At 72.8% G+C, this 112,874-nt stretch carries 101 protein-coding genes and 1 pseudogene (1 of these 102 running past the window's edge); 50 read left to right on the forward strand and 52 right to left on the reverse strand.

The genetic code is table 11. The features are described from left to right. Positions 1-191: 191 nt before the first annotated feature. Positions 192-755 carry a hemerythrin domain-containing protein gene (locus tag ACIHAR_RS11980; RefSeq protein ID WP_365456859.1) on the reverse strand — a complete coding sequence of 188 codons (564 nt, stop codon included), beginning with the start codon at positions 753-755 and terminating at the stop codon, positions 192-194. A gap of 355 nt (positions 756-1,110) precedes the next feature. On the opposite strand from ACIHAR_RS11980, the gene ACIHAR_RS11985 reads away from it, so the two are divergent. The 12 genes from ACIHAR_RS11985 (at position 1,111) to ACIHAR_RS12040 (ending at position 13,955) form a co-directional block, all read left to right on the forward strand. Continuing rightward, positions 1,111-2,106: an NAD-dependent epimerase/dehydratase family protein gene (locus ACIHAR_RS11985; RefSeq protein ID WP_365456862.1), complete on the forward strand. Its 996-nt coding sequence runs from the start codon at positions 1,111-1,113 to the stop codon at positions 2,104-2,106. 34 nt (positions 2,107-2,140) lie between these two features. Next, positions 2,141-3,775: a carbamoyltransferase gene (locus ACIHAR_RS11990; RefSeq protein WP_400018878.1), complete on the forward strand. Its 1,635-nt coding sequence runs from the start codon at positions 2,141-2,143 to the stop codon at positions 3,773-3,775. Further along, the gene (locus ACIHAR_RS11995; protein WP_400018880.1) at positions 3,772-4,791 is read left to right on the forward strand and encodes a glycosyltransferase family 2 protein; all 1,020 of its coding nucleotides are present in this window, start codon (positions 3,772-3,774) and stop codon (positions 4,789-4,791) included. The genes ACIHAR_RS11990 and ACIHAR_RS11995 overlap by 4 nt, the downstream gene beginning before the upstream one ends. Positions 4,792-5,300: 509 nt before the next feature. Next, on the forward strand, positions 5,301-5,888 hold the full coding sequence (locus ACIHAR_RS12000) for a D-glycero-alpha-D-manno-heptose-1,7-bisphosphate 7-phosphatase (protein WP_400018882.1): 588 nt from the start codon (positions 5,301-5,303) through the stop codon (positions 5,886-5,888). Beyond that, the gene (locus tag ACIHAR_RS12005; RefSeq protein ID WP_365456871.1) at positions 5,885-6,892 is read left to right on the forward strand and encodes a glycosyltransferase family 9 protein; all 1,008 of its coding nucleotides are present in this window, start codon (positions 5,885-5,887) and stop codon (positions 6,890-6,892) included. Before ACIHAR_RS12000 ends, ACIHAR_RS12005 begins: the two co-directional genes overlap by 4 nt. Next, complete coding sequence (locus tag ACIHAR_RS12010; protein ID WP_400018884.1) at positions 6,889-7,851, forward strand: glycosyltransferase; 963 nt, start codon at positions 6,889-6,891, stop codon at positions 7,849-7,851. The genes ACIHAR_RS12005 and ACIHAR_RS12010 overlap by 4 nt, the downstream gene beginning before the upstream one ends. Beyond that, positions 7,848-9,095, forward strand: a complete 1,248-nt coding sequence (locus ACIHAR_RS12015) for a glycosyltransferase (RefSeq protein ID WP_365456877.1) — start codon at positions 7,848-7,850, stop codon at positions 9,093-9,095. The genes ACIHAR_RS12010 and ACIHAR_RS12015 overlap by 4 nt, the downstream gene beginning before the upstream one ends. Next, positions 9,092-9,730: an SIS domain-containing protein gene (locus ACIHAR_RS12020; protein ID WP_365456880.1), complete on the forward strand. Its 639-nt coding sequence runs from the start codon at positions 9,092-9,094 to the stop codon at positions 9,728-9,730. Before ACIHAR_RS12015 ends, ACIHAR_RS12020 begins: the two co-directional genes overlap by 4 nt. Beyond that, positions 9,727-11,154 (forward strand): PfkB family carbohydrate kinase, encoded by a 1,428-nt coding sequence (locus ACIHAR_RS12025; RefSeq protein ID WP_400018887.1) that lies wholly within the window; start codon positions 9,727-9,729, stop codon positions 11,152-11,154. Before ACIHAR_RS12020 ends, ACIHAR_RS12025 begins: the two co-directional genes overlap by 4 nt. Continuing rightward, positions 11,151-12,146 (forward strand): glycosyltransferase family 9 protein, encoded by a 996-nt coding sequence (locus tag ACIHAR_RS12030; RefSeq protein ID WP_400018889.1) that lies wholly within the window; start codon positions 11,151-11,153, stop codon positions 12,144-12,146. The genes ACIHAR_RS12025 and ACIHAR_RS12030 overlap by 4 nt, the downstream gene beginning before the upstream one ends. Further along, positions 12,136-13,050 (forward strand): glycosyltransferase family 2 protein, encoded by a 915-nt coding sequence (locus ACIHAR_RS12035; protein ID WP_400018891.1) that lies wholly within the window; start codon positions 12,136-12,138, stop codon positions 13,048-13,050. Before ACIHAR_RS12030 ends, ACIHAR_RS12035 begins: the two co-directional genes overlap by 11 nt. Continuing rightward, positions 13,047-13,955: a glycosyltransferase gene (locus tag ACIHAR_RS12040; protein WP_365456889.1), complete on the forward strand. Its 909-nt coding sequence runs from the start codon at positions 13,047-13,049 to the stop codon at positions 13,953-13,955. Before ACIHAR_RS12035 ends, ACIHAR_RS12040 begins: the two co-directional genes overlap by 4 nt. Before the next feature lie 34 nt (positions 13,956-13,989). On the opposite strand, the gene ACIHAR_RS12045 is transcribed toward ACIHAR_RS12040, so the two are convergent. The 4 genes from ACIHAR_RS12045 to ACIHAR_RS12060 all read right to left on the reverse strand — a co-directional run bounded on the left by ACIHAR_RS12045 (position 13,990) and on the right by ACIHAR_RS12060 (position 17,607). Beyond that, positions 13,990-14,196, reverse strand: coding sequence for a hypothetical protein (locus tag ACIHAR_RS12045; protein ID WP_365457039.1), 207 nt, complete (start codon positions 14,194-14,196; stop codon positions 13,990-13,992). 12 nt (positions 14,197-14,208) lie between these two features. After that, the gene (locus ACIHAR_RS12050) at positions 14,209-14,712 is read right to left on the reverse strand and encodes a DUF1360 domain-containing protein (protein WP_400018893.1); all 504 of its coding nucleotides are present in this window, start codon (positions 14,710-14,712) and stop codon (positions 14,209-14,211) included. 179 nt (positions 14,713-14,891) lie between these two features. Further along, the gene (locus tag ACIHAR_RS12055; protein WP_400018895.1) at positions 14,892-15,497 is read right to left on the reverse strand and encodes a TetR/AcrR family transcriptional regulator; all 606 of its coding nucleotides are present in this window, start codon (positions 15,495-15,497) and stop codon (positions 14,892-14,894) included. 52 nt (positions 15,498-15,549) lie between these two features. Then, a complete protein-coding gene (locus ACIHAR_RS12060; RefSeq protein WP_400018898.1) occupies positions 15,550-17,607 on the reverse strand; it encodes a discoidin domain-containing protein in 2,058 nt (685 codons plus the stop codon). A 453-nt stretch (positions 17,608-18,060) separates the two neighbouring features. Here ACIHAR_RS12060 and ACIHAR_RS12065 point away from each other — a divergent pair, with 453 nt between their 5' ends. From ACIHAR_RS12065 to ACIHAR_RS12090, 6 genes are all read left to right on the forward strand, one after another. Continuing rightward, positions 18,061-19,452: a Tat pathway signal sequence domain protein gene (locus ACIHAR_RS12065; protein WP_400018900.1), complete on the forward strand. Its 1,392-nt coding sequence runs from the start codon at positions 18,061-18,063 to the stop codon at positions 19,450-19,452. A gap of 697 nt (positions 19,453-20,149) precedes the next feature. Further along, positions 20,150-21,037 (forward strand): oxygenase MpaB family protein, encoded by an 888-nt coding sequence (locus ACIHAR_RS12070; protein WP_400018902.1) that lies wholly within the window; start codon positions 20,150-20,152, stop codon positions 21,035-21,037. A gap of 127 nt (positions 21,038-21,164) precedes the next feature. Further along, the gene (locus tag ACIHAR_RS12075; protein ID WP_400018904.1) at positions 21,165-21,980 is read left to right on the forward strand and encodes an SAM-dependent methyltransferase; all 816 of its coding nucleotides are present in this window, start codon (positions 21,165-21,167) and stop codon (positions 21,978-21,980) included. Between the two features lie 158 nt (positions 21,981-22,138). Further along, a complete protein-coding gene (locus tag ACIHAR_RS12080) occupies positions 22,139-23,617 on the forward strand; it encodes a glutamate--cysteine ligase (protein ID WP_400018906.1) in 1,479 nt (492 codons plus the stop codon). Positions 23,618-23,773: 156 nt separating this feature from the next. Further along, complete coding sequence (locus ACIHAR_RS12085; RefSeq protein ID WP_400018908.1) at positions 23,774-25,423, forward strand: protein kinase; 1,650 nt, start codon at positions 23,774-23,776, stop codon at positions 25,421-25,423. Further along, positions 25,420-26,100, forward strand: coding sequence for a hypothetical protein (locus ACIHAR_RS12090; protein ID WP_365456916.1), 681 nt, complete (start codon positions 25,420-25,422; stop codon positions 26,098-26,100). Before ACIHAR_RS12085 ends, ACIHAR_RS12090 begins: the two co-directional genes overlap by 4 nt. Before the next feature lie 69 nt (positions 26,101-26,169). Here the strand turns inward: ACIHAR_RS12090 and ACIHAR_RS12095 are convergent, their stop codons facing one another. From ACIHAR_RS12095 to ACIHAR_RS12105, 3 genes are all read right to left on the reverse strand, one after another. Continuing rightward, positions 26,170-27,027: an MBL fold metallo-hydrolase gene (locus ACIHAR_RS12095; protein WP_400018911.1), complete on the reverse strand. Its 858-nt coding sequence runs from the start codon at positions 27,025-27,027 to the stop codon at positions 26,170-26,172. A 153-nt stretch (positions 27,028-27,180) separates the two neighbouring features. Continuing rightward, positions 27,181-27,342, reverse strand: a complete 162-nt coding sequence (locus tag ACIHAR_RS12100; protein WP_365456922.1) for a hypothetical protein — start codon at positions 27,340-27,342, stop codon at positions 27,181-27,183. A 21-nt stretch (positions 27,343-27,363) separates the two neighbouring features. Further along, positions 27,364-27,621, reverse strand: a complete 258-nt coding sequence (locus ACIHAR_RS12105) for a hypothetical protein (RefSeq protein ID WP_365456925.1) — start codon at positions 27,619-27,621, stop codon at positions 27,364-27,366. Positions 27,622-27,714: 93 nt separating this feature from the next. Here ACIHAR_RS12105 and argG point away from each other — a divergent pair, with 93 nt between their 5' ends. Then, entirely contained in the window at positions 27,715-29,169 is a 1,455-nt protein-coding gene (gene argG, locus ACIHAR_RS12110; RefSeq protein ID WP_365456928.1) for an argininosuccinate synthase, read from the forward strand. 200 nt (positions 29,170-29,369) lie between these two features. Here the strand turns inward: argG and ACIHAR_RS12115 are convergent, their stop codons facing one another. From ACIHAR_RS12115 to ACIHAR_RS12135, 5 genes are all read right to left on the reverse strand, one after another. Next, positions 29,370-29,816, reverse strand: a complete 447-nt coding sequence (locus tag ACIHAR_RS12115) for an SPW repeat protein (RefSeq protein ID WP_400019151.1) — start codon at positions 29,814-29,816, stop codon at positions 29,370-29,372. 110 nt (positions 29,817-29,926) lie between these two features. Further along, positions 29,927-31,159, reverse strand: coding sequence for an SGNH/GDSL hydrolase family protein (locus ACIHAR_RS12120; RefSeq protein ID WP_400018913.1), 1,233 nt, complete (start codon positions 31,157-31,159; stop codon positions 29,927-29,929). Further along, positions 31,156-33,525, reverse strand: a complete 2,370-nt coding sequence (locus ACIHAR_RS12125; protein WP_400018915.1) for a glycosyl hydrolase family 95 catalytic domain-containing protein — start codon at positions 33,523-33,525, stop codon at positions 31,156-31,158. The genes ACIHAR_RS12120 and ACIHAR_RS12125 overlap by 4 nt, the downstream gene beginning before the upstream one ends. A gap of 58 nt (positions 33,526-33,583) precedes the next feature. Continuing rightward, positions 33,584-35,380, reverse strand: a complete 1,797-nt coding sequence (locus tag ACIHAR_RS12130; RefSeq protein ID WP_365456937.1) for a carbohydrate-binding protein — start codon at positions 35,378-35,380, stop codon at positions 33,584-33,586. A gap of 126 nt (positions 35,381-35,506) precedes the next feature. After that, the gene (locus ACIHAR_RS12135; RefSeq protein ID WP_365456940.1) at positions 35,507-36,691 is read right to left on the reverse strand and encodes an ROK family transcriptional regulator; all 1,185 of its coding nucleotides are present in this window, start codon (positions 36,689-36,691) and stop codon (positions 35,507-35,509) included. Positions 36,692-36,977: 286 nt separating this feature from the next. On the opposite strand from ACIHAR_RS12135, the gene ACIHAR_RS12140 reads away from it, so the two are divergent. Then, positions 36,978-37,352, forward strand: a complete 375-nt coding sequence (locus ACIHAR_RS12140) for a metalloregulator ArsR/SmtB family transcription factor (protein WP_365456943.1) — start codon at positions 36,978-36,980, stop codon at positions 37,350-37,352. Beyond that, positions 37,349-37,834, forward strand: a complete 486-nt coding sequence (locus tag ACIHAR_RS12145; protein ID WP_365456946.1) for an SRPBCC domain-containing protein — start codon at positions 37,349-37,351, stop codon at positions 37,832-37,834. Before ACIHAR_RS12140 ends, ACIHAR_RS12145 begins: the two co-directional genes overlap by 4 nt. Before the next feature lie 37 nt (positions 37,835-37,871). Here the strand turns inward: ACIHAR_RS12145 and ACIHAR_RS12150 are convergent, their stop codons facing one another. Then, the gene (locus ACIHAR_RS12150; RefSeq protein WP_400018919.1) at positions 37,872-40,334 is read right to left on the reverse strand and encodes a SpoIIE family protein phosphatase; all 2,463 of its coding nucleotides are present in this window, start codon (positions 40,332-40,334) and stop codon (positions 37,872-37,874) included. A gap of 209 nt (positions 40,335-40,543) precedes the next feature. Here ACIHAR_RS12150 and ACIHAR_RS12155 point away from each other — a divergent pair, with 209 nt between their 5' ends. Together ACIHAR_RS12155 and ACIHAR_RS12160 are read left to right on the forward strand one after the other, a co-directional pair. Further along, positions 40,544-42,610: a SpoIIE family protein phosphatase gene (locus ACIHAR_RS12155; RefSeq protein WP_365456952.1), complete on the forward strand. Its 2,067-nt coding sequence runs from the start codon at positions 40,544-40,546 to the stop codon at positions 42,608-42,610. A gap of 93 nt (positions 42,611-42,703) precedes the next feature. Beyond that, positions 42,704-42,961: an EF-hand domain-containing protein gene (locus ACIHAR_RS12160; RefSeq protein ID WP_365456955.1), complete on the forward strand. Its 258-nt coding sequence runs from the start codon at positions 42,704-42,706 to the stop codon at positions 42,959-42,961. 48 nt (positions 42,962-43,009) lie between these two features. Here ACIHAR_RS12160 and ACIHAR_RS12165 read toward each other — a convergent pair whose 3' ends face one another. Both ACIHAR_RS12165 and ACIHAR_RS12170 read right to left on the reverse strand, forming a co-directional pair. After that, positions 43,010-43,165 (reverse strand): hypothetical protein, encoded by a 156-nt coding sequence (locus ACIHAR_RS12165; RefSeq protein WP_365456958.1) that lies wholly within the window; start codon positions 43,163-43,165, stop codon positions 43,010-43,012. 320 nt (positions 43,166-43,485) lie between these two features. Further along, complete coding sequence (locus ACIHAR_RS12170) at positions 43,486-44,283, reverse strand: VOC family protein (RefSeq protein ID WP_400018921.1); 798 nt, start codon at positions 44,281-44,283, stop codon at positions 43,486-43,488. 227 nt (positions 44,284-44,510) lie between these two features. On the opposite strand from ACIHAR_RS12170, the gene ACIHAR_RS12175 reads away from it, so the two are divergent. Together ACIHAR_RS12175 and ACIHAR_RS12180 are read left to right on the forward strand one after the other, a co-directional pair. Further along, complete coding sequence (locus ACIHAR_RS12175) at positions 44,511-44,969, forward strand: helix-turn-helix transcriptional regulator (RefSeq protein WP_400018923.1); 459 nt, start codon at positions 44,511-44,513, stop codon at positions 44,967-44,969. Positions 44,970-45,206: 237 nt separating this feature from the next. Then, on the forward strand, positions 45,207-47,600 hold the full coding sequence (locus ACIHAR_RS12180; protein ID WP_400018925.1) for an ATP-binding cassette domain-containing protein: 2,394 nt from the start codon (positions 45,207-45,209) through the stop codon (positions 47,598-47,600). Between the two features lie 111 nt (positions 47,601-47,711). Here ACIHAR_RS12180 and ACIHAR_RS12185 read toward each other — a convergent pair whose 3' ends face one another. The 3 genes from ACIHAR_RS12185 to ACIHAR_RS12195 form a co-directional block, all read right to left on the reverse strand. Further along, the gene (locus ACIHAR_RS12185; protein ID WP_365456970.1) at positions 47,712-48,863 is read right to left on the reverse strand and encodes a glutathione-independent formaldehyde dehydrogenase; all 1,152 of its coding nucleotides are present in this window, start codon (positions 48,861-48,863) and stop codon (positions 47,712-47,714) included. Positions 48,864-49,075: 212 nt separating this feature from the next. Further along, on the reverse strand, positions 49,076-51,418 hold the full coding sequence (locus ACIHAR_RS12190; protein ID WP_400018927.1) for an FdhF/YdeP family oxidoreductase: 2,343 nt from the start codon (positions 51,416-51,418) through the stop codon (positions 49,076-49,078). Positions 51,419-51,516: 98 nt separating this feature from the next. Then, on the reverse strand, positions 51,517-52,260 hold the full coding sequence (locus ACIHAR_RS12195) for a flavodoxin family protein (RefSeq protein ID WP_400018930.1): 744 nt from the start codon (positions 52,258-52,260) through the stop codon (positions 51,517-51,519). A 213-nt stretch (positions 52,261-52,473) separates the two neighbouring features. Here ACIHAR_RS12195 and ACIHAR_RS12200 point away from each other — a divergent pair, with 213 nt between their 5' ends. Then, positions 52,474-53,475, forward strand: a complete 1,002-nt coding sequence (locus ACIHAR_RS12200; RefSeq protein WP_400018932.1) for an NAD-dependent epimerase/dehydratase family protein — start codon at positions 52,474-52,476, stop codon at positions 53,473-53,475. Between the two features lie 66 nt (positions 53,476-53,541). Here ACIHAR_RS12200 and ACIHAR_RS12205 read toward each other — a convergent pair whose 3' ends face one another. Both ACIHAR_RS12205 and ACIHAR_RS12210 read right to left on the reverse strand, forming a co-directional pair. Beyond that, entirely contained in the window at positions 53,542-54,651 is a 1,110-nt protein-coding gene (locus ACIHAR_RS12205) for a HAMP domain-containing sensor histidine kinase (RefSeq protein WP_365468244.1), read from the reverse strand. Beyond that, the gene (locus tag ACIHAR_RS12210) at positions 54,633-55,397 is read right to left on the reverse strand and encodes a response regulator transcription factor (RefSeq protein ID WP_400018934.1); all 765 of its coding nucleotides are present in this window, start codon (positions 55,395-55,397) and stop codon (positions 54,633-54,635) included. The genes ACIHAR_RS12205 and ACIHAR_RS12210 overlap by 19 nt, the downstream gene beginning before the upstream one ends. A 124-nt stretch (positions 55,398-55,521) precedes the next feature. On the opposite strand from ACIHAR_RS12210, the gene ACIHAR_RS12215 reads away from it, so the two are divergent. Genes ACIHAR_RS12215 through ACIHAR_RS12225 form a run of 3 tightly spaced genes read left to right on the forward strand, consistent with a single transcriptional unit; the run spans position 55,522 to position 57,619 of the window. Next, complete coding sequence (locus ACIHAR_RS12215) at positions 55,522-56,226, forward strand: glycosyltransferase family 2 protein (RefSeq protein WP_400018936.1); 705 nt, start codon at positions 55,522-55,524, stop codon at positions 56,224-56,226. Further along, positions 56,223-56,864 (forward strand): DUF2064 domain-containing protein, encoded by a 642-nt coding sequence (locus ACIHAR_RS12220; protein WP_365468253.1) that lies wholly within the window; start codon positions 56,223-56,225, stop codon positions 56,862-56,864. The genes ACIHAR_RS12215 and ACIHAR_RS12220 overlap by 4 nt, the downstream gene beginning before the upstream one ends. After that, positions 56,861-57,619, forward strand: a complete 759-nt coding sequence (locus ACIHAR_RS12225; protein WP_400018939.1) for a class I SAM-dependent methyltransferase — start codon at positions 56,861-56,863, stop codon at positions 57,617-57,619. The genes ACIHAR_RS12220 and ACIHAR_RS12225 overlap by 4 nt, the downstream gene beginning before the upstream one ends. Before the next feature lie 349 nt (positions 57,620-57,968). Here ACIHAR_RS12225 and ACIHAR_RS12230 read toward each other — a convergent pair whose 3' ends face one another. Next, positions 57,969-59,249, reverse strand: a complete 1,281-nt coding sequence (locus ACIHAR_RS12230; RefSeq protein WP_400018941.1) for a molybdopterin-dependent oxidoreductase — start codon at positions 59,247-59,249, stop codon at positions 57,969-57,971. A 113-nt stretch (positions 59,250-59,362) separates the two neighbouring features. On the opposite strand from ACIHAR_RS12230, the gene ACIHAR_RS12235 reads away from it, so the two are divergent. Beyond that, positions 59,363-60,772 carry a hypothetical protein gene (locus ACIHAR_RS12235; RefSeq protein ID WP_400018943.1) on the forward strand — a complete coding sequence of 470 codons (1,410 nt, stop codon included), beginning with the start codon at positions 59,363-59,365 and terminating at the stop codon, positions 60,770-60,772. A gap of 59 nt (positions 60,773-60,831) precedes the next feature. Beyond that, complete coding sequence (locus tag ACIHAR_RS12240; RefSeq protein ID WP_400018945.1) at positions 60,832-61,407, forward strand: hypothetical protein; 576 nt, start codon at positions 60,832-60,834, stop codon at positions 61,405-61,407. A gap of 40 nt (positions 61,408-61,447) precedes the next feature. On the opposite strand, the gene ACIHAR_RS12245 is transcribed toward ACIHAR_RS12240, so the two are convergent. Continuing rightward, a complete protein-coding gene (locus ACIHAR_RS12245; protein ID WP_400018947.1) occupies positions 61,448-62,104 on the reverse strand; it encodes a maleylpyruvate isomerase N-terminal domain-containing protein in 657 nt (218 codons plus the stop codon). A 247-nt stretch (positions 62,105-62,351) separates the two neighbouring features. Here ACIHAR_RS12245 and ACIHAR_RS12250 point away from each other — a divergent pair, with 247 nt between their 5' ends. Next, the gene (locus tag ACIHAR_RS12250; protein WP_384658909.1) at positions 62,352-62,924 is read left to right on the forward strand and encodes a MarR family winged helix-turn-helix transcriptional regulator; all 573 of its coding nucleotides are present in this window, start codon (positions 62,352-62,354) and stop codon (positions 62,922-62,924) included. Positions 62,925-63,209: 285 nt separating this feature from the next. Further along, positions 63,210-64,682, forward strand: a complete 1,473-nt coding sequence (locus tag ACIHAR_RS12255) for an FAD-binding protein (RefSeq protein WP_400018950.1) — start codon at positions 63,210-63,212, stop codon at positions 64,680-64,682. Positions 64,683-64,776: 94 nt separating this feature from the next. Here the strand turns inward: ACIHAR_RS12255 and ACIHAR_RS12260 are convergent, their stop codons facing one another. The 4 genes from ACIHAR_RS12260 to ACIHAR_RS12275 form a co-directional block, all read right to left on the reverse strand. Then, the gene (locus ACIHAR_RS12260; RefSeq protein WP_365468275.1) at positions 64,777-64,974 is read right to left on the reverse strand and encodes a hypothetical protein; all 198 of its coding nucleotides are present in this window, start codon (positions 64,972-64,974) and stop codon (positions 64,777-64,779) included. A 518-nt stretch (positions 64,975-65,492) separates the two neighbouring features. Next, entirely contained in the window at positions 65,493-65,849 is a 357-nt protein-coding gene (locus tag ACIHAR_RS12265; protein WP_400018952.1) for a hypothetical protein, read from the reverse strand. 206 nt (positions 65,850-66,055) lie between these two features. Then, positions 66,056-67,108, reverse strand: a complete 1,053-nt coding sequence (locus ACIHAR_RS12270; RefSeq protein ID WP_400018954.1) for a threonine aldolase family protein — start codon at positions 67,106-67,108, stop codon at positions 66,056-66,058. 75 nt (positions 67,109-67,183) lie between these two features. Then, the gene (locus tag ACIHAR_RS12275; RefSeq protein WP_365468284.1) at positions 67,184-67,906 is read right to left on the reverse strand and encodes a TetR/AcrR family transcriptional regulator C-terminal domain-containing protein; all 723 of its coding nucleotides are present in this window, start codon (positions 67,904-67,906) and stop codon (positions 67,184-67,186) included. A gap of 161 nt (positions 67,907-68,067) precedes the next feature. On the opposite strand from ACIHAR_RS12275, the gene ACIHAR_RS12280 reads away from it, so the two are divergent. The 4 genes from ACIHAR_RS12280 (at position 68,068) to ACIHAR_RS12295 (ending at position 71,681) form a co-directional block, all read left to right on the forward strand. Continuing rightward, positions 68,068-68,706 carry a hypothetical protein gene (locus ACIHAR_RS12280; protein ID WP_400018956.1) on the forward strand — a complete coding sequence of 213 codons (639 nt, stop codon included), beginning with the start codon at positions 68,068-68,070 and terminating at the stop codon, positions 68,704-68,706. A gap of 108 nt (positions 68,707-68,814) precedes the next feature. Beyond that, positions 68,815-69,039, forward strand: coding sequence for a ferredoxin (locus tag ACIHAR_RS12285; RefSeq protein WP_365468389.1), 225 nt, complete (start codon positions 68,815-68,817; stop codon positions 69,037-69,039). After that, complete coding sequence (locus tag ACIHAR_RS12290; RefSeq protein ID WP_400018958.1) at positions 69,029-70,420, forward strand: NAD(P)/FAD-dependent oxidoreductase; 1,392 nt, start codon at positions 69,029-69,031, stop codon at positions 70,418-70,420. Before ACIHAR_RS12285 ends, ACIHAR_RS12290 begins: the two co-directional genes overlap by 11 nt. Positions 70,421-70,445: 25 nt before the next feature. Further along, entirely contained in the window at positions 70,446-71,681 is a 1,236-nt protein-coding gene (locus ACIHAR_RS12295) for a cytochrome P450 (protein WP_365468293.1), read from the forward strand. A 16-nt stretch (positions 71,682-71,697) separates the two neighbouring features. Here the strand turns inward: ACIHAR_RS12295 and paaE are convergent, their stop codons facing one another. The 13 genes from paaE to ACIHAR_RS12360 all read right to left on the reverse strand — a co-directional run bounded on the left by paaE (position 71,698) and on the right by ACIHAR_RS12360 (position 89,295). Beyond that, positions 71,698-72,834 (reverse strand): 1,2-phenylacetyl-CoA epoxidase subunit PaaE, encoded by a 1,137-nt coding sequence (paaE, locus tag ACIHAR_RS12300; protein WP_400018960.1) that lies wholly within the window; start codon positions 72,832-72,834, stop codon positions 71,698-71,700. Continuing rightward, positions 72,834-73,349, reverse strand: coding sequence for a 1,2-phenylacetyl-CoA epoxidase subunit PaaD (gene paaD, locus ACIHAR_RS12305; protein WP_400018961.1), 516 nt, complete (start codon positions 73,347-73,349; stop codon positions 72,834-72,836). Before paaD ends, paaE begins: the two co-directional genes overlap by 1 nt. Then, a complete protein-coding gene (paaC, locus tag ACIHAR_RS12310) occupies positions 73,343-74,170 on the reverse strand; it encodes a 1,2-phenylacetyl-CoA epoxidase subunit PaaC (RefSeq protein ID WP_400018963.1) in 828 nt (275 codons plus the stop codon). The genes paaD and paaC overlap by 7 nt, the downstream gene beginning before the upstream one ends. Before the next feature lie 10 nt (positions 74,171-74,180). Further along, on the reverse strand, positions 74,181-74,474 hold the full coding sequence (gene paaB, locus ACIHAR_RS12315; protein ID WP_365468305.1) for a 1,2-phenylacetyl-CoA epoxidase subunit PaaB: 294 nt from the start codon (positions 74,472-74,474) through the stop codon (positions 74,181-74,183). Next, entirely contained in the window at positions 74,471-75,451 is a 981-nt protein-coding gene (gene paaA / locus ACIHAR_RS12320; protein WP_365468308.1) for a 1,2-phenylacetyl-CoA epoxidase subunit PaaA, read from the reverse strand. Before paaA ends, paaB begins: the two co-directional genes overlap by 4 nt. A gap of 236 nt (positions 75,452-75,687) precedes the next feature. After that, a complete protein-coding gene (locus ACIHAR_RS12325) occupies positions 75,688-76,302 on the reverse strand; it encodes a sarcosine oxidase subunit gamma (RefSeq protein ID WP_400018966.1) in 615 nt (204 codons plus the stop codon). Continuing rightward, positions 76,295-79,546 (reverse strand): sarcosine oxidase subunit delta family protein, encoded by a 3,252-nt coding sequence (locus tag ACIHAR_RS12330; RefSeq protein ID WP_400018968.1) that lies wholly within the window; start codon positions 79,544-79,546, stop codon positions 76,295-76,297. Before ACIHAR_RS12330 ends, ACIHAR_RS12325 begins: the two co-directional genes overlap by 8 nt. A gap of 13 nt (positions 79,547-79,559) precedes the next feature. After that, the gene (locus ACIHAR_RS12335) at positions 79,560-80,792 is read right to left on the reverse strand and encodes a sarcosine oxidase subunit beta family protein (RefSeq protein ID WP_388749085.1); all 1,233 of its coding nucleotides are present in this window, start codon (positions 80,790-80,792) and stop codon (positions 79,560-79,562) included. Positions 80,793-81,078: 286 nt separating this feature from the next. Continuing rightward, positions 81,079-83,517 carry an FAD-dependent oxidoreductase gene (locus ACIHAR_RS12340; RefSeq protein WP_365468318.1) on the reverse strand — a complete coding sequence of 813 codons (2,439 nt, stop codon included), beginning with the start codon at positions 83,515-83,517 and terminating at the stop codon, positions 81,079-81,081. 206 nt (positions 83,518-83,723) lie between these two features. Continuing rightward, positions 83,724-84,695, reverse strand: a complete 972-nt coding sequence (locus ACIHAR_RS12345; protein WP_365468320.1) for an ABC transporter substrate-binding protein — start codon at positions 84,693-84,695, stop codon at positions 83,724-83,726. 12 nt (positions 84,696-84,707) lie between these two features. Continuing rightward, positions 84,708-86,717: an ABC transporter permease gene (locus tag ACIHAR_RS12350; RefSeq protein WP_400018970.1), complete on the reverse strand. Its 2,010-nt coding sequence runs from the start codon at positions 86,715-86,717 to the stop codon at positions 84,708-84,710. Further along, entirely contained in the window at positions 86,714-87,805 is a 1,092-nt protein-coding gene (locus ACIHAR_RS12355; RefSeq protein ID WP_365468325.1) for a glycine betaine/L-proline ABC transporter ATP-binding protein, read from the reverse strand. The genes ACIHAR_RS12350 and ACIHAR_RS12355 overlap by 4 nt, the downstream gene beginning before the upstream one ends. Positions 87,806-87,825: 20 nt before the next feature. Further along, a complete protein-coding gene (locus tag ACIHAR_RS12360) occupies positions 87,826-89,295 on the reverse strand; it encodes an aldehyde dehydrogenase family protein (RefSeq protein ID WP_400018972.1) in 1,470 nt (489 codons plus the stop codon). Positions 89,296-89,514: 219 nt separating this feature from the next. On the opposite strand from ACIHAR_RS12360, the gene purU reads away from it, so the two are divergent. Next, positions 89,515-90,387, forward strand: coding sequence for a formyltetrahydrofolate deformylase (gene purU, locus ACIHAR_RS12365; protein WP_365468331.1), 873 nt, complete (start codon positions 89,515-89,517; stop codon positions 90,385-90,387). 121 nt (positions 90,388-90,508) lie between these two features. Here the strand turns inward: purU and ACIHAR_RS12370 are convergent, their stop codons facing one another. Next, on the reverse strand, positions 90,509-91,345 hold the full coding sequence (locus tag ACIHAR_RS12370; protein WP_400018975.1) for a 5,10-methylenetetrahydrofolate reductase: 837 nt from the start codon (positions 91,343-91,345) through the stop codon (positions 90,509-90,511). Between the two features lie 3 nt (positions 91,346-91,348). After that, positions 91,349-93,019, reverse strand: a complete 1,671-nt coding sequence (betA, locus tag ACIHAR_RS12375) for a choline dehydrogenase (RefSeq protein WP_400018977.1) — start codon at positions 93,017-93,019, stop codon at positions 91,349-91,351. 202 nt (positions 93,020-93,221) lie between these two features. Here betA and ACIHAR_RS12380 point away from each other — a divergent pair, with 202 nt between their 5' ends. Further along, entirely contained in the window at positions 93,222-93,968 is a 747-nt protein-coding gene (locus ACIHAR_RS12380) for an IclR family transcriptional regulator (RefSeq protein ID WP_400019154.1), read from the forward strand. A 1-nt stretch (position 93,969) separates the two neighbouring features. Here ACIHAR_RS12380 and ACIHAR_RS12385 read toward each other — a convergent pair whose 3' ends face one another. The 4 genes from ACIHAR_RS12385 to ACIHAR_RS12400 all read right to left on the reverse strand — a co-directional run bounded on the left by ACIHAR_RS12385 (position 93,970) and on the right by ACIHAR_RS12400 (position 98,139). After that, the gene (locus ACIHAR_RS12385) at positions 93,970-95,100 is read right to left on the reverse strand and encodes an aromatic ring-hydroxylating dioxygenase subunit alpha (protein WP_400018980.1); all 1,131 of its coding nucleotides are present in this window, start codon (positions 95,098-95,100) and stop codon (positions 93,970-93,972) included. A gap of 130 nt (positions 95,101-95,230) precedes the next feature. Next, positions 95,231-96,394: an FAD-dependent oxidoreductase gene (locus tag ACIHAR_RS12390; RefSeq protein WP_365468343.1), complete on the reverse strand. Its 1,164-nt coding sequence runs from the start codon at positions 96,392-96,394 to the stop codon at positions 95,231-95,233. Further along, positions 96,391-96,753 (reverse strand): bifunctional 3-phenylpropionate/cinnamic acid dioxygenase ferredoxin subunit, encoded by a 363-nt coding sequence (locus ACIHAR_RS12395; RefSeq protein WP_365468346.1) that lies wholly within the window; start codon positions 96,751-96,753, stop codon positions 96,391-96,393. Before ACIHAR_RS12395 ends, ACIHAR_RS12390 begins: the two co-directional genes overlap by 4 nt. Positions 96,754-97,053: 300 nt before the next feature. Then, positions 97,054-98,139 carry an S-(hydroxymethyl)mycothiol dehydrogenase gene (locus ACIHAR_RS12400; protein WP_365468349.1) on the reverse strand — a complete coding sequence of 362 codons (1,086 nt, stop codon included), beginning with the start codon at positions 98,137-98,139 and terminating at the stop codon, positions 97,054-97,056. Positions 98,140-98,325: 186 nt separating this feature from the next. Here ACIHAR_RS12400 and ACIHAR_RS12405 point away from each other — a divergent pair. The 11 genes and pseudogenes from ACIHAR_RS12405 to hypE form a co-directional block, all read left to right on the forward strand. After that, a pseudogene (locus ACIHAR_RS12405) lies at positions 98,326-98,514 on the forward strand (acyl-CoA dehydrogenase); the annotation flags it as partial. 778 nt (positions 98,515-99,292) lie between these two features. Then, positions 99,293-99,751, forward strand: coding sequence for an Rrf2 family transcriptional regulator (locus tag ACIHAR_RS12410; RefSeq protein ID WP_365468358.1), 459 nt, complete (start codon positions 99,293-99,295; stop codon positions 99,749-99,751). A 139-nt stretch (positions 99,752-99,890) separates the two neighbouring features. Next, positions 99,891-99,992, forward strand: a complete 102-nt coding sequence (locus tag ACIHAR_RS12415) for a putative leader peptide (protein ID WP_365468361.1) — start codon at positions 99,891-99,893, stop codon at positions 99,990-99,992. A gap of 207 nt (positions 99,993-100,199) precedes the next feature. Then, positions 100,200-101,306 (forward strand): ABC transporter substrate-binding protein, encoded by a 1,107-nt coding sequence (locus ACIHAR_RS12420; RefSeq protein ID WP_400018984.1) that lies wholly within the window; start codon positions 100,200-100,202, stop codon positions 101,304-101,306. A gap of 214 nt (positions 101,307-101,520) precedes the next feature. Next, entirely contained in the window at positions 101,521-103,284 is a 1,764-nt protein-coding gene (locus ACIHAR_RS12425) for an enoyl-CoA hydratase-related protein (RefSeq protein WP_400018986.1), read from the forward strand. Next, positions 103,281-103,853 carry a hydrogenase maturation protease gene (locus ACIHAR_RS12430; protein WP_400018988.1) on the forward strand — a complete coding sequence of 191 codons (573 nt, stop codon included), beginning with the start codon at positions 103,281-103,283 and terminating at the stop codon, positions 103,851-103,853. The genes ACIHAR_RS12425 and ACIHAR_RS12430 overlap by 4 nt, the downstream gene beginning before the upstream one ends. A gap of 70 nt (positions 103,854-103,923) precedes the next feature. Then, positions 103,924-104,703 carry a hydrogenase nickel incorporation protein HypB gene (hypB, locus tag ACIHAR_RS12435; RefSeq protein WP_400018990.1) on the forward strand — a complete coding sequence of 260 codons (780 nt, stop codon included), beginning with the start codon at positions 103,924-103,926 and terminating at the stop codon, positions 104,701-104,703. Continuing rightward, positions 104,700-107,039 (forward strand): carbamoyltransferase HypF, encoded by a 2,340-nt coding sequence (gene hypF / locus ACIHAR_RS12440; RefSeq protein WP_400018992.1) that lies wholly within the window; start codon positions 104,700-104,702, stop codon positions 107,037-107,039. The genes hypB and hypF overlap by 4 nt, the downstream gene beginning before the upstream one ends. A 3-nt stretch (positions 107,040-107,042) precedes the next feature. After that, complete coding sequence (locus ACIHAR_RS12445; protein WP_365468379.1) at positions 107,043-107,357, forward strand: HypC/HybG/HupF family hydrogenase formation chaperone; 315 nt, start codon at positions 107,043-107,045, stop codon at positions 107,355-107,357. Further along, positions 107,354-108,496, forward strand: coding sequence for a hydrogenase formation protein HypD (hypD, locus tag ACIHAR_RS12450; protein ID WP_400018994.1), 1,143 nt, complete (start codon positions 107,354-107,356; stop codon positions 108,494-108,496). Before ACIHAR_RS12445 ends, hypD begins: the two co-directional genes overlap by 4 nt. Beyond that, positions 108,489-109,571: a hydrogenase expression/formation protein HypE gene (hypE, locus tag ACIHAR_RS12455; protein ID WP_400018996.1), complete on the forward strand. Its 1,083-nt coding sequence runs from the start codon at positions 108,489-108,491 to the stop codon at positions 109,569-109,571. The genes hypD and hypE overlap by 8 nt, the downstream gene beginning before the upstream one ends. Before the next feature lie 212 nt (positions 109,572-109,783). On the opposite strand, the gene hypA is transcribed toward hypE, so the two are convergent. The 6 genes from hypA to ACIHAR_RS12485 all read right to left on the reverse strand — a co-directional run. Then, positions 109,784-110,134 (reverse strand): hydrogenase maturation nickel metallochaperone HypA, encoded by a 351-nt coding sequence (gene hypA, locus ACIHAR_RS12460; RefSeq protein WP_400018998.1) that lies wholly within the window; start codon positions 110,132-110,134, stop codon positions 109,784-109,786. Between the two features lie 7 nt (positions 110,135-110,141). Then, positions 110,142-110,342, reverse strand: a complete 201-nt coding sequence (locus tag ACIHAR_RS12465) for a hypothetical protein (RefSeq protein ID WP_365466770.1) — start codon at positions 110,340-110,342, stop codon at positions 110,142-110,144. A 22-nt stretch (positions 110,343-110,364) separates the two neighbouring features. Continuing rightward, the gene (locus tag ACIHAR_RS12470) at positions 110,365-110,571 is read right to left on the reverse strand and encodes a hypothetical protein (RefSeq protein ID WP_365466768.1); all 207 of its coding nucleotides are present in this window, start codon (positions 110,569-110,571) and stop codon (positions 110,365-110,367) included. Between the two features lie 63 nt (positions 110,572-110,634). Continuing rightward, positions 110,635-111,231: a DUF5947 family protein gene (locus ACIHAR_RS12475; protein ID WP_365466767.1), complete on the reverse strand. Its 597-nt coding sequence runs from the start codon at positions 111,229-111,231 to the stop codon at positions 110,635-110,637. After that, positions 111,228-111,791: a NifU family protein gene (locus tag ACIHAR_RS12480; protein ID WP_365466766.1), complete on the reverse strand. Its 564-nt coding sequence runs from the start codon at positions 111,789-111,791 to the stop codon at positions 111,228-111,230. Before ACIHAR_RS12480 ends, ACIHAR_RS12475 begins: the two co-directional genes overlap by 4 nt. Next, positions 111,784-112,874, reverse strand: the 3' portion of a protein-coding gene (locus ACIHAR_RS12485; RefSeq protein ID WP_365466764.1) for a nickel-dependent hydrogenase large subunit. It continues 703 nt past the right edge of the window; 1,091 of the gene's 1,794 nt are visible here — the last part of the coding sequence; its start codon lies off the right edge, out of view; it ends in the stop codon at positions 111,784-111,786. The genes ACIHAR_RS12480 and ACIHAR_RS12485 overlap by 8 nt, the downstream gene beginning before the upstream one ends.

The following is a 112,874-nucleotide window of genomic DNA, read 5'->3' on the forward strand; positions in this document are numbered from 1 at the left end:
CCCGGCGCGCCGCCCCGCCCCCCCCCCCCCCCCCCCCCCCCCCCCCCCCCGCGCCGGGGGGGGGCCCCCCCCCCGCCCCCCCCCCCCCCCCCCCCCCCCCCCCCGCCCCCCGCCCCCCCCCCCCCCCGCCCCCCCCCCCCCCCCCCCGCCGTGCCGGTGAGGCCGGTCTCAGCGTGCCGGTGAGACCGGTCTCAGCTCTTCTTGCCCCGGCCGGTCAGCGCGTCACGCATGCGGTCGACCATGCCGACCCCTGGCGCCAGCATCTTGTTGGCCGGCGGCTTGTCCGGGGCGGCCGGGTGGGGACGCGTCGGCGCCGTCTTTTTCGCCTGGCGGACCTTGTCGCCCAGGTCGTCGAGCGCGTCCGCGGGGCATGCGGCGCGCAGCCTGGGGAAGAGATTGCCCTCCTCGTCGGCCACGTGCTCGCGGATCTCGCTCATCAGCATCCCGACCAGCCGGTCGAACTCCGCGTCACCCGCGTCGCAGCCCTCCAAGTCCTTCATGATCTGCTCGGCCTTGGCGTGGTCCTCCAGCTCCTTGTCGGCCAGGGCGTCACCGCCGGTGATGTGCTCGCGCACCGCCGGGTAGAGATAGGCCTCCTCCGCGACCGAGTGCCGGACCAGCTCCATCGTGGCCTGGTCGGCGTACAGCTTGCGGTCCTTGTGTCCGGACGGCAGCGCCTCGATCTTGCCGAAGAGCTCCTCCACCTCCCGGTGATCGGTCACCAGCTCGTCGATGACGTTCCCACCATGACCCATGTCCTTCACCTCCAGCCTGGCACGACGGCTCCGGGTCGGATCCGCCACGGGCCGAGTGCCCAGCGCCACGAGGTCGACACCGGTCGTTTCGGGAGTGCCGGTGTCGCTGGTGCTCCTGTGGCAGGAGTCGCGAATGGGTCGCTACCTACGCACAATAGGCATCAACGTATGAAAGCTACTGGCGGAAAACCCCGAGCCACAGCCGTCGGGAAAGCGGCGGCCCGGCCAGGACGGCGCCGATGATCGGCGCGACAAGAGCGTCCTGTTCCCTCACTGTCCCCATAACCTCCCGTGCCGCACCGGACCCCCCGTGCGCCATGACTCAGCGCTTCCGGGTGCGGCTGAAGGGCGTCCCATGTCTGATGCGACCTCTTGCCTGCCCTGGCGTCGCGCCGTGGTGACCGGCGGCGCCGGGTTCCTCGGCAGCCACCTGTGCGAGCGCCTGCTGAGTTCAGGTGCCGAAGTCGACTGCGTCGACAATCTGGTGTCGGGTTCACGTGAGAACATCGCCCACCTGGAGGGCCGCCCGGGTTTCCGGTTCGTCGAGTGCGACGTCTCCGCGCCGGAGTGTCCCGCCCGGCTGCCGGGGCCGTACGACGTGGTCCTGCACTTCGCCTGCCCCGCCTCCCCGGCCGACTACCTGCGGCTGCCCCTGGAGACGCTCGACGTGGGCAGTCTGGGCACCCGCAACATGCTGGCCGTCGCGGAGCGTGACCGGGCCCGGTTCCTGCTGGCCTCGACCTCCGAGGTGTACGGCGATCCGCTGGTGCATCCGCAGCGCGAGGACTACTGGGGAAATGTCAACCCCGTCGGGCCGCGCAGTGTGTACGACGAGGCGAAGCGGTTCTCGGAGGCGCTGGTGACCGCCCATGTGCGGGCCCGGGACACCCGCGCCGGGATCGTACGTTTGTTCAACACGTACGGGCCGCGGATGCGCGCGCACGACGGCCGCGCCGTCCCGACCTTCGTCTGCCAGGCGCTGGCCGGTGAGCCCCTGACGGTGGCGGGGGACGGCAGTCAGACGCGGTCGCTGTGCTACGTGGACGACACGGTGGACGGGATCCTGCTGGTGGCCGCGAGCGACTCGGTGCGGCCCGTCAACATCGGCGGCAGCGACGAGGTCACGGTCCGTGACCTGGCCCGCCGGGTGGTGGAGCTGACGGGGTCCTCCTCCCGCATCGAGTTCGTCGACCGACCCGTCGACGACCCCCAGCGGCGCCGCCCGGACACCACCCTCGCCCGGGAGCTGCTGGGGTGGGCGCCCAGGGTGCCCTGGGAGGAGGGGATCAAGCACACGATCGCCTACTTCGCCGCGACGCAACCGACGCGGGAGCCGGCGCCGCCGGTCTGAGACGTCTTCCACCACGCCGCCACGGAGGCACTGTATGCGCGTCCTGGGAATCAACGCCCTCTTTCACGACCCCGCCGCCGCCCTCGTCATGGACGGCAAGATCGTGGCAGCCACGGAGGAGGAGCGCTTCAGCCGTCGCAAGCACGGCAAGCGGCCCGTCCCGTTCTCCGCCTGGGAGCTGCCCGAGCTGTCCGCCCGCTGGTGCCTGGACCGGGCCGGGCTCGACCCGTCCGAGCTGGACGCGGTCGCCTACTCCTACGACCCGGAACTCGCCCGCCCGGCGGATCAGTTGGGGCTGCAGGACCCCTGGGACCACCTGCGCCAGGAATACGCGCGCCGCGCCCCCGAGTTCCTCGCCGAGGCGCTGCCCGGACTCGACCCCGCCAAGGTCCGCTTCGTCCCCCACCACGTGGCCCACGCCGCCTCCGCCGGCCAGGCCTCCCCGTACCCCGACTGTGCCGTCCTCGTGCTCGACGGCCGCGGCGAGTGCGGCTCCCACCTCGCCGGCCGCTACGCGAACCGTGAACTGACCGTCCTGGGCTCGCAGTCGCTGCCCGACTCGATGGGCCTGTTCTACGAGGACCTCACCCAGCACCTCGGATTCCTGCGCAGCAGCGACGAGTTCAAGGTGATGGCCCTCGCCTCCTACGGCAAGCCCCGCTTCCTCGACCAGTTGCGCGCGTACGTCGGGCTGGACGGTGAGGGCGGTTTCCGGGCCCGTCCCGTCCCCTGGTCCTCGCTGGTCCCGCCCCGTCCGGCGGGCGCCCCCTGGACGCGGGACCACGCCGACGCGGCCGCCAGTGCGCAGGCCTGTCTGGAGGAGGTGCTGCTCGGGCTGGTGCGGTGGCTGCACGAGCGCACCGGCGAGGACGTCCTGACCCTCGCGGGTGGCGTGGCCCTCAACTGCGTGGCCAACACCCGGCTGTACCGGGAGGGCCCGTTCGAGCGCGTGTGGGTCCAGCCGGCGGCCGGCGACGCGGGCACGGCGCTCGGCGCCGCCCTCCACGTCGCCCACCAGAAGGAGACGGTGGAGGCCATGCCGACCGCCGCCCTGGGCCGGGGCTGGAGCGACGCCGAACTGCGCGCCTGGCTGGAGCGGGCGGCCGTCCCCTACGAGGAGCCCGACGACATCGCCGAGACCGTCGCCGACGAGCTGGCCCGCGACGGTGTCGTGGCCTGGTTCCAGGGGCGCAGCGAGTACGGCCCGAGGGCGCTCGGCCACCGCTCGCTGCTGGCCCACCCCGGGCGGGCCGAGAACCTCGAACGCCTCAACGCCGTGAAGGGGCGGGAGGAGTTCCGCCCGGTCGCCCCGATGGTCCTGGCGGAGCGGGCCGCAGAGCTCTTCGACGGGCCCCTGCCCAGCCCCTACATGCTGTTCGTGCACGACGTCGCCGCCGAGTGGCGGGAGCGGATCCCGGCCGTGGTCCACGTGGACGGCACGGCGCGGATCCAGACCGTGGACCGGGCGGACGAGCCCCTGGTGGCCCGGATGATCGACGGCTTCGAGCGCCGGACGGGACTGCCGGTGGTGGTCAACACCAGCCTCAACACCGCGGGCCGGCCGATGGTCGACGATCCGCGCGACGCCCTGGAGTGCTTCGGGTCCGCTCCCGTGGACCTGCTCGCCCTCGGGCCGTTCGCGATCCGCCGGAAGAAGGTGTTCGCATGAGGGACGCCCGCGCCGTGACGGGCGCCCCCGCCTACTCCGTCGTCCTGCCGACGGTCGGGCGCCCCTGCCTCGCCGACTGCCTGCGCGCGCTCGCCGCGGCGGTCGGGCACCCGCCCGAGGAGGTCGTCGTGGTCGACGACCGCCCCGGTCCGGGCGGGGCGGTGGCGTTGCCGCTGGAGGCGGCCGGGGTGCTGCGCGAGCGGGTCCGCACCCTGTCCACGGGCGGACGCGGCCCGGCGGCGGCCCGCAACGCCGGCTGGCGCACGGTCGCCACGCCGTGGACGGTCTTCCTCGACGACGACGTGCAGGTCCTGCCGGACTGGTCCCGCCGTCTCGCCGAGGACCTCCAGGCCGCCGACGCGACGACCGGTGGCATCCAGGGGCGGCTGACCGTCCCGCTGCCCGAGGACCGCAGGCCCACCGACTGGGAGCGGGGCACCGCCGGGCTGGAACAGGCAGCCTGGGCCACCGCCGACATGGCGTACCGGACCGCCACGCTGGCCGACGTCGGCGGCTTCGACGAGCGGTTCCGACGGGCGTTCCGCGAGGACGCCGACCTCGCGCTGCGCGTCCAGGAGGCCGGCTGGACGTTACGCCGCGGCCGGCGCACGACCCGCCACCCGGTCCGCCCGGCCGACCGCTGGGTGTCGCTACGGGCGCAGCGCGGCAACGCGGACGACGCCCTGATGAACCGGCTGCACGGCCGCGACTGGTGGACCCGCGCCGGGGCGCCCCGCGGGCGGCTCCCCCGGCACGTCCTCGTCACGGCCGCCGCGCTCACCGCGTCCGCCTGCGCACTCACCGGCCGCCGGCGCGCCGCCGGAGTCGCCGGTGCCCTCTGGACGCTGGGCACGGCCGAGTTCGCCCTGGCCCGCATCGGCCCGGGGCCCCGGACGCGCCACGAGATCACCACGATGCTTTCCACGAGCGTGCTCATCCCCCCGGTCGCGGTCGCCCACTGGGTCGACGGCCTGCTGCGGCACCGCGGGTCCGTGCGGATGGGAGGCGCGTCATGACGACCCCGCGCACGGTGCCGCAACGCGCCGCAGGACGCACGGCGGACCACACGCCCCCCACCCCACACCGCACGGCGGACCACACGCCCCCCACCCCACACCGCACGGCGGAACACACGGCGGAACACACGTCCCCCACCCCACACCGCACGGCGGAACACACGGCGGAACACACGTCCCCCACCCCACACCGCACGGCGGACCGCACGCCCCCCACCCCGCACCGCACGGCGGAACATCCGTCTCCCACCCCGCACCGCACGGCGGACCGCCCGTCTCCCACCCCGCACCGCACGGCGGATGGCCCGTCCCGGTCGCTGGTGTGCGCAGACCGACCGGTACACCCGTACATGCGCGCGTGCAGGCACGCGGTGGCTGGGCGCGCAGTTCCCCGCGCCCCAGGAGGCCGGGGGTGCGCGACGGACGGCACGGCCACCGGACGCGCTGTCGACGACCGGTCCACGGCACCGGCTGCCGCCGCACACCCCGCGGCCGGGCGCCGCGCGGCGGTGGGCCCCACCGGCACGGGCCCGGCCACGCTCTCCCCGGCCCCGGCCCCGGACACTCCCGTCGCCGCGGTCCTGTTCGACCGTGACGGCACGCTCGTCGAGGACGTGCCCTACAACGGCGACCCCGACCTGGTGCGGCCGATGCCGGGCGCCCGGGAGGCTCTCGACCTGCTGCGGGCCGCGGGCGTCCCGACCGGTGTGGTCAGCAACCAGTCCGGCATCGGCCGCGGCCTGCTCACGGACGCCGACGTCCGGCGCGTCAACGAGCGGGCGGACGCCCTCCTCGGCGGCCTGGACACCTGGGTGTACTGCCCGCACCTGCCCCGTGACGGCTGCGCCTGCCGCAAGCCGCGACCGGGGCTGGTGCTCGAGGCGGCCCGCCGGCTGGGGGTGGACCCGGGTGACTGCGTGCTGATCGGCGACATCGCGGCCGACGTCCTGGCCGCCCGTGCGGCGGGCGCCCGGGGCGTTCTGGTCCCCACCGCGGCGACCCTGCCCGAGGAGGTCGCCGCGGCGCCCCTCACCGCCCGCGACCTGCTGACGGCGGTCCGCGCGGTTCTCGCCGGGACGCGGGGTGGTGGGTCGTGAGGGCACTGGTCGTACGCCTCGACAGCTTCGGCGACGTGCTGCTCGCCGGGCCCGCCGTCCGCGCGGTCGCCGCGCACTGCTCCGGCGTGACCATGCTCTGCGGCCCGCGCGGCGAGCCCGCGGCCCGGTTGCTGCCCGGCGTGGACGAGGTGATCGTGTGGTCGGCGCCGTGGGAGGGCGTGCAGCCGCCGTCGGTCCGGGAAGCCGACGTCGAGGGCCTGGTGCGGCGGTTGCGGCAGGGCGCGTTCGACGTCGCGCTGGTCCTCACGTCGTTCCACCAGAGCCCCTTGCCGACCGCGCTGGTGCTGCGGATGGCGGGCGTCGGGCGGATCGGCGCCGACAGCGTCGACCATCCGGGCACTCTCCTCGACGTACGGCACCAGCGGCTGCCGGGCCGGCACGAGGTGGAGGCCGCGCTCGACACCGCCGCCGCGATGGGGTTCCTGCCGCACGCCGGGGACGACGGCCGGCTGCGGGTGCTGCCGCCGCCCGACACCATCGCGCTGACCGGCAACGGCCCGTACGTCGTCGTCCACCCCGGGGCCAGCGCGCCCGCCCGCGCCTGGAGTCCCGAGCGCTGTGCCGAGGCCGTGGCCCTGCTCGCCGACGCCGGTCACCGGGTGATCGTCACCGGCGGTCCCGGGGAGACGGCCCTCACCCGGCGGGTGAGCGGGGACACGGCGGTGGATCTCGGCGGCAAGACCGATCCGCGCACCCTGGCGGGTGTGCTGCGCACGGCCGACGCCGTGGTGTGCGGCAACACCGGTCCCGCCCATCTGGCCGCGGCCGTCGGCACCCCGGTCGTGTCCCTGTTCGCACCCGTCGTCCCGGCGGAGCGGTGGGCGCCGTACGGGGTGCCGAGCGTGGTGCTGGGCGATCAGGCGGCGCCCTGCGCGGACAGCCGGGCCCGGCACTGTCCCGTGCCGGGCCATCCGTGTCTGGAGGAGGTCACGGGCCAGGACGTGGTGCAGGCGGTGCGGAAACTCCTGAAGGAGCGCGCATGAACATCCTTGTCTGGCATGTACACGGCTCGTGGCTGACCTCGTTCGTCCAGGGCCCGTACACCTTCCTCGTCCCGGTGACGCCCGATCGCGGGCCGGACGGGCTGGGGCGGGCCAGAACCTGGGAGTGGCCGCGCACGGTGAGGGAGTCGAGCCCGTCCGAGCTGCGCGGGACCCATATCGACCTCATGGTGTTGCAACGGCCGCACGAGCTCGACCTGGCCCGCGAGTGGACGGGCCGCCGGCCCGGTGTCGACGTGCCCGCCGTCTACGTCGAGCACAACTGCCCGCACGAGTCGGCCGTCGGCACCCGCCACCCCCTCGCCGACCGCACCGACGTCACGCTGGTGCACGTCACCCACTTCAACCGGCTGATGTGGGACAACGGCCGTGCGCCGACCGCGGTCATCGAGCACGGCATCATCGACCCCGGCCACCTGTGGACCGGCGAGGAGCCCCGCGCCGCCGTCGTCGTCAACGACCCGGTCCGGCGCGGCCGTACGACGGGGACGGACCTGCTGCCGGGGTTCGCGCGCGCGGTACCGCTGGACGTCTTCGGCATGCGCACCGAAGGGCTCGCCGGCCACCTCGGGTTGCCGCCCGGCCGCTGCCGCAGCCGGGACCTGCCGCAGGGCGAGCTGCATCCGGCGATGGCCCGCTGCCGCCTCTACCTGCATCCCGTCCGGTGGACGTCGCTCGGGCTCTCCCTGCTGGAGGCCATGTTCCTCGGGATGCCTGTGGTGGCACTGGACACCACCGAGGTGCGGGAGGCCGTGCCCGAGGGAGCCGGAGTGGTCTCCAACCGGTTCGACGTGCTGGAGGACGCGGTCCGCCGGTTCGCCGCGGACGAGGCGTACGCCCGCGCGACGGGGGAGGCCGCCAGGGCCGCGGCACAGGCCCGCTACGGAGAACGGCGCTTCCGCGACGACTGGGAACGCCTGATCAAGGAGGTCACCCGATGAGCCCCAGCCACCCGACGGCCGGCCGCGTCGCCATGGTCTCCGAGCACGCCAGTCCGCTGGCCGAGCTCGGCGGCCCGGACGCGGGCGGACAGAACGTGTACGTGGCCCAACTCGCCGGACAGCTGGCCCGCCGGGGCCATGAGGTCGTCGTGTACACGCGCCGCGACGACCCCGCGCTGCCGGAGCGGGTCACCACACCGGACGGGGTGAAGGTGGTTCACGTGCCCGCCGGGCCCCCTGCTCCGATACCCAAGGACGAACTTCTTCCGTACATACCGGAGTTCGGCGCGTGGCTGGCCCGGGAGTGGGCGGCGGAGCGACCCGACGTGGTGCACGCCCACTTCTGGATGTCGGGGATGGCGGCGGTGACCGGGGCGCGCGCGCTGGGCGTGCCCGTCGTGCAGACCTACCACGCGCTCGGCACGGTGAAGAAGCGTCACCAGGGCGCGGCCGACACCAGTCCGCCGCAGCGCGTGGCCATCGAGACCGCGGTGGGGCGGGAGTGCAGCGGCATCATCGCCACCTGCGAGGACGAGGTGAGCGAGCTGGTCGCCATGGGCCTGCCGCGTGACCGCGTCTCCGTCGTCCCCTGCGGGGTGGATCCCACACTGTTCGCCCCGGTCGCGGGCGCCCGGCGCCCCGCGTCCGCACCGCGCCGGCTGCTGTCGGTCGGCCGGCTCGTGCCCCGCAAGGGCTTCGACCGGGCGATCCGTGCCCTGGCCGGCGTCCCCGACGCCGAACTGCTCATCGCCGGCGGCCCGGAACCGGCCCTGCTGGGCGCCGAGCCGGAGGCGGAGCGGCTGTACGCGCTCGCGGAGGAGTACGGGGTCGCCGACCGGGTGACCCTGCTGGGCGGGGTCAGCCCCACGCGGATGCCCCGGCTGATGTCCGGCGCGGACCTCGTGCTGTCCCTGCCCCTTTACGAGCCGTTCGGCATCGTCCCGGTCGAGGCGATGGCCTGCTGCGCGCCCGTCGTGGCCACCGCGGTCGGCGGGCAGCTCGACACCGTCGTGGACGACGTCACGGGCGTCCTCGTGCCCTCCGGTGTTCCGCCCGAGGACGACCACGACCTCGCCGTCACCATCCGCGGCCTCCTCGACGACCCGGCCCGGCTCGCCCGGTACGGGGCGGCCGGCCGGCGGCGGGTCCTCGCCCGCTACACCTGGGACCGCGTCGCCGACGGGGTCGCCCGGGTCTACAGCGCCGTGTCCTCCGTCCCCTCGCTCTCGGGAGTCGTCCGATGAAGATCGCCACCGACGCCACGCACTGCGACGACCTGATGAAGGCGCTCGAGGGCTTCCGGGAGTACGCCTCCCCCGTCCTGCGGCGGTGGGGCTCCGGCCTCGCCGACCGCCTGGCGGCGGGTGCCCGGTTGCTGGTCGCGGGCAACGGCGGAAGCGCCGCCCAGGCCCAGCACCTCTCCGCCGAACTGGTCGGCCGCTACCGCGACGACCGCCCGCCGTTCTCGGCGCTCGCCCTGCACGCCGACACCTCCTCCACGACCGCGATCGCCAACGACTACGGCGTCCAGGAGATCTTCGCCCGTCAGGTCGCCGCACACGGCCGGGCCGGGGACGTGCTGATGCTGCTGTCCACCAGCGGCGCCAGCGCCAACCTGCTCGTCGCCGCCAAGGAGGCGCACCGCCTCGGCATGACCGTGTGGGTGCTGACCGGCCCGGCGCCCAACCCGCTGGAGGGGACGGCGGACGCGGCCCTGTGCGTGGAGGCGGCGTCGGCCGCCACGGTCCAGGAGCTGCACCTGGTGGCCGTCCACATGCTCTGCGAGTCCTTCGACCGGACCGTCGAGCGGCGCGCGGCCGTCGAACGGCGGCGCACGCACGACCGGTGGACGGCCGCCCCGCGGAAGGACGGCGTATGAGTGCCTCGGCTCCGCTGGTCGTCGTGGGGGACGCGCTGCTCGACCACGACCTGTGCGGGCGGGCCCAGCGCCTTGCGCCCGACGCGCCCGTGCCGGTCGTCAGTGAGGCCCGGCGCTCCTCCCGGCCGGGAGGAGCCGCGCTGGCTGCCGTCCTGGCGGCGGCCGACGGCAGGCCCGTCACCCTGGTCACCGCCCTCGGCGAGGACGAGGCGAGCGAGACGCTGGTCCGGCTGCTGGCCGACCGCGTGCGTGTGGTGCGGCTGCCCCTGACCGGGACCCTGTCCAGCAAGACCCGCGTCCTCGCGGAGGGCACGCCCCTGCTGCGCCTGGACGACGGCGAGGGCCGGGCCGCGGAGGCGACCGAGGAGGCGCGCACGGCCCTCACGGAGGCCGGTGCCGTCCTCGTCGCGGACTACGGCCGCGGTGCCGCCGGGGTACTGCGCGAGGCCTTGCGGGCCGCGGCGGCGCGGGTGCCCGTCGTCTGGGACCCGCACCCGCGCGGGGAGCAACCGGTGCCGTGCGTGCGGCTGGTGACGCCGTCGGCCAGCGAGGCGCGTGTCTTCGCCGGGGGTGATCCGCCCGCCGACACGAGCCCGCTGCAGACGGCGGCACGGGACGCCGACACCCTGGTCCGGGCCTGGAGGGCGGCCTCGGTGGCCGTCACCCTGGGCGGGCGGGGCGCGCTGCTGTCGCACGGCGACACGCCGCTGCTGGTGCCGTCCCCGGTCACGGCCGAGGGGGATGCCTGCGGGGCCGGCGACCGGTTCGCCGCCACCGCCGCCGGGCTGCTGGCGGACGGCGAACTCACCGAGACCGCCGTGCGCGGAGCCGTGCACGCGGCGACCCGGTACGTCGCCGAGGGCGGCGTCCGCTCACTCGCCACGGATCCGGCCGCCCTCCCGGCCGCGCCCCCGCCGGCCGACGGCGACCCGACCGTGGACGCCCTGCGCACGGCCGCGCGGGTGCGGGCCGCGGGCGGGACCGTCGTCGCCGCCGGAGGCTGCTTCGACCTGCTGCACGCCGGCCATGTCGCCCTCCTCCAGGCCGCTCGCCGTACCGGGGACTGCCTGGTGGTGTGCGTCAACTCCGACGGGTCCGTGCGTCGTCGCAAGGGCGTCGGCCGACCGCTCGTGCCGGTGGCGGACCGGATCCGGGTGCTGCGCGCCCTGGAGTGCGTGGACGCGGTCGCCGTGTTCGACGAGGACACCCCGGAGCGACTGCTCGCCGAACTGCGCCCGCACATCTGGGCCAAGGGCGGCGACTACGCCCTCGAACGGCTGCCGGAGGCGCCGCTCGTGGAGAGCTGGGGCGGCCAGGTCGTCCTGTTCCCGTATCTGGACGGCCGATCCACCACGGGCATCGCCGAGAAGGCGGCCCTGGCGCCGCGGCCGGCCGGCGTGGCGCACGGACGGGAGCGCGGGTGACCGCCGCACGGCGCCCCCGGCTGCTGGTGCTGCGCGCCCTGGGCCTCGGCGACCTGCTCGCCGGGGTGCCGGCGCTGCGCGGCATCCGCCGGGCCTTCCCCGGTCATGAGATCGTCCTCGCCCTGCCCGCATCGCTGCGGGAGGCGGCTCTGGCCACCGCGACGGTGGACACCGTCCTCCCGGCCGAGGCCCCGAACCGGGGCGTGCCGTCGCTCGGCCACTGGCCGGGGCCGCCCCCGGACCTGGCGATCGACCTGCACGGCAACGGCCCGGCCAGCCGCGACGCGCTGGCCGCGCTCGCCCCCGGCCGGCTGCTGGCCTTCGCCCAGCGGGTCCCCCCGCCCCCCGAGTGGCGGCGGGACGAACACGAACGCACGCGCTGGTGCCGCTTCCTCGCGGCGTACGGCATCGCCGCCGACCCCGACGACGTACGCCTGCCTCCTCCCACGGAGGTGTCCCCGGCGCCCGGAGCCGTGGTGGTCCACCCGGGGGCGGAGTCCGCGTCCCGTCGCTGGCCGGCCGAGCGCTACGCCGCCCTCGTGCGCGAGGTGCGCGCCGCCGGCCACCGTGTCGTGGTCACCGGCGGTCCGAAGGAGGACGCGCTGGTCCTGGACGTCGCCGGCCGCGCGGGCCTGCCGGAGCGGGACGTGCTGCGCGGTGGGCTGCCCTACGGCGTGCTGTCGGCGCTGGTGGCCCGCGCGGCGCTGGTCGTCAGCGGCGACACGGGACCGGCGCATCTCGCCGTCGCCCATGCCACGCCGTCGGTGACGCTCTTCGGGCCGGTCTCCCCGCGCCTGTGGGGCCCGCCCCGCTCCGCGCGCCATGTCGCCCTGTGGAAACCCGGACCGCCCGGCGACCCGCACGGCGACGCCCCCGATCCCCAGCTCGTGCGCATCACGGCCGAGGAGGCCACCGCCGCCGCCCTGGCCCTGCTCCGCCCCGCACCGGCGGGCGCCCGGCCCCGGAAGGAAGAGACATCCCGTGTCCGCTGAACCCGTCCGCGAGGCCCAACCCGTCCGTCAGGCGCCGGACGACCGGATCACGGTGGCGATGATCACCCGCGACCGGCGCGCCGGCGTCCTGCGGACCCTCGACGCCCTGACCGCGCTGCCGGAGCGGCCGCCCGTCATCGTCGTCGACAACGGCTCGGACGACGCGACCTTCGAGGCGGTCCGCCGTCACCCGGCGGCCCCTCGGGTCCTCAGGCCGGGCCGGAACACCGGCGCCGTGGGCCGCAACCTCGCGGTACGGCAGGCCACCACCCCGTACGTCGCGTTCTGCGACGACGACTCCTGGTGGGAGCCGGGAAGTCTGCGGCGGGCGGCGGACCTCCTCGACGCCCATCCCCGCCTGGGTCTGGTGACCGCCCGCACCCTCGTCGGCCCCGACCGGGCGGAGGACCCTCTGAACGCCGTCCTCGCCGCCTCTCCCCTGCCGTACGAGCCCGACCTGCCGGGCCGCCCGGTGCTCGGTTTCCTGGCCTGCGCCTCCGTGGTGCGCCGGGAGGCGTTCCTGGAAGCCGGCGGCTTCCATCCGCTGCTGTTCTTCGGCGGCGAGGAGACCCTGCTCGCGTACGACCTGGCGGCCGCCGGCTGGGGTGTGACGTACGAGCCCGCGCTGACGGCCCGGCATCTGCCGGATCCGGGAGGCCGCGGCGGGCGAATCCCTCTGATGCGCCGCAACGAGGTGCTGACCCTGTGGCTGCGCCGCCCCCTCACCGTGGCCCTGCGCGCCGGCGCTCGTCTCACGGCCGCCGCGATCGCCGGTGAGCCGGGCGCCCGCCGCGCCCTGCTCGAGGTGGCGGAGCGCCTGCCCGCCGCGCTCGCGCGCCGCCGGAGGCTGCCCCCGGGGGTGGAGCGGGCGGCCCGGTCGCTGGACGGGGGTGGACCGGCATGAGCGGGGACGAGAAGGACACCCGGACGACGGTGGTCGTCATCACGCACAACCGCCGCCCCGAACTGCTGCGCACGCTCGCGCGTCTGCGCGAACTGCCGGAGCGGCCGCCCGTGATCGTCACCGACAACGGCTCCTCCGACGGCACGGCCGAAGCGGTCCGGCGGGAGTTCCCCGAGGTCTCGCTGCTCGAGCCGGGGAAGAACCTGGGCGCGATCGGACGCAACCTGGCGGTGCGTCACGTCCGCACGCCCTATGTGGCCTTCTGCGACGACGACACCTGGTGGGAGCCGGGCAGTCTGCGGCGGGCGGCGGATCTGCTGGACGAGCGGCCGCGACTGGCCGGGGTCACGGCCCGCATCGTCGTGGAGCCCCGCGGCACCGAGGACCCCGTCGTCAAGGAGCTGCGTGAGTCCCCCTTGACCGGACCCGACTTCCTTCCGGGACCGGCCCTCGGTTCCTTCCTCGCGGCCGCGACCGTCCTGCGCACGGAGGCCTTCCGGGGCGCGGGCGGTTTCCATCCCGGCCTGTGGCTCGGCGGCGAGGAGGAGCTCCTGGCCACCGATCTGCTGCGGCAGGGCTGGTGGCTGAGCTACGTCGAGGAGCTGACGATCCACCATCAGGCCTCGACGGTCAGGGACAGCAGGGCGCGCCGGATCCTGGGGATCCGCAACACGCTGTGGTTCACCTGGCTGCGCCGCCCGCTCGTGCCGGCTCTGCGGCGGACCGCCCAGCTGATGGTCACGGTGCCCCATGACGTGGCGTCGGTGCGAGCGTTCGCGTACGCGGCGGCCGGGCTGCCCTGGGTGCTGAAGCAGCGGGCGCCCGTGCCGCCGGAGATCGAACGGCGGCTGGCGGCGCTGCAGCGGGCCCGGCGGTCCTCGTCGGCGCGCCGGTACGTCGGATGAGGACCGGCGTCGGGTGAGGACCGGCCGCGGCCCCTCAGGTATCGATGTGCTCGTCCGACGCGTCCTCCTGCTCGTCGCGCTCGCCCTCCGCCTGGGAGGGGGTCGGGTACTCGGTCGTGTCGCGCGTCTCCTCGTCGTCGCGCTCGCCTTCCGCCTGGGAGGGGGTGGGGTACTCGGTCGTGTCGAGTGTGTCCTCGTCGTCCCGTTCACCCTCGGCCTGGGACGGGGTGCGGTGGCTCATCGTGCTCACTTCTCACTCCTCCGTGGTCTGCTGCGTCCACGTCCATGCATATTGCAGCCAGTCCGCCAGCGTCACGGCGCCGAGGCCCGCACAGACCAGACGGGTGGCCCGGGGCGTCCAGGCGTAGCTCCCCACCAGGGCGCCCGCCACCCACACCGAGAGGCAGAACGGGCAGGACACCAGGTCGCCGACGGCGCGCCGTACTCCGCGGCCCCGGGGTTCGTCCATGACCTCGGCGCCGAGGGCCTCACCCGTGCGGCGGGTGAATGGCGCCCGCACGAAGCTGGTGACCTTGTCCCTGGACAGCAGCCGGGCCGCCTTGTACGTGGCCGTGCCCAGGAGGGCCACGTCCCACGGCGGCACCCGCTCGGGCAGCCGCAGCCCCCGGCTCCGCGCGAGGCCCGCGTACACGGCGGCGGCGGTCGTGAAGGCTCCGGCGAGCACCGCGTAGCCGCCGAGGGGCACGTCCTCCTGGTCGTCGGTCCGTTCCACGTCAGGCACGGCATCAGCGGTCATGGCACCTCCTGGGTGGGTCGGCGTGCACGGGCGCGCCCCGAGTTCCCCTGCTCGCGGGCAGCACACGCGCCCCCTGCCCTCCCCCGGGCCGGCTGTGAGGGCGCCCGTTCCGGTCGGGCGGCCGGCGCGCTCCCGGAGGGTGGCGGCCGGGCGAGGCGGGGCGCGGGGACCGCGCGGGTTCAGCCGGAGGTGCCGGCGTCCACCAGGCCGGCGATGTGCGCGGTGACCGTGTCGAGGATGCCGGTCCAGGCCTCGTCGTCACCGAGCACCAGGTAGTTCAGGGTGAGACCGTCGGTGACGGCGGCCAGATAGCGGGCCAGTACGGCGACGGGCACCCGGAGCCGGAAGTCCCTGCTCTTCCGCAGCTGGTCGACGAGCTCGGCGTAGGTCTCGACGTACACCTCGTACTGGCGTCGCGCCAGATGCTCGAAGCCGGGCCGGCGCAGGGCGTACTGGGTCAGTTCGTAGGTGAGCATGTGCTCGTCGGGGTGGGCTCGGACGTGGCTCCAGTAGGCCTGGAAGCCGGCCCGGACGGTCTCCTCCAGCGTGGCCCTCGCGCGCAGGGCCTCCTTCACCAGCGTCACGGAGTGGTCCGTGATGGTGGTGATCACGGACTCGACCAGCTCCTGCTTGGAGTCGAAGCAGTAGTGGAAGACGCTGAGGGACACGCCCGCCTCGGCGGCGATGGACCGGGTCGTCGTCCGGGCGACGCCGTCCCGGGCCATCACTCTGATCGCCGCTTCCGTGAGTTGCCGGCGCCGCTCGGCCGACGGCATCCGTGCCATGTGCGCGTGCCCCCGTAGTCGTGCTCGTGCTCGTGTTCGTGCCCCGCCGGTGTCAGCCGCTGTGGACGCCCACCTCGTACAGCGAGTACCCCCAGTCCGTACCGCGGTCCAGGCCGTGGACACGGACGTAGCGGGCCGGTGTGCCGGTGAAGCGGGCCGTGTCCAGACCGCCGTCGCCGGAGGTCGTGGACCAGGCGGTGCGCCAGTTCCGCCCGTCCGTGGAGAGCTCGATGCGGTACGACTTCCCGTACGCGCGCTCCCAGTCGAGCGTGACCCGTGAGACCAGGCTCGTCGCGCCGAGATCGACCTGCCACCACTGGTCGTCGCTCCAGTCACTGGCCCAGCGGGTGTCACCGTCGCCGTCGACGGCCCGCCCCGGGGCGTAGCTGGTGAACGGGTTGTACTCGGTCGAGGCGGCCGTGGCGGTGGCGCCCCTGGCGAGGTCGACCCCCGCCTGGTGCCTCTCCGTGCCGCCCCAGGTGTCGAGGTAGGACTCGGCCCCCCGGAAGAGGTCGTCCACCACGCCCTGTCCGCCGACGAGCCGGATGTCCTCGATCCAGTCGGGGATCATGCCGACGTGGGCGGCGCCGTCCGTGTTGTAGTCCCAGGTGCGTGCGCCGGTCGTCTGCCGGTCGATGACGGAGCCGCCGTCGACGCTCCTGAACGGGTACGTCACCGGGTTCGGAGTGTCGGCGCCGCGCGGGGCGGGGTGGTCGCCGACGCCGTTGAAGTCGGTGCCGTAGCCGTAGCCCACGCCGTACTTCTCCCGCAGCGCGTCCGTGCGCCTCGCCTCCGCGCCGAACTCCTCGGAGCCGTGCATGTACTGGGCGACGAAGCCGCCGAGGGAGTAGACGCGCTCCGTCCAGTCGAGGTCCATCCAGCTGTGGGAGGAGAGCACGCCCGGGTAGGACCCGGCCTCGAGGATGTCGAGCACGCGACCGGTCGCCTTGACGCTCATGTGGTCGATCTCGACCATCATCTTGCGCTTCATCATGCCGCGCAGGGCGTACTCGCCCAGGTCGGTGAGCCCGCGGACGTTGCACCGGGCGTTCTCGTCGTAGGCGGGGACCTCGACTCCGGCGGGCAGATCCGCCTCGGCCTCGGGGGCCGCCGCGCCGCCGATGGGGTTGTCCTTCTGCGGGCCGGTGCACTTCTCGGTCCGCCAGAAGGTGCCCGTGGACAGGAACTGGCCGACGTTGACGGCCGTGCCGAGGCCGTGCGAGTCGAAGCGGACGCCGCACAGGGCGTTGTCGAACTTGTGGCACAGGAACATGCTGCGCACGCCCAGCGCGTACAGCTCGTCCAGCCCCTTGTCGATGTCCTCCTTGCCGCACTGGGGGATGTCGAGGATCTGCTTGCAGCCGAACGGCTCGGAGGTCTCGACGCCCAGGACGACGGCCAGTTTGCCCTGCCGGATGACCTCGCGGGCCTGCGCGCTGTCGGTGACGATCCGGAACCAGCCCTTGCCCGTGCCGCCGTACATCGTGTCGATGTGGGCCTGCAGGTCGTAGGTCACCTTGGCCTGCAGCCGGATCGAGGTCATCTCGTCGCAGCTGCGGTCCTTGAAGAAGTACACCGAGCAGATCACGCCGTTGGTGACGAGGTCGTTGACGAGGACCCGCTGGCCGCCGCGCCAGGCGCGTTCGATCCAGGCGTAGTAGTTCGCCTGATGGGTCATCGAGTCGTAGGCGGGCCAGTCCTTGAACGTCGGCCAGCCGACCGGGTCGTGCCGGCCGTCACCGCCGTGGGTGATGTAGTCGAAGATCGCGAGCGTGCCGTCGGGGTAGTGCTCGGGACAGTCCTTGAGCGCGTCGGCGATCCCGGCCGCGGAGAAGGTCCTGCCGCAGATCAGCCGCCCGCCGAAGGCCTCGTTGGACATGAGGTGGTTGTGCGCGTCGACGAACCCGCGCACCTCGCCCTGCGCATCGGTGCCGGTGAACGGCTCGCCGGTGACGTTGATCTGGGAGTCCGGGGCGGGCCGGGAGGTCGGCACCCACCAGTCCGTGCCGGCCGCAGAACTCGGTGTGGGGCCCAGGACCATCGCCAGCACCAGGAGGAGGAGCGACACAACGGTGACGTCTCTGCGTCTGCGGTACCGGCGTCGAGTCATGGTCTCTCCCCACGTCCATCGGTCGGCGGGACGGCACGGCCGACGACCGGGCAACGCCCGGGGTCCCCGGGGGGAGCGGGCCTGCCGGGTTGTCATGACCGGCGCAAGATGTGCGACGAGGATCCCGGCTGCCGCCGTGCGAGTCAAGGGTCCGGGACGCTTGACCTGATGAGCCCGCGGGCCCATACGACCCAGCGATCTGATGGATCGTCATGCGCGTCCGGCGCTCCGCTCGGGCGACCGTCCAGGCTTCACGTCATCGCATCGGAGCACACCGCGGGCCCACATTCCCAGCCCGTCCTCGCAGCCCAACCGCTGTGACCGCACGAGGCGTTGACCGGATCCCCGTGCGACAGCAAAATGAGCGCGCGCCGCTTGAGAGCGCTCTCACCGCGTTTCTCACGCTCGCCTCACTCTCACCGTCCCGCGACCCGCCCCAATTCGAGGAGCCCCATGACCGGCAGCCAACGCCCGGAACTCAGCCGTCGCGCGCTCATCGGGACCGGACTCGCCGTCGGAGCCACGGCCCTGACCGTGGCCGGCTCCGGCACGGCTTGGGCGACGCAGCGCCCGTCCACCGCCCGGCCCACCGCGCGCGGACGGGCGTACGCCTTCCTCGCCGCGGCCATGGACGCCTACCCGGAGCACGGCGGCGTGCGGCTGGCCCAGAGCTACACCGACCAGGCTGGTCTCTTCAGCACCGCGTTCACCTACGACAACGCGCTCGCGGTCCTGGCCCATCTGGCGTCCCGCACCGCCGACGGCCACGCCCGCGCCGTGACCCTCGGCGACGCGCTCCTGTACGCCCAGGCCCACGACCCCGTGTACGACGACGGCAGGCTGCGCCAGGCCTACAACGTCGGCCCCTACACCTTCTACGACGGCTCCCCGCAGCCGGACGGCTTCGTGCGCGCGGACGGGACGGTCAACGTCGGGACCCAGTTCGGCTTCACCGGCACCGCCGTGGGCGACATGGCCTGGGCCGGCATCGCGCTGAGCACCCTCGCGGGCCGGACGGGCAAGCGTCGCTTCCTCACCGGCGCGGTGCGGATCGGCGAGTGGATCGAGCGCGTCGGGCGCACCGACGAGCCCCTCGGCGGCTACAAGTTCGGCGTCGACGGGGCCGGTGAGAAGCTGCCCTTCACCTCGACCGAACACAACACCGACCTCGTCGGCCTCTTCGGCCGGCTCGCGCGGCTCACCGGGGACCGGATCTGGCTGGAGCGGCGCGCGCGTGCGGCAGCCTTCGTCAGGAAGATGTGGGAGCCGTCCCAGGGCTTCTTCTACACCGGCACCAACGACGGCGTGACGATCAACAAGTCCCCGATCCCCGAGGACACCCAGACCTGGACCCACCTCGCGCTCTCCTCCCCCGCCCACTCCCGGTCCCTGGACTGGGCCACCGCCGAGCTCGCCGTCCTCGACACCGCCGACCGGCCCAACAGCACGGTGCCCACGGGCCAGGCCTACGAAGGCGTCACCTTCAGCTCCGCGAGCCTGCTGGCCGACGAGGACAGCCCCATCGCCCCCGGCCAGCCCAAGCCGGACCGCAACGGGGTCTGGTTCGAAGGCACGGCCCACCTCGCGCTCGCCCTCCGCCACCGCCACGCTCCCGGGGACGAGGCCCGCGCCCGGCGGCTGATCGCCTCGATCGAACGCGCCCAGGACCTGCTCGGCCCCGGCCAGACCGTCGGCGGCAGGGCGCTCCCCGCGCGGTCCGGCGTGGTCTCGGCGAGCAGCCCGCTCGACACCGGTTTCGGGTTCGGCTACTACCCCTACCGGCACACCGGGGCCACCGCCTGGTACCTGCTGGCCGCGGCACGCGCCAACCCGCTGGAGGCCTGAGCGGCATTCCCGGCGCAGCAGGTGCGGCTCTGCGGCCCGTGCCCCGCGGGCACGGGCCCCTGGCGACGACTCCTCCCCCGACACGATCACCTCGACGTTGCCCGGCCGTGCCAGGACCGGGTCGTGGCCACTTCCACCGGGACGGGACCAACACCTCCTTCCCGGCGCGTCCGAAACCCAGCTGCGCGGCGCCGACGGCACAGGGGGCGACGCGAGCGACGACGTCGCGGTCGGGACCGAGGGCACGCCGGTGGTCGCCGTACCGCTGCGGGCGGGACCGGCGACCGGCGTGCGCTTGGTCATGACCGCCCGTCCGGGCGGCTACGTCACGGTGTCCCGCCCGGGTCACGGCGACGCCCCGCGACCGGTATGCGGCCGTCACGGTCGAGCGGATCCGCGAGGCGGGCCGCACCCTGGTCGTCGGCTCCGTGACCGGCGAGGACGGGTCACGGAGACGACGTACCGCATCGCCCTCGCACGACGCCGACGCCGTTCGGCGCCTCAGGTTCGCCCGGGCGGCGCTGACGACTGCGTCCCGCTCCGGCCCGGGCGAACGTTTGTGCCCGGTGGCAGCGGGAAGCCGGGGACGGACGGAACGCCCGCCGGAGGGGCGGCCGGGACGACAGGTGGACAGCCGTACCCACACGTCCTCCGTCTCGGCCACGGTTCAGCGGGCCGGGAGGAGGCGACGGCAGCCATGAGGACGACCCCCTCGGGCGGCACCGGCCCCAGACAGCGGCTGGGCAACGGTCTCTTCGCCCGTGTCGCCGGGCCGGACGGCCCCCGTAACCGCGCCCGCATCCACGGCACCCCCGGTCCCCGCTGGTTCGGGCCGGAGCGTCCCGTCCGCCAGGTGCACGGCGACGCCTCGATGTTCATCGGCGGACTCTCCGCCCTGCTGCTCCAGTCGCTGCACCCGCTCGCCATGGCGGCCGTCGCCGCCCACTCGGGTTTCCGCGGCGACCCGTGGGGCCGGCTCCAGCGCACCAGCACCTTCCTCGCCACGACGACCTACGGCACCGCCGAACACGCCCAGCGGGCCTGCGACCGGGTCCGCGCGGTGCACGAGCGCGTCCACGGGGTGACCCCGGACGGCGAGCCCTACCGCGCCTCGGACCCGCACCTGCTGTGCTGGGTCCATGTCGCCGAGATCGACAGCTTCCTCCGCGCCCACCAGCGCTACGGCCTGCACCCCCTGTCGGACGACGAGTGCGACGGATACGTGGCGGACATGGCGCGGGTCGCCATCGCGCTCGGCATCCCCGATCCGCCGCGCGACACGGACGAGCTCGCCGCGCGGCTGGCGTCCTACCGGCCGGAGCTGAGGGCCAGCGCACAGGCCCGGGACACCGCGCGCTTCCTGCTGCTGAACCCACCCGTCCCGCTCGCCGCCCGCCTGCCCTACGGCGTGCTCGCCGCCAACGCCGTCTCGCTGCTGCCGGACTGGGCCGCCGACGCACTGCGCCTGCCCCGGTTCCCGGTGGTGGAGGACCTGTGCGTACGGCCGCTCGGCTCCGCCGTGACCGCGGCGATCCGGTGGGCGATGACACCCGTCCGGCGCGCCCCGGTCGTGCCGCCGGGCTGACGGGGCCGCCCCGGAAACCACCGGGCCGAACCCACGGGAAAGGTGAACTGATGTGCGCAGGAGTGCCGTTGGGACGTACGTTGTGCCTTGGACATTCCACGCCTCGGCTGAAAGACGGACACTCCTCATGACCGACTCCGCGACGACGCCCGGACCGGCGGCGCACCAGAAGATCGACACGTCGGTGCCGCACTCGGCCCGCATCTGGAACTACTGGCTCGGCGGCAAGGACAACTACCCCGTCGACGAGCAGGCCGGCGACGCCTACACCGCCGTCTTTCCCGGAATCGTGACCATCGCCCGGAGCAGCCGCGCCTTCCTGCGCCGCAACATCACGTACCTGGTCTCCGAGGCGGGCATACGGCAGTTCCTGGACGTGGGAACCGGTCTGCCCACCGCTGACAACACGCACGAGGTCGCCCAGCGGATCGCCCCGGAGGCCCGGATCGTCTACGTCGACAACGACCCGATGGTCCTGTCGCACGCCCGTGCCCTGCTCTACTCCTCTCCGCAGGGGGCGACCGCCTACGTCGACGCCAACGTGCTCGACACGGACCGCATCCTGGCGGCCGCCGCCGAGACGCTGGACTTCAGCCGCCCCACCGCCCTCATCCTGAGCAACATCCTCGGTCACGTCGCCGATTACGACCGGGCCCGTTCCATCGTGACCAGCCTGATGGACGCCCTGCCGTCCGGCAGCTACCTCTCCGTCAACGACGGCTCGCTGGGCGTCGATCCCGTCTTCGAGCAGGCCCAGAGCGCCTACAACGAGAGCGGCGCCGTCCCGTACATCCTGCGTTCCGTCGACGAGATCACGGCGTACTTCGACGGTCTGGACCTCATCGAACCGGGCGTCGTCTCCGTCCCCCACTGGCGTCCGGACCCTGGCTCGCCGGCCGCGGCCGCCATCGCCGAGCACGGTGGCCTCGCGCGCAAGCCGTGAGGCGTCGCGGCACGTGAGACGTGGCGTCCCGTGACGCGCCGACCGTCGCACGGCGTGTCACGGGCACCGCCGCCACCTGGGAGCTCGCGTGGTCAGGGTCGTCCGGGGATGCGACGCTGGGGGAACAAGGTTCCTATGAAGGGAGCCCGGGAGGACCGATGGGACGGGACGTCCCGGCGCTGGTCTTCACCCGCGAGGACCGCCGCCGTTACCGGATCAAGATGCAGGGATGCCTCGACGCGTTCGCGCAGATGCTGCGGGAGGCACGGTTCGAGTCCGAGCGGCCCCAGGTGGGCCTGGAGATCGAACTGAACCTGGTGGACGAGCGGGCCGAGCCGGCGATGCGCAACAGCGACGTGCTCGAGGCGATCGCGGATCCCGCCTGGTCCACCGAGCTGGGCCGGTTCAACCTGGAGATCAACGTTCCGCCCCGCCGTCTCACGGAGGGCGGCCCCGACGCGTGGGAGTCCGAGATCCGCACGGCGTTGAACCACGCCGACGAGCGCGCCAGGTCGGTCGGCGCACGTCTGATCATGATCGGCATCCTCCCCACACTGCGGCAGGAGGACATCGGCGAGGGAGCGCTGTCGGAGAACCCGCGCTACCGGATGCTCAACGACCAGGTCTTCGCGGCTCGCGGCGAGGACCTGCGTATCGAGGTGGACGGCGTCGACCGGCTGCGGACGTACGCGGACACGATCACCCCCGAGGCCGCCTGCACCAGCACCCAGTTCCATCTGCAGGTCTCCCCCGAGGAGTTCCCCGGCTACTGGAACGCGGCTCAGGCGATCGCCGGGGTGCAGGTCGCGCTGGCGGCCAACGCGCCCTTCCTGTTCGGCAAGGAGCTGTGGCACGAAACCCGTATCCCGCTGTTCGAGCAGGCGACCGACACCCGCCCGCAGGAGATCAAGGTGCAGGGCGTGCGGCCCCGGGTGTGGTTCGGGGAGCGGTGGATCAACAGCGTGTTCGACCTCTTCGAGGAGAACCTCCGCTACTTCCCGGCGCTGCTGCCCCTGTGCGACGAACAGGACCCCCAGGAGACCCTGGACCAGGGCGACATCCCCGAACTGGCCGAGCTGACCCTGCACAACGGCACCATCTACCGCTGGAACCGGCCGGTCTACGCCGTCGCGCACGACACTCCGCACCTGAGGGTGGAGAACCGTGTCCTGCCCGCCGGCCCGACCGTCGCCGACACCCTCGCCAACGGCGCCTTCTACTACGGGCTCACCCGTGCCCTGGTGGAGGAGCAGCGGCCCGTGTGGTCCCGGATGTCCTTCGCGGCCGCCGCGGACAACCTGCACACGGCGGCGCGGCACGGCATCGAGGCCCGCCTGTACTGGCCGGGGATGGGCGAGGTACCGGTCCCCGAACTGGTCCTGCGGCGTCTGCTGCCGCTGGCGCACCGGGGGCTGGAGCACTCCGGGATGGACGACGCCTGGCGGGAGCCGCTGCTCGGCATCATCGAGCAGCGGTGCGTGACCGGCCGCAACGGAGCGGTCTGGCAGAAGGAGATGGTCCACCACATCGCCGCCACCACCCGTTCCGGCCGTCACGAGGCCCTGCGGCGGACGACGCAGCAGTACATCGACTACATGCATCTCAACGCCCCCGTCCACACCTGGCCGGTCGACTGACCGGGGCGCCGCCCGGCAGCCGTGACCGCGTCGGCGAACCGCTCGACGATCCGCGCGTGCCGCAACCGGACCGGCCGAAAACGTGTCTCAGTCCGCGTGGCCCGGAGTTCCGGGACCGCGAACCGAGGACCTGCGGCGGGTGGGGGGGGGACGGCGATGAACGGATGGGCGGTGCCGGGGTACTCCGAGTCGCTCGAGCTGGGGTCGGGGGCGAGCGGACGGGTGGTTCTGGCCGTCCACGAACCGACCGGTGTGCCGGTCGCGGTGAAGTACCTCAGCGAGTCGCTGCGGACGCGCCCGGACTTCGTGCACGGCTTCCGCGCCGAGGCGGAACTGCTGGGCGGCCTGAGCAGCCCGTACGTCGCCGGTCTCTACGAGTACGTCGAGGCGACCGACGGCGCCGCCATCGTGATGGAGCTGGTGGACGGCGTCTCCCTGCGGACCCTGCTGGCGAGGGAGGGCCCCCTGTCGCCGGAGGCCGCGCTGGTCGTCCTCAAGGGCTCGCTGCTCGGACTGGCCGACGCGCACCGGGTCGGTGTGGTCCACCGGGACTACAAGCCGGAGAACGTCCTGGTCTCGCCGGAGGGCCTGTCCAAACTCGTCGACTTCGGCATCGCCGTGGAGACCGGCCTGCGCGCGGGCGTCGCCGGCACCCCGGCCTACATGGCCCCCGAGCAGTGGACCGGCGCGCCGGCCTCGCCCGCCGGGGACGTGTACGCCGCTACGGCGACGTTCTTCGAGTGCCTCACGGGCCGCAAGCCGTACACGGGCGGCAACCTGGCCGAGCTGGCGCTGCAGCACGTGCAGGGCGCCGTGCCGGTCGAGGAGGTGCCGGAGGGGGTGCGCTCCCTGGTGCGCCGTGGACTCGCCAAGTCGGCGGACCGGCGTCCCTCGGACGCGGCGGCGTTCGTCGCGGACCTGGAGGAGTGCGCCGTCGCCTCGTACGGCGGCGACTGGGAGGAGCGCGGGCGCGGGCGCCTGGCCTCGCTCGTGGCCCTGCTGCTCTTCCTCCTCCCGTCACCCTCCGGGGCGCCTCGCTCCACCACCGACACGGCCCGCACGGTCCTCACCGGGGACGCGGGCGGGGGCCCTCTCCGTCCCTGGCGGCCCACCTGGTCCGGCGTCGCGGTGTCGGCGGCCGCCGCGCTGCTGGCGTTCCTCCTCGCCCAGGACATCGGTCAGGGCGCCGCGGCGAACGCCGGGCCGGCGGCGCAGGCCCGCGCCACCACGAGCGCGACACCGGTCGCGGGCGGGGAGACGGTGCCGCCCGGCACGGCGCCACCGCCGTCGGCGTCGGCCACGACGACCCCGCCCGTTCCGGCCGACCCGTCGACCGGCGCCCCCGGCCTCTCGCCGGAACCCTCCACTCCCTCGGCGCCGCCCACGTCGGCCACGCCGGGAGCCGGTGCGACGAGTGAGGCCCCCTCGGCCCCGAGCTCCCCCGCCGCCCCGTCGGACACCTCCTCCCCGGCCGCGCAGCCCGCCGTCAAGGACGTCTCGGTGTCCGCGTTCCGGCAGACCGGACCGGACACGGCCACGGCGACGATCACCGTCACCACGGACGGCACCGGGCCGGTCGCCCTCACCGTGGGCTGGTTCACGGGAGACACCGCCGGTCAGCCGGGCGCCGGGGACGGGCAGCCCACCACCCATCGGCGCAGCGGCGCCACCCAGTACACCTTCACCGTCGACCACACGTTCCAGGGCCTCGGCTGCTACTGGACCGTCCAGGCCACGAGCAGTCCCGCGTCCGCCGACGGCGGTGCGTCGCAGCAGCTCCTGACACGACGATGCGAGATCCGATGACCACGCCCGACGGCCGGACCGCCCCCGGCTCCACGCCCGGCGTCCCCGCCCCCGCGACGGCCCCGGCCGGGGACGACGACTACAGCGCCACCGTGCTGGCCAGTCACTGGATCGAGCGGCCGGAGCCGGACACGGCGGTGCTGGAGGTGCCGACCGGCACGGCGACGCCCGGTGACGGCGACGCGACCGTCCTGCGCTTCGGTCCCGGGGTGACCGCGGCCCTGGCGCATCGGCCGCACGCCACGCTGCCCGCGGCAGCGCGACCCGCTCCCCCGGCGGCTCCGCCGCGGCGGCTTCGCAGGCACGCCCTGCCCGCGCTCGTCCTGGCCGCCGCCGTCACGTTCCTGTTCTGGCGTGAGCACGCCGCGGCCCCGCTGACCGTGCGGGAGGTGACGGTGACGGCCGCGCGGCACCTGACCTGCGACGAGACAGCCGACATCGTCGGAGTCGTCCGGACGGACGGCCGCCCCGGCACGTTCTCCTACCAGTGGGTGCGCAACGACGGCACGACCTCCGAGGTCCTGCGCGCCACGGTCGGCGGAGGGCGACAGCACACCCGGCTGAGTCTGCTGTGGGCCTTCCAGGGCCGGGGCAGCTTCACGGCCGAGGCGGAACTGCGCGTGCTGTCTCCCGCCCACCGCTCGGCCGCCGCCCGGTTCTCGTACGACTGCCCTTGAGCGGCTCGCCCGGCACACGCACGGCTCGGGCCGGTTCAGGGACGGCGTCCGCCCCCGGCGGCCCACGTGTCAGACCACGGTCGGCGCCGCCCCCGGCGCGGCGACGATCCGCGCGCGCTGTCCGTGCGGGCAGTGGACGAGGCGATCGCCGAGGCCGCAGGCGTCGGCCTCCGCGAGGAACGCGGACAGCGGGGACCGCATGACCGTGTAGTCGCCGTAGTGGACGGGCAGGACCAGGCGCGGGTCGAGCCGCCGGGCCAGCTCCGCTCCCTGTCCGCCGTCCATGGTCACCACGAAGCCGCCGGGCAGGCGTGTGCCGCCCAGGTGGAGAACGGCCAGGTCGGCAACCGGGAACCGCCTGGTTATCTCGTCGAGGGCGTCGTGGACGAGCGTGTCGCCCGAGACGTACAGCCGCAGTCGCACGGGTCCGCCGACGGGACCGAACTCGAGCATGCTGCCCATCACCGGTGGCAGCAGACCGCGCAGCACGGGCTGCGCGGCATGCCGCCCCGGCAGCGCCGTCACCCGCATCTGTGCGTCACCGTGCCGGAGCGTGAGCCCCTGCCACGTGCGCAGCCCGGCCGTTCGGGAGAAGCGGTGCAGGACCCTGAGACGGCGTGCGGCGTGCGGCGTGGTCAGGACCGGCACCGTGTGGTCGAGGTGCCTTCGCGCCTCGCGGTCCCAGTGGTCCCCGTGCAGATGCGACAGGACGATCGCGTCGAGGCCGGGCAGGTCGCCGATGTCGACGGCCGGTTCGGTCAGACGGCGGCTCAGCAGTCCGTAGCCGAGGTAGGCGTACTGGCCGCGGTGCAGGAAGTTGGGGTCGGTGAGCACGGTGAGCCCGCCGTACCGCATCAGGACCGTCGCGTTGCCGATGAAGTGGAGGTCGATCGCCTCGTCGGTGCCGTGGTCGGTGTTCCGCGCCATGGCCGCTCCGTTCGAGGAGGTGGTGTGGGGCTGTGAGGAAGGGGCGCCGACCACGTTGGCCGGCCCCAGCCGCGGCGCCGGCCGAGGCCCTGGGCACCGCGTGCCGCTCTGGGGGCCTCAGCCGTGGGCCGGTCGCCGGCCGACGTGACGGTGTCACTGTTCCTCGAAGTCCTCGGGGCGGATTCCGGCTTCCTCCATCGCTTCCCGGACGGTGCGCCCCGTCCCGCCCGGCGCCTTCTCCTCGGCGGCCTTGCGTTCCGCGACGACCTCGTCGGTCGTCCCGGTCTTCGGCCGGTTCTCCTCGGGCACGGTCACGACGTCTCCTCTCGCTCCGCGTCAGGGCTCTCGGTGCTGCTCGGGGTCGGCTTCGTCGGCGCCGCTGCCGGTGCGGCTCGGCTGGCCGCCCCCGCTGGTCCCGTAACCGCCGGGCACGCCCGGAACGCTGTCGGCGTCCGCCTCCTCGCGGGAGATGTGCCGGGTGGCGCGGACGTTGGCACGCCGCTCGGCGTAGGGGTAGCTGAACGGCTGCGACGCTGCCCGCTCCTCCTCCGCCTTCCGGATATCGGATTCGTGGTCTTTGTCGTGCTTCGCCATGGTGTGCGGGTTACCCGGCGGACCGACGCCATGCAGTGATCCGGGTCGCGAAACTGTTTTGCATAGTCATGCTTGTTCGTGCATACTCTTCCTATGTCCAAGGTCCTCACCTCCCTTCCCGCCGGCGAGCGCGTCGGCATCGCCTTCTCCGGCGGTCTCGACACCTCGGTCGCGGTCGCCTGGATGCGCGACAAGGGCGCCGTCCCGTGCACCTACACCGCCGACATCGGCCAGTACGACGAGCCCGACATCGCCTCGGTGCCCGGCCGTGCGAAGACCTACGGCGCCGAGGTCGCGCGCCTGGTCGACTGCCGCGCGGCGCTGGTCGAGGAGGGCCTGGCAGCGCTCGCGTGCGGGGCGTTCCACATCCGCTCGGGCGGGCGCGCCTACTTCAACACCACGCCGCTCGGCCGCGCCGTCACGGGCACCCTGCTGGTCCGGGCGATGCTCGAGGACGACGTGCAGATCTGGGGCGACGGCTCGACCTTCAAGGGCAACGACATCGAGCGGTTCTACCGCTACGGCCTGCTCGCCAACCCGCACCTGCGGATCTACAAGCCCTGGCTGGACGCGGACTTCGTCACCGAGCTCGGCGGCCGCAAGGAGATGTCGGAGTGGCTCCTCGCCCACGGCCTCCCCTACCGCGACAGCACGGAGAAGGCGTACTCCACCGACGCCAACATCTGGGGCGCCACCCACGAGGCCAAGACGCTGGAGCACCTGGACACCAGCGTGGAGACCGTCGAGCCGATCATGGGCGTGCGGTTCTGGGACCCCACCGTCGAGATCGCCACCGAGGACGTGACGATCGGCTTCGACCAGGGCCGTCCGGTGACGATCAACGGCAAGGAGTTCGCCTCCGCGGTGGAGCTGGTCATGGAGGCGAACGCCATCGGCGGCCGTCACGGCCTGGGCATGTCGGACCAGATCGAGAACCGCATCATCGAGGCCAAGAGCCGCGGCATCTACGAGGCGCCCGGCATGGCCCTGCTGCACGCGGCGTACGAGCGCCTGGTCAACGCCATCCACAACGAGGACACCCTCGCTCAGTACCACAACGAGGGACGGCGCCTCGGACGGCTGATGTACGAGGGCCGCTGGCTGGACCCGCAGGCGCTCATGGTGCGCGAGTCGCTGCAGCGCTGGGTCGGCGCGGCCGTCACCGGTGAGGTGACGCTGCGGCTGCGGCGCGGCGAGGACTACTCGATCCTCGACACCACGGGCCCCGCGTTCAGCTACCACCCGGACAAGCTGTCCATGGAGCGTACCGAGGACTCCGCGTTCGGCCCGGTGGACCGGATCGGCCAGCTCACCATGCGCAACCTCGACATCGCCGACTCGCGCGCCAAGCTCGAGCAGTACGCCGGCCTCGGCCTCATCGGCACCGGCAGCCCCGCCATCGGCGCCGCCCAGGCGGCCGCGACGGGCCTGATCGGCACTATGCCGGAGATGCCGGAGGGCGGCGCCGACGCCATCGCCTCCCGCGGCGAGGTCTCCGCCGACGACGAGATGCTGGACCGCGCCGCGATGGAGTTCGGCACGGACTGACCACCCGGTCGTGCCGCCGAAGCGGGGCCCGCCCCACCTTCCGCGCCACGCCTGGACCCGGAACCTGGGCAGGGAACGCATCGGCAAAGGCCGGCTCGCGCCACGACGGCGTCGAGCCGGCCTTTCCGTTCCCGGAACCGGTGGTCAGAGGCGGTCGGAGTCGCCGCGGCACCCCCACGGCCCGGCCGGATCCGCCACGCCTACGGGGTGGTCATGCGGCGCCCGGCCTGCGAGGACCGCTTCTCCCGGGCGGCGGCACTGGCCGCCAGGCCGAGCAGCAGGCACAGAGCTCCGACGATGACGTTGTTGACGATCGTCCTGACGGTACTGACGTCACCCGCGACGACCCAGGGCGAGATGATGGTCCAGGCGCCCAGCGCGCAGGCGGCCCACGGCATGCTGTGCGTGCGTTCGTAGGCGCGGCCGAAGCCACCGCTCATCAGCAGGGCGTAGGCGATGCCCACGATCAGGTTGTTCACCGTCAGGGTGGACAGGTTGTTGAACCCGGCGATCCAGGGAGAGGCCGCCAGGTACACGCCGGTGAGCAGGGCGAGAGCTTCGACGGCCTGCGCCCTGGGCGTACTGGTGACGCGCTCCGCCATCTCGTGGCGGTCGCGCATGGCAATGATGTCGGGATGGGTCTCCATCGACGACCTGGGGGAGGTTGTCACTCCCATCACCTCCGGTGACATTCCGGTAGATATCGGGCTTCGGACGGGTACCCCGGTCGCCCCCCGACCGAACCAACCGGCCGTGTTCATGCCCGGGATCCGGTGTCCGGCGGTCCGCCGGCGCAGTCGAGGCGGGTGAGGTCCACGGCGTCGGCCATCGCCTGCATGCCCTTGTCGTTGGGGTGGAGGTGGTCGCCGCCGTCGAGGAACGGCAGCATCCGCTCGGGGTCGTAGGGGCTGCGCAGGATCCGGTCGAAGTCGGTCACCGCGTCGAACTCCCCGCTGGTGCGGATGAACCGGTTGACCTCCTGCCGTACGGATTCGGCGGCCGGGTCCCATTCCGGCCAGCCCTTGAACGGGCCGACGGTGGCGCCCACGACGCACTTTTGGGCGGCGTGCGCCCGTTCGATGATCGCCCGGTAGCCGGCGACGATGTCCTCGGCGGTGACGCCGGTGTGTGCCTTGATGTCGTTGACGCCCTCGAAGAGGAACACGGTGCGCACGCCCGGCTGGGACAGCACGTCCCGCTGCAGCCGGCCGAGTGCGCTCTGTCCCGCTCCGTCCGCCAGGACCTTGTTCCCGGAGATGCCCTCGTTCGCGACCCCCTTCACCGCGGTGTCCGCTCGCAGGAGCCGACGGGCCAGGTAGTCGGGCCAGCGGCGGTCGAGGTCGGTCGTGGACTGCCAGCCGTCCGTGATGGAGTCGCCGAGGGCGACCACGGCGCCGGTCGCGCTGCCGGTCCGCACGGACACGGCGTCCAGGTAGAACCAGGAGCCGGTCGTCTCCGTCCAGTGGGCGCCGCTCTCCTCGGCGGTGTGGTCACCGGGGCCGGTGTACGACGTCTGCAGGGCCATCCAGTGCCCGGTCGCCGGGCCCGCCGCGTCGGGGGTGTGCAGGCTGACCACCAGGTCGAGCGCCGCCGCCCACCTGCCGGGCAGCGGATCACTCCACACGGTGGCGCCGGCGGGGACGGTGACCGAGCGTGCGCCGTCGAAGGTCAGCCGCCGGTTGGAGCCCCGCACCAGTTCGGCCCCGGACGCGCGGATGCCCGCGTGGACGCTGCCGAAGGTCAGCGGCCGGTCCCCGAAGGCGTTGGAGAGCCGGATCCTCAGGTCGCTCCCACCGACGCTGGTGCGGACGACCAGCCGGTAGCCGCGGTCGGCGGCCCCGTCTCCCATCCGGTCGGCGCTCGCGCCCCAGGTGATGACGTCGTGCTCGCGGTCGGCCGCGCCCGCGGCGGTCGCCGGGGTGGCCTGGAGCGCGGCGGTGAGGAGGAGGACGGCCAGGGCGCGGCGCAGGGGCCCGCGGTGGGCCCTCATCGGACGAAGTCCTTCAACGTGACGGACTCGCCCGGCTCCAGGCTCACCGTGCGGGACACCCCGGCGCACTCCACCTTCGTGGTCCGGCCGCCGACACTGCGGAGCCGTACGGAGGTGGGTCTGCCGTCCCGCCAGCGCAGGTCCAGGACGAACCCGCCGCGCGCCGGGAGACCGGTGACGTGTCCGGACCGCGCCCAGGCGTCGGGGAGGGCGGGGAGGAGTTCCAGGTGCCCGGGGCGGGAGTACAGCAGCATCTCCGACATCGCCGCCGGTGTGCCGAAGTTGGCGTCGATCTGGAAGATGCCCCGGCCCTGCTCCACCTGGTAGATGTCGAACAGGTTGAAGGCGGTGCCGTTGCCGCCGCCGGTCGAGGGGCGCAGGTTGGTCACGACCAGCCGGTAGGCCTTGTCGGCGTCCTTCAGGCGTGCCCAGCACAGACTGCGCCAGGCGTTGGCCCAGCCGAAGCTGTTCATGCCGCGCGCGGTGAGCAGGGCCATGGCACCGTCGACGATCTCCTCGGGGGTGGAGCCGTCGGGGCGGATGCGGTCGCCGGGGAAGAGGCCGACCAGCGGGGACAGGTGCCGGTGGGTCGTCTCGCCGAGGTCGTCGGGCGACATCCACTCCTGCAGCCGGCCGGTCTTCGGACTCACCTGCGGCAGGTACAGCCTCCCGCGCAGCGAGGCGATGGTGTCCGCGTAGCCGGCGTCCTTCCCCAACTCGGCCGCCGCGGCGCAGTAGTGGCCGAACAGTGCCCACACCAGTTCCTGGGCGTACGTGATGCCCTTGGCGTCGAGCGGGCCGTGTTCCGGCGACCAGTCGCTGTCGGCGATGAGCACCTCACGCGAGCCGCCCGGCAGGGTCGTGGTGAGCAGCCGGGCCTCCCAGAACTCGCAGGCGCCCTTGAGGAGCGGGTAGATCCTCTCCAGGTGCGTCCGCGACCGGGTGTACTCGTAGTGCTCCCACAGGGTGGTGCACAGCCAGGCGTTGCCGGCGGGGTGCCACCACCAGCCGCCTCCGCCGTAGGGGTTGGTGGAGATGGCGACGGTCCAGCCGGCGTTCCTGCCGGTCGAGTTGCGGTAGCGGTTGCGCGGGTCGTCGAAGAGGCGGCGGGTGAGGTCGGTCCAGGACGGGAGCTGGGCGAGGCAGTAGTCGGTGAGGGCGTCGAAGCACTGCGACAGGCCCGCGCGGTCGGCCATCCAGTAGTTCATCTGGAGGTTGATGTCGGTGTGGTAGTCGCTCATCCAGTCCGGGTCGTTGCCGTCGAGCCACAGTCCCTGGAGGTTGAGGGGCAGGCTGCCGCGGGATCCGGAGATCATCAGGTAGCGGCCGAACTGGAAGTAGGCCGCCTCCAGTTCGGGGTCGGGCACGCCGTCACGCGCGCGGGCCCGGAGGCGTTCCCAGGTGTCCAGGGAGCGTTGGGCGGCCGTGGACGTGCCGAGGGAGAGGTCCAGCTGCCCGTAGAGGTCGCGGTAGTCGGCGACGTGGGTGCGCAGGAGGGTGCCGGCCGGGTGGGCGGCCGCGGCACGGACCTTGGCGCGGGCCAGCTTCTCCGGGTCGAGGGTCGGGTCGCGGTACCCCTTGGACGCGTCCGGCGCGTAGTCGGTGCCGCCGCTGACCACGACCGTGAGGTCACGGCAGCCGGCGAAGTCGACGCGCGTCCCGTGCACCCGGACGCGGCCTCCGGTGCCGTACGCCGTCACCGCCGCGCCGTAGCGCAGTCCGTTGGGGAAGGCGGTGCCGAAGGAGACCGCCGCCCCTTCGCCGTGCGTCCCCTCCAGGGTCACCGAGCCGGTGTAGCGGCCGCGTCCGCTCTGGGTGAAGTGCAGGACGATCACGTCGTCGGGGCGGCTGGCGAAGATCTGCCGCCGGTACGTCACTCCGGAGCGGACGTACGAGCTGGTGACCAGGCCCTGGGCGAGGTCGAGGGTGCGGCGGTAGCCGTCCACGCCGGACAGGTCGTGGTCGGGGAGGTCGACGGTGAGGCGCGCGAGGAGGGTGAAGGAGCCGAAGTCGGAGCGGCCGTAGGGGAACTGGCCATCGGCGTCCAGGGTGTCGTTGAGGCCGCCGGTCCACAGGGTGGCGTCGGTGATCAGGAGGACTTCGCGGCCGGGATCGTTGCCCGCGAGGGCGCCGAGGCGGCCGTTGCCGACGGGCAGGCCCTGTTCGATCATCGAGCCGTCGTCGGCGGGGGCCTGCCACCACAGGTGGTGGCGCGGGTCGCTCCGCGGCGTGGTGGAGTCGGCGGGCCGTCGGGGCGCGGCGGAGGCGGTGAACGCGGGAAGGCTGCCGAGGGCCGCGGTGAGACCGGCCGTCGCGGTCAGGGAGAGCAGGGTTCTTCTGCCGGGGTCGGTGGGGTGGGGGTTCATGGCGGCTCCAGAAGTCTGCTGCGAAGGGGCCCGGCGGTGACGCCGGGCCCCCGGGGGTTCAGGAGGACTTCGGTACGTCGATCCTGTCGATGTCCGGCGCGTAGCCGGAACCGCTGTCGAAGGTGATCGTGTTGGAGCCGGCCTTGAGCGTCACGGGCACGTGGACGCTCGACACGGTCCCCCAGTCGCCCGTGGCGGGGAACTTGTGGCGGGTGGCGCCGCCTCCGTTGGCCGAGACGTCCGCCGAGCGGGCGTCACCGCTGATGTAGGCGACCTTGATCTGGTAGGTGCCCGCCTTGTCGACCACGACGTCGTGCACGGTCAGCCGACCGCCGAGGTAGAGGTTGCCGATCTTCTTCCCGCCGGAGCAGGCCGAGCAGTCGGCTACCGAGGCGTTGCCGCCGAGGGTGTTCGCCGGGGACTCGGCCTCGATGCCGGTGTACGTGATCGTGGCGCCGCGCGGGGTCACGGTGAACAGCCGGGACCCGTGGGCGGGCAGGGCCTGGGTGATTCCGTTCCGGTACGTGCCGAGGTTCTCGTGGTTCCAGAGGTCCCGGACGGCGGCCTTGCCGGTGAAGCCGAGGGTGGACCAGTCGGCGGTCACCGAGGCCGGCCTGTCGGCCAGGTTGAACAGGGCGACGGTGTGGGTGCCGTCGGGGTTCCGCGCGGCCCACACCTGCTGCGGGTCGGACGGGGTGACCGGACGTGCGGGCGGCGTGTCGCCCTGGTTGACCGCGATGACCTCGCGGTTGGTCAGCAGGGACAGGCCGTAGGAGTCGAGGCGGGTGAGGTCGTCGCCGGTGTAGAGCGGGGACTTGGCGATGGCCCACAGCGTGGCGTAGCTCTGCCGCTCGGCCTTGGTCAGGCCGTCCATCTCGCCGTTGCCGACGTCCAGGGAGTCGAGGTCGTTCCAGCCGCCGGGGCCTGCGTGCCGGGTCCAGGCCGGGACGTCGTCCCAGCGGTCGTCGACGGAGTTCTCCCAGCTGACCAGGGTGTTGCAGTAGCACTCGACGTCGGTGTCGATGCGCCAGCCCTGGGAATGCTTCTTCCAGTCGGCGACCCGTCCGATGTCCAGGGACCAGGACAGCTCCAGATGGATGGGGCGCCCGGTGGCGGCGATCGCCTTCTGCCAGGCGGCCACGTCGGCGACGTTGTCGTACTGGTCGCCGCTCTTTCCGGAGCCGGGGCCGACACCGTCCAGCTTCAGGAAGTCGTAGCCCCAGTCGGCGAACATCCGCGCCTGGGAGTCGACGTACTTCTGCGCGCAGGGCTTGGAGAAGTCCAGCTTGTAGGCGCTGTCCCAGCCGTTGGTCGTGCGCAGGTCGTCGTGCACGATGTCGGCGGTGGTGCACCCCTCGGCGTTCCAGACGGGCGTCTTCCCCTCGCCGTACGCCTCCTTCTCCAGGCCGACCGGCAGGTAGATGCCGGCTTTGAGGCCCTTGGCGTGGAGATCATCGGCGACGGCCTTCATGCCGCGGGGGAAGCGGCCGGGGTCCGCCTTCTGGCGGGCGTACTGGTCGAACGCGGGCTTCCACGTCATGTCGCGCCACCAGCCGGCGTCGATGTTGACGTACTCGTAGCCGTACTTCTTCAGCTTGGCGGCGAGGGCGCCGGCCTGCTTCAGGACGTTGGCCTCGGTGAGGTAGCTGTAGTCGCCGTCGGGGTTGAGGCCGGGGTACTTGGACGACTGCATGCTCCAACTCGACCAGCCCATGTACGGCTTGGCCGCGACGGCGGGCGGGGCGGTCTCGGCGTGGGCCGTCGGGGCGACGGTCCCGGCGGCCGCGGCGACGGCCAGGACCACCACGGCTCTCAGGGCGCGTGCGGGCAGGGCGGGGTGCGGGGGTGACCACATGGGCCGTACCTCCTGGGGTGGGTTTCGGCGGGGTGGCTCGGGGCGGCTCGGCCCTTGCCCGAGCCGTGGGGGGTGCTGTGGACCGGCGCCGGGGTGCGGGGAGGGCGGCGGTGGGGTGCTGTCCGGTCAGGTGGGGTCGGTGATGAAGGACTGGATCGCGGTGGCGGCGGCTCCGCGCGCCCACTCCTCGAAGGGCAGGGGGCGGGTCTGTACGTCGCACCGCGCGGCGGAGCCGAAGGCGGCGGCGGTGAACGCGTCGCGGATCTGCTCGGCGAACAGGTCGTAGGCGGCCAGCCCCTCGCCGGAGATGATCACGCGTTCGGGGCCGAGGAGATTGGCCACGGTGGCGATGCCCCGCCCGATGGCCTCCCCTGCGCGGGCGTACACCTCCCTCGCGCCCGCGTCGCCCTGGTGGGCGAGGGCGAGGGCCGCGCCGGCGTCGGCGACGTCCGCCCCCGTGACCTCACGGACCCGCCGGACGATCGCGGCGTCCCCCGCGATGGCCTCCACACAGCCCCGGTTGCCGCAGTGGCAGGGCGGGCCGGACGGGTCGACGGTGACATGCCCGATCTCCCCGGCGACGCCGTGCGCGCCGGAGACGACCCGGCCGTGGACGACCAGGCCGCAGCCGATGCCCGCGCCGACCGTCACCACGGCGAAGTCGGCCAGCCCCACGCCGGCGCCGAACCACTGCTCGGCGACGGTCAGGGCCCGGACGTCGTTGTCGACGGTGACCGGCAGCCCCGTGGTCGTGGCCGCCAGCTCGGCGAGCGGGACGTCCCGCCACTCCAGGAACGGCGAGTAACGCACCACGCCCTCGCCGCGGTCCACGTCGCCGGAGACCGAGACGCCGAGCCCCATGACGCGCACGCCGAAGCCGTCCGCCTCGGTCAGCAGTTCGTGCACCAGCTCCGTGACGGAGGCCAACACCGTTTTCGGGTCCCGGCCGGTCAGGGGTACGTGCCGGGCCAGCAGGAGGCGACAGCACAGGTCCGTGAGGACTCCGATGACCTCGTCGCCGGTCACCTTGACGCCGGCGAACAGCGCTCGCCCTCCGTCGACCCGGACCAGGTTCGCGGGCCGGCCGAGCGCCGGGCGCGCCTCCGCGTCCGTGTCCTCCACGAGGTAGCCGGCTTCGATCAGCGGGCGGACCGCCTTGGTGACCGCTGCCGGTGACAGACCCGCCCGCCGTGCCACCTCCAGCCGGGTGAGCGGCCCCTGCGACAGGACGGTGGTGAAGATCTGTGAAGCGGCCGGGGTGTGGGCCGGGAACGTCTCGACCGACGAGGACGAGCGGGACGAGGAGCGCATGGCCGGGAACCTAGGGCCCTTATTTTCCACTGTCAATGAAAGAAACAGGAATCCACTGAAAGTCGGCTGTGAGGCCTCCCTCTGCCTTGGAGTGCGCCTGAGAGGTGCGCCCTTGACGGGCGATCCAAGGCCGTATCGCACCTTCACGTCACGCCCTCCTGCCCGCGGACGCTCCGGGAGGACCGACGGGAACGGGCGACTGCGCGAGCGGCGGGGCGGGCGACTGCGCGAGCGGCGGGCGCCCGGCGGTTTACAGGCGACGCACAGGCGGCTAACGTACAACCAAATGGTTGTAGATGAAGGTGACGGCGCAGGCCTGGACCGGCTCTTCCACGCCCTGGCGGACCCGACACGCCGGGACATCCTGCGCCGCTGCGTCGACGGTGAGCTGTCGGTGTCACAACTGGCCGCCGCCTACCCGATGAGCTTCGCCGCGGTGCAGAAACACGTGGCGGTGCTGGAACAGGCCGGACTGGTCGGCAAGCAGCGCCGGGGACGTGAGCAGCTCGTCCGCACGGAGCCCGATGCCGTGGCGCGCGCCCGGCAGGCGCTCGACGAGCTGGAATCCCTGTGGCGCGGCAGAGTGGAGCGGATGACCGACCTGCTCGCGGAGGAACGCCCCGCGAACGAGCACGAACCGAGAGAAGGACGGGACAGATGAGCGTCACCAGCGTGGACAAGGATTTCGACAGCCTCACCCTCACCCTGATCGCCGAACTCGCGGCCCCCGTCGAGAAGGTGTGGCAGTTGTGGGCGGACCCCCGTCGGCTGGAGCGCTGGTGGGGGCCGCCGACCTACCCGGCGACCGTCGAGAACCACGACCTGACTCCGGGCGGCGAGGTCACCTACTTCATGACGGGCCCCGAGGGCGACAAGCACCGCGGCTGGTGGCGCGTCACGTCGGTCGCTCCGCCCACCTCCCTGGAGTTCACCGACGGCTTCGCCGACCAGGACGGAACCCCGAGCGCCACCATGCCGACCACCACCGTGCGCGTCACCCTGACCCGGCACGGGTCCGGAACCCGCATGGAGATCCGGTCCGCCTTCGACACCCGCGAGCAGATGGACCAACTGGTCACCATGGGCATGGAGGAGGGCCTCAAGGCGGCGGTCGGCCAGATGGACGATCTCCTCGTCGCCTGATCGGACCAACGCGGCGCTGCCGCCCGCCGGTCACGGGTCACGGGATCTCCTGCTCGGCCCAGATGATCTTTCCGCCGGCCGTGTACCGAGCCCCCCAGCGATGGGAGAGCTGCGCCACCAGAAACAGGCCACGGCCCCCCTCGTCCGTGCTCCGGGCATGCCTCAACCGGGGGGCCGTGCTGCTGGCGTCGGCGACCTCGCAGGTCAGGCGCGTTTCGCGCAGCAGGCGCAGACGAATGGGCGACGCGGCATAGCGGATCGCGTTGGTGACCAGCTCGCTCACGATGAGCTCCGTCGTCATGGCCAGGTCCGCCAGCCCCCAGGCCTCCACCTGGCGGGTCGCCCGGGCCCGGACGTCGGCGACGGCGGCCGGGTCCACGGGGACCTCCCAGGAGACGACGCGGTCGGCGCCCAGGGCGCGTGTGCGCGCCAGGAGCAGGGCGATGTCGTCGGGATGCGGCTCGGGCACCAGTTGCCGTACCGCGGACGAGCACAGGCCGCCGAGGTCGGCGTCGGACCGGGCCAGCACCTCGCCGAGCCGGACCATGCCCCGTTCCATGTCCTGGTCGGCGCCCTCCACGAGGCCGTCGGTGTAGAGCCCGAACAGGCTGTTCTCGGCGAGCTCGATCTCGGTGGCCTCGAAGGCCATCCCGCCCAGTCCGAGCGGGGGCCCGGCCGGGGGCTCCGGGAACGACACCTGCCCGTCGGGCGAGACGACGACGGGCGGCGGATGCCCGGCCCGGGCCATCGTGCACCGCCGGGTGACCGGATCGTAGACGGCGTACAGGCAGGTGGCTCCGAGGAAGGTCGCCGTGGTCCGGTGGGCCGCCTCGTCGTCGGTCTTCTCCGCGCTCAGCCGGAGCACGAGGTCGTCGAGGTGCGCGAGCAGTTCGTCGGGAGGCATCTCCATGTCGGCGAGGGTCTGCACCGCGGTGCGCAGTCGGCCCATGGTCGCCGCGGCGGTGATGCCGTGCCCCACCACGTCGCCCACGACGAGCCCGACGCGGGCCCCGGACAGGGGGATCACGTCGAACCAGTCGCCCCCCACCCCGTCCGTCGGGTCCGCCGGGAGGTACGACGAGGCCACCTCGAGGGCGGTTCCGCCCGACAGGGCGTGCGGCAGCAGGCTGCGCTGCAGGGTGACCGCCGCGGCGTGTTCCCGGGTGTAGCGGCGGGCGTTGTCGACGCACAGCGCCGCTCGCGCCACCAGCTCCCGGGCCAGCAGAACGTCGTCGGACTGGAACGAGACGGGGTTGAGCGACCGTATGAAGGTGGTGAGACCGAGCGCGGTGTTCCGCGCCCGCATCGGCACGGAGATGAGGGAGTGCAGCCCGAACTCCCGAATGCTGGCCGCCCGTTCGGGCTGTTCCGTCATCCACAGGTCGTCGGACGGATCGAGGACGGGGACGAGGACCGGATCGCCGTGGAGGAGCAGGTCCGCGTCGTGCGGCGGAGGCAGGAAGTCCACCCGGTCCCCGATCCGGGCCACGGCCTCCGGACATCCCTCGCGCACGGACTTCATGCCGGCCCGGCGCATCACCGGCCTGGCGGGCGCCGGGCCCGCGTCCGTCAGCCACGCACCGTGCTCCTCGGTGCTGAGGACGGGTTCCAGGAGGTCGACGATGACGAAGTCCGCGAAGCGGGGGACGGCGAAGTCGGCGAGTTCCTGAGCCGTTTGCATCACGTCCAGGGTCGTGCCGACGCGGGTACCGGCCTCGTTGACCATCGCCAGGAGCTGACGGGCGGTCCACCGCTCGGTGACGTCCAGAACCATGTAGCAGACCCCGGTGACGCAGTCGCCGGCGTCCACCAGGGGGAAGAAGGAGGTGGAGTAGGCGTGTTGGCGGTGCGGGTCGGCCCAGCTCCAGCCCACGTACTCGTAGTCGGTGACGGGGACCCCGGTTTCCAGGACCTTGCGCATCAAACCCTCGATGGTCTCCGCCTGCAGCCCGGGCAGCAGTTCGCTCAGCCGACGCCCCAGCCGCTGTTCACGGGGCACGCCGCCGAACCGTTCCAGGGTGTCGTTCAGCCACACGTAGCGCAGCTCGAGGTCCACCACCGCCATACCGACCGGGGAGCGGGTCAGGAACCCGTCCAGGACGGACTGACCCACCGTCCACGTCTGCCGCTGCGCCCGGCCCGAGATCAGGAAGCACTCGTCCGCGCCGATGCGGAAGGCGGCGGAGACCCGCAGGTCGACGTCGACGGGCCGGCCGTCGCGGTGCCGCACGGGGACGAGACCGCTCCACCCCATCCCGGCGCGGCACCGCTCCGCGACACCGGCCACGCGTGCGGGGTCGCCGGGCATCGCCAGCAGACGTGCGGCGGAGGCGCCGACCACCTCGGACGCCGGATGGCCGAGCAGTGTCTCGGCACCCCGGGTCCAGCCGAGGACGACGCCGTGCGCGTTCACGACCGCCGCCGCGTCGGTGGACGCGTCGAGCACGCCATGCGGTCGTGCGGCCGTGGGCTCGTCGGATGCTTGTCGCGCAGGATCCATGGATGCCGCCCGGGTGGAGTCCTCTACACGACCATGTTCCTGCTTGTCCGGCCGATGCGCACGGCCCCGGCGACCTTCCGCCGGAGCCCCCGTGTTTCCGGACATCGCGGGCCGGGGGCAGCATGGAGGTACCGGTGGTCGGATTCCATAAGCGCGCCGATACCGGCAGAGATCACACCGTCCCACCGAACGGTGGAGGAGGATCCGGGATGACAGCCGATCCCTTCTTGTCCAACGGTGATGCGTACGGCTACGAACCGCCCCCGATCACCGGTCTGCTGGACGTCCTGAGCGTGGCAGCGATGGTCCTCGACTCCGACGGGCGCATCGTCTTCTGGACTCCCCAGGCCGAGGAGCTCATCGGCTACACCGCGGAGGAGGCACTCGGCCAGTACGCGGCCCGGCTGATCATCCACCCCCAGCATCTGCAGGCCGTGGTCAAGCTGTTCACGGAAGTGCTGGAGACCGGCCGCAGCTGGGCCGGCGCCTTCCCCGTCCGGCACAAGGACGGCAGCAGCCGCCTGATGGAGTTCCGCAACATGCGGCTGCAGGACGATCTCGGGGACGTCTACGCGCTGGGCATCGCCGCCGACCACACCCTGCTCCAGCGCGTCGAGACCGATCTGGCCCTGTGCGAGCGGCTGATCAACCAGTCGCCGATCGGCCTGGCCCTCATGGACCCGGATCTGCGGTACCTCCTGGTCAACCCGGCGCTGGAGCGTATCGACGGCATCCCTGCCGAGGACCACGTCGGCCGTCGCCTGCGGGAGACCCTGCCCTTCCCCGACGTCGACACCATCGAGTCCGCGCTGCGTCAGGTGCTCACCACGGGCACTCCCCTGCTCGACCAGTACCACGTGGGCCGCCCGCCGACCGACCCCGAACGCGAACACGCCTGGTCCCTGTCCTTCTACCGGCTGGAGGATCCCGGCGGGCGGGTGCTGGGCGCGGCCGCCTCGGTCGTCGACGTCACCGAACGCCACCGCGCGGCCGCGGAGGCCGACCGGGCCCGGCGACGCCTCGCCCTCATCGCCGAGGCTTCCACCCGCGTCGGCACCTCGCTGGAGGTGGAGCAGACCGCCCGTGAACTGGCCGAGATCTCCGTCCCCCAGCTCGCCGACGTGGTCGCCGTCGACGTCCTCGACTCGGCCCTGGCCTGCCGCCGCTCGCGCCCGCCGGAGAACGGCCCGGAGCTCTTCCGCGCCCTCGCGCTCAAGTCGGCCCACCCCACCGTGGCGCTGCGCGCCGCCGATCCCCCGGGCGACCTGGCGGCCTACGACGGCGACCGGCTGGTCACCCTGTGCGTCCACACCGGCCGGCCGGTCCTGGTCCGTCACGTCGCGGACCGCGATCTGCCGCGCATCGCCCGGGACGCCGCGGCCGGCTCCCTGCTGGCCCAGGCCGGCGTCCACTCGTACCTCGCCGTGCCGTTGATCGCGCACGGAGAGGTGCTCGGTGCCCTCGATCTGAAGCGCACCCGCAACCCGCTCCCGTTCGACGACGACGACGTCGTCCTCGCCAGTGAGCTGGCCGGCCGCGCCGCCGTGGCCATCGACAACGCCCGCTGGTTCCAGAGCGTGCGCAACACCGCCCTCACGCTTCAGCGCAGCCTGCTGCCCGACCACCCGCCGCACCACACGGGTCTGGAGCTCGCCTCCCGCTACCAGCCGGCCCAGGCCACCAGTGAGGTCGGCGGCGACTGGTACGACGTCCTGCCGCTGGAGGACGACAAGACCGCTCTGGTCGTCGGCGACGTCATGGGGAACGGCATCGACGCCGCCGCCACCATGGGCCGGCTGCGCACCGCCACCTGCGCCTACGCGGACCTGGACCTCGAGCCGGGCGACGTGCTCCAGCACCTGGACAGGATCACGTGCGACCTGGAGCACTACATCGTCACCTGCCTCTACGCCGTGTACGACCCCCGCACCAGGCAGTGCCGCATCGCCAACGCCGGACACATGCCGCCCGCCCTGGCCGGACCCGGCCGGGCCCCCGCGCTGCTCGACGTGCCCTCCGGCGCCCCGCTCGGCGTCGGCGGCATCCCCTTCGAGGCCACCACGGTCGAGCTCGGCCCCGGCGACCTGCTGGTGCTGTACACCGACGGGCTCGTCGAGACGCGGCACCACCCCATCGACGACCGGCTGAACGTCCTGCTCAGCTTCCTGAACGAACCGCACCGGCCGCTCGAGGAGACCTGCGACCTCCTGCTGTACGGCCTGCGCCACCCCGAGGACCACGACGACGTCGCCCTCCTCGTCGCCCGGGCCCAGTAGGCTCGGGGGAACCGGGGTGGCAGAATTCGCGTTTTCGTTCGTGAGCGAGGCGGACCGGCCGGCCTGCCCGCTGTGCGAAGGGACGGGGACGACGTGACCAGTGACAAAGCCCGGAAGCTGTTCGAGGCGCTCGACCTCGATCGGAACGGGACGCTGACCCGGGAAGAGGTGATCATCGCTCTGCGGACGAAGGGCCCCTCCCTGGCCGCGTCGGGCGATCTGCCCTTCTGGGCCCTGGGTGACGCCGACGCCTCCTCCGCGCTGTTCGACGCGGCTGACCAGAACGGGGACGCCGTCCTGACCCTGGAGGAGTTCGCGGCGGTGGTGGACCGCCGATTCGGCTGGCGCTGAGCCGGCTCCGCCGTACCCGCTCACCGCCGGTCGGGCGGCGAACGGCTCTCACGCTCTGCGGGGCAGTCCCGGCTCGGACGGGGAGCCCGTGGCGATCACGCGTGCCAGGTCCCGGTGTATCCGCTCGGCGTCGCGGCGCACCTGGTCGGGCACATCACCCCGCTCGGTGATGAGGCGGGCGTAGATCGGGGTCTCCTGGAACATGACCGATGGCTTCCTTCACATGGGTGAACGTGGGCGTGGCCGGCCACCGCCCCCGCGTATGGAGGGGTGCGGGCGGGACCGGACCACGCAGTACACCTTAGAGATCACCACTGACACGCTCCGACCGGGGAGGCGGGCTCGTCGCCCGCCGCGACCCACGGGCCGCGCACCGCGATGACGCAGGCGGGCCCTACCGCCGTTGCCACAGGGGCTGGCCACGGATCCGCCGGCCACGGCAGGGGAAAGGCAACTGGCAGGCCGGCCCGTCGTCTTCCCGGTCCGGGTGACCTCGGTACGGGACGCCCCGGCGACCGGAGGGCTCAGCTCTCGGCGGGGGTGAGCACCACGAAGTCCGCGCTCGCCGCGTCGACGCAGACGGCCAGCCGGCCGACGCCCTCCGCGTCCTGCGGTCCCATCTGCACACTGCCGCCGTTGTCCCTGACCCTGGCGACCGCGGCGTCGCAGTCGGTGACGGCGAAGACCGGGTGCCAGTACGGCCGTCCGTTGGCCAGGCGGAGGTCCTCCGTGCGGAGTTGCATGACACCGCCGTGCATGCGCTCCTCCGGAAGTCCGGCGGGCGTGATCATGCTGTACGTGCCCCCGCCGCCCGGCAGCTCCATGTCACTGAACTGCCAGCCGAAGACACCGCCGTAGAACTCCTTCGCGGCCGCGGCGTCGCTCGTGTACAGCTCGGTCCAGCACAGCGAGCCCGGCTCGTCCACCAACTCGACGCCCTTGGTCTTCCCCGGCTGCCAGACGGCGAACTGGCCTCCGAGCGGGTCGTTGTACTGAGCCATCCGGCCCCAGTCGTCGAGATCCCTGGGCGCCACCCGCACCGTGCCGCCACCGCTCTCCACGGCCCGGGTCGTGGCGTCCGCGTCGGTGACGGTGTGGTAGATCATCCAGGCCGAGCGCGCGCCTTCCTCGGTGAGCTTGCCGAGGCCGGCGACGATCTTTCCGTCCTTGCGGAACATTCCGCCTTCCATCTCCTCACCCCCGCCCATGGACTCGTAGTCCCACCCGAACACCGCACCGTAGAAGGCCGCGGCGGCCTGGACGTCGGGGGCACCGAGATCGAGCCAACAGGGTGAGCCGGGCGCGAAGTCGGTGGTGATCATGGCGTCTCCCTTCGCAGGTCCTGTGTGACCTCAGCGTGACATCCGGCACTGACAACCGCCCGTCGGCCACTCCGGGGGAGGCAGCGCGGCGCGGGTCCCGCTGTCGTTTCCGACCCCGCCGTCCGGCACAGATTTCACCGGCCTGGTCAGGCCGGACAGCGGGCGGCAGGCGCACTTCGAGGCGCCCTCTGCCGAGTCCCGACCGCCGTCCTGGGCCATGTGGCACGATGTGGCGAGTGACCAGCAAACCCGCCGCGGTCCTGAACCTGCGCGACCTCGCGCGGCTGCGCCGCGTTCGCGACCGGATCGACCGCGAGTACGCGCAGCCGCTGGACGTCGAGGCGCTCGCGCGTGGGGCGAACATGTCGGCGGGCCACCTCAGCCGCCAGTTCCGGCTCGCCTACGGAGAATCGCCGTACGCCTATCTGATGACGCGGCGCATCGAGCGTGCGATGACGCTGCTGCGCCGTGGCGACCTCAGTGTCACCGAGGTCTGCTTCGCGGTCGGCTGCTCGTCGCTGGGCACCTTCAGCAGCCGCTTCACGGAGCTGGTCGGTGTGCCGCCCAGCGTCTACCGGCGCGACGCGGCGAACGCGACGGCGGGCATGCCGTCCTGCGTGGCGAAGCAGGTGACGAGACCGGTGCGGACCCGGGAAGCGACGGAGAAGGGCCGCACGGGCCGGTGACGCCGGAGTCGTCCACGCGGCCGCCCCGGCGCCGTACCGCGTGTGCGACGGCGCCTTCCGCGGTCCCGCGGGCCGCCGGAGCGGCGTCCGTAAGCCGTCCCGCACCGTCCGGCCGCCGGTTCGTGTCCGGCGAAGTGGGCGAAGGCGGCCGGACGCACCTCCCGAAGCTGGTTGGATCGAACGCAGGCGACGGCGACGGCGACCGCTGAGGCGGCCGGACCGACAGAGGGGAACGAGATGAGCATGGCGACGAGGACGGACACGCGGTCACCTGCGCCGCACGCTGCCGACAGCCACGATCTGATTCGCGTCCACGGTGCGCGCGAGAACAACCTCAAGGACGTCAGCATCGAGATCCCGAAGCGCCGGCTGACGGTGTTCACCGGCGTCTCCGGCTCCGGCAAGAGCTCGCTGGTGTTCGACACGATCGCCGCGGAGTCCCAGCGGCTGATCAACGAGACGTACAGCGCCTTCGTGCAGGGCTTCATGCCGAACCTGGCGCGGCCCGAGGTCGACGTCCTGGAGGGGCTGACGACGGCGATCAGCGTCGACCAGCAGCGGATGGGCGGCGACCCCCGCTCCACGGTCGGCACCGCCACCGACGCCAACGCGATGCTGCGCATCCTGTTCAGCCGGCTCGGCGAGCCGCACATCGGCCCGCCCAGCGCGTACTCCTTCAACACCGCCTCGGTCCGGGCGAGCGGTGCGATCACGGTCGAGCGCGGCGCCAAGGCCAAGGCCCAGAAGGCGACCTACGAGCGCACCGGCGGCATGTGCAACCGCTGCGAGGGCCGCGGCAAGGTCTCCGACATCGACCTCACCCAGCTCTACGACGACTCCAAGTCGATCGCCGAGGGCGCGTTCACCATCCCGGGCTGGAAGTCGGACAACGTGTGGACCGTGGGCATCTACGCCGAGTCGGGATTCCTCGACCCCGACAAGCCGATCCGCCGGTTCACGAAGAAGGAGATGCACGACTTCCTCTACCGGGAGCCGACCAAGGTCAAGGTCAACGGCGTCAACCTCACCTACGAGGGCCTGATCCCCAAGATCCAGAAGTCGTTCCTGTCCAAGGACAAGGAGGCGATGCAGCCCCACATCCGCGCGTTCGTGGAGCGGGCGGTCACCTTCACCACCTGCCCCGAGTGCGACGGCACCCGGCTCAGCGAGGGCGCCCGGTCGTCGAAGATCAAGGGGATCAGCATCGCGGACGCCTGCGCGATGGAGATCCGCGACCTTGCCGAATGGGTCCGCGGCCTCGCGGAGCCGTCGGTGGCGCCGCTGCTCACCGCGCTGCAGCACACCCTCGACTCCTTCACGGAGATCGGCCTCGGCTATCTCTCGCTCGACCGGCCGGCCGGCACCCTGTCGGGCGGCGAGGCGCAGCGCGTCAAGATGATCCGCCACCTCGGCTCCTCGCTCACCGACGTCACGTACGTCTTCGACGAACCCACCGTCGGGCTGCACCCGCACGACATCCAGCGGATGAACAACCTGCTGCTGCGGCTGCGGGACAAGGGCAACACGGTGCTCGTGGTGGAGCACAAGCCGGAGACGATCGCCATCGCCGACCACGTCGTGGACCTCGGTCCCGGCGCCGGCACGGCGGGCGGCACCGTCTGCTACGAGGGCACCGTCGACGGGCTGCGGTCGAGCGACACCGTCACCGGCCGCCACCTCGACGACCGCGCCACGCTCAGGGAGACGGTGCGCAAGCCCACCGGCACGCTGGAGATCCGCGGCGCGACGGCGAACAACCTGCGGAACGTGGACGTCGACATCCCGCTCGGCGTGCTCTGCGTCGTCACCGGCGTCGCCGGGTCCGGCAAGAGTTCCCTGATCCACGGTTCCATCCCGGTCCCGGAGGGCGTGGTGTCGGTGGACCAGACGCCGATCCGCGGCTCGCGCCGGAGCAACCCGGCCACGTACACCGGGCTGCTCGACCCGATCCGCAAGGCGTTCGCGAAGGTCAACGGCGTGAAGCCGGCCCTGTTCAGCGCCAACTCCGAGGGCGCGTGCCCCACCTGCAACGGCGCCGGAGTCGTCTACGTCGACCTGGGGATGATGGCCGGCGTCGACACCCCGTGCGAGGACTGCGAGGGGAAGCGGTTCCAGGCGTCGGTGCTGGAGTACCACCTCGGCGGCCGCGACATCAGCGAGGTGCTCGCGATGTCGGTGACGGAGGCCGAGGAGTTCTTCGGCGCCGGTGAGGCCCGCACCCCGGCCGCCCACAGGATCCTCGAGCGGATGGCGGACGTCGGGCTCGGCTACCTCACCCTCGGCCAGCCGCTGACGACGCTGTCCGGCGGCGAGCGGCAGCGGCTCAAGCTGGCCACGCACATGGCGGACAAGGGCGGCGTCTACGTCCTCGACGAGCCGACCACCGGCCTTCACCTCGCCGACGTCGAGCAGCTGCTCGGCCTGCTCGACCGGCTGGTCGACTCCGGCAAGTCGGTCATCGTCATCGAGCACCACCAGGCGGTCATGGCGCACGCCGACTGGATCATCGACCTCGGTCCCGGCGCCGGGCACGACGGCGGCCGGATCGTCTTCGAGGGCACCCCCGCCGACCTCGTCGCCGCCCGCTCCACCCTCACCGGCGAACACCTCGCGGCCTACGTCGGTACCTGACGGAGGCCCTGCCGGCCCCGGCCCGGTCACGACGGCGGGCCGCGACATCCGTCGCGGCCCGCCGCGGCCGTTCGGGGCCGGCGTCCGGGAACCTACGGTGCCCGGTCGCGCCTACGCCGCGAGCGCGTGCCCGGGATGCAGCACGACCTTGGTGTAGCCCTCGATCCGCTTGTCGAACTTCTGGTACGCGTCCGGCGCCTCCTCCAGCGGCAGTTCGTGGGAGACCACGAAGCTGGGCTTGGCGCGCCCCGCGATGATCAGGTCGCGCAACTGGCGGTTGTACCGCTTGACGTTGCACTGACCGGTGCCCATCTGCTGGCCCTTCTCGAACATGCGGCCGATGGAGACCAGCAGTTGACCGTGCTTGGCGTGCTCGTCGGGTCCGCCCGGGTCGGACGGCACGTACAGACCGGGTACGCCGAGCATTCCGGTCGGCCGCACGGTCTCGACGAGCGTGTTGAGGACGACGGCCGGTTCCTCATGGCTGGCGTCGTGTGCCTGGGCCTGGTAGCCGACGGCGTCGACGCCCTTGTCGGTTCCCTCGCCGTCGGTCTGTTCCTTGATCTGCTGTGCCGGGTCGCCCTGGGTGAAGTCGATCGGAACCGCTCCGATCTCCTCCGCCTTCGCGAGCCGCTCGGGCACCCGGTCCACGGAGAACACCTTCGACGCACCGCGCAGGAGCGCGGAGTACGCGGCCATCAGCCCCACCGGTCCGGCGCCGAAGACGGCCACGCTCTCGCCGGGGGTGACCTGGGCGAGCTCGCAACCGTGGTAGCCGGTCGGGAAGATGTCGGCGAGCAGCACGAAATCGGTCTCGAACTCCTCGCCCGGCGGCAGCTTCAGACAGTTGAAGTCGGCATAGGGAACCCGCAGCCGCTCCGCCTGCCCGCCGATGAACGGGCCCATGGCCACGTAGCCATAGGCGCCGCCGGCGAAGCCCGGGTTCACCGTCAGGCAGAACCCGGTCCTTCCGACAAGGCAGTTCTTGCAGAATCCGCAGGCGACGTTGAACGGCATGACGACGCGGTCGCCTTCGGACAGCGATGTCACGCCGTTGCCGACCTCCTCGATGATGCCGAGGTTCTCGTGTCCGAAGACGATGCCCGCCTCGGCGGCCGTGCGGCCCTCGTACATGTGCAGGTCGGAGCCGCAGATCGCGGTCGACGTCACGCGTACCAGCACGTCGTTCGGGTGCTGGATCTGCGGATCGTCGACGTCGCGCACAGTCACGCTGAAAGGCTTCTCGTAGACGACGGCTTTCACCTGGATCACCTCCGCGTCGAACGTCGGAGGACGACGGCAACGGCCGCTGTCACCGGGGTACGCCAGGACAATCGACTCCGTCGGCCTGTGTCGTGGCCCCAGACGCTCTTGCTCTCACCACTGGGTAATTCCAGGTAACGACCCCACGGCACGCGCTGCAACTGCGCCCGGCAGGTGACGCAGAGGGGCCGGCGGTCACGGCGGGTGAATGCTCATGGGGCCGGTGGGGCGGAGGCCGCGTCCGAGGGCTCGACGCGGATGACGATGGACTTGGACACGGGGGTGTTGCTGGTCTCGGCCGTGGCGTCCAGGGCGACCAGCACGTTCGTCTCCGGGTAGTAGGCGGCGGCGCAGCCGCGCGGTGTCGGATAGCGGACGGCGCGGAAGCCGGGGGCGCGGCGTTCGCCGTCGGGGTTGACGCTGACCAGATCGACGAGGTCGCCCTCGTGCAGGTGGAGGTCGCGGAGGTCGTCCCGGTTGAGGAAGACGACCCGCCGTCCGCCCTTGATGCCGCGGTACCGGTCGTCGAACCCGTAGACGGTGGTGTTGAACTGGTCGTGCGACCGTACCGTCGTCAACAGCAGGTGTCCGGGCGGGACTTCCTGCGCGGTCGGCGGGTTGACCGTGAAGTGCGCCTTGCCGTTCGAGGTGGGGAAGGTGCGGGTGTCGCGCGGCGCCCGGGGGAGCATGAAGCCGCCGGGCTGGCGGACGCGCTGCTCGAAGGCGTGGAAGCCGGGGCAGACGTGTTCGATGTGGCGGCGGATCACGGCGTAGTCGTCGCGCATGGCGCGCCAGCCGAGGTCGTCGCCGAAGAGCGCGTGCCCGAGGTCGGCGACGATCGCGACCTCGCTGCGCAGATGGGGTGATCCGGGAAGGAGCCGTCCGCGCGACGAGTGCACCATGGCCATCGTGTCCTCGACCGTGACGAACTGCTCGCCGGAGGACTGCAGGTCGCGCTCGCTGCGGCCGAGGCAGGGCAGGAGAAGCGACTCGGTGCCGTGGCACAGATGGGACCGGTTCAGTTTGGTCGCGATGTGGACGGTGAGGGCGCAGTTGGCCAGTGCGGCCTCGGTGACCTGAGTGTCAGGCGTGGCCGAGGCGAAGTTGCCGCCGAGGCCGACGAACACGTCGATCCTGCCGTCGCGCATCGCCCTGATCGAGCCGACGGTGTCCAGGCCGTGGGCACGGGGCGGATCGAACCCGAACTCGTCGCGGAGCCTGTCCAGGAACGGCTGCGGCATCCTCTCCCAGATGCCCATGCTGCGGTCGCCCTGGACGTTGCTGTGCCCGCGGATCGGGGCGGGTCCGGCACCCGGGCGCCCGATGTTGCCGCGCAGCATCAGGAAGTTGACGATCTCGCGGATGGTGGCGACCGCGTTGCGGTGCTGGGTGAGGCCCATCGCCCAGCAGACGATCACGCTGTCCGCGGTGAGCACGTGGGCCGCGCAGTCCTCGATCAGACGGCGGGACAGGCCGCTCATCGTCTCGATCCGCGACCAGTCCAGGGAACGCCATGCGGCTGCCGCTTCCTCGAATCCGTCGCAGTAGCGGTCGATGAAGTCGTGGTCGAGGACGGAGCCCGGCCGGGAGTCCTCCCGGTCGATCAGGGCGCGGTTCAGGCCCGCGAACAGGGCGAGGTCTCCGTTGACGCGCACCGGGAGCCAGCGGTCGGCGAGCTTGGTCCCCGGGCCGACCAGGCCGCGCACGGTCTGCGGGTTGTGATAGCGCCCCATACCGGCTTCGGGGAGCGGGTTGGCGGCGATGATGCGGGCGCCGCGCCGCTTGGCCTGCTCGAGCGCGCTGAGCATACGGGGGTGGCAGGTGCCGGGGTTCTGGCCCACGATGAAGATCAGGTCTGCGTGATCGGTGATGTCGGAGAGCGTGACGAGGCCCTTTCCGACGCCGATGGTCGCGCTCAGGGCCTCGCCGCTCGACTCGTGGCACATGTTCGAGCAGTCCGGCAGATTGTTGGTGCCGAACCTGCGCGCCAGCAACTGGTAGAGGAAGGCGGCCTCGTTGCTGGTGCGGCCGCTGGTGTAGAAGACGGCACGGTCGGGATCGCTGAGGCCGCGCAGGCGATCGGCGGTGAGCGCGAGCGCGTCCTCCCAGGAGATGGGCGCATAGTGGGTCGCGCCGGGGGCGAGATACACGGGCTGGGCCAGTCGCCCCTGCGACTCCAGCCAGTGACCGTCCCCCTCACGCAGGTCCGCGACGGAGTGCTCGGCGAAGAACGCCGCGCCGACGCGTTTGCGTGTGGCCTCCCAGGCGACGGCCTTCGCGCCGTTCTCGCAGAACTCCGCGCTCTTGCGGTGCTCGGGATCGGGGTCGCCCCAGGCACAGCTGGGACAGTCGAACCCGTCGACGTGGTTCACGGACAGCAGCGTCTGCAGGCTTCTCCTCGGGCCCATCTCCGTCATGGAGTAGCGCGCGGACTGGGTGATTCCGTGCACTCCCACACTGGACTTCTTGGGCTCTGAGCGTTTCGGGTCCGACGCGGGCGGGATACCGCCCGCCGACCCCTGCGCGCCGGTCGGTTTGGTCGGTTTCTCAGCCATGGCAGCCTCTTTACCTGTATGCGGCAATGATATGCGAAGGCAAAGTCGGTCGCAGTCGCCGTCCGCGGGAGCAGCACGACCACCGGCCGGGAGGTCGCTCAGCGGTGTTCGGGGTTGTCCGCGTCGGAGCGGCAGCCCGCGTCCCACTGCGCGCGCTGGTTGCCGTGCGCGGGGATGCCTCCGGACCGCTTCAGCAGGGCGGCGAGGTGCAGGAGGTTCCAGGTCATGAAGGTGGTGTTGCGGTTGGTGAAGTCGTTCTCGGGACCGCCCGAGCCGGGGTCGAGGTACGACGGCCCCGGGCCCGCGGCGCCGATCCAGCCGGCGTCCGCCTGGGGCGGGATCGTGTAGCCGAGGTGCTGGAGGCTGTAGAGGACGTTCATCGCGCAGTGCTTCACGCCGTCCTCGTTGCCGGTGATCAGGCAGCCGCCGACCCGCCCGTAATAGGCGTACTGGCCTTGGGGGTTGAGCAGGCTGGAGCAGGCGTAGAGGCGCTCGATCACCTGCTTGGTCACCGAGCTGTTGTCGCCCAGCCAGATCGGCCCGCACAGCACCAGGATGTCGGCGGCCATCACCTTCTCGTACAGCTCGGGCCAGGCGTCGGTGGCGAAGCCGTGCTCGGTCATGTCCGGGTAGACGCCGGGCGCGATGTCGTGGTCCACGGCCCGCACCAGGTCGGTGGTCGCCCCCCGCCCGTCCATGATGGCCCGGCTCCTGTCGATCAGGCCCTGCGTGTGGCTGAGCTGGGGGGTGGGTTTGAGCGTGCAGTTGATGTAGAGGGCCGTGAGGTCGTCGAAACGGTAGGGGTCGGAGGCCTCGGCGGGCGGGACGGGCGAGGTCGGCATGACGGCTCCCTTTGCGGGCGGGTGGCGGAGACGAGGGCGCGCTGCAGCGGCGCCCCGGGCAGCGTCTCGTGCGGTTTCCGGTTTGTCCCGGTTCGACGCGCCCCCGTCCGGGCGGTCACCCGGCGGGCCCGTGCGGGCGCCCGTGTCTTACCGAGTGGTGACGCTGCGGGCGCGGCTCGAGGACCGGCGCCGTTCCCGGCCTAGCGTGACCGTATGCGTGTACTGGTCACCGGCGGTGCCGGGTTCATCGGGTCCCATGTGTGCGATGCGCTCCGGGAGCGCGGGCACGAGCCGCTCGTGTTCGACGTGCGGGAGGACGCCGGCGCCGACGTGCGGGATCCGGCGGCCGTCGCCCGCGCCCTGTCGGGGGTGGACGCCGTGTGCCACCAGGCCGCGAAGGTCGGGCTCGGCGACGGTGTCCGCGACGCGGCGGAGTACGCCGCGCACAACGACCTGGGCACGGCCGTCCTGCTCGCCGCCATGGCGGAGGCGGGCGTCGGGCGTCTCGTGCTGGCCGGCTCGATGGTCGTGTACGGGGAGGGGCGGTACGCGTGCCCGCGGCACGGGGCCGTACGGCCCGGGCCGCGGGCCGTCGCCGACCTCGACGCGGGCCGGTTCGAGCCCGTCTGCCCGCTGTGCGGGGAGGACCTCTCCCCCGGCCTGGTCGGGGAGGACGCCCCGGCCGATCCCCGGAACGTGTACGCGACGACCAAGCTCGCGCAGGAGCACCTGGCGGCCGCCTGGGCCCGCTGCACGGGCGGCTCGGCGGTGTCGCTGCGCTACCACAACGTGTACGGGCCCCGGATGCCCCGCGACACCCCGTACGCGGGGGTCGCCTCCTTCTTCCGCTCCGCGCTGGCCCGCGGCGAGGCCCCCCGTGTGTTCGAGGACGGGCGGCAGCGGCGGGACTTCGTGCACGTGCGGGACGTGGCCGCGGCGAACGTGACGGCGCTGGAGGCGCGGGCCGCCCCAGGTCTCCTGACCGCGTACAACACCGGCAGCGGTGAGCCGCGCACGGTCGGCGAGATGGCGCGGGCGCTGGCCGCCGCGTACGGCGGGCCCGAGCCGGTCGTCACCGGCGCCTACCGGCTGGGCGACGTACGGCACATCACCGCGGACTCGTCCCGGCTGCGGGCCGAGCTGGGATGGCGGCCGCGGGTCGGGTTCGCGGAGGGGATGGAGGAGTTCGCGCGCGCCGGACTGCGCGGGGAGTGAGCCCGGCCAGGCCCTGTCGTCACACTCCCGTCCGCCGGGCGGACGACGGGAGTGTGACGACAGGACCTAGGGCGCCGTCGGCAGCGTCACCTCGAAGCGGCAGCCGCCGGGGATGTTGCGTACGGTGGCCCGCCCCTGGTGCGCTTCCACGATCCCCCGGACGATGGCCAGGCCGAGGCCGGCGCCGGCCGGGGGCGTCCGGGCGTGCGTGCCCCGCCAGCCGGTGTCGAAGACGCGCGGCAGGTCCTCCTCGGGGATGCCGCCACAGCCGTCTGTGACCGACAGCACCACCGCGCCGTCGGCCGCGCGTCCGGCGGCGACCGCGACCGTGCCGTCGGCCGGGGTGCGGCGGATCGCGTTCACCAGCAGGTTGCCGAGCACCCGGCTCATCTCCCTGCCGTCCACCTCCACCGGCACGGGCTCGACGCGGTCGCCCACCAGCCGCACCCCGTGTTCCCGGGCGAGCGGATCGGCTCCCGCCAGGGCGTCGCCGACCAGGTCGTACAGGGAGATCCGGGTGGGAGTGAGGGGGAGTGTGCCGGCGTGGATGCGGGAGAGTTCGAAGAGGTCGCCGACCATGTCGTTGAGGCGTTCGACCTCGGTGCGGATCTGCTTGAGGTAGCGGTCGGGGTCGGCGGCGACACCGTCCTCCAGGGCCTCCGACATGGCGCGCAGGCCGGCCAGTGGGGTGCGCAGGTCGTGGGAGATCCAGGCGACGAGTTCGCGCCGCGAGGTCTCCAACGCCCGTTCCCGCTGCCGGGACGCGGCGAGCCTGGCGCTGGTGGCCGCCAGCTCGCGGCCGAGCGCGTCCAGTTCCGCGGTGGCCGGGCGGTCGGGGGCCGCGAACTCGCCGTCGCCGAAGGAGCGTGCGGCGACGGCGAGTTCGCGGCTGCGCGCGACGACCCAGCGGCCCAGCAGCAGCGCGGTGGCCAGGGAGACGACGGCCGCCATGGCGACGACGGTGGTGACGACGGTCAGGTCGTGCGGGGAGAGGAACATCGCCCAGGCGACGGCGAGGGTGCCCGCGAGCATCGCGACCACGCCGACCGCCGCGACGACGGCGAGCGAGGCGGTGAGCGACCGCCGCCGGATCAGGCGCAGCACTCCGGCGCCGGCCAGTCCGGTGAGTGCCGCACCCGCGAAGGCGTACAGGGCGATCAGGAGGGTGTCGCGCACGGCCGGTTCCCCTCCCCGCCGTCGTGTCCGGTGGGGTCGAAGCGGTAGCCCACCCCCCACACGGTCTGGATCAGACGGGGCCTGGCCGGGTCGTCCTCGACCTTGCCGCGCAGGCGGCGCACGTGGACGGTGACGGTCGACAGGTCGCCGAAGTCCCAGCCCCACACCTCGCGCATCAGGTCCTCGCGGCAGAGGGCCCGGCCCGGGTGGCGCAGGAAGTAGGAGAGCAGGTCGAACTCCCGCAGCGTCAGGGCGAGTTCCGTGCCGTTCTTGGTGGCCCTGCGGGCGGCGGGGTCGACGCTCAGGCCGGCCGCCGCCGACCGGTGCGCCGTCGCGGCGGGCCGGCTGCGGCGCAGCACCGACTCCACGCGCAGCACGAGTTCGCGGGGGCTGAAGGGCTTGGTGACGTAGTCGTCCGCGCCGATCTCCAGGCCCAGGATGCGGTCGTCCTCGTCACCGCGGGCGGTGAGCATGATGACCGGCACGGGGCCGTCGTCGCGGATCCGCCGGCACACCTCCAGGCCGTCCATGCCGGGCAGCATCAGGTCGAGCACCACGAGATCCGGCCGGTGGGCGGAGGCGCGGGCGAGGGCCGTCGGCCCGTCGTCGGCGCGGTCGACCACGTAACCGGCGCGGTCCAGATACCCGGCGACGATCTCGGCGACGGTCGGATCGTCGTCGACGACCAGGACCCGGGCGGACCGGCCGACGGTGTGCACCCCCACGGGCGGCTGCGGCTGCTGCATGCTTCCAGCCTGGCACCGCGGCCCGGCCGGCGCCGCCGCCGGGCACGGTCCGGGCCGTCGATGTCCGCGTTTCGTAAGGAGCGGGAGTCCGGTATGAACCGATTCGTCTTCGTAGGGTGAGACCGTGACGACGACACCTGCAGACGTCGACGTGGTGCTGCCCTGCCTCAACGAGACCGAGGCCCTCCCCTGGGTGCTCGAACGGATCCCGCCGGGCTGGCGCGCCCTCGTCGTCGACAACGGTTCCACCGACGACTCGGCGGAGGTGGCCCGCGCGCTCGGCGCGACGGTCGTCCACGAGCCGCGCCGGGGCTTCGGCGCCGCCTGCCACGCCGGGCTGACCGCCGCCACGGCCGACGTCGTGGGCTTCTGCGACTGCGACGCCTCCCTCGACCCGTCGCTCCTCGTGCCCTTCGTGCGCGAGGTGACGGCCGGGGAGGCCGACCTGGTGCTCGGCCGACGCCGGCCACAGGGCCGGGGCGCCTGGCCGGCACACGCCCGGGCCGGCAACCTCGCGCTCACCAGGATGCTGCGTCGCCGCACCGGGCTGCGCCTCCACGACCTCGGCCCCCTGCGCGCCGCCCGACGCGAACCGCTGCTCGCCCTCGGCCTCACCGACCGGCGCAGTGGCTATCCGCTGCAGATGGTCGTCCGCGCGGCCGACGCCGGCTGGCGCGTCACCGAGCACGACGTTCCGTACCTGCCGCGCGCCGGCGCCTCGAAGGTGACGGGTACCTGGCGTGGCACCTGGCAGGCCGTGCGGGACATGAGCCGTGTGCTGGCCGAGCCCCCGGCCGCCGCCCCGGCCGGCGGGAGGGCCGTACGGTGACCACCCTCCTCGTCATCGCCAAGGAACCGCGGCCGGGCCGGGTCAAGACCCGGCTCACCCCGCCGTTCACGCCGAAGGAGGCCGCGGAGCTCGCGGAGGCGGCCCTCGAGGACACCCTGCGCGCCGTTGCGGCCGCCCCCGCCGCACGGCGCGTCCTCGTCCTCGACGGCGCCCCCGGCCCCTGGTTGCCTGCGGGCTTCGACGTCGTACCGCAGTGCCCGGGCAGGCTGGACGCGCGGCTGGCGGACGCCTTCGCGCACTGCGACGGCCCGGCCCTGCTCATCGGCATGGACACTCCGCAGGTGACGCCGGAACTGCTCACCGTGGACTTCACCGGCTGCGACGCATGGTTCGGCCCGGCGGAGGACGGCGGGTTCTGGGCCCTGGGGCTGGCGCAGCCCCGTCCCGCTCTGCTGCTGGGCGTGCCCATGTCGACGCCGGTGACCGGGGCCGTGCAACGGGGGCGGCTCGTCACCGCCGGGCTGCGGGTGCGCGACCTGCCGCGCCTGCGCGACGTCGACACCGCCGCCGACGCCCGTGCCGTCGCCGCGCTGGCCCCGCACACCGGGTTCGCCGCACGGCTGGCCCGGTGCACGGCGAGGACCGGGCCGGGCACACGACCGGTCACGCCACGATGAGCAGCCGGCCCCCGGGCCTCGCGTGGGCGGCCGCCGACCCCTACGCCGCCGCCCTGCGCGCCGGCCGAGGCCCGCTGTTCCTGCGGCGGGACGACGGCTGGCTGCTTCCGCTGGAGGTGGAACGCTGGTGCGCCCGGGCCGACGCGGTCGACCTGGACGTGCTGGACCGGTGCGAGGGCACCGTCCTGGACGTGGGGTGCGGGCCCGGGCGGCTGGTGGCGGAACTCGCCGCGCGCGGCCGGTCCGTCCTCGGCATCGACGTCAGCGAGGCGGCCGTCGACCACACCGTACGGCTCGGGGGGCGTGCGCTGCGCCGCTCGGTGTTCGATCCGCTGCCCCGCGAGGGCCGCTGGGGCACCGTCCTGCTGATGGACGGCAACGTCGGTATCGGCGGCGACCCGCGCGCGCTGCTGCGTCGAGTGGCCGGGATCCTCCGCCCCGGGGGCCTGCTGATCGCCGAGACCGTCTCGCTGGACGTCGACGAACGGGCCCGGGTGCAGGTCGTCGGCGTCACCGACGCTCGCGTCACCGGCGCCCCGTTCCCCTGGGCGCGGCTGGGCACGCCGGCCCTGCTCCGGTACGCGCGACGGGCCGGCTGGCGTGCCGCCGCTCAGTGGACGGCCGGTGGCCGGCGCTTCGCCGCCCTGCGGACCCGCAGCGCCAGCAGCAGCGCCGAGCCGCCGAAGAGGACGGCGGTGATCAGCAGCCAGCGGCCGAGGAAGACGTCCGCCGACAGCCCGGTGGCCGACCGGTAGCGCCGGTCCACCCTGCCGGCGATCAACGGGAACCACACGAGGAGAAGCAGCCCGGACAGAGCCGCCGGTACGCGCACGTACGCCGTCCACTCCCGGTGTCCGGCCGCACCGAGCCCTCGTGCGACCGCCCGGTCCGCGACCGCGTAGAGGGGCAGCAGCACCAGGTCGTGCAGCAGCGCCGCCCCCACGAACCACAGCGCCACGCCGAACCAGTCGCCTGCGAGGAGACGCACGCCCGCGTAGCCGGCCAGCGCGAACGAGCAGAGCGCCAGCAGCAGTTGCAGAGGACTGCCGACGGGAACGCGCGGCACCCGTCGCCCGCGCGGCCTGCGTACCGTACGCGGCGGCATCACAGGTCTCCGAACGTCATCCGCGCCACCCACTTGGTGTCGAGCACCCCGGGCGCGGCGGGCACGATCACGCGCGCCGGGTATCCGTGGTCGGGGGACAGCTCCTCACCGTTGACGAACAGGGCGAGCAGGGAGCGCCGGTCCGCCACCTGGTTGGCGCGCAGGGCCGCGTGCCGGAAGGCACCGCGACGCTGGAGGGACTCGACGAACACGTCCGGCGGATCGTCCTCGTACCCGACGAGCGCCGCGAGGTCGCGCAGGCGCACCCCGCGCCACCACTGGTCGGACGTGGACCATCCCTCCACGCAGGCGATCGGCAGTGCCGCGCTGTGCAGCGGGAGGCGCAGCAGCTCGTCACGGCGCAGGCGCACGGTGCCCGTGCGTCCGGTGACGACGAGCCGCCACGCGTCGTCGTCCGTCTCCGCCGTGTCGATCCCGGCGTACGCGGCCGTCTTGTTGATCTGGAAGCCGTTCGGTCCGGTGCCGGGGTCACCGCCGCCGTGCGGAGCGAGAAGAGCCGTGCGGCGCAGAACACCGTCGAAGTTCTGCCCCACCGTCGTGACGAACAGCAGCAGCGAACCGCCTCCGACGAACCACAGGGCGCCGCGCCGGGAGACGGTCGGCTCGGCGGGGCGCGGGGAGACCAGGTCGTTCCGCTCCTGCCGCGGACGCCGCAGGCTGCGCAGCGCCAGGGGCGTCTTCAGCAGCGCGTGAGCGACGAAAGCGGCGAAGAAGACCCAGGCGCCGTAGAAGTGCAGCGGGTAGAACGAGCCGGGGAAGACGTAGTCGAGCTGGACGTTGAGCACGCCGGTCACGAACTCGAAAAGCGCGCCGCCGACCAGCAGCAGGAGCGAGATCCGCTCCAGGGCGTGCGCGAGCGAGCGGGCCGGCGGCAGCGCGAAGAGTCTCGGCACCACCGACCACAGCTTGGCGAGCAGAACGGGGATGAGGGTGATGCCGAGGGTGACGTGGACGCCCTGGTTGAGCCGGTACAGCCAGTGCGGGTTCGTCGGCCAGGCGAAGAGGTAGAAGCCGAGGATCCCCTTGTCCGGGGTCTTGTCGTTCACCGGGGACAGGCCGGGGTTGTAGGCGGCGTACGAGACCAGCCCCGTCACGAAGAGCACGGTGATGCCGACGAGCAGGACGAGGCCCAGTACGGCGGTGAACGAGGGGCCCCGCAGGGGGCTGCGCCAGAAGCCCGGCGAGGAGGGGAGCCGGGTGGCGGGCGGGGAAGGAGGCCGGGGATCGGGCGGCGAGGGAAGCCGGTGGTCGTCTCGCATGTTTCGACCGTAGGCCGGGACCACCCCGGGACGGGGTGCGCGACCCATGACGAAACGCTGACGTCCGGCCCCGGCAGCGATCGGCGACCGGCCGCGCGGCCTAACGTTCCGGTGTGATCCGCACCGTGCGTTCCCCCAGGACCCGCGCCCCGCGCTCCGGAGGTCCCCGCGCCCTCCGCCGTGACCTGTACGCCATCGGGGCCGCGGCCCTGCTCGTGACAGCGGCCGTGCTGGTCGGCCGGCACATCCAGGACACCCGGCGGACGCTGTTCGTCGGGTGGCCTCCGCTGGTCGGCGACTGGTCGCCGCACACGGGCCCGGGCACCCCGGCGGCCGTGGCGGTGGCCGTGGCCGCCGTGGCGTACGGCCCGGCTCTCGCGACCCGGCTGCCCTGGCGGGCCGTGCTCCCGCTGGCCTGGGCCACCGCGACGGCGTGGACCTTCTCCCTGGCCCTGATCGACGGCTGGGAGCGGGGCATCGCGGTCCGGCTGACCACCCGCCACGAGTACCTCCAGGTCATCGACCGCTTCCACGACATCCCGGGAGCCCTGCGGGACTTCACCCACCACATCCTTCTGCACTCCCCCGACAACTGGCCCGCCCATGTCGCCGGCCATCCCCCGGCCGCCCCGCTCACCTTCGTCCTGCTCGATCGGGTCGGACTGCGGGGAGGCGGCTGGGCCGGGGTGTGGTGCATCACCGTCGGGGCGACGGCCTGCGTGGCCGTGCTGGTGGCGATCCGCGTCCTGGCCGGCGAGACCCTCGCACGGCGGGCGGCCCCCTTCCTGGTACTGGCTCCGGCCGCGGTGTGGATGGGCACCTCGGCCGACGCGTACTTCGCGGCGGTGGCGGCATGGGCGGTGGCGCTGCTGGCGGTCGCGGTCACCGGAGGCTCCCTGCGGGCGGCCGGGGCGTCCGGACTGCTGTTCGGCCTGACCTGCTACCTGTCGTACGGGCTCACGCTGATGGCGGTGGTCGCGGCGGCGGTCCTGGTGCTCGGCCGGCACGGGATCCGTGCGCGTCCTGTCCTGCTGGTGCCGCTGGTGGCCGGACTGGCCGTGGTCCCGGCGGCGTTCACGCTCGCCGGGTTCGACTGGTGGGAGGCGTACCACCTGCTGGTCACCCGCTACCACCAAGGCGCGGGCGGCGTCCGTCCCTACGGCTACTGGGTGTGGGCCAACCTCGCCTGCACGGTCCTCATCGCGGGCCTGGCCACGGTGGCGGGCCTGCGTCGCACGGGATCCGTGCTCGTACGGCACCGCGCGGACGCTCTCACCCGCCCGGACGACTTCCGCGGCCGGGCCGCCGAGGCCCGCCTCGCGCTCGTCGTGTCCGCCGCCCTGCTGGCCCTCGTGGTCGCCGACCTGTCCGGCATGAGCAAGGCGGAGACGGAACGCATCTGGCTGCCTTTCGCGGTATGGCTGCTGCCGGCGTGCGCGTTCCTTCCCCGCCCCCGCGCCTGGCTCACCGCCCAGGCACTGCTCGCGCTGCTCCTCAACCACCTGCTGCACACCGGGTGGTGACCTGGACACCGTCCCCCGACTGCACCATGATCAGATCATGACGACCCCACGAAGGGCTCATGCCGCGTAGACGGCCGGGCGCGCTGCGCGCGCAGCGCTACACGCCTCCTCGGTTGTTCGCGCCGACCCCGATCCAACAGTGGTGGGGCGACGGCGTCCCGGTCCAGCCGCTGCTCTGGCCGACCCGTATCGACCGCCTCGCCCCGCGGACCGTCTCCGCCGTGCACCGGGCGGAGTGCCTGCACGCGGAGCGCCTGGGACCGCCCGACGGCGTCACGCACGCGGACAGGCGCCCGTTCATCGAGCGGCTGGTGTCTCCGGGCACCACCCGGGCCGCTCTCGAAACCCTGCGACGGTTTCTGTCCTCCCCCGACCGGTATGTGTACGTGCGCCATGGCTACTGCCCCTGCGACGGCTGCGAGGCCACCACGAACGCCGCCGTCGCACGGGAGGTCCTGGACCTGATGCTCCCCGTGCTGCCCCACTACGCCCGGCGCGACCTGGAGTCCCTGCCGGCGGAACTGGACGGGGAACTGCGGCGCCGGACCCTGCCCGACCCGTTCGCGCACCGGCGTTCGGGGCGCCGAGGCGCGTGGTGGCTCGCGCGGCTGTACCACGAGAGCGCGCATCGGTGATCCGGGCACGGACGGGGCCCGGCCGGTCCGTGCCGGGCGGTCACCCGAGGACGAGCGGGAGTTTCGTGGCCAGCTCGCCCAGTCCGGTCTTCTCCTCGTCGGTCGGGACGCGCCGTCCGGTGCCCACCAGGAGCGCGTCCTCGTCGGAGAACGACGCGGGGAACGCGGCTCCGGCGATCTTCTCCAGCATCTCGCGGGACCGGGCGAGCGCCTCCGTGCCGGGTCCCGCCACGTCCGGGAGGTGCGCGACCAGGTCGAGGTGGTGCAGCGTCCACTCCAGGACGTACGCGGAGAGGTAGTCGCCCGCGGTGAGGACCTCGTCGCGGGTGCTGACCCGCAGGGCCGGGTCGGCGAGTTCGGCTGCGCGACCGGCGGCGGAACCGACGTCGTCGAGGTGGAACCTGAGCAGCCACGGCTCCTCGTACGCGGCGGCCAGGCGGACGATCAGCGCGTCGAGCGGGTCGTCACCGCTCGGCGGCGTCCCGGCGACGTTCCAGTAGGTCACGGCGTCGCGGGTCGGTTCCGTCTCGGCGGGGGTCACGAGGGTGATCAGGACGTCCTGGGCGTCGATGATCAGGTGGCACACCAGATCCCGTACGAGCCAGCCGGCACAGCCGGACGGCCGCGCGAAATCCTCGTCCCGGAGTGCGGCGACCGTCGTGCGCAGCGCTGTCCACGAGCGTGAGAAGAGATCCACGTCGGCACGGTAGGGCCGTGCCGACGGGCGGACAAGCGCATAAAGGAGGGGTCGGCCTCCCGGGACTCGTGGACGATGCGTCCGTCGAAGACGGTGAGGCCGAGGTCGACGGTGCGGACCTGATTCAGCGCGCGGTCCGGGGCGGAGTGAAGGCCCTGGGCAGGATTCTTCTCTTCGTACAATTTGAGGCCGAACGACCGGGCGGGGATCCTCCCGGTCCGGTGAGCCGACGACGAAGGAGCCACCCGTGCCGGGTCAGCGATCCATCACCGAAGCCGAGAAGCTCGCGACGGCGAAGCTCGGCGGCTCCCCGATACGCCGGGACCAGATGGCGGCCGTGGCGAACATCTACCGGGCCGCCTCCGCCGTCCGGCAGCACCTGGAGAACTCGGTGCTGCGCGGCTCGGACCTGACCTGGACGGCCTTCGTCGTGCTCTGGGTGGTGTGGGTGTGGGGCGAGTCGGAGACCCGGCACGTGGCGGAGGAGGCCGGCATCTCCAAGGGAACGCTCACCGGTGTGGCCCGCACGCTGGAGTCACGCGGGCTGCTGAAGCGGGCGGGACACCCGACCGACGGGCGGCTGGTGCTGCTCAGCCTCACCGACGAGGGCGAGGAGTTCATGCAGCGGGTGTTCCCGGCGTTCAACGAGGAGGAGGCCTTCGTGACCGCGCGGTTGAGCGACGCGGAGTGCCGCGGCCTCGCCGAGGCGCTGCGCGCGGTCGTGCTCCAGGTCGAGGAGCGGGGCGAGGAGCGCCGCGAGTCCCTCCTGCGGGGCACGGAGCCCGCGCCCCGGCGCAGCGGCCGGCGTCCCCGGGGCTGACCGCGCCGTCGGCGACGCTCCCGGGCCGCGTGCACCAGTGCGTCGAACAGGGCCTGCCGGGAAGGGGTTCTCGAGCACGGAGTCCTCGGGATGCATGCCACTGGACAGCCGTGAACCAGCCCCGCGAGCCCCCTCCACCGGCCCGGTGCGAACGGCTGCGGGCCTGCCTCGGGGTTGCCTCGGGCCTGCCTCTCGGCCGGGGCGAAATCGGCACGCCACGGAGTGAACTCACCTACGCTTGCGTGGATTTGGCCCTTTCCGCACTCTCGAGAGGTGGTAGTGCGCATGTCCCGCACACCGTCAAGACGTGGCCTTCTGCGCGGACTCACGGTCACCGGGGCGGCCGTGATCGGCTTCGATCCCGCCGCCCGGAGCTGGGCCGTGACCGCGTCGGGGTCCGCCACGGAGCTGGCCGGACTTCCCCGGCTGGACGGCACGCTCCACGCGGACCACGCGTCGCTCACCGCCGCGGCCGACGACTACGGGCACATCGTGCACCACCGTCCCGTCGCCGTCCTGCGCCCGGGATCGGTCCGTGACGTCGTCTCCATGGTCCGGTTCTGCAACGAGCAGCGTCTGCCGGTCGCGCCGCGCGGTCAGGGACACGCGCCGTTCGGCCAGGCGCAGGTGGAGGGCGGCCTCGTCATCGAGACCGCTCCCCTCGCGGACATCGGCCCCGTCGGGAAGGGCAGCACCACCGTCACCGTCGGCGCCGGCGCCCGCTGGAGCGCCGTGGCCAAGGCGACGCTGGCCCACGGCCTCACCCCGCCCGTGTTCACCGACTACCTCGAGCTGTCCGTCGGCGGCACCCTGTCCGTGGGCGGCCTGGGCGGCCAGGTCCACCGGCACGGCGCCCAGGTCGACAACGTCACCGCCCTCCGGGTCGTCACGGGAGCGGGCGAGCTGGTCCGCTGCTCCCCGTCCCGGCGCTCCGACCTCTTCCACGCGGTCCTGGCCGGCCTCGGCCAGTGCGGCATCATCGTGGAGGCCACCCTGCGCCTGGTGCGCGCCCCCGAGACCGTACGCCACTACCGGCTGTCCTACGACGACCTGGAGACCTTCCTCGACGACCAGCGCGTCCTCGTCCGGGAGGGCCGTTTCGACTACGTCGAGGGCCAGGTCTCCGCGGACGCCGGCGGAGCCTTCCGCGTCCACACCCTGGAGGCGGTCGCCTACGGCCCGCCGACCGGTCCCGCACCGGACGACGCCGCGCTCCTGCGTGGCCTGCGTCACGATCCCTCCACCGTGCACAGCGGGGACCTGCCCTACTACGACTTCCTCGACCGGCTGGCCCCCCTCGTCGCGGCCGACAAGGAGGCCGGTGTCTGGACGTACGCCCACCCCTGGCTCAACCTCATGCTCCCCGGCAGCTCCGCGGCCACCGTCAGCGCGCGGATCCTGAACGCCCTCACCCCGGCAGACCTGGGTCCCGGCGTCGTCCTCTTCTACCCGCTGCTGCGCGACCGTCTCACCACCCCGCTGCTGCGCACCTCCGACGAGGAGGTGTCGTATCTGTTCGACGTCCTGAGCGCCGTCCCGCCGGACGACACCGCCACCGTCGACCGCCTCCTGACGGCCAACCGCTCCGCCTACGAGGCCGCCGCCGCGGTCGGCGGCACCCAGTACCCCGTCGGCAGCATCCCCTTCACCCGCGCGGACTGGCGCACCCACTTCGGTGCGGCCTGGCCCCGGCTGAAGTCGGCGAAGCGCACGTACGACCCGCGGGGAATCCTGGTCCCGGGCCAGGGCATCTTCTGAGCCCGCCCGCGTCCCCGGCCGAGGCGCACTTGGCCGCTGCCGCCCTCGGGTCCCGGATCAGGTGATCCGGGACCCGAGGGCGCTCATGCCGTCGTCACAGAGCGGTCGTGCGGGCGCTCGCGCCCATCCCCAGCCCCTCGACGGAGGCGACGGCGAGGACGTCGGCGCAGACCTCCGCGATCGGGGTCTCCAGGAAGAGACCGCCGGAGCCACCGGCCGCGAGACCGCCGGAGACGGCGTCCAGGTCGGCGTCGGAGATCTCGTCTGTCGCAACCTGAGGGGCAAGGTTCATCACGGTGGTTCCCTTCGCATAGCCATTTCCGAACGGCAGAGTTCGCCGCATTCCCGCAGACCCGGGAATCGTCCTCGGCGCCTCGCCACCCGCAGGATCAAAGCACCTCGGCACAGGCACGGCCAGCCGCCCGAGGATCCGTCGGACCGCGCGGCGAATGCCCGCTTCACCGTTGTGACCACGCGGTGACCGCAGACGCCGACTCCTTCACGAGGCCTGCCACCGCTCCGCATGGACAGCCGTCGCCACGGTGATCGATTTCGGGACACTCCAGGCGCCTGTCGTCCGGTCCGGGTGAAGCGCTGACGGTTGTTCAGGTTCCGTACGGCGTCGCGGTGAACGGTGTGCAGATCCACCGGATGTTTCGGCAACCGCCCGAACCGCCCGTCAGGCGCGATCCGCCGTGCCCGGAGAGCGGCCGCGGCCCGAGCCAGGGCAGCCGGGGTCCACCGAGAAGGTGGAAGGCAGCGCGTTCTCCGGCCGCCCCGCCGTGACCGGCGACGTCCCCGCCCCGTCGGTCAGCGGCTGCGGCGCCTCTCGAAACGGAGGACCGCGTAGGGCTCGCCGGGGGCCGGTGGCCTGCTCCACGACCGGGTGGTGAAGGCGTGCAGCCCGCCTCGGGTGAGGGCGTGCCGCGGCAGCCGGACGCCGAACCCGGAGGCCAGGGCCTCCAGCGTGCGGCGCTCGCCCAGCCGGTCCGCGAGCGGTTCGCCCTGCGGGAAGAGGCGGTCCGGGTCGAACGCGTCGGGTAGGTCCCCTCGCTTGGTGATCGTGGTCTTCCGCACGGTGAACGCGTACCGCTCCTCGCCGTTCTCCGCGACCGACAGGTGGAAGACGCCCGGGTGGTGCGGCTCGGCGGGACCGCTCCAGACCACCAGCGCGCGGGTACCGGGCGAAGCGGCGACGGCCGGGGAGACGAACCGCCGCTCGTCGAAGCCCCGGCCCTGCGCGGGCTCGAAGGCGAAGCTCCAGTCGGGCCCTGCCCGGCCGACGGAGACCAGTGCCCTGTCGGATCCTGACAGCCCCCACTGACAACGCCCGCGCCGCCTGGCGCCCTTGCCCGCCCATTGCCGGCGGTCGGTCAGGCGGCGTGTCGGCCGACGGCCCGGACGAGGTCGTCGACGTCCTGCGGCGTGGTGGCGAAGGAGGTGACGAAGCGGACGACTCCCGGTGCCCAGCGGTCGTGGTAGAAGACGTAGCCGTCCGCCAGGAGTCCCTCGATGACCTGCTGGGGCAGGTGGCAGAAGAGGATGTTGGCGTCGGCGGCGCCGAGCGGAACCACCCCGGGTATCGCCTTCAGGCCCTCCAGGAGGCGGGCGGCCATGGCGTTGGCGTGGGCCGCGTTGCGCAGCCACAGGTCGCCGCTGAGGTAGGCGTCCAGCTGGGCGGCCTGGAAGCGCATCTTGGAGGTGAGCTGACCGGCGCGCTTGGCGCGGAAGGCGAGTTCGGCGGTGCGGGTGCGGTCGAAGACCACGATCGCGTCGGCGGTCATCGTGCCGTTCTTGGTGGCCCCGAAGGACAGCAGGTCGACGCCGGCCCGCCAGGTCAGCTCGGCGGGGGTGCGACCGAGGGAGGCGACGGCTCCGGCGAAGCGGGCGCCGTCCATGTGCAGGCGCAGACCCGCCTCCTCGGAGATCGAGCCGAGGGTGCGGAGTTCGTCGAGGGTGTAGACCGCTCCGGTCTCGGTGGCCTGGGTGACGCTCACCACGGAGGGTTCCACGCTGTGGACGTCCCCGGCCTTGTGCCGTGCCGCGGCCCTCAGCTCCGCCGGGTCGATCTTGGCGTCGTCGCCACCGAGGGGGACCAGCTTCGCGCCCGCCGTGTAGAACTCGGGCGCCCCGCACTCGTCGTTGTTGATGTGGCTGTCGCGGTGGCACAGCACGCTGCCCCAGGGCGGGGTCAGCGCGGCCAGGCTCAGGGCGTTCGCGGCGGACCCGGTGGAGACCAGCAGGACGTCGACGTCACGCTCGAAGATCTCGCTCATCCGGCGCCTGACCGCGGCCGTGCCGTCGTCCGCGCCGTAGGGCAGGGCCTGGCCGGATGCCGCGCGGGTCACCGCCTCGACGATCTCCGGGGAGGCGCCGGCGGTGTTGTCGCTGCTGAAGGTGCGTGCCGTGGGGGTGGTGGTGCTCATGCTCGGGGGGTCCTCGCTGTTCTCGACGACGGAAGGAACCAGGGGCCGGGAGCCCGCCGGTCCGGCGCGGGGAGGTCAGGCTTCGCGGTGGCGATCCGGCGCCTCGGAGCCCTGGGGTGCGGCGGGCGCCGGTGCCGGGAAGCCTGGGGCCGCGGCGGGCGGTGCCGGGGTCGCCGCCTGGATGAGCTGGCGGAGCGCGCCGTAGTAGACCTCGTGGTCGGTCACGGCGGGCACGATCGCGGCCAGGTGGCCGGTCAGCGCCGGGAACTCCTCCGGGTCGAGTGCGGCGAGGGCGGTGCGGGTGGCCGCCCGGGCGGTCTCGGGGGCGCGGTGGTCGACGAATCCGGCGCTGCCGAGGGTGAGCAGGTACATCCGCCGGTACGCGGTGATCGCCTGCTCGGGGGTCATTCCGGCGGCGAGGCTGTCGGCGAGCTGCGGCTCGACCAGGCGGGCCAGCAGGTTGGGGCCGAGCCAGGGCCGCGTTCCGCGCAGGGCGAGGAGCCCCGGGTGAGCCGCCAGCAGCCGGTACAGCCCGGTGAACCGGGCCTCGGAGGCGGTGGCCCAGTCGGTGCCCGGCTCGATCTCCGGCAGCCGGGCGGCCACCTGGTCGATGCAGAGGTCCAGCAGTCCTGCCAGGTCGGTGCAGCGCCGTTGGAGCGAGGCGAGGGAGATGTCCAGCCGTGCGGCCAGCGCGCGGAAGGTCAGAGCCTCGGGACCGCCCTGGTCGACCAGGAGGAGGGCTGTCTCGGCGATGCGGTCCGGGGTCGCGCGGTCCAGCGAAGGCGAGTGTCGCGGCATACGGGTCAGTGTACGGTACGTCGTATCGCCACTGGCGCCCCGCTGCGCTGCGGCCCCTCCGGTCCGCCCGTGGCGCGGACGTCCTCCGGGTCGCCCGGTGGCGCGAAGTCCCGGGCTGATGCTGTCTGTACGAAGGCGGTGCGGACAGAGAGCGAGGGAGCATGGAGCACCAGCGCGAGCGTCTCGGGACACCCCGGGCCACCGGTATCGCCGGGGTCGTCTTCGCGATCCTGATGGCCACGGCGATCGTCCTGATGCGCCTCGCCCTGCCCGGCGGGGCCGACGCGGCCGGCATCTCCGTCGACGCCGGGCAGCGCAGCGCCGTGCGGACGGCGCTGGCACTGCTCCCGTTCGCCGGGATCGCCTTCCTGTGGTTCATGGGAGCCCTGCGCGAGCAGGCCGGTGAGGGTGAGGACCGGTTCGTGTCCACCGTGTTCCTGGGCAGCGGGCTGGTCTTCGTCGCCGCCCTGTTCGGCAGTGCCGCGGCGGCGGGGACCGTGCTCGCCGAGGGTGGGCGGCCCTCCTCGTTCGGCCGACACTTCGCCTACACCCTCCTGACCACGTACGGGATGCGCATGGCGGCGGTGTTCGTCTTCACGACCTCCACCATCGGACGGCGCCTCGGCGTCTTCCCGCGCCCGCTCGTCGTCCTCGGCCACCTCGTGGGTCTGACGCTGCTCGTGGTGGGAGCGGACGTGCCCTGGTCCGAACTGGTCTTCCCGGTCTGGGCGCTGATCGTCGGCCTGCACATCCTGCGGGGCCGGCATCCCGCCGGTTCCCGGCCGGCCGCCCCGGCCTGAGCCGCGACCACCCTCACCCGAACGGGCCTCTCCTCGTCGCCGCCTCCGCACCGGACGCGGAGGATGGTCGCGGGGGGAAGCGGGCCACCGGAGAGGACAGATCCCTTGGTGAGGCTTGTCGTCGACCTGAACCGCTGTCAGGGGTACGCGCAGTGCGCGTTCCTGGCCCCCGACGTCTTCGTCATGCACGGGGAGGAGGGGCTGCTGTACACCCCGGAGGCCGAAGAGGCACAGCGCGAGAAGCTCGCCCAGGCCGCAGCGGCCTGCCCCGTCCAGGCCATCCTCGTCGACGCGGTGGACGCACCGGCCGAGGCGGTGTCCGGTGAACGGTGAAGGATCCCTGGAGCAGCTCCGACGCGAGGGCCGCATCGTCGTCGTCGGCGCCTCGCTGGCCGGCCTGCGGGCCGCGGAGACCCTGCGCGACGAGGGCTTCGCCGGTTCCCTGACGATGATCGGCGACGAACCCCACGAGCCGTACGACCGGCCCCCGTTGTCCAAGCAGGTATTGCTGGGCATGGCCGACGCCGACCGCACCGCACTGCCACGGCGCCGGGCCCTCGACGCGACATGGCGTCTCGGCGTGCCCGCCACCGGCCTGGACATGGCCGCCCGACGGGTGCGGCTGGCCGACGGCGACGAGGTGCCGTACGACCGTCTGCTGATCGCCACCGGCGTGCGGGCCCGACCGTGGCCGCACGAGGCCGAGGCGGAGCTCGACGGCGTCTTCGTGCTGCGGACCCGCGACGACAGCGCCGCGCTCGCGCGGCGGCTCGCCCAGGGCCCGAAGCGGGTCCTCGTCATCGGCGCCGGGTTCACCGGGTCGGAGATCGCCTCCGCCTGCCGCGAGCGCGGCCTCCCCGTCACCGTCGCCGAGCGCGGCGCGGCGCCCCTGGTCGGCGCACTCGGCGGGGTGGTCGGCGCGGTCGCCGCCGAGCTCCACCGCGAGCACGGCGTGGACCTGCGGTGCGGGGTCATGGTGACCGCGCTGGAGGGTGACGCATCGGGGCGGGTACGCGCCGCGCATCTGTCCGACGGTTCCACCCTCGAGGCCGACGTGGTGGTCGTCTCGCTCGGCGCCACCCGCAACACCGAATGGCTCGCCGGGTCGGGACTGGGCGCCGGCCCCCGCGGCATCGCCTGCGACGCCGGCTGCCGCGCCTTCGACATCCGCGGCATCGTGACCGACGACATCTATGTCGCGGGCGACGTCGCCCGCTCCCCGCACCCCCTGTTCGGCTACCAGTTCCTGTCCCTGGAGCACTGGGGCAACGCCGTCGCCCAGGCCCGGATCGCGGCGCACAACATGCTCAGCGCGAGTTCCGACCGCCTCCCCCACATGTGGGTGCCGGCCTTCTGGTCGTCGCAGTTCGGGGTGAACATCAAGTCGGTCGGTGTGCCGTCGATGGGGACGGAGATCGTCGTCTCGCAGGGCGCGCTCGACACGCACAGGTTCGTGGGCGTGTACGGGTACCAGGGGCGCGTCATCGGCGCGGTCGCCTTCGACCATGCCCGGTGGCTGCCGTTCTACCAGGAGCTGATCGAGACCACGGCCCCGTTCCCGCCGCCGTTCGCGACGGTCGGCCGGCGCGCGGACGCGGGACGGCCCCTGGACGCGGACTTCCCCGACCCGTCGGTTCCCACCCACGGCCCGACGGTGACCCTCAGCGGATACTCGCCGGCCGACCGCCGGATGACGTTCACCCCCGCTCGCTGACCCCGCACGGCCACGAGGACCCGCCATGACGCCATCCCTGCTGCACCAGATCCTGGACTACGCCAACCGCGCCGATCCGTACCCGATCTACGAAGAGCTGCGCAAGACGCCGGTCCACCACGAAGCGGACGGGCCGTACGTGGTCAGCACCTACTACGAGATCCGCAGCCTGCTGCACGACCCCCGGATCAGCTCCGACGCCCGCAATCTGGCCTCGACCGCCCGCGATCCGCTGGCCGAGTCGGCCCAGGAGGAGGGCGCCCTGCCACCGAGCTTCCTCCGGCTCGACCCGCCGGAACACGACCGGCTGCGGCGCATGACGAACCGGCCCTTCGGTCCGCCGCACTCCCCCCGCCGGGTCGACGGGATGCGCGGGGAACTCCGCGGCATCGTCTCGGGCCTCATCGACGGCATCGGCGATCCGGGCCGGTTCGACCTGGTGGAGCAGTTCTCGTACCCCTTCCCGGTGACGGTGATCTGCCGGCTGCTCGGGGTGCCGCGTGAGGACGAGGCGCGCTTCCACACCTGGGCGGACACCATCGCCGCGAGCCTGGACCCCGATCCCGACGCGGATCCCGCCGAACGGGGCAAGGAGTCGCACGAGGCCCGTATGCAGCTGGGCCTGTACCTGGCCGGCCTGATCGAGGAACGCCGCAAGAAGCCCGGGGACGACATGCTCTCCCAGCTGGCCACCGCCCAGGGCCCGGACGGCACCATGACCACGATGGAACTGCTCAGCACCGCGGCACTGCTGCTGATCGCCGGCCACGAGACCACCGTCAACCTCGTCACCAACGGGATGCTGACCCTGCTGCGCAACCCGGACGTCCTGCGGCGGCTCCGCGCGGAGCCGCGGCTGGCCGTGCCGATCGTCGAGGAGTTGCTGCGGTTCGAGCCACCGGTGCAACTGGTGCCGCAGCGCACCCCCCTCGCCGACATCGAGATCCGCGGCGTCACCATTCCCAAGGGCGCCTCCCTGTGGCTGGTTCTCGCATCCGGCAACCGCGACCCCCAGCGCTTCGAGAACCCGGACCGCTTCGACCCCGACCGCCGGGACATCCAGCACCTGGGCCTGGGCAGCGGCATCCACAGCTGCTTCGGCGCACCGCTCGCCCGGCTGGAAGCCCAGCTCGCCCTGTCGGAACTGGCCCGCAGGCTGGAGAACCCGCGTCTGCTGGAGGACCCGCCCCCGTACCGGCAGAACGCCGTTCTGCGCGGACCGCGGCACCTCCCCCTCGCCTGCGACGGGATCCGCCCGTGAGCGTCGTCACGGTGCCTCAGCTGTCGAAGTCGACGGTCAGGGACTCCGAGGCGGGATACGTCTGGCAGGTGAGGACGTAGCCCGCGTCGACCTCGGCCGGTTCGAGGGCGAAGTTGCGGCGCATGTCCGCCTTGCCGTCGACGACCAGCGCACGGCAGGTGCCGCAGACGCCGCCCTTGCAGGCGAACGGCAGGTCGGGGCGGGTGAGTTGGGCGCCCTCGAGGATGGTCCGGCCCCTGGGCAGGGCGGCGGCGGTGGAGCGGCCGTCGAGGGTGATGGTGACCTGGCTGACCGGGCCCTCGGTGGCGGCCTCCTCGTGGTGGACCTCCCGTACGGGCTCGTCCTCCGCGTAGAACAGCTCCTGGTGGACACGGTCCGCGGGGACGCCGAGGCCGGCCAGCACGCGCTGGGCGTCGCGGACCATGCCGTGCGGGCCGCACAGCCACCAGTGGTCGGCGGTGCGCACGTCCACCAGTGAGTCGATGAGCGTCGAGAGCCGGCCGGCGTCGAGGCGGCCGGAGAGCACCTCGGCCTCGCGCGGCTCGCGGGACAGCACGTGGGCGAGCTGGAACCGGGCCGGGTGGAGGTCCTTCAGGTCGGCCAGCTCGTCCGCGAACATCACCGTGTCGGTGCGGCGGTTGCCGTAGAAGAGGGTGACGGTCGAGCGGTCGTCCGCGGCGAGGACGGACTCGGCGATGGAGAGCATGGGGGTGATGCCGGAGCCCGCCGCGATCAGCACGTGATGGCCGGGGGTGGTGAGGTCGGGGGTGAAGGCGCCGGTGGGGGCCATCACCTCGACGGTGTCCCCGGGCCGTACGTCGTTGACGAGCCACGAAGAGAACAAGCCGCCCGGCACGACCCGCACGCCGATGCGCGGCGCCGAGCCGGCCGGCGAGCAGATGGAGTACGAGCGGCGCTCGTCGCGGCCGTCGATCTCGCGCCGCAGGGTGAGGGACTGCCCCGGGGCGAACGCGAACTCCTCGGCCAGTTCGGCCGGGATGTCGAAGGCGACCGCGGCGGCGTCGGCGCACAGCGGCTGTACGGCGGCTACGCGCAGGGCGTGGAAGGCCGGCCGGCGGCGGGCCCGCGGCCGTACCGCCGGAGCGGGAGTGGGGGCGGCCGGCTCCGTCAGCTCTTCCCTCAGGCCTTCCATCAGATCTCCTTGACGTACTCGAACGGCTCGCGGCAGGCGCGGCAGCGCCACAGCGCCTTGCAGGACGTGGCCGCGAAGCGGGAGGTCTCCTCGGTGTCCGCCGAACCGCAGCGGGGGCAGGGCACCGTGCGCCAGGTGGGCGACAGCACGAGCGGGACCGGACCGGCGGTGCGGCGGGGGGCGGCCCCGGGCGGCGCGATGCCGTGCTCGGCGAGCTTGCGCCGGCCGGCCTCGGTGATCCAGTCGCTGGTCCACGGCGGGTCGAGAACGGTACGGATCTCCACGCGCGCGTATCCGGCGTCCCGCAGCCGCGCGGCGACGTCGGCCCGCATCTCCGCCATGGCCGGGCAGCCCGAGTAGGTCGGCGTCAGACGCGCCACCACCGTGCCCTCCCCGGTCAGCTCGACGCCGCGCAGGACGCCGAGGTCGGCCAGCGTGAGCATGGGCAGCTCGGGGTCCGGCACCTGCTCGGCGATGCGCCGGGCGCGCCGGGCGTCGAGCAGGGCCGTCACCATGTCGCCTCCGGGTGGGCGCGGGCCACGCCCTGCAACTCGGCGAGCAACGGGGCGAGATGTTCGGTGTGCGTTCCCGTGCGGCCGTCGCCGGGCAGCGGCCGGTACACCGGCATGGGCAGTCCGGCGGCCTCGGTGACCTGGCGCAGGACGGAGACGACCTCGTCCCGTCCGTCGTACGCCGTGAACAGCTCCGCCAGGTACGGAGCCGCTTCCTTCAGGGCCCGGCGCATCCGGCGGTGGGACTCCTCGGTGCCGTCGCCCAGGCGCACCGCCCACTCGGCGGCGTACTGCCGGTGGTACGTCAGCTCCTTGACGCCCTTGGCGGCGATGGCCGACAGGACCGGGTCGGGGTGGGACGCGAGGTGCTCGAAGTGGGCGAGGCGCCAACTGGACAGGATCAGGAGCCTGACGACGGAGAACGCGAAGTCCCCGTTGGGCAGTTCGGCCAGGCGTACGTTGCGGAAGTCGCCGGGGTCCCGGAAGTAGGCGTAGGCGTCCTCGCCGCGGCCGGTGCCGTCGACCTGCCCGGCGCGGGCGTACAGAAGGCGGGCCTGGCCGAGGAGGTCGAGGCCGATGTTGGCCAGCGCGACCTCCTCCTCCAGCTCGGGGGCGCGGGTGGTCCACTCGGCGAGCCGCTGGGCGCTGACCAGGGCGTCGTCGGCCAGGGTCACGCAGTCCGCGGCGAGGCGGGAGGCGTCGACGCCCTCGGGCACGGTGGTGTCCACGCCGTGCAACGGGTCCTCGAAGCCGGTGCCGTAGGCCCAGCGGGCGTCGTCCTCGTGTCCCTCGGCGAGGGTCAGGTAGACGTGGTCGTCGCTCATGCCCTCTCCTTCAGATGTGCGGGACGTCGTCGGGGATGTCGTAGAAGGTCGGGTGGCGGTAGACCTTGTCGGCGCTGGGCGCGAAGAAGGGGTCCTTCTCGTCGCGGGTGGAGGCGGCTATGTGCTCCGAGCGCACCACCCAGATCGAGACGCCCTCGTTGCGCCGCGTGTACAAGTCACGCGCGTGGGTGAGCGCCATCGCGTCGTCCGCCGCGTGCAGCGAACCCACGTGGACGTGGTTGAGCCCGCGCTTGCCGCGCACGAAGACCTCGTACAGCGGCCATCCCTGCTTCTCGGCGGTCATGCCACCGCTCCCTTCTCGGCGCGGGCCGCCTGCTTGGCCGCGTGGGCGGTGGCCGCCTCGCGTACCCAGGCCCCTTCCTCGTGGGCGGTCCTGCGCCGCTCCATCCGCTCGGCGTTGCACGGTCCGTCGCCCTTGATGACCCGCATCAGCTCGTCCCAGTCGGGCGTGCCGAAGTCGTGGTGGCCGCGCTCGGCGTTCCAGCGCAGCTCCGGGTCGGGCAGGGTGACCCCGAGCTTCTCGGCCTGCGGGACGGTCATGTCCACGAACCGCTGCCGCAGCTCGTCGTTGCTGTGCCGCTTGATCTTCCAGGCCATGGACCGCGCGGAGTTGGGGGAGGCGTCGTCGGGCGGACCGAACATCATCAGGGACGGCCACCACCAGCGGTTCACGGCGTCCTGCACCATCTCGCGCTGGGCTTCGGTGCCGCGCATCATCGTCATCAGCAGTTCGTAGCCCTGCCGCTGGTGGAAGGACTCCTCCTTGCAGATCCGCACCATCGCGCGCGCGTACGGCCCGTACGAGCTGCGGCACAGCGGCACCTGGTTGCAGATCGCCGCGCCGTCCACGAACCAGCCGATCACCCCGACGTCCGCGAAGCTCAGCGTCGGGTAGTTGAAGATCGAGGAGTACTTCTGGCGGCCCTCGATCAGCCGCTCGGTCAGGTCCGCGCGGTCGGCGCCCAGGGTTTCCGCCGCCGAGTACAGGTACAGCCCGTGCCCGGCCTCGTCCTGCACCTTGGCGAACAGGATGGCCTTGCGGCGCAGTGACGGCGCGCGGGTGATCCACTCGCCCTCGGGCTGCATGCCGATGATCTCCGAGTGCGCGTGCTGCGCGATCTGCCGGACGAGGGTCTTGCGGTAGCCCTCCGGCATCCAGTCGCGCGGCTCGATCCGCTGGTCACGCGCGATCGTGGCGTCGAAGTGCTCCTGAAGCTGCTCCGGGGGTGGTGACGCCTCGGCGGAGTGTGTCGTGGTCATCGATACCCGCTTCCCAACCGACCATTCGTTCGGTATCAGTGTGACGGGTTTCCGGCGGCCGGGCAAGACCCGGTCGGCACAACGGCACCCCCCGACCGGTCCCGGCGGCGCCGGTCACGGTGGGGGTGCCGCCGGAAAGAGGGTGCGACGGGGCCGCACGCGCTGCCGCCGGGCGTTCACCGCGGCCGCGGGCGTGCGTAGCGCACCGGGACAGAGGTCGTCGTCGCCCTCCGCCCTCAGTCGCCCCTTGAGACGTACTCCGTCGCCGCGTCGAGCAGCCAGTCCGCCAGGTGGGCCGCGTAGGACGAACGGACCAGCACCCAGAAACCGGCCCTCGCTTCGTCCCGGGCGACCAGAACGACCTGGGTGCGGCCCAGTGTGGTCTGGGCGCAGCGTCCGGCGCCGAAGGCCCGCGGGTGCAGGTCCAGCGAGCAGCCGTGGGACAGCAGGTCCCGGGCGCGGGGCCCGGAGACGAGGAGCGTCGTGCGCTGGGCTGAGACGTCGGTGACGGAGACGGGCTCGTCCGCGGCCGCCGCCCGGATCCGGCTCTCCAGGTACCGCTGGATCGCCGGCGGACCCACCAGCAGCCACTCGTCCGGGCCGAGCCACAGCGCGGTCAGCCGACCGCCGCGTACGACGGTGTTGGGTTCGAGGGGCAGGGGGAGGTCCAGCGCGACGCCCACGGCGTCCGCCGCAGCACCCTTGGCGTCGAGGCGCAGGTCGACCTGGGCCAGGAAGGGCAGCTCGGCCAGCCGCACCGCGCCCCGGGAGGCGCGCGTCGCGGAGGCCAGCCGGTCGGCGGCCCGCGACAGGGGGCTGCGGAGGGGGGCGGTCGGGGCGGTGTCAGCCATCGCGGCGGGCTCCCTCGGGGTCGTAGAGGACGGGGCTTGCGACGGTCACCGGGATCAGCCGGTCGCCCACGGGGGCGTACAGCCGCTCGCCGATGCGGTCCCGGCCGCCCTTGACCAGGGCGAGCGCGAAGGTCCGCCCGAGGGCGGCGCTGCGGTAGCTGGAGGTGACGTGGCCGAGCATGGGGACGGGCGGCGGGGGCAGCACGCCGTCGGCGACCAGGTGCGTGCCCTCGGGGAGGAAGGCCCCCGGGTCCTCGGGGAGCAGGCCCACCAGGTGCTTGCGGTCGGGGCGGACGGTGTCGGCGCGGGCGTGGGACCGCTTGCCGATGAAGTCCGGCTTCTTCTTCGACACCGCCCAGCTCATGCCGAGGTCCTGGGGCGTGACCGTGCCGTCGGTGTCCTGGCCGATAATCGGGTAGCCCTTCTCCGCCCGCAGGACGTGCATGGTCTCCGTGCCGTAGGGGGTGATGCCGTACGGGGCTCCCGTCTCGTACAGCGCCTCCCACAGGGCGAGGGCCTCCCACGGTGACACGTTGATCTCGTAGGCCAGTTCGCCGGAGAAGCTGATCCGGCACACCCGGGCGCCGATGCCCGCGACCGTGGTCTCCCGCCATGCCATGAAGGGGAAGTCCTCGTTGCCCACGGCGAGTTCGGGGGCGAGTGCGCCGAGGACCGCGCGTGAGCGGGGGCCGACCAGGGCGACGGTGGCCCACTGTTCGGTGACAGAGGTGCAGTGGACCCGGAGTTCGGGCCATTCCGTCTGCAGCCACTCCTCCATCCAGTCCAGTACGGCGGCCGCGTTGCCCGTCGTCGTGGTGACCAGGAAGCGGTCCTGGGCGAGGCGCATGACGGTTCCGTCGTCGAAGACCATGCCGTCGAGCCGGCACATGACGCCGTAGCGGATCATGCCGACCTTCAGGGTGCTCATCATGTTGGTGTAGAGCCGGTCGAGGAGGACGGCGGCGTCCGGGCCCTGCACGTCGATCTTCCCGAGGGTGGAGGCGTCCATGAAGGCCACGCCCTCGCGGGCCGCCCGGCACTCGCGCAGTACGGCGGCCTCCCTGTCCTCGCCGTCCTGCGGGTAGTACCAGGGCCGCTTCCACTGGCCGACGTTCTCGAACAGGGCGCCGTGCGCGACGTGCCACGCGTGCAGGGCCGTCGTGCGGATCGGGTCGTGCAGCGCCCCGCGGTCCCGGCCCGCGAGCGTGGCGAAGGAGACCGGCGTGTACGGCGGCCGGAAGGTGGTCGTGCCGAGTGCCGAGACCTCCACCCCGAGCAGTTCGGCGACGACGCCACTGGCCAGGACCCCGGACGTCTTGCCCTGGTCGTTGGCGGTGCCGGCCGTGGTGTAGCGCTTGGTGTGCTCCACCGAGCGCAGGCCGGCGCCGGTCGCGCGGACGAGGTCGTCGACGGTGACGTCGCGTTGGAGGTCGACGAAGCGGGGGGCGCCCTCACGGCCCGGGACGGTGAAGACCCGCATGGGCGGGGTATGCGGCTGCGCGGGCACTCGCGGGAGGCGGGGCGCCTCGGCGGTGTAGCCCTCGGCCTCGACCGCGCGGGCACCGGCGGCTGCGCCCTGCGCGAGGACCCGGGCCAGGTCGAAGACGCCGCTCGCACTGCCCGCGACCTCGACCGCCTGCCGGCAGGTGTCCGGGACGAAGGCGCCGAGCGCCTCGTCGTAGCGCAGCTTGCCGCCCGCCTGGCTGAACAGGTGTGCCACCGGGTTCCAGCCGCCGGAGACGAGGAGCAGGTCGGCGGCGAACTCCCGTCGTCCCGCGCTCTCGCCGTACGGGGCGACGGTCACGGCGGTGAGACGGGGGGCGCCTTCGGTGCCGGTGACGGCGTGCCCGGACAGCACCTCGATGCCGGCCTGCCGGGCACGGTCCGCCCACTCCCCCGGTTCCGCGCGGGTGTCGACGATCGCCGTGACGTCGACGCCCGCCCCTGCGAGGTCCAGCGCTGCCGCGTAGGCGCTGTCGTTGGTGGTGAAGACGACCGCGTGGCGGCCGGGCAGGACACCGTGGCGGTTGACGTGGGCGCGGGCCGAGGCGGCCAGCATCACTCCGGGGCGGTCGTTGTCCGCGAAGGCCGTCGAGCGCTCGTGGGCGCCGGTGGCGAGCACGACACGTCGTGCTCGGATGCGCCAGACGCGCTCGCGGGAGACGTTGCCGGGGGCCTCGGCGCCGAGGTGGTTGGTGCGGCGCTCCACGGCGAGGAGGTGGTTGTCGTCGTAGTGACCGAAGACGGTGGTGCGGCGCAGGACGCGGACCTCCGGGGCGGCGTCGAGCAGCGCGGCGGTCGCCTCGACCCAGTCGAGGTGTTCGGCCGTGCCGAGCAGGCTGCCGCCCGGCTCCGGCTGGTCGTCGGCGAGGACGACGCGTGCGCCGCTCCTCGCGGCCGCCGCGGCGGCCGCGAGGCCGGCCGGGCCCGCGCCGACGACCAGCAGGTCGCAGTGGGCGTGGACGGCGTCGTAGCGGGCGGGGTCCGGTTCGGTGGCCAGGCGGCCCTGGCCGGGGAGACTGCTCGCGACCAGGCCGTCGTACAACTCGACGGTCGTCGCGGGGAGCATCGGCTCCGGGAAGGGAGCCTCGATCTGGACGACGGCGTTCGGCTCCTCGACGCCGGCCGAGAAGATGCCGCGGGGGCGGCCGAACTTGATGCTGGTGCCGGTCTGGACGACGCCGTTGGCCAGCAGGGCGGAGGCGAGGGTGTCGCCGCGGTAGCCCGTGTACGCCGTGCCGTCGAAGGTGAAGCGCAGGGGCTGGTCGCGGTCGACTCGGCCGCGGGTGGGGTGGCGGAACGGCTGATGCTCCCCCACCCCGCCCCTCTCCGTGGCCATGGGCCCGGCCCCCTGGACCCCCGCCGCGGGTTCCGCCGCCGGACCCTTGTTCGGCCCTGACGGCGCCTCGTCCTCGGACTCCCCCGGAGGGGGCACCTCCGGACGGGCCGGATGCACCGGCCCGGGCTCGACGGTCGCCGGGCGCTCCTCGCCCACCCGGTACACCGCCAGGATCTCGTTCGTCGACGTGTCCCTCACCGCGTTGAACCAGCGGCGGCACCCGGCCGCGTGGCTCCACCGCTCGGCGAAGGGGCCCTTCGGGTTGTCACGGAAGAACAGGTACCGGGCCCACTCCTCGTCGCCGAGGGCCGCCGGGTCCTCGGGATACGGCACGTGTGCCTGACCTCCGTAGTGGAACTCGGCCTCGTCGCGGGGCCCGCACCAGGGGCAGGGGATCAGCAGCATGGGTTTCGGCTCCCTAGTGGGCCACCGCGGCCGCGCCGTGCTCGTCGACGAGCGCGCCGGTGGTGAAACGGTCGAGCGAGAAGGGGGCGTTGAGGGGGTGAGGGGCGTCGTGGGCGATGGTGTGGGCGTAGACCCAGCCGACCCCCGGGGTGGCCTTGAAGCCTCCGGTCCCCCAGCCGCAGTTGAGGTAGAGGTTGTCCACCGGGGTGAGCCCGACGATCGGTGAGGCGTCGGGGCTGACGTCGACGATGCCGCCCCAGGTGCGCAGTACGTGGGCCCGGGCGAAGACCGGGAAGAGTTCCAGGGCCGCCGCCATCTGCTCCTCGATGATGTGGAAGGCGCCGCGCTGGGTGTAGGAGGTGTACGCGTCGATGCCCGCGCCCATGACCAGCTCGCCCTTGTGCGCCTGGCTGACGTACACGTGGACCGCGTTGGACATGACGACCGTCGGGTGCACCGGCTCCAGGAGCTCGGAGACGAGGGCCTGCAACGGATGACTCTGCAAGGGGAGTCGGATGCCCGCCATCGCCGCCAGCACCGAGGTGTGGCCCGCCGAGCAGAGCGCCACCTTGCCCGCCGCGATCGGGCCCAGCGTGGTCCGTACGCCGACCACCCGGCCGCCGACGATGTCGAGGCCGGTGACCTCGCAGTTCTGGATGATGTCGATCCCGGCGGCGTCGGCGGAGCGGGCCAGGCCCCAGGCGACGTGGTCGTGCTTGGCGATGCCGGCGCGCGGCTGGTAGGTGCCGCCCAGGACGGGGTAGCGCACGTCGGGCGAGATGTCGACGATCGGGCAGACGTCCTTGACCTGCTCGGCGTCCAGCCATTCGGCGTCCACGCCGTTCAGGCGGTTGGCCTCGACGCGGCGCACGCTGTCGCGGACGTCCTGCAGGCTGTGGGCCAGGTTCAGCACGCCGCGCTGGGAGAAGAGGATGGGGTAGTCGAGCTCCTCCTCCAGGCCCTCCCACAGTCCGAGCGCGTGCTCGTAGATGCCGGCGCTCTCGTCCCACAGGTAGTTGGAGCGGATGATCGTGGTGTTGCGGGCCATGTTGCCGCCCGCGAGCCAGCCCTTCTCGAGCACGGCGACATCGGTGATGCCGTGGTTCTTCGCCAGGTAGTGGGCGGTGGCGAGGCCGTGGCCGCCGCCGCCCACGACGATCACGTCGTACGAGCGCTTCGGCTCGGGCGTGCGCCACAGCCGGTCGGGGTGTTCGGGGAGTTCGGCGCCGGGGGTGCGGGGGCTCATCGGACGTCTCCGTGGTCGGACGGGTGCGGATGGAGCGGGGTTCCGCCAGGACGCGGGCTCCGGCGGCGGGGGACCGCCTGCGGTGCCGTTCGGCACGGACGGCGGCGTGGACCTCCGGGTCCAGCTCCGCCAGGTGACTGTTCAACGCGTGCACACGGCGTTCGCCTTTCCCTCGGCGGGTTCACGCCGCGTCTCGGCGGCGGTCGCCCTGCCGTCGGGCAGTCGTGCGGTCACCGGCGGTGGTCCCCTCGCGGTTCAGGCCGACAGGGCCGGCAGGCCGGCGTGGCTAGCCACGAAGACGGGACATCGCCGGGTCGAACAGGGGCTCCTCGGCGACGACCGCCTCGACGCGCCGGTCGAAGTACGCGATGTGCACGCCGGTGCCGGGGGTGGTCAGGTCGGCCGGGAGCCACGCGTAGGCGATGCCCTTGCCGATCGTGTAGCCGTAGGCGGCGCTGGTGACGTAGCCGACGGGGCGGTCGCCGTCGTACACCGGTTCCTTGCCCATGACGACCGCGTGCGGGTCGTCGATGGTGAGGCAGGTCAGTTTGCGCCGCACATCGGCCCTGCGCCGCTGCAGCGCCTCCTTGCCGACGAAGTCCTCCTTGTCGGGCTTGACGGCGAAGCCGATCCCGGCCTCGTAGGGGTCGTGTTCGTAGGTCATGTCGGTGCCGAAGGAGCGGTACCCCTTCTCCAGGCGCAGGCTGTTGAAGGCGCCGCGGCCGGCGACGACGCCGCCCAGCGGCTCGACCGCCTGCCAGAGGGTGTCCCACAGCTTCTGTCCGAGGTCGGCGGTGGTGTACAGCTCCCAGCCGAGTTCTCCGACGTACGACAGGCGCATGGCGGTGACGGGGACCGGGCCGATGTGGGCGCGCCGGGCGCGGAAGTACTTCAAGCCGTCGTCGGAGAAGTCCTCGTCCGCCAGGGGCTGCAGGACCTTGCGGGCGAGCGGGCCCCACAGGCCGACGCAGCAGGTGCCGGGGGTGATGTCGCGGACCTGGACCGTGCCGTCGGCGGGCAGGTGGCGGGTGAGCCAGTCGAGGTCCAGGTTGCCGTTCGCACCGACCTGGAAGAGGTCGCGGGCCAGCCGGGCGACGGTGATGTCGCTGCGGATGCCGCCGTGGTGGTCCAGCAGCAGCGTGTACGTCACGGAGCCGACCGACTTGGCCACCTTGCCGGTGCACAGGCGCTCCAGGAAGGCCGCGGCGCCGGGACCGGCCACCTCGAGCCGCTTGAGGGCCGTCATGTCGTACATCGCGACGGTCTCGCGGGTGGCCTGGGCCTCGGCGCCGACGATGGGCGACCAGTACCGCGCCGCCCAGTCGTCGGGGGCGGGGATGCCGCGCCCCTCGACGAGAGGGGCGTTGGCCTCGTACCACTGCGGGCGCTCCCAGCCGTTCGCCTCCAGGAAGAAGGCGCCCCGCTCCCGCTGGCGGGCGTGGAAGGGGCTGGTGCGGATGGGGCGCGGCTCACCCGAGGGCTGGAGGGGGTGGAGGATGTCGTAGACCTCGACGAAGTTCCGGCAGTCGCGGGCCCGTACGTACTCCGGGGAGAGCTGGTGCGGCTCGAAGCGGTTGACGTCGCACTCGTGCAGGTCGAACGAGGAACAGTAGCCGTCGACGAGCCATTCGGCGACGGCCCGGCCGACGCCGGCGGAGTGGGTGACCCAGACCGCTTCCGCCACCCAGAAACCCTTGACCTGCGCGGACTCGCCGAGGAGCGGGTAGCCGTCGGTGGTGAAGGAGAACAGGCCGTTGATGCCCTCCTCGACCTTGGCCTCCCTCGTCGCCGGGAGCAGCGATCGGGTCTCGGTCCAGGCGTCCTCGAAGTCCTCCTCGGTGAACTCCAGGACGGACGGCATGCCGCCTGCCTCGTCCACGGGGAGGATGTCGTCGGCGGAGACCGGCATGGGGCGGTGGCCGTAGGAGCCGATGCCCAGGGTGTCGAAGCGGTCCCGGTAGTAGAGGTCGGCGTCCTGGTGGCGCAGGATCGGGCGCACCGCCTCCTCGGTCTGGCCGGCCAGGGCCGGGACCGGCCCCGTCCAGGCGAGCTGGTGCGCGAGCGGGGTGAGCGGCAGGTTCATGCCGACCATGCGGGCGATCCTCGGGCCCCAGATGCCGGCGCAGCACACGACGACGTCGGCGGGGATCTCGCCCCGGTCGGTGAGGACGCCGGTGACGCGGCCCTCGCTCTGCCGTACGTCGAGGACCTCGTGCCGGTCGAGGAAGCGCACGCCCCGCTCGGTGGCCCGGCGGATCTGGGCCTCGACGGCGAGGACGGCCTTGGCGAGGCCGTCGGTCGGCACCAGGAGGCCGCCGAGGATCCTGTCCCGGTTCAGCAGCGGGTGCCGCTCGACGCACTCCTCGGGGTTCAGGAGGCGGGCCTCGACGCCCCAGGCGGTGATCCAGCCGTGGCGGCGGTGCAGCTCCGTGAGGCGCTCGGGGGTGGTCGCCACCTCGAGGCCGCCGACCTGGAGGAAGCAGGGCTGTCCGTCGACGTCCAGGGAGCTGAACTTCTCGACGGTGTAGCGGGCCAGCTCGGTCATGGTCTTGGAGGGGTTGGTCTGGAAGACCAGGCCGGGGGCGTGCGAGCTGGAGCCCCCGGTGGCGGGCAGCGGGCCCTGGTCGACCACGGTCACCTCGGTCCAGCCGCGTGCGGAGATCTCGTCCGCGAGGGCCGCTCCCACGACGCCCGCTCCGATGATCACCACTCGGGGTCCCGCCATCGCCGCACCTCCGGAGTCAGAACCGTCCAGTTGCTGTGTACGCAACAGGATTCAGGTTGCGCAACTCAATGTGCCTGGCACGAGGAGGGGGTGTCAAGGGGGTGCGTGACGTCGGAAAACAGCCCGGAACACAGCGGTGCCCGGCGGGCGGTGCGCGTGTGTGCGCACCGCCCGCCGGGCGTGTTCGGCCGCTTCTCGGCTCGGCGCTACGAGAGCCAGGCGTCGACCTTGTCCGGGTTGGCCTCGACCCACTTCTTCGCCGCCGCCTCCGGCGACATCTTGTCCACCGCGATGTACTTGGCCACGAGGTTCTGGTCGTCGTTCGTCCAGTTGAAGTTCTTCACCAGGTCGTAGGCCGGGCTGCCGGACCGGGCGAACTTCGCGCTGACGATCTTGTCCAGGTCGTACACGGGATAGTCGCAGGCAACCTTGGCCGCGTCGGCGTCACAGCCCTCCGTGTACGCCGGCAGCTTGACCTTGACCAGCGGCACCTCGGACATGAACCACTGCGGCTCGTAGAAGTAGCCGATCACCCATTCCTTGTTCTTCTCCGCCTTGCGGAACGCCTGGATGAGCGCGGTCTCGCTGCCCGCGTACACCACCTTGAAGTCCAGTTCCAGGTTCTTCACCAGCGCCTCGTCGTTGGTGACGAAGGACGGGTCGCCGTCGAGGAGCTGACCCTTGCCGCCCGATTCCGACGTCCTGAACCTCGACGCGTACTTGTTGAGGTTCTTCCAGTCGGTGATGTCGGGGTGCGCCTTCGCCAGCCACGGGGGCACGTACCAGCCGATGAGGCCCTTGTTGCCGGTCGAACCCGCCTCGACCGCGGTCTTCTGATCGGTGATGTACTTCTTCTTCAGGTCGTCGTGGCCCCAGTTCTCGATGACGGCGTCGACCTCGCCCGTCCCGAAGCCCTGCCAGGCGATCTCCTCCTTCAGGTCCTTCTTGGTGACCTCGCAGCCGAGTCTCTCCTCCGCGACGTACGCGACGACCGCCGCGTCGGCCTCGTAACCCACCCAGGGGTTGACGGCGAGGTTGAAGGTTCCGCACCCGCCCGAGCCGCTGCTCGAGGCCTCGGAGCTGTCACCGACCTTCGCACCGCCGCAGGCGGTGAGGGTGAGGCCGAGGACCGCCATGCCGGCCGCGCCGACTCTCCACTGTCTTGCTTGCCCTGCCATGGTCAGTGCTCCTTACGCGCTCACGCGTCGCGCCGCTGCCTGAGTGATCCGGTCGAACATGACTCCGAGGAGGACGATGGCGAGCCCCGCCGCCAGCCCCTTGCCGTACAGCTGTCCCTGCGAGAAGCCGGCCACGACGTCGTAGCCGAGGGCGCCCGCGCCCACCAGGCCGCCCACGACGACCATCGACAGCACGTAGATCAGGCCCTGGTTGGTGGCGAGCGTCAGGGCACCGCGTGACATCGGCAGTTGAACCTTGGTGATGATCTGCCAGGTGGTGCACCCGGCGGAGGTCGCCGCTTCGACGGTGGTCTCGGGCACGGCCCGCACCCCGTCCGCGATGATCTTGATGGCGACCGGCGCCGCGTAGACGACGGCGGCGACGATGGCCGTGAAGCGGGTCGCGCCGAACAGTGCGAGGAACGGCACGAGATACACGAACGGCGGCATGACCTGTGCCGCGTCCAGCGTCGGCCGCACCAGCCGGTCGACGAGCGGGCTGCGCCCCATCCACACGCCGAAGAAGACCCCGAGCACCATCACCAGCACCGTCGCCACGAGGGTCGACGCCAGCGTCGTCATGCCGTCCGACCACAGGCCCGTGCCGACCAGCAGACCCACGCACACGGCGGTGGTGAGCCCGGCGCGCCGGCCGCCGAACACCACGCCGAACGCGATCAGCGCCGCGGCGACGAGCCACCACGGTGAGTCGGTGAGGAGGGACTGGAACGGGTTGAGCAGACCGTTGGTGAGGGCGTCGCGGAAGGCGTTGGTGACGCCGGACAGGTTGTCCTGCGCCCAGGTGGTGGCGGTGTCGGCGGCCTGCGCGACGGAACGGCCGACATCGCCCTCCCCGGGGAACTCCGCCGCCCACACATAGGTGTGCGACAGGTACACCAGGACCGCCGTGACCGCCGCGCCCGCGCCCAGCAGCGGCCGCCGCCAGGCCAGGAAGCGGTTCTCCGAACGCCGGGCCGCCTCCTCACGGTCGCCGGCCGCGGTCGTGACCCGGTCCAGGACGATCGCCATCACCACGATCGCCAGGCCCGCGTTGAAGGCCGTTCCCACGTCGAGCGACTGCAGCGCCTGGACGACGGTCTTGCCGAGGCCGGGCGCGTCGATCAGGGCCGCGATGGTCACCATGGCCAGGGCGGCCATGATGGTCTGGTTGACGCCCATCACCACGGTCCGCCTGGACATCGGCAGCAGGACCTTCAGTAGCGCCTGCCGCCGTGTCGCGCCGAGCGAGTCGGCCGCCTCCACGGTGGTCCTGGGTACGGAGCGGATGGCGTGCGCGGTGATGCGGATCGCCGGCGGCGCGGCGTAGATCAGGGTGGCGATGGTGGCGGAGGCCGGGCCGATGAGGAAGAACAGCGTCAGCGGGGCCAGGTAGACGAAGGTCGGCATCGTCTGCATGAAGTCGAGGAACGGTGTCACGATCCGGTCGAACCGGTCGGACAGCCCCGCCCACACGCCGAGCGGGACGGCGAACAGCAGCGCCACCAGGACCGCGGAGAGGGTGAGGGCCAGGGTGTCCATGCTCTCCTGCCACAGGCCCTGCAGGCCGAGGAAGGTGAACCCGGCCACGGCCAGCAGCGCGACCCGCCAGTTGCCCACCGCCCAGGAGACGTAGCCCGCGATGCCGACGACGCCGAGCCACCCGATCCACGGGACGGGGCGGCCGTCGGAGGGCTGCGAGATCAGGTGCTGGACGAAGGTCACCAGGGTGTCGACGACCAGACGGATCTCGTTGAAGAAGTAGAGGAAGAGCGGGTTGGAGTTGCGGTTCGCGCCGATCGAGTCGTTGACGTCGTTGAACCACCGGTGCAGACCGGTGAGGTCCGCCGCCGCCAGGGACAGGGTGTCCCGTCCGCGCAGCACGGCGAACAGCACCAGCCAGACGAGCAGGATCGCGCCGACCACCGAGCGACGGCTGATCCCGCGGACGCCCGCGTCGGGCGCCGGGCGTTCCGCCGTCCGCGTCTGCTCCGGTTGTTCGGGTTTCTCCACGGCGACGGTCATCGCTTGTCGCCTTCCTGCCCGGCGACCACCGCGAGGATCTCCTCGTCGCCGACGATGCCGAGCAGCTTGCCGTCCTCGACGACCTTGACCGGCTTGTCGGCCGCCAGGACCGCCCGGGTCGCTTCCCGCACCACGACGTCCGGGCCCAGTTCGGGACCGTCCAGGGCGTCGCCGTCCTCCGGCGCGCGCATGATCCACCGGAGGGTGAGCACGTCGCCGCGCGGCACGTCCTTGACGAACTCGCGTACGTAGTCGTCGGCCGGGGCGCCGACCAGCTCGTCGCCCGTGCCGCACTGGACCGTCCTGCCGTCGCGCATGATGAGGATGCGGTCGCCCAGCTTGAGCGCCTCGGAGAGGTCGTGGGTGATGAACACCATCGTCTTGCCGACCTCACGGTGCAGCCGGATGACCTCGTTCTGCATGTCACGGCGGATCAGCGGGTCGAGCGCCGAGAACGGCTCGTCGAAGAAGAGCACGTCGGGGTCGCCGGCCAGGGCCCGGGCGAGGCCGACGCGCTGCTGCATACCGCCGGAGAGCTGGTCGGGGTAGGAGTTCTCGTAGCCGGCGAGCCCGACCAGCTCGACGACCTCCAGGGCCCTCCTGGTGCGCTCGGCCCTGCTCATGCCGCGGATCTCCAGGCCGAAGGCCACGTTGTCGACGACACGGCGGTGCGGCAACAGCCCGAAGTGCTGGAAGACCATGGAGAACTTGCGCCGGCGCAGCTCGCGCAGCCGCCCCGCGTCCGCGTCGCGGATGTCCTCGCCCTCGAAGACGACCTCGCCCGCGGTGGGTTCGATCAGCCGGGTGAGACAGCGCACCAGGGTGGACTTGCCGGATCCGGACAGGCCCATGACGACGAATACCTCGCCCGGCGCGACGTCGAAGTTCACATCGCGTACCGCGGCCGTGCATCCGGTGCGGTCCATCAGTTCGCGGCGGGTGAGCCCGCACAGCTCCTGGGAGTCCGGCACCCGCTCGGCCTTCGGCCCGAACACCTTCCACAGATTGCGCACGGAGATGACCGGAGTGCCGTCCGTGTCCTGGGGCGTGCCGCGCCGCTGCGGCACCTCGGTCTGTGTGGGGGTCACGATCGACCTCTTTTCGGCGTTCAGCCGCGGAACCAGTGCTGCGGCCGGGGTTGGATGTTCTGCCAGATGTGCTTGGGCTCTCGGTACTCGTCCAGGCCGGTCGGTCCCAGCTCCCGGCCCACGCCCGAACGCCCGAATCCGCCCCATTCCGCTTGCGGCACATAGGGGTGGTAGTCGTTGATCCACACCGTGCCGTGGCGCAGCCGCCGGGCGACCCGCTGCGCCTTGCCCGCGTCCTGCGTCCACACGGCTCCGGCCAGCCCGTACTCGGTGTCGTCGGCGATGCGTACGGCGTCGTCCTCGTCGGTGAAGCGCTCGACGGTCAGCACGGGTCCGAAGGACTCCTCGTGCACCACGCGCATGTCCTGCCGGCACTCGTCGAGGACGGTCGGCGGGTAGAAGTGGCCGTTCGCGAGGGCGGGGTCGGCGGGGCGCTCGCCACCGCAGCGCAGTACGGCGCCCTCGGCGAGGCCGGCCGCGACATACGCCTCGACCTTCTCGCGGTGCCGGGCCGAGATCAGCGCGCCGGTCTCGGCCTCGGGGTCGAAGGGGCCGCCCAGACGGATCCGCCGGGCGCGGCGGACGACCTCGTCGACGAAGCGGTCGTGCAGGGAGTCCTCGACGATCAGCCGGGCGCCGGCCGAGCAGACCTGCCCGGAGTGCAGGAAGACGGCCGTGAGGGCGAAGTCCACGGCCGTCTCGAAGTCGGCGTCGGCGAAGACCACGTTGGGGTTCTTGCCGCCGAGTTCCAGCGCGACCTTCTTCACGGTCGCGGCGGCGCTGGCCATGATGCGCCGGCCGGTCTCGAGGCCGCCGGTGAAGGAGACCATGTCGACGGCGGGGTCCTCGGCCAGCGGTGCGCCCACCTCGGGCCCGGCGCCCAGGACGAGGTTGGCGGCGCCGGGCGGGAGCCCGGCCTCCTCGAGCGCCTTCAGCAGCAGGATGGAGGTGGAGGGCGTCAGTTCACTCGGCTTGAGGACGATCGTGTTGCCCGCGAGGAGGGCGGGGGCGACCTTCCAGGACGCCTGGAGCAGCGGGTAGTTCCAGGGGGTGATCAGCCCGCACACGCCGACGGGTTCGTACACGACGCGGCTGACGGCGTCGTCGCGGCCGGTGTCGATCACCCGTCCGGCGGCGGTGCCCGCGAGCCCGCCGTAGTAGCGGAAGCAGGAGACGACGTCGGCGATGTCGTACTCGCTCTCCACCAGCCGCTTGCCGGTGTCGAGGGACTCGGCGCGGGCGAACTCCTTGGCGTCGCGCTCGATGAGGTCGGCGGTGCGCAACAGCAGCGCCCCACGCTCCCGTTCGGGGGTGCGCGGCCAGGGTCCCTCGTCGAAGGCGCGGCGGGCCGCGGCGATCGCCGCCTCGGCGTCGGGGCGGGTTCCCTCCGATACGGTCGCGGAGAGCGTGCCGTCAGCGGGGCAACGGATGTCCCGGCGCCCGCCGGCAACCGGCTCCCGCCATGTCCCGTCCACATACAGGTCTGCCACGCGCCAAGCCCTTCAGCCGGAATGCGTTGCGCATCGTGCATCCAATTGCTTGTGGTGGAACACCCTGGCGAATGTGCAGACATACGTCAAGAGGTTGGCGGATGACGATTTCACCCGGGACACAGTCGCCCGGCCACTCTTGACCGCGAGCGGCCACCGAGCCGACGATGTTGCGTATCGCTCACCATGTTGTGCATTACGCACCAGCGGAGGCCGCACATGTCCCCTCGACCGCAACCTGGCCGTGAGTACGTCCTCACTCTCTCGTGTCCCGACAGCGCGGGACTGGTCCACGCCGTGAGCGGCTTCCTCGTCAGGAACTCCGGCAACATCCTGGAGAGCCAGCAGTTCGACGACCGGCGCCAGGGCCGTTTCTTCATGAGGGTCCACTTCGACGTGTCCGACCCGCACACCGGTCCGGAAGGTCTCCGTCACCGATTCGGCCCCGTCGCGGAGGCCCACCGCATCTCGTGGACCCTGCGGGACGCGTCGACCCCGACCCGGACCCTCATCATGGTGTCCAGGTTCGGCCACTGCCTGAACGATCTGCTGTTCCGCCGGCGCACCGGCGCGCTCAACATCGAGGTCCCCGCGATCGTCTCCAACCACCGCGACCACGAGGGCCTGGCCGAGTCCTACGGCATCCCCTTCCACCACGTCCCGGTCACCCGGGACACCAAGGCGGAGGCCGAGGCACGGCTGCTGGAGCTGGTGCGCGAACTGGACGTCGACCTGGTGGTGCTGGCCCGGTACATGCAGATCCTCTCCGACGACCTGTGCAAGCAGCTCGAGGGTCGTGCCATCAACATCCACCACTCCTTCCTCCCCAGCTTCAAGGGCGCTCGCCCCTACGAGCAGGCCTACGACCGCGGAGTGAAGCTCGTCGGCGCGACGGCGCACTACGTGACCCCGGATCTGGACGAGGGCCAGATCATCGAACAGGACGTGGTCCGCGTGGACCACTCCCTCGACCCCGGGGAACTGGTCACGGTGGGGCGGGACGTGGAGGCCCAGGTGCTCGCGCACGCGGTCAAGTGGCACAGCGAGAGCCGCGTCATGGTGGACGGCAACCGCACGGTGGTCTTCCGCTGAGCGGTGGGCGGCGGGGGGGGGGGGGGGGGGGGGGGGGGGGGGGGGGGGGGGGGGGTCGGCCCCCCCCCCCCCACCGCCGCGTACGGGGACAACCGCCTCGTTCGCCACGCGGCACCGACGCTCAGCTCCCTAGGCGGTCGAGCAGGGCGCGGCGCCAGCGTTCCGTCTCGGCGATCTGATTGAACGTGAAGAGGTGCAGGCCCGCCACCCTCGCGGAGGGCGCCGTGAGGGCCGCCTCGGCGCGGGTCAGCAGCCTCTCGGGCGAGTAGCCCCCGGGCGCGGCGAACCGCAGGAACCAGGATCCGTGCCTCGTCAGGAAGCGCGTCGACTCCCCCACCCCGATCCTCGTCGCCACGGCCAGCAGCTTCGCCCGCTGCACGGGCCCCGCCACGCCCACGTGGAGGGGCAGGGTGACGCCCCGGCGCCGGATCCGCGCGACCCACTCCCCCAGCACCCGCGGGTCGAAGCAGAGGTTGCTCACGACGTACGTGGCGTGCTCGCGCTTGTCCCACATGGCCTGGACGGTGACGTCGTCGTGGAGGAGCGGATGGCTCTCGGGATAGCCGGTGACGCCCACCCGGGCGAAGGGGCTGCCCAGTTCGCCCAGCCCGCGCAGCACGGGCAGCGCCCCGTCGAAGGGCCCGGCCGGCGGGTCCGCGTCGCCCGCCGGCACGAAGACGTCGTCCACGCCCGCCTCGCGCAGCCGGCCCGCGACCTCCTTCAGGTGGGTGTCGTCCCGCAGCAGCCGCGCCGGCACGTGCGGGGCGACACGGTAACCGTGCGCCGCGAGCCGGGTCGCGAGATCGAGGGTCGGCTCCAGGCCCTTGACGGGCGACGCCGTGACGGTGACCACGACGCCGCGCGGGACGTGGGCGAGGACCTTGTCCTCGGTCGCCTTCGCGGGCAGCACCTCGTAGCGGACGCTGTCCAGCAGCGCCCTGAGTCCTTCGGCGCCCACCGTCTACCCGGCCTGCTGCCGGGCGTCCCGATGGCGGTAGTACACGGCCTTCGACGGCGCCGGCGGCTCCTTGCCGAGGATCAGGTCGGAGGCCTTCTCCGCGATCATCATCACCGGTGCGTAGATGTTGCCGTTGGTGACGTAGGGCATGACGGAGGCGTCCACCACGCGCAGGCCCTCCAGCCCGTGCACGCGCAGGTCGGCCGGGTCGACGACGGCCATCTCGTCGGTGCCCATCCTGCAGGTGCAGGACGGGTGCAGGGCGGTCTCGCCCTCCTTCGCGACCCACGCGAGGATCTCCTCGTCCGTCCGTACCGACGGCCCGGGCGAGATCTCCCCGCCGTTGTAGGGGGCGAGTGCGGGCTGGTTGAGGATGGTGCGGGCCACGCGGATCGCCTCGACCCACTCCCGGCGGTCCTGTTCGGTGGACAGGTAGTTGAAGCGCAGTGCCGGGTGCTCGCGCGGGTCCCTGCTCCTGATCTTCACCGAGCCGACGGCGTCGGAGTACATGGGTCCGACGTGCACCTGGTAGCCGTGGCCGCCGGCGGGCGACGAGCCGTCGTAACGGACCGCCACCGGCAGGAAGTGGAACATCAGGTTGGGGTAGTCCACGTCCTCGTTGCTGCGGGCGAAGCCGCCCGCCTCGAAGTGGTTGGTGGCGGCCGGGCCCTTGCGGAAGAGCCACTGGAGCCCGATGAGGGGGGCGCGCCACTTCGCCATGTACGGCTGCATGGAGACCGGCTGCCTGCAGGCGTACTGGACGTAGACCTCCAGGTGGTCCTGCAGGTTCTCGCCGACGCCGGGGAGGTGGTGGACGACGTCGACGCCGAGGGCGCTCAGCTCCTCGGCGTTGCCGACACCGGAGAGCTGGAGGAGCTGCGGGGAGTTGATCGCGCCGCCGCAGAGGATGACCTCCCCGGCGCGGACCTGCCGGGGGGCGCCCCGGCCGCGCCGGTACTCGACGCCGACGGCCCGCTTGCCCTCGAAGAGGACGCGGGTGACGAGGGCGCGGGTGGTGACGGTGAGGTTGGGGCGCTGCATGGCGGGCTTGAGGTACGCCTTCGAGGCGGACAGCCGGCGTCCGCGGTGGACGTTCCGGTCGAACCTGGCGAAGCCTTCCTGCCGGTAGCCGTTGACGTCGTCCGTGGGGGCGTGGCCTGCCTCCTCGGTGGCCTTGAGGAAGGCGCCGAAGAGCGGGTTGACGGCCGGACCGCGCTCGAGCACGAGGGGGCCGTCGTGGCCGCGGAACTCGTCGTCCGGGTCGGCCGCGAGGCAGTTCTCCATCCGCCGGAAGTACGGCAGGCAGTGCGCGTAGTCCCAGGTCTCCATGCCGGGATCGGCCGCCCAGCGTTCGTAGTCCATGGGGTTGCCGCGCTGGAAGATCATGCCGTTGATGCTGCTGGAGCCGCCGAGGACCTTGCCGCGGGCGTGGTAGATGCGCCGGCCGCCCATGTGGGGCTCGGGCTCGGACTCGTACTTCCAGTCGTAGAACCGGCTGCCGATCGGATAGGTCAGCGCGGCGGGCATGTGGATGAAGACGTCCCACGGGTAGTCGGACCGGCCGGCCTCCAGCACGAGTACCCGGTTCGCCGGGTCCGCGGAGAGCCTGTTCGCCAGTGCGCTGCCGGCCGATCCGCCGCCGACGATGACGAAGTCGTAGTGCAGGGAAGCCATGGTGCCTCGTCTCGCTCGCGCCACAGATACGCGAGGCATGCTAGTACTGGTAGCGCTATACGCACCAGGTTGCGAGCGACGCAACTTGAGAGGGCTTTGTTTCGACGAGGTTGCTTGCCCGTGTGTTGTTTACTACGCGTATAGTTTCGCTGTGAGCAACTACAGCACAGAGACCGAAACGACGAGTTCACAGTCCGGCGGTGTGCAGTCCGTCGACCGTGCCATCAGCGTGCTGGAGATCCTGGCCCAGCGCGGCGAGGCGGGCGTCAGCGAGGTGGCCGCCGAGATCGATGTTCACAAGTCCACCGCGTTCCGGCTGCTCGGCGCCCTGGAGGCGCGCGGTCTGGTGGAGCAGGCGGGCGAGCGCGGCAAGTACCGTCTCGGCTTCGGCGTCGTACGCCTGGCCGGCGCCGTCACGGGACGCCTCGACATCACCCAGCAGGGCCGTCCGGTCTGCGAGCGGCTCGCCGAGGAGATCGGCGAGACGATCAACATCGCCGTGATGCAGGAGAGCTTCGCGATCAACCTCTACCAGGTGCGCGGCCCGGCGGCCGTCGCCGCGCACAACTGGGTCGGAGAGCTGACCCCGCTGCACGCCACGTCCAGCGGCAAGATCCTGCTGGCCCACCTGCCCGCCGAGGAGCGCGCCGCGCTGCTGGCCGACGCCGGTCTGAAGAAGGTCACCCCGCACACCCTGACCGCGAAGACGAAGCTGGAGAAGAACCTCGCCGAGGCGCGGGAGCGCGGTTACGCCTGGACCCTCGAGGAGCTGGAGATCGGCCTGCACGCCATGGCCGCCCCGATCCGCAACCAGGACGGCGAGGTCGTCGCGGCGCTGAGCGCCTCGGGCCCGTCGTACCGCTTCACCGAGGAGCGCCTGCACGAACTCGCCCCGGTGCTGGTCAAGGGCGCGGAGGAGATCAGCCACCGGATGGGCTGGCTGGGCTGAGTCATCCCCGGTGGGTGCCGAGCCGCTCGTTCACCCAGTCGTGGAAGGCGCCGATGTGGTGCTCGCTGGGCACGAGGACGCCTCCCTTGGCGTACGTCCGCGAGCTCATGCCGGGCTGGGTGCGTTCGCAGGCGTCGAAGTCCTGGCGGTTGACCCGGTCGAAGAGCTCCACGGACCGGCTGACGTCCTTGCCGCCGGCGACGACGTGCGGGAGGTAGAGCCAGTCGCACTCGACGATCGTGCGGTCCACGGCCATCGGGTACATCCGGTGGAAGATCACGTGGTCGGGGACGAGGTTGACGAAGACCTGCGGCTTGACGGTGATCGCGTAGTAGCGGCGGTCCTGGTCCTCGGAGACTCCTGGAATGCGGTCGAGGCCCTCGGAGCCGTCGACGGTGAAGCCCTGGACCTCCGCGCCGAACTCGGCGCCATGGCCGACGTAGTACTGGGCGGCGTAGCCGTCGGCGAACTCGGGGAGCACCTCGGTGAGTTCCGGGTGGATCGTGGCGCAGTGGTAGCACTCCATGAAGTTCTCGATGATGAGCTTCCAGTTGGCCTTGACGTCGTAGACGATCCGCTTGCCGACCGAGAGGTGGTGGATGCCGTAGCGCTCGATCGACTCCACGTCGCCGAGGCGGGTGATCACCTCGCCGACGACGTCCTCCTCGAAGGAGGGCGGGTTCTCCGCCAGGCAGACCCAGACGTAGCCGAGCCATTCGCGGACGGCCACGCTCACCAGGCCGTACTCGGTGCGGCCGACGTCGGGCATCTTGGTGAGGTTGGGGGCCGCGACGAGCTTGCCGTCCAGGTCGTAGGTCCAGGCGTGGTACGGGCACTGGAAGGCGCGCCTGACCTCGCCGGTCTCCTCCGTGCACAGCTTGGCCCCGCGGTGCCGGCAGACGTTGAAGAAGGCGCGGATCGAGTAGTCCCGGGCGCGGGTGACCAGGATGCTCTCGCGGCCCACGTCGACGGTGCGGAAGGCGCCGGGTTTCGCCAGCTCGGAGGCGCGCGCGACGCAGAACCACATGGTCTCGAAGATGCGCTCCTGTTCCTGGGCGAAGATGCCCGGATCCGTGTAGGAGGAGCCGGGGAGGGTGGCGATCAGGCTTTCCGGCAGGCTGGTCGAGGTCACGGTGCACTCCTCGGTGAACGTCGTGGAGGGGTCATTCACGCGCCGGGAAGAGCGACTCCGGACAGCGTTGTGTAAAGAGCAACACTGCGTGCCATATGCAACGGCAGCATGAAATGCGGCAGGGGCGGTGTCAAGACGGGGCGGCGGCGAGCCGCTTGCGCCATCGAGTGAACAGCCGCGTCTGGTTCATCCCGAGCACGGCGACCGGACGACCGGCGCGCCGGTAGACGGCCAGGACGTCGCGGTCGTCCGCGGCGCCCTCCTCGATCGTGACGCTGTCGGCGCCGGCCGCGTGACCGACGAACTGGATCTTCACGCCGTACTGGTCGGACCAGAAGTACGGCGGCCTGGGCGCCGCGGGTTCCACCGCACCGCCCGCCAGCAGCGCGGTGACGGCCGCGTCGGGGCGCTCCCGCGCGCCGGTCCAGTGCTCGACGCGACGGTGGGCGCCCGCACGGGGGTCGTACCAGTTGGCGCAGTCGCCGACCGCGACCACGCCCGCCAGACCGGTACGGCCGTCGGCGCCGCACTTCACACCGTTGTCCAGGGCGACGCCGGATCCCTCCAGCCACTCGACGCACGGGCGTGCGCCCACGCCGACGACGACGATGTCCGCGGGGACGCTGCGGCCGTCCTCGAGCAGGACGGCGTCGACCCGGCGCTCCCCGCTCACCCCCTTGACGCCGACGCCGCACAGCAGCCGCACGCCGTGGTCGGCGTGGAGAGCGGAGACGACGGCGCCCATCTCGGCGCCGAGCGGTCCGGCGAGCGGCGTGCGAGCCGCCTCGACCACCGTCACGTCCAGTCCGAGGGTGTACGCGGTGGAGGCCACCTCGGCGCCGATGAACCCGCCGCCGATCACCACCAGGCGTCCGCCGCGGGCCAGTTCGTCCCGCAGGGCCCGGGCGTCGTCCAGCGTGCGCAGGACGTGCACGCCGGCCAGGCCGTCGCTGCCGGGCAGGGTGCGCGCGGCGGCGCCGGTCGCGATGACGACGCCGTCCGCCCGGACCACCCGGCCGTCGGCGAGCCGGACGGCACGGTCGGCGCCGTCGAGTCCGGTGGCACGGACGCCGAGCAGCCACTCCACCCGGAGGTCCTCGTCGTCCGCCTCGAGCGCGAGGTCCGCCTCGCCGAGGGCGCCGGCCAGGAAGTCCTTGGACAGCGGGGGCCTGTCGTAGGGGCGGTGCGGCTCGTCGCCGACGACGATCAGCCGCCCGTCGTACCCCTGCTTCCGCAGGGAGCGCGTCGCCGACAGCCCGGCCAGCGAGGCACCGACCACGACCACGGTCCTCACGCGGGACCGCCGGCGAGCCGGGACGCGACGCAGGGCGGGAGGTTGGGGGCCTCGCTGGAGAGCCGGACGTAGACCATGCCGTCCTCGACGAGGACCTCGTGGGTGCGGACCGGGCGCCTGGCCGGCGGGGCGTCGACGGCTCCGGTGCCCAGGTCGAACTTGGAGGCGTGGAGCGGGCATTCCACCTCGCGGCCCTCCAGCCAGCCGTCGGCGAGCGAGGCGTCCTGGTGGGTGCAGGTGTCGTCGATGGCGAAGACCTCGCCGTCGTCGGTGTGGAACACCGAGACCGGTGGATCGACGTCGAGCCGGAAGGCCTCGCCTCGCGGGAGATCCGCGAGGCGGCACGCGGGAATCATCATGACACCTCGGTGCGTATAGCGAAACGGATTGCGGTAAGCGCAACATCAGTCTGGAGTCGGCCACAACCCTTGTCAAGGCGTCCAAAGGGCCCGGAAAAGGCCCGCCGCCCCGCCCGTCCCCGTTTCTCCCGACGCAATGCGATGCGCATGGAAAAACCGAGCTCACGTGGTCCGCAGGCACACGCAGGCAGCCCGCCTCCTCGAGCCCTGAGGGCCGGGGAGACGGGCGCGACGGCCGGCGTACGGCAGGTCAGAAGCCGCGGCCGAGCCGAGCGGGACGTTCGATGCGGGCTCCGGTCATCACAGGACCACCACCGAGCGCAGCACGTCTCCGTGATGCATCCGCTCGAAGGCCTTCTCCACCTCGGCCAGGGCGATGGTCTCGGTGACGAACGTGTCCAGATCGAGGCGGCCCTGGAGGTAGAGGTCGATGAGCATCGGGAAGTCACGGGAGGGCAGGCAGTCGCCGTACCAGGACGACTTCAGGGCGCCGCCCCGGCCGAAGACGTCGAGCAGCGGCAGTTCGAGCCTCATCTCCGGGGTCGGTACGCCGACCAGGACCACCGTGCCGGCGAGGTCCCGGGCGTAGAAGGCCTGCCGGTAGGTCTCCGGGCGGCCGACCGCCTCGATGACGACGTCGGCGCCGAAACCGCCGGTCAGCTCACGGATCGCCTCCACGGCGTCGGCCTCCTCGGAGTTGACGGTGTGGGTCGCGCCCAGACCACGGGCGGTCTCCAGCTTGCGGTCGTCGACGTCCACCGCGATGATCTTCGCCGCTCCGGCCAGGCGCGCCCCGACGACCGCGGCGTCCCCGACGCCGCCGCAGCCGATCACGGCCACACTGTCCCCGCGTCCGACGTTGCCGGTGTTGATCGCCGCGCCGATGCCCGCCATCACGCCGCAGCCCAGCAGACCGGCGGCGGCCGCCGACGCCGCCCGGTCGACCTTGGTGCACTGTCCCGCCGCCACCAGCGTCTTCTCCGCGAACGCGCCGATGCCCAGCGCCGGGGACAGCTCGGTGCCGTCGAGCAGGGTCATCCGCTGCGCGGCGTTGCGGGTGTCGAAGCAGTACCAGGGCCGGCCGCGCAGACAGGCCCTGCACCGGCCGCACACCGCCCGCCAGTTCAGGATCACGAAGTCACCGGGCGCGACCTCGGTGACGCCCTCCCCCACCGACTCCACCACCCCCGCCGCCTCATGGCCCAGCAGGAAGGGGAAGTCGTCGTTGATGCCGCCCTCGCGGTAGTGCAGATCGGTGTGGCAGACCCCGCAGGCCTCGACCTTCACCAGGGCCTCACCCGGTCCCGGGTCCGGCACGACGATCGTTTCCAGACTGACGGGGGCGCCCTTCCCCCGGGCGACGACAGCACGGACCTGGTGAGTCATGGCCACTCCACGGCTGGTAGGAGACTTCAGGCATGCGTTGCTCATTACGGTACGTATTTCACGTGCCGCAACAAGCATCACGGAGCGCCGACGGGGGGTCAAGGCACATGACCACCGGGGATCCCGACCCGACGCCCGGTGCGACGGCCGAGGGTGACGGGTGAACGGGTGACCGGGGGCCGCGCAGCCGCACAGGAGTCCACCGCCCGCGCCCTCGACATCGTCGGCGCCCGTTCCGCGTCCGCGCGGCTGGGCTTCGACCGCTTCTGGCGCAACGCCCGGACCCACACCCTGTACGAACCCTTCGCACCCCGGCTCCGCGATGTCGGGGACTACTACCTGAACGGCGCGCACCCGCCGTTCGTCCTGCCCTGAGGTCTCCACCGACGGATGACCGTTCGGCACGGCCACGAACGGCACGGGCGCCAACGCCGCTCCCAGGTACAGGCGTTGGAGGGGCGGCAGACGGCGTGGACTTCGCGCCACACGGGACGTCGCAACCTCTGGACTTCCTCAAGAACGGCTTGAAACCGTCATGACTCGGGGCACTCTCGGAGCAGTCGGTGCGAACGCCCGGCGACAGGGGGAAGGTCAGGGGGAATGTCATGGTGACTGCACTGGTCCTGGTGGGGGTGGCCGTGGGGGTCCTGATCGCCGGTGGTACATGGCTGCTGCGGCGGACCTGGCGGCGCGCGTGGGACGACTTCGCCGCCCAGGCGGCCGCCGCCGGCGGGGGTGTCGGGCGGGGCGGCAGGACTTGGCCCACGGGCAGCGCGGGCAGCGCGGGGAGGACAGGCAGCGCGGGATCGGCGACGAGTGCCGCGGGCAGCTCACTCAGCGACGCGTCCTGGTACGTCATGGGCACGTCGTGCGACGGATCTTCGACGAGTTCCTCGTGCGGCAGCAGCTCGTCCTCGTGCGGCAGCAGCTCGTCGTCCTGCGGAAGCAGCTCGTCCTCGTGCGGCAGCAGTTCCTCGTCCTGCGGCAGCTCCTGCTGACAAGCGGGCGGGCCGGTGAACCGGCGCGCGAGCGGGGGTGGGCCGGGCTGGGCCCGGCGGCCCGGCTGCCACGCAGCCCGGTGGCCACACAGCCCGGTGGCCCGTGGCCCGGTGGCAGCGACCACCGGGCCGGAGCCGTGCGGGATAATGCACGCATGCGGATCTCAGCCAGGGCGGACTACGCGGTACGTGCCGCGCTGCAGCTCGCCGCGTCACGGGATGACGGGCCACTGAAGGCCGAAGCCATCGCCGACGCCCAGGACATCCCGCACAAGTTCCTGGAAAGCATCCTGAACGACATGCGCCGAGGCGGCCTCGTCCTCAGTCAGCGGGGCGGCAACGGGGGCTACCGGCTCGCCAAGCCCGCCGGGGACATCAGCATCGCCGACGTCATACGGGTCGTGGACGGACCGCTGGTCTCGGTGCGCGGAGTCCGCCCGCCCGACCTGTCCTACACCGGCGCCGCCCAGTCGCTGCTCCCGCTGTGGATCGCGCTGCGCTCCAACGTGCGGCAGATCCTCGAGGGCGTGTCGCTCGCGGACGTCGCGTCGGGTGAACTCCCCGCCGACGTATCCGCGTTGACCGACGCTCCGGGCGCCTGGGTCAACCCCTGACGCACCGGCTCGCGCGCCACTCGTCCCAGAAGGCGAGATGAGGCCATCCGTCATGTGAACACCCTCTTGGGGCGGGCGCCGCCTTCTGCCAGTATCCCTAGCAACCAGGTAGGAAAACTAGGGATAGGCGGGGGTGGCCATGAGAACGCTCATCAGCACAGCCCCTTCGCCGACCCTCCTGACGACGCGTCGTCACATCGACCTCGGCCGTACGTCCAGTGCCATCTGTCGGCCCGCCTGAGACCGTCCACAGAACCTGACGGCTCACCGGCACCTCGCACACGCACGTGCACACGCACATCCCCATCGGCGCACACCTCGGCTTCTCGGCCCGCGACGGCGTTCCCGCCCGCGCCCGGCCGGTGAGCGGAGCGCGGGTCCGCGCCCATGGACCCCACCTCGCGTCGTGCGCACCTCCCTGATCGTCCATCCCTGAGAGGACACCTCTGTGTCTGCCGCAAGACCGCTCACCGCCCTGCGCACCCTCGCCGTCACCGCCGCGCTTCCCCTCCTGCTCACCGCCTGCGGCTACGGTTCCGCGTCCACTGACGACGACAGGCAGGCCGAGGTCGCGGCCGACGCCGAGAAGCTCTCCGCCGACGAGGTGAGGATCGGCTACTTCCCCAACCTGACGCACGCCACCGCTCTCGTGGGTGTCCAGAAGGGCCTGTTCCAGAAGGAGCTCGGCGGCACCACGATCAAGTCCGCGACCTTCAACGCCGGCCCCTCCGAGATCGAGGCGCTGAACTCCGGTTCCATCGACATCGGGTGGATCGGCCCGTCCCCCGCCGTCAACGGCTACACCAAGGCGGCCGGCAAGAACCTGCGCATCATCAGCGGTTCCGCCTCCGGCGGCGTGAAGCTCGTCGTCAACCCGGACAAGATCAAGTCCGAGGACGACGTCAGGGGCAAGAAGATCGCCACCCCGCAGCTCGGCAACACCCAGGACGTGGCCTTCCTCAACTGGATCGCGGAGAAGGGCTGGAAGGTCGACGCGGAGAGCGGCAGCGGCGACGTCTCCGTCGTCCGCACGGACAACAAGGTGACTCCGGACGCCTACAAGTCCGGCTCGATCGACGGAGCCTGGGTACCGGAGCCGACCGCCTCCAAGCTCGTCGCCGAGGGCGCGAAGGTGCTGCTCGACGAGGCCGACCTGTGGCCGGACAAGAAGTTCGTGATCACGAACGTCATCGTGTCGCAGAAGTTCCTCGAGGAGCACCCGGACGTCGTCGAGGCCGTACTGCGCGGCTCGGTGCGGACCAACGAGTGGATCAACGCCCATCCGGAGGAGGCCAAGGCGGCCGCCAACGCGGCCCTGAAGAAGGAGTCCGGCAAGGCGCTGCCCGCCGAGGTCATCGACCCGGCCTGGAAGTCCATCACCTTCCTCGACGACCCGCTGGCCGCCACCCTCGACACCGAGGCGGAGCACGCGGTGAAGGCCGGCCTCCTGGAGAAGCCCGAGCTGAAGGGCATCTACGACCTCGCACCGCTCAACAAGGTCCTCCAGGCGGAGGGCAAGGACGAGGTGGACGACGCCGGCCTCGGCGCCGAGTAGCGACCGCCGGCCCCGGTCCCCCCGGGGAGGGTGCGGCCATGGCCCTGCCGGGGCGAGCCCGTCACCCTTCCGGGGGCCTCCGGCCGCGGCGACCGCACGCCGCCGCGCGCGAAGCCCCGATGCGATCCGGATGGAGGAAGGAAGCCGGCGGAGGCCGGCGAAACGCCGTCCGGGTCCTTCTCGACGTTCCCGATACCGACGAACATGCCCCCTCATGGACATCTTGCTCGTCGCCAGCGCGTTCAACAGCCTGTCCCAGCGTGTGTACGCGGAACTGTCGGACCAGGGCTACCGGGTGGACGTCGTTCTCGCCTCGCACGGCGCCGAAGCGGTCCGGGCCGCCGTCCGCGAGGCGCGCCCGGAACTGGTCGTCGCCCCGATGCTGAAGACGGCGCTGCCGGAGGACGTGTGGCGGGAGCACACCTGCCTCGTCGTGCACCCGGGACCGCCCGGCGACCGCGGGCCGTCCTCCCTGGACTGGGCGATCGCCGAGGAGGCGTCCCACTGGGGGGTGACGGTGCTCCAGGCCGAGGCCGCGATGGACGCCGGCGACGTGTGGGCCGCCGAGCCCTTCCCGGTGTCGCCGGTCGGCAAGAGCGACCTGTACCGCAACGAGGTCTCCGACGCCGCCTCGGCCGCCGTCCTGCTGGCCGTACGGCGCTACGCCGAGGGATCGTTCAAACCGCGGGCGCAGAGCGATCCCGCCGTCCGCGTGGTGTGGCGCGACTTCTTCCGCCAGGAGCGGCGACGGATCGACTGGGAGAACGACAGCACCGAGACGGTGCTGCGCAAGCTCCGGGGGGCCGACTCGCAGCCGGGGGTCCTGGACGAACTCCTCGGCCGGGAGGTGTTCCTGCACGGCGGGCACCTCGAGGACCGGCTGCGCGGGCGCCCCGGTGACCTGCTCGCGACGCGGGCCGGGGCGGTCTGCCGGGCCACCCGGGACGGGGCGGTGTGGATTCCGGAACTGCGCCCCCGCAAGAGCTCCGGCGACCCGGCGCCGTTCCGCCGCCCGGCGGCTTCCGTACTGGCCGCCCTGCCCGCCCCGCCCGGCGCCGCCGCCCAGGGGGCACGCCCCGGCGACGGTCCTCACTGGCTGCCGGAGGACGCCGCCCCGCTCGAACTGCCGCGGGGCCGGAACACCTGGACCGACATCCGCTACCGGCAGCTCGGTGACGTCGGCTTCCTGACCTTCTCCTTCCCCGGCGGGGCGATGAGCACCGATCACTGCCGCAGGCTGCTCGCCGCCTACCGGTACGCGCTCGCCCGCCCGGCCTCGGTGCTGGTGCTCGGCGGGTCCCGCGACTTCTTCTCCAACGGCATCCACCTCAACGTCATCGAGGCGGCCGCCGACCCCGCGGGCGAGTCCTGGGCCAACCTCAACGCCATGAACGACCTGGTCGAGGCGGTGCTGCGGACCACGGACCGGCTCGTGGTGGCGGCGCTCGGGGGCAACGCCGCGGCCGGCGGCGTCATGCTCGCCCTGGCAGCCGACCAGGTCTGGTGCCGCGCGGGCACCGTCCTCAATCCGCACTACCGGCGCATGGGCCTGTACGGGTCGGAGTACTGGACGTACACGCTGCCGCGCCGCGTCGGGACCGGGGCGGCGCAGCGGCTGACGACCGAGGCGTTGCCGGTGAGCGCCGCGACGGCCGCACGGATCGGCCTGGTGGACCGTCTGGTGCCGGCCGAGCCCCAGCGGTTCACCACCGAGGTCGAGCACCGGGCGGCGGCACTCGCCGACACCCCGGACCTCGCGCGGCGGATCGCCGCGAAGGCCGCGGCACGCCGGGCGGACGAGGAGCAGCGCCCGCTCGCCGAGTACCGGCGGGCCGAACTCGCCCGCATGCGCGCTGTGTTCTTCGACCCGCGCGCCCCGTACCACGCGCTGCGCTCGGCCTTCGTCCGGAAGCTGCCGAGCGGCTCCGCCCGGCCCCTGCGCGCGGTCGGCGAGCAGGTCACCGGGGGCGCCCGATGACGCGCTCCGGGACGCGTCTGCTGGTGGCGGGCGTCGGCAACATCTTCCTCGCCGACGACGCCTTCGGCCCGGAGGTGATCCGGGCCCTGGAGGGGCGCCCGCTGCCGCCCGGGGTACGGGTGCGGGACTTCGGTATCCGCGGCATGGACCTGGCGTACGAACTGCTCGACGGCTACGACGCGGCCGTCCTGGTCGACGCGGCCGCGCGGGGTCACCGGCCGGGGACCCTGTCGCTGATCGAGCCGGAACTCCCCGACCGCACCACGGGGACCGCCCCGCCCGAGGCGCACGGCATGGACCCGGCGAAGGTGCTCGCCCTGGCCGCCCACCTGGGCGACGAGCCGCTCCCGCGCGTCCTCGTGCTCGCCTGTGAGCCCGAGGTGCGGCCGAGCGGCGACGAGGACATCGCCCCGGGCGTCAGCGCACCGGTGCGCGACGCCGTCGAGCGGGCCGTGGCGGCCCTGCACGCCATGGTGCCCGTCCTGCTCGCCGACCCCGCGGCCACGCCCCCGTTGAGCCGCCCGGACGAATCCACCGCCCGGTCCGCAGCCGGGTCCCGCACGCGGTGAGCGGCGGCGGCGAGGATCGGCGACGGAACCCGTCCCGCCCTTCCGCTGACGAACGCAAGGAGCACCGCCCATGTGCGAGTCCGTCGACGAGCTCACCGAGGCCGTCCTGGCGAAGAACGACGGCCTGGCCGCGAGCCTGCGCGACGAACTGGCCCGCCGCGGAGTGAGCGTGGTCAACCTCCTGTCCAGCCCGGGCAGCGGCAAGACGGAACTGCTCGGCCGCGTCCTGGCCCGGGCGGTGCGGCGGGGCGTCCCGGTGGCCGCTCTCACCGCCGACCTGGCGACCGAGAACGACGCCGACCGCCTCGCCCGTTCGGGAGCGCCGGTGAAGCAGCTGCTGACCGACGGGCTGTGCCATCTGGAGGCCCGCCAGCTCCGCGGCCACGTGGAGAGCTGGCTGCCCGTCGGCACCACGCTGCTGTTCGTGGAGAACGTCGGCAACCTCGTCTGCCCGGCGGCCTACGACCTCGGCGAGAGCCTACGGATCGTGCTGATGGCGGTGACCGAGGGGGAGGACAAACCGCTGAAGTACCCCACCGCCTTCGGGTCCGCCCATCTGGTGGTGCTCACCAAGACCGATCTGGCCGAGCCCGCCGGTTTCGACGAGGCCGCGTTCCTGGCCCATGTGCAGCGGGTCAACCCCGGGGTGGAGGTCGTGCGGTCCTGCGCCCGCACCGACGTCGGCGTCGACGTCCTCCTGGAGCGGGTGCTCGCCGTGCGGGACGGCGCCCCCGTCCACCGGCCTCCCCTGGCCCCCCACCCGCACGGCCATGAGCACGGCTACGTCCACGAGTCCGCCGGAGAGGACGCGCGGGGCGTGTCCGGCCTCGCCGCCGAACGCGTCTCGTGACGGCTCCCGTCACGCAGGCGGTGCGCCGCCGCGTCACCGTGTGCGGCACGGTGCAGGGCGTGGGATTCCGCCCGTTCGTGCACCGGCTGGCCACCGACCTCGCCTTGACGGGCTTCGTGAGCAACACGGCGAGCGGCGTGCTCATCGAGGTGGAGGGCCCGCCCCACGGTGTGGCCCGCTTCTGCGACCGGCTGGCCACCGAGCCGCCGCCGCTGGCCGCCGTCACCGGCGTCGGGGTCGAGGACCTGCCCGTGACCGGCGTCGACGACGCCTTCACGATCCGCTCCACCGACCGTTCCCCGGGCCGCACACTGCTCCCGCCCGACACGGCGACCTGCGCGGATTGCCTGCGGGAGCTCACCGATCCCGCCGACCGTCGCCACCGGCACCCGTTCGTCACCTGCACCCACTGCGGACCCCGCTTCACCATCGCCACGGGGATGCCGTACGACCGCGCGGTCACCACCATGTCCGGCTTCCCGATGTGTCCGGCCTGCGCCCGGGAGTACGGCGATCCCGGCGACCGGCGCTTCCACGCGCAGCCGGTGGCCTGCCCCGACTGCGGTCCCCGGCTGCGCCTGGTGCCCGCCCCCGGGAGCGCTGTCCGACCCGCGCGGGACGCCGACGCCCTGGCGGCGGCACGGGCCCTGCTGGCCGCGGGGCGGATCGTCGCCGTCAAGGGCCTCGGCGGCTACCACCTGGCGTGCGACGCCACCGACGCGCGGGCCGTCGACGCGCTGCGCGCCCGCAAGGCGCGTGGCGGCAAACCGTTCGCGGTGATGTGCGCGGACCTCGACGCCGTGCGGCGGATCGCCGTGCTCTCGGCAGCCGAGACGACCGCCCTCACCAGCCCCCGGCGCCCCATCGTCCTGCTGCGCGGGCGCGAGCCGGACGGCGCGCTCCGGCTCGCGCCCGGCGTGTGCCCCGGTAGCCCGCACCTCGGCGTCCTGCTGCCGTACGCACCCGTGCACGCCCTGCTGTTCGGGCTGCCCGGCGATCCGCCGGGGCCGCGCGTACTGGTCATGACGAGCGGCAACCGCTCGGGGGAGCCGATCGTCACGGACGACGGCGAGGCGCTGACCCGGCTGGCCGGCCTGGCCGACGCCTGGCTCGCCCACGACCGGCCCATCGCCTCGCCGTGCGACGACTCCCTGCTGCGGGTGCGCGGCGACGGCACCGAGCAGGTACTGCGCCGTTCCCGAGGTTACGTACCCAGGCCCCTGCGCCTGCCGGTGCCGGTGCGGCCCGCGCTCGCCGTCGGCGGCGACCTGAAGAACGCCCTGTGCCTCGGCGTGGGCGACCAGGCCTGGTTCGGCCCGCACATCGGCGACATGGGCGACCTGGCCACGCTGGACGCGGCCCGGCGGGCGGAGTCCCGGCTGCGGTCCCTGACCGGCGTCAGCCCTGAGCTCGTCGCGGCCGACCGGCACCCGGGGTACCACTCCCTGCGGTGGGCTCGCCGGCGGGCGGCCCGTCTGCCCGGGCGCGCACCCGTGTGCGTCCAGCACCACCACGCGCACATCGCGTCGGCGATGGCCGAGCACGGCCTGGACGGCACCGCGCCCGTGATCGGCGTCGCGTTCGACGGCACGGGTTACGGCGACGACGGCACCGTCTGGGGCGGCGAGATCCTGCTCGCCGACTACACCGGCTACCGGCGCTTCGCCCACCTGACGCCCGCCCCGCTGCCCGGCGGAGACGCGGGGGTGGCCAACCCGTGCCGTCTCGCGCTGGCCCGGCTGTGGGCCGCCGGTGTGCGGTGGGACCCGGACCTGCCGTGCGTCGCCGCCTGTGCACCGGGTGAACTTGCCGTACTGGAGCAGCAGTTGACTCGCGGGGCGGCCTGTGTGGCGACCTCGGGGATGGGCCGGCTCTTCGATGCCGTGTCGTCCCTCGTCGGCGTGTGCCACCGCGCGGGATACGAGGCGCAGGCCGCCCTGGAGCTGGAGGCGGCGGCCGCGTCGGCCTGGGACGCCGACGCCTCGGCGTACGCCTTCGGGATCGCCTCCGGCACCTGCGACCCGGCACCCGTGCTGCGCGCACTCGTCGCCGACCTGCGGCGCGGCACCCCGCCCCCCGTGCTCGCCGCGCGCTTCCACCGAGGCGTGGCGCGGGCCGTCGTGGACCTCTGCCGACGTGCGCGCCGGGCCGCCGGCCCGACCACCGTCGCCCTCAGCGGCGGGGTCTTCGCCAACGCGCTGCTGGAGGAGGAGTGCACGGTGCTGCTGGCCGGCGACGGTTTCACGGTCCTGCGCCATGGCGAAGTCCCGCCGAACGACGGCGGGTTGGCCCTCGGCCAGCTGGTGGTCGCGGCGCACGAACGACAGAAGGAGTGACCCATGTGTTTGGCAGTGCCCGGCAAGGTCGTGGCCATCGACGACGGCGCCGACCCGCTCACCGGGCTGATCGACTTCGGCGGGGTGCGCAAACAGGCGTGCCTGGAGTACGTGCCCGACGTGCGGGTGGGCGAGTACGTCATCGTGCACGTCGGGTTCGCGCTCCAGCGCCTGGACGAGGAGTCGGCCCTGGCCTCCCTGGCGCTCTTCGAGGAACTGGGGCTGCTGGAGGAGGAGTTCGGGGATCCCTGGGCGCAGGCGGCCAAGGAGGCGGGAACCGCCGCGGTGGCGGAGGACAGCGGGAGTGAGGCCCGGTGAAGTACATCGACGAGTTCAACGACCCCGATCTGGCCCGGCGGCTGCTGGACGAGATCCGCGCCACCGCCACCCGGCCGTGGGCCCTGATGGAGGTGTGCGGCGGGCAGACCCACTCGATCATCCGGCACGGCATCGACCAACTACTGCCCGAGCAGGTGGAGTTGATCCACGGTCCGGGCTGTCCGGTGTGCGTCACTCCGCTGGAGGTCATCGACAAGGCGCTGGAGATCGCCTCGCGTCCCGGGGTGATCTTCTGTTCCTTCGGCGACATGCTCCGCGTGCCGGGCACCGACCGCGACCTGTTCCGGGTCAAGGGCGAGGGCGGGGACGTACGCGTGGTCTACTCGCCCCTCGACGCCCTGGAGCTGGCCCGCCGCCACCCGGACCGTGAGGTGGTCTTCTTCGCCATCGGATTCGAGACCACGGCTCCCGCCAACGCGATGGCCGTGCATCAGGCGCGCCGTCTGGGCCTGACCAACTTCAGTCTGCTGGTGTCGCACGTGCGGGTGCCCCCGGCCGTCGAGGCCATCATGACGGCGCCCGCCTGCCGGGTGCAGGGCTTCCTGGCCGCCGGGCACGTGTGCAGTGTGATGGGCACGGCCGAGTACCCGGTGCTCGCCGAGCGGTTCGGCGTGCCGATCGTGGTGACCGGCTTCGAGCCGCTGGACATCCTGGAGGGCATCCGCCGTGCGGTGCGGCAACTGGAGCGCGGTGAGCACCGGGTGGAGAACGCCTACGCGCGGGCCGTACGCGAGGACGGCAATCCGGCCGCGGTCCGCATGATCGAGGAGGTGTTCGAGGTGACCGACCGGTCCTGGCGCGGTATCGGGCGCATCCCCCACAGCGGCTGGCGGCTGACGGACGCCTTCCGCGCGTACGACGCCGAGCACCGCTTCGACGTCACCGGGATCCGTACCGAGGAACCCGCCGAGTGCCGCAGCGGCGAGGTGCTCCAGGGACTGATCAAGCCCACCGAGTGCGCCGCCTTCGGCACCACCTGCACCCCCCGCACCCCGCTCGGCGCCACCATGGTCTCCAGCGAGGGCGCCTGCGCGGCCTACTTCCTGTACCGCCGGATGAACGCCCCGGCGCCGCACGCCGACCGCGCCGCGCGGGAGGAGATGAACCCCGTTGGCTGAACTCACCGACCCCACCGTCGCGGCCCCGGTCGACCCCGCGAACTGGACCTGTCCCGCTCCCCTGCGCGACCAGCCGGTCGTGGTGATGGGACACGGCGGCGGCGGAGCGCTGTCGGCGGAACTGATGGAGCAGGTCTTCGCCCCCGCCTACGGCAACGCCACCCTCGCCGCTCTCGCCGACTCCGCCGTCCTCGAACTGGGCGGCGCGCGGCTGGCCTTCTCCACCGACTCCTACGTGGTGCGGCCGCTGTTCTTCCCCGGGGGCAGCCTCGGGGACCTCGCGGTCAACGGCACCGTCAACGACCTGGCGATGAGCGGTGCCCGGCCCGCGTACCTCTCCGCCGCCTTCGTCCTGGAAGAGGGCGTGGAACTCACCGTGGTCGAGCGGATCGCGCGCGCCATGGGTGCGGCGGCCGAGGCCGCCGGCGTCACGATCGCCACGGGAGACACCAAGGTGGTGGAGTCCGGGCACGGCGACGGCGTGTACGTCACCACCGCCGGGGTGGGGCTCGTGCCCGACGGGGTGGACATCCGCCCGCAGCGTGCGCGGCCGGGTGACGCGGTCGTCGTCAGCGGGCCGATCGGTCTCCACGGCGTCGCGATCATGAGTGTCCGGGAGGGACTGGAGTTCGGCGTCGAGGTGTCCAGCGACACCGCGCCGCTGGCGGGTCTGGTGGCGGCCATGCTGACGGTCACCCAGGACATCCATGTCCTGCGTGACCCCACTCGGGGCGGCCTGGCCGCGTCCCTGAACGAGATCGCCCGCGCGTCGGGAACCGGTGTCCGGCTGCGGGAGCGGGCCGTTCCGGTGCCGGACGCGGTGGCGAACGCGTGCGGCTTCCTGGGGCTCGATCCGCTCTACGTGGCCAACGAGGGCCGGCTGGTCGCCTTCGTGCCCCCGTCGGCGGCCGACGAGGTGGTCGCGGCGATGCGCGCCCACCCGCAGGGCTCCGGGGCCACGGTGATCGGCGAGTGCGTCGCCGACCACCCCGGCATGGTCGTGGTCTCCACCGGCCTCGGCGGCACCCGGGTGGTGGACCTGCCGCTCGGCGAGCAGCTGCCGCGCATCTGCTGAGGCGGGGGGGGGGGGGGGGGGGGGGGGGGGGCCCCGGCGGGGGGGGCCCCCCCCCGCGCCGGGGCGGGGGGCGGCGGGGGGGGGGGGGCCCCCCCGGGCCGCGGCGCCCCCGGGGGGGGGCCCCCGCCGCGGGGCGCCCGGCGCCCCCGCGGCGGGGGGGGGGGGGCGGGGGGGCCCCCCCCCCGGCGGGGGGGGGCCCCCCCCGCGCCAGGTCAGGCCGGCAGCGGCTCGATGGCGGTGATCTCCAGTTCCCGGCCGCTGCGCAGCTCGGTGGAGGGACGGTCGCAGCGCGGGCACCAGAAGAACGGGGGCATGCCCACCGGGAACTCCTCGGCGCACGGGCCGCACCAGGCCTGCGCGGGGACCTGCTCGACCACGAGCCGTGCCGCGGCGAGGGCGGTGCCGTCGCGGGCCACCTCGAAGGCGAAACCCAGGGCGTCGGGAACGACCCCCGCCAGCTCGCCGACCCGTACGGTCACCGCCGAGACGGCGTCCGTCCCGTCCGCCCGGGCCAGCTCGTCTGCGCGCTCGATGATCGCGGTCGCGATCGACAGCTCGTGCACGCTCGGCTCACGGGTACCGGTGGCCCGCGCGGAAGCCTCCGGCCATCCGCCAGATCCGCGCCTCGCGCCGCAGGCTGGGGAACTCCCAGGCCAGCAGCGCCAGAGCCAGACCGCCCACCACGGCGGCCTCGGCCTTCAGCACCCGCCGTCCGCTCGTCCCGGTCGCCCTGCCCGCGGCAGCCGACCATCGTGCTCGTTGGATCATCATTTCGGCGACTCCCTGCTGTCTCTCATCCCGGCGAGATGTTCGGCATGGTCTCCGCGAGGGCGTCATGCCGTTTCCAGTGGATTCCGGTGGAGCGGCGCGCGTCGGCGGTGCCGTCCTCGTGGTGCCCGATCTGGTCCTCGTACCGTCCTCGGTTGCCCTGGTGCATGCCGGCGACGTGCCCGGGCGTGTCGGGCTTCGCGTGGGGCCGGCCCACTCTGATCTTGCCCATGGGGTGCTCTCCTTCCTCGCCTCCGCCTGCCTCGCCTCGGTGGCGGTGCGGCGGAGCGCGTGCTCATGACCGCTCGGTGAGGTCCTCGAAGAACCTCTCGACGGCCGGCCAGACCCGGCCGCCGCCGGACAGGCCGCGCCACTCGCGTCGTACGAGGGCGACCATCCGGTAGCAGTCGTCGATCGGCACGATCCAGTGGTGGTCGAGGCCGTGGACGGTGTTCACCAGCAGTGCTTCCACCTCGGGTTCCACGGAGGCGAGCTGCGGACACGTGCCCGCCAGCCGCTGCCAGGCCGCCGCGTCCACCTCCCATCGCATGGCCCCGGCCGGACTCGGGCCCTGGGCGGTGACCGCGCCGTCGGCCCGGGGCACGAAGAAGACCAGGCCGACGGGCACGCCCAGGACCGCCGTGTCGACCCGGGGCAATCGGATGCGGCGCCGGGGCACGAGCCGGCACTGGCCGCCGCCCGCCCCGCCCTGGGCGAACAGCACGGAGCAGGGCCCGCAGACGCAGCGCACCTCGTCCTGGCCGGTGTCGTACAGGTGGGGATGCCCGTCGGGGACCGGCGCGGCGCACAGGTCGCACGCCTCCGCCGCGGCCGCCGCGGTGCGGTCGGCCGAGGAGCGGATGAGGCGGGCCAGCGCTCCGTCCGTGGTCACCGTGCTCCTCGGTGTGTGAGGGCGGCCAGCGGTACGAACGCCGGGGCGGACTGCCGCTCCGAGGGCGCCGGCAGCGGTTCCACCGCCGTGAGTTCCGGGGCGGCGGCGAGCACGGCCTCCCGGACGGCGTCGGTGACCTCGGCTCCTCCGCCGCCGCATCCCGAGCCGCATCCGCCGCCCGTCTTCAGGCGCACCCGGGCCACCTGCCCCTCCACACCGGCCCACTCCACGTCGCCGCCGCGTTCGCGTACGGCGGGCCGCAGCCGTTCGACGGCGCGGGCCGCCCGGCGTTCGGCGGGCTCGGGGTGGATGTCGTGCAGCACCAGCAGGTGTCCGAGCAGCTCGTCGTCGGCCAGGCGCTCGGCCAGCCGCGCGTCCCCGTGGTCCAGGACCCGGGCCAGCGCCTCGCCGTAGACCTCGGTCAGCAGCCGTACGGCCTCCGTCGCGGAGCGGGTGGTGGGGCCGGGCGCGGACTGGAGTGCTTCCAGCAGGTCGTCGAGCCGGGCCAGCCGCGCCTCCACGTCCGGGTCCGCCAGGCGTGCGGGACCGGCCTCAGCCATGGTTCGCCCCGTACGTCGGCGAGTGCAGGGTGGTGAGCGTCTTTCCCTTGCCGACGTACATGTGCACGCCGCACGGGAGGCAGGGGTCGAAGCTGCGGACGGTGCGCATGATGTCGACGCCCTTGAAGTCGTCGGGCCCGTTCTCCTCGAAGATGGGCTGGCCCTGGACGGCGTCCTCGTACGGGCCGGGGGTTCCGTAGATGTCGCGCGGGCTGGCGTTCCACGGGGTGGGCGGGTACGGGTGGTAGTTGGCGATCTTCTTGTCCTTGATCACCAGGTGGTGGGAGAGGACGCCGCGCACCGCCTCGTGGAAGCCGCAGCCGATCGCCTCGTCGGGCACCTCGTAGTTCTCGAACACCTTGGTCTCGCCCGCCCGGATGAGCCCCATGGCCTCCTCGAGGAACTGCAGGGCCATGGCGGCGGCGTAGGCGATGAAGTACGGCCGGGCGCGGTCCCGTTCGATGGTGTTGCTCCACTGCGGGATGCGCCATTCGAGGGTCGTCTCCGGCAGCTTCTCGCCCTTGGGCAGCGAGATGCGCACGCTGTTGCCGGTGGCCTTGACGTACGGGGTGTCGACCAGGCCGCTCAGCGCGGTCGACCACAGCCGGGCGAGCGGGCCGCCGCCGGTGTCGAGGGCGAGGTGCTGGTCGGTGGTCTTGTCGTACCAGCGGGGGCTCATCACCCAGCTGTACTTCTCGTCGAAGTCGCGCTTCTGGGGCACCGGGACGGTCGTCTGGTTCCACGGGTGGCGCATGTCGACGGGGTTGCCGAGCGGGTCGTGGGTGACGAAGGGCTGTTCGTTGACCCAGTCCTCGTAGTAGGAGCTGCCGAGCAGGATCCGCAGGCCGAGGTTGATGTCGACGAGGTTGTTGGTGACGAGCCGGCCGTCGACGATGACGCCCGGGGTCACGTACATCTCCTTGCCCCAGGTGTTCATCGTCTCGTACCGGTAGTCGACGGTCTTCGGGTCCTGGAAGGCGCCCCAGCAGCCCAGCAGGATGCGGCGGCGGCCGACCTCCTCGTAACCGGGCAGCGCCTCGTAGAAGAAGTCGAAGATGTCGTCGTTCATGGCCACGGCCTTCT

Origin of the sequence: Streptomyces sp. NPDC052016, from assembly GCF_044548445.1 — a bacterium.
In the GTDB taxonomy this organism is placed as follows: domain Bacteria; phylum Actinomycetota; class Actinomycetes; order Streptomycetales; family Streptomycetaceae; genus Streptomyces.

What these genes read in the sequence shown, in the direction of transcription:
- ACIHAR_RS11980 (WP_365456859.1), bottom strand. Translation starts at nt 755, where the DNA reads ATGGGTCATGGTGGGAACGTCATCGACGAGCTGGTGACCGATCACCGG.
- ACIHAR_RS11985 (WP_365456862.1), top strand. Translation starts at nt 1,111, where the DNA reads ATGTCTGATGCGACCTCTTGCCTGCCCTGGCGTCGCGCCGTGGTGACC.
- ACIHAR_RS11990 (WP_400018878.1), top strand. Translation starts at nt 2,141, where the DNA reads ATGCGCGTCCTGGGAATCAACGCCCTCTTTCACGACCCCGCCGCCGCC.
- ACIHAR_RS11995 (WP_400018880.1), top strand. Translation starts at nt 3,772, where the DNA reads ATGAGGGACGCCCGCGCCGTGACGGGCGCCCCCGCCTACTCCGTCGTC.
- ACIHAR_RS12010 (WP_400018884.1), top strand. Translation starts at nt 6,889, where the DNA reads ATGAACATCCTTGTCTGGCATGTACACGGCTCGTGGCTGACCTCGTTC.
- ACIHAR_RS12015 (WP_365456877.1), top strand. Translation starts at nt 7,848, where the DNA reads ATGAGCCCCAGCCACCCGACGGCCGGCCGCGTCGCCATGGTCTCCGAG.
- ACIHAR_RS12020 (WP_365456880.1), top strand. Translation starts at nt 9,092, where the DNA reads ATGAAGATCGCCACCGACGCCACGCACTGCGACGACCTGATGAAGGCG.
- ACIHAR_RS12025 (WP_400018887.1), top strand. Translation starts at nt 9,727, where the DNA reads ATGAGTGCCTCGGCTCCGCTGGTCGTCGTGGGGGACGCGCTGCTCGAC.
- ACIHAR_RS12040 (WP_365456889.1), top strand. Translation starts at nt 13,047, where the DNA reads ATGAGCGGGGACGAGAAGGACACCCGGACGACGGTGGTCGTCATCACG.
- ACIHAR_RS12045 (WP_365457039.1), bottom strand. Translation starts at nt 14,196, where the DNA reads ATGAGCCACCGCACCCCGTCCCAGGCCGAGGGTGAACGGGACGACGAG.
- ACIHAR_RS12050 (WP_400018893.1), bottom strand. Translation starts at nt 14,712, where the DNA reads ATGACCGCTGATGCCGTGCCTGACGTGGAACGGACCGACGACCAGGAG.
- ACIHAR_RS12055 (WP_400018895.1), bottom strand. Translation starts at nt 15,497, where the DNA reads ATGGCACGGATGCCGTCGGCCGAGCGGCGCCGGCAACTCACGGAAGCG.
- ACIHAR_RS12060 (WP_400018898.1), bottom strand. Translation starts at nt 17,607, where the DNA reads ATGACTCGACGCCGGTACCGCAGACGCAGAGACGTCACCGTTGTGTCG.
- ACIHAR_RS12065 (WP_400018900.1), top strand. Translation starts at nt 18,061, where the DNA reads ATGACCGGCAGCCAACGCCCGGAACTCAGCCGTCGCGCGCTCATCGGG.
- ACIHAR_RS12070 (WP_400018902.1), top strand. Translation starts at nt 20,150, where the DNA reads ATGAGGACGACCCCCTCGGGCGGCACCGGCCCCAGACAGCGGCTGGGC.
- ACIHAR_RS12075 (WP_400018904.1), top strand. Translation starts at nt 21,165, where the DNA reads ATGACCGACTCCGCGACGACGCCCGGACCGGCGGCGCACCAGAAGATC.
- ACIHAR_RS12080 (WP_400018906.1), top strand. Translation starts at nt 22,139, where the DNA reads ATGGGACGGGACGTCCCGGCGCTGGTCTTCACCCGCGAGGACCGCCGC.
- ACIHAR_RS12085 (WP_400018908.1), top strand. Translation starts at nt 23,774, where the DNA reads ATGAACGGATGGGCGGTGCCGGGGTACTCCGAGTCGCTCGAGCTGGGG.
- ACIHAR_RS12090 (WP_365456916.1), top strand. Translation starts at nt 25,420, where the DNA reads ATGACCACGCCCGACGGCCGGACCGCCCCCGGCTCCACGCCCGGCGTC.
- ACIHAR_RS12095 (WP_400018911.1), bottom strand. Translation starts at nt 27,027, where the DNA reads ATGGCGCGGAACACCGACCACGGCACCGACGAGGCGATCGACCTCCAC.
- ACIHAR_RS12105 (WP_365456925.1), bottom strand. Translation starts at nt 27,621, where the DNA reads ATGGCGAAGCACGACAAAGACCACGAATCCGATATCCGGAAGGCGGAG.
- argG (WP_365456928.1), top strand. Translation starts at nt 27,715, where the DNA reads ATGTCCAAGGTCCTCACCTCCCTTCCCGCCGGCGAGCGCGTCGGCATC.
- ACIHAR_RS12115 (WP_400019151.1), bottom strand. Translation starts at nt 29,816, where the DNA reads ATGGAGACCCATCCCGACATCATTGCCATGCGCGACCGCCACGAGATG.
- ACIHAR_RS12120 (WP_400018913.1), bottom strand. Translation starts at nt 31,159, where the DNA reads ATGAGGGCCCACCGCGGGCCCCTGCGCCGCGCCCTGGCCGTCCTCCTC.
- ACIHAR_RS12125 (WP_400018915.1), bottom strand. Translation starts at nt 33,525, where the DNA reads ATGAACCCCCACCCCACCGACCCCGGCAGAAGAACCCTGCTCTCCCTG.
- ACIHAR_RS12130 (WP_365456937.1), bottom strand. Translation starts at nt 35,380, where the DNA reads ATGTGGTCACCCCCGCACCCCGCCCTGCCCGCACGCGCCCTGAGAGCC.
- ACIHAR_RS12135 (WP_365456940.1), bottom strand. Translation starts at nt 36,691, where the DNA reads ATGCGCTCCTCGTCCCGCTCGTCCTCGTCGGTCGAGACGTTCCCGGCC.
- ACIHAR_RS12140 (WP_365456943.1), top strand. Translation starts at nt 36,978, where the DNA reads ATGGTTGTAGATGAAGGTGACGGCGCAGGCCTGGACCGGCTCTTCCAC.
- ACIHAR_RS12145 (WP_365456946.1), top strand. Translation starts at nt 37,349, where the DNA reads ATGAGCGTCACCAGCGTGGACAAGGATTTCGACAGCCTCACCCTCACC.
- ACIHAR_RS12150 (WP_400018919.1), bottom strand. Translation starts at nt 40,334, where the DNA reads ATGGATCCTGCGCGACAAGCATCCGACGAGCCCACGGCCGCACGACCG.
- ACIHAR_RS12155 (WP_365456952.1), top strand. Translation starts at nt 40,544, where the DNA reads ATGACAGCCGATCCCTTCTTGTCCAACGGTGATGCGTACGGCTACGAA.
- ACIHAR_RS12165 (WP_365456958.1), bottom strand. Translation starts at nt 43,165, where the DNA reads ATGTTCCAGGAGACCCCGATCTACGCCCGCCTCATCACCGAGCGGGGT.
- ACIHAR_RS12170 (WP_400018921.1), bottom strand. Translation starts at nt 44,283, where the DNA reads ATGATCACCACCGACTTCGCGCCCGGCTCACCCTGTTGGCTCGATCTC.
- ACIHAR_RS12175 (WP_400018923.1), top strand. Translation starts at nt 44,511, where the DNA reads ATGTGGCGAGTGACCAGCAAACCCGCCGCGGTCCTGAACCTGCGCGAC.
- ACIHAR_RS12180 (WP_400018925.1), top strand. Translation starts at nt 45,207, where the DNA reads ATGAGCATGGCGACGAGGACGGACACGCGGTCACCTGCGCCGCACGCT.
- ACIHAR_RS12190 (WP_400018927.1), bottom strand. Translation starts at nt 51,418, where the DNA reads ATGGCTGAGAAACCGACCAAACCGACCGGCGCGCAGGGGTCGGCGGGC.
- ACIHAR_RS12195 (WP_400018930.1), bottom strand. Translation starts at nt 52,260, where the DNA reads ATGCCGACCTCGCCCGTCCCGCCCGCCGAGGCCTCCGACCCCTACCGT.
- ACIHAR_RS12200 (WP_400018932.1), top strand. Translation starts at nt 52,474, where the DNA reads ATGCGTGTACTGGTCACCGGCGGTGCCGGGTTCATCGGGTCCCATGTG.
- ACIHAR_RS12210 (WP_400018934.1), bottom strand. Translation starts at nt 55,397, where the DNA reads ATGCAGCAGCCGCAGCCGCCCGTGGGGGTGCACACCGTCGGCCGGTCC.
- ACIHAR_RS12225 (WP_400018939.1), top strand. Translation starts at nt 56,861, where the DNA reads ATGAGCAGCCGGCCCCCGGGCCTCGCGTGGGCGGCCGCCGACCCCTAC.
- ACIHAR_RS12230 (WP_400018941.1), bottom strand. Translation starts at nt 59,249, where the DNA reads ATGCGAGACGACCACCGGCTTCCCTCGCCGCCCGATCCCCGGCCTCCT.
- ACIHAR_RS12240 (WP_400018945.1), top strand. Translation starts at nt 60,832, where the DNA reads ATGCCGCGTAGACGGCCGGGCGCGCTGCGCGCGCAGCGCTACACGCCT.
- ACIHAR_RS12255 (WP_400018950.1), top strand. Translation starts at nt 63,210, where the DNA reads ATGTCCCGCACACCGTCAAGACGTGGCCTTCTGCGCGGACTCACGGTC.
- ACIHAR_RS12260 (WP_365468275.1), bottom strand. Translation starts at nt 64,974, where the DNA reads ATGAACCTTGCCCCTCAGGTTGCGACAGACGAGATCTCCGACGCCGAC.
- ACIHAR_RS12270 (WP_400018954.1), bottom strand. Translation starts at nt 67,108, where the DNA reads ATGAGCACCACCACCCCCACGGCACGCACCTTCAGCAGCGACAACACC.
- ACIHAR_RS12275 (WP_365468284.1), bottom strand. Translation starts at nt 67,906, where the DNA reads ATGCCGCGACACTCGCCTTCGCTGGACCGCGCGACCCCGGACCGCATC.
- ACIHAR_RS12280 (WP_400018956.1), top strand. Translation starts at nt 68,068, where the DNA reads ATGGAGCACCAGCGCGAGCGTCTCGGGACACCCCGGGCCACCGGTATC.
- ACIHAR_RS12295 (WP_365468293.1), top strand. Translation starts at nt 70,446, where the DNA reads ATGACGCCATCCCTGCTGCACCAGATCCTGGACTACGCCAACCGCGCC.
- paaE (WP_400018960.1), bottom strand. Translation starts at nt 72,834, where the DNA reads ATGGAAGGCCTGAGGGAAGAGCTGACGGAGCCGGCCGCCCCCACTCCC.
- paaD (WP_400018961.1), bottom strand. Translation starts at nt 73,349, where the DNA reads ATGGTGACGGCCCTGCTCGACGCCCGGCGCGCCCGGCGCATCGCCGAG.
- paaC (WP_400018963.1), bottom strand. Translation starts at nt 74,170, where the DNA reads ATGAGCGACGACCACGTCTACCTGACCCTCGCCGAGGGACACGAGGAC.
- paaB (WP_365468305.1), bottom strand. Translation starts at nt 74,474, where the DNA reads ATGACCGCCGAGAAGCAGGGATGGCCGCTGTACGAGGTCTTCGTGCGC.
- paaA (WP_365468308.1), bottom strand. Translation starts at nt 75,451, where the DNA reads ATGACCACGACACACTCCGCCGAGGCGTCACCACCCCCGGAGCAGCTT.
- ACIHAR_RS12325 (WP_400018966.1), bottom strand. Translation starts at nt 76,302, where the DNA reads ATGGCTGACACCGCCCCGACCGCCCCCCTCCGCAGCCCCCTGTCGCGG.
- ACIHAR_RS12330 (WP_400018968.1), bottom strand. Translation starts at nt 79,546, where the DNA reads ATGCTGCTGATCCCCTGCCCCTGGTGCGGGCCCCGCGACGAGGCCGAG.
- ACIHAR_RS12335 (WP_388749085.1), bottom strand. Translation starts at nt 80,792, where the DNA reads ATGAGCCCCCGCACCCCCGGCGCCGAACTCCCCGAACACCCCGACCGG.
- ACIHAR_RS12340 (WP_365468318.1), bottom strand. Translation starts at nt 83,517, where the DNA reads ATGGCGGGACCCCGAGTGGTGATCATCGGAGCGGGCGTCGTGGGAGCG.
- ACIHAR_RS12345 (WP_365468320.1), bottom strand. Translation starts at nt 84,695, where the DNA reads ATGGCAGGGCAAGCAAGACAGTGGAGAGTCGGCGCGGCCGGCATGGCG.
- ACIHAR_RS12350 (WP_400018970.1), bottom strand. Translation starts at nt 86,717, where the DNA reads ATGACCGTCGCCGTGGAGAAACCCGAACAACCGGAGCAGACGCGGACG.
- purU (WP_365468331.1), top strand. Translation starts at nt 89,515, where the DNA reads ATGTCCCCTCGACCGCAACCTGGCCGTGAGTACGTCCTCACTCTCTCG.
- betA (WP_400018977.1), bottom strand. Translation starts at nt 93,019, where the DNA reads ATGGCTTCCCTGCACTACGACTTCGTCATCGTCGGCGGCGGATCGGCC.
- ACIHAR_RS12395 (WP_365468346.1), bottom strand. Translation starts at nt 96,753, where the DNA reads ATGATGATTCCCGCGTGCCGCCTCGCGGATCTCCCGCGAGGCGAGGCC.
- ACIHAR_RS12400 (WP_365468349.1), bottom strand. Translation starts at nt 98,139, where the DNA reads ATGACTCACCAGGTCCGTGCTGTCGTCGCCCGGGGGAAGGGCGCCCCC.
- ACIHAR_RS12410 (WP_365468358.1), top strand. Translation starts at nt 99,293, where the DNA reads ATGCGGATCTCAGCCAGGGCGGACTACGCGGTACGTGCCGCGCTGCAG.
- ACIHAR_RS12415 (WP_365468361.1), top strand. Translation starts at nt 99,891, where the DNA reads ATGAGAACGCTCATCAGCACAGCCCCTTCGCCGACCCTCCTGACGACG.
- ACIHAR_RS12425 (WP_400018986.1), top strand. Translation starts at nt 101,521, where the DNA reads ATGGACATCTTGCTCGTCGCCAGCGCGTTCAACAGCCTGTCCCAGCGT.
- ACIHAR_RS12430 (WP_400018988.1), top strand. Translation starts at nt 103,281, where the DNA reads ATGACGCGCTCCGGGACGCGTCTGCTGGTGGCGGGCGTCGGCAACATC.
- hypB (WP_400018990.1), top strand. Translation starts at nt 103,924, where the DNA reads ATGTGCGAGTCCGTCGACGAGCTCACCGAGGCCGTCCTGGCGAAGAAC.
- ACIHAR_RS12445 (WP_365468379.1), top strand. Translation starts at nt 107,043, where the DNA reads ATGTGTTTGGCAGTGCCCGGCAAGGTCGTGGCCATCGACGACGGCGCC.
- ACIHAR_RS12465 (WP_365466770.1), bottom strand. Translation starts at nt 110,342, where the DNA reads ATGATGATCCAACGAGCACGATGGTCGGCTGCCGCGGGCAGGGCGACC.
- ACIHAR_RS12470 (WP_365466768.1), bottom strand. Translation starts at nt 110,571, where the DNA reads ATGGGCAAGATCAGAGTGGGCCGGCCCCACGCGAAGCCCGACACGCCC.
- ACIHAR_RS12480 (WP_365466766.1), bottom strand. Translation starts at nt 111,791, where the DNA reads ATGGCTGAGGCCGGTCCCGCACGCCTGGCGGACCCGGACGTGGAGGCG.